Here is a 112,520-nt window from a genome sequence, read left to right as displayed (position 1 = left end):
GTCCGCGAGGTCGCACCGGCCGGCAAGGCCCGATGGTCGACACCGCCCAATTGCGCCTGCAGGAAGGGAATCCCGAGCACGAGCAGCAGTGGCACCAACACCAACACATACCGCAGCGGTCGCCGCATCACGCTGTGCGCGAGCCGGTACCACGCGCCGTGCTCTGCAACCGCCTTGCGCGCCTTGAAGATCCGCAGCTTGTTCACCCGATGCCCCAGAACAGCAAGCAATGCGGGCAATGCGGTGAGCGCGGCAACCATCGCCACCGCGACCGCAGCGGCACCGCCGTACGCCATCGAGCGCAGGAACATCACCGGGAACAGGACCAGACTGCTGATCGCGACCCCGACCGTGATCCCGGAGAACGCGACCGTCCGCCCGGCCGTCGACATCGTCGTGGTCAGCGCCGCCTCGACATCGTTGCCCTTAGCAAGCTCCTCGCGGAAGCGGGTGACGATGAACAGGGCATAGTCGATCGCGAGTCCGAACCCGATCATCGTGACCAGGTTGATCGAGAAGATCGACACGTCGGTCAGCGCGGCCAGCCCACGCAGCAGCACGAACGCGCCCAGGATCGCGAGCGCCCCGACGAACAGCGGCAACGACGCCGCGACCAGTCCGCCGAACACGATCACCAGCAGCACCAGCACGATCGGTATCGAGATCGTCTCGGCCCGGACGATGTCGTGCTCGGTCTGCGTGTTCACCTCGTCGAAGACCGCGATCTCGCCGCCGACCTTGGCGTCCAGGCCTGGCGGTGCCGTCCGGACCTGGTCGGCGATCTGGTGGAACGTGTCCAGCCGGGCCTCCTGGGTGGCGCCGGCCAGCGTGAGGACGGCGTACGTGCTGTGCTGGTCCTTGGACACGAACACCGGCGACTTGCTGCTCCAGTACGTCGTCGTGCCGGTCACGTCCGCGGACGGCAGCCCGGAGAGATGCTGCTCGACGGACTGCCGGAAGGCCGGATCGGCGACCGTCTGCGAAGGGCTGCGGTAGAGCACGATCACGTCGGTGCCGGTGCGGCCGATGTGCTGCTCGATCGTCGCGACCGCGCGGGCGGCCTCGGTGTCCGGGGCATCGAAACCGCCGTTGGCCAGCGAGCCGAACACGCCGGTGCCCCAGGCCAGCCCGAGCGCGACGAAGATTCCGGTCAGGGCGAGCACCAGCCGGCGGCGCCGATACGTGAAATGGCCGAGCTTCTCGAACACGAAACTCTCCCCCAAGGGCGGTAGATTTGACCGTCAGGCAAGCGTGAACAGCGTTAACTGTTAACGGTGTTAACTCTAAACTCCGTACCTACGGCGATGTCAAGGAGAGTTTTCGGGTGGACCTCGGTGGGACCGGGCGGGACCGGCGGCGAGCGGCGACGCTCGCGGAGATCAAGGCGGCCGCTCGCCGGTTGCTGGTCGACGGTGGCGTGGCCGCGGTCGGCCTGCGGGCGGTCGCGCGCGAACTCGGCCTGACCCCGCCGGCGCTGTACCGGTACTTCCCGAGCCACGAGGCCCTCATCGGTGCCCTGATCGCGGACCTGTACGACGAGCTGACGTCAGCGCTGATGCAGTTGCAGACGACCGACGAATCCCCGGACCTGGGGGAGCGGCTCTACCTGCTCGCCAACGGCCTGCGGAACTGGGGACTGGCCCATCCGGCCGAGTTCGCCCTGCTGTTCGGTACGGCGGTTCCGATGGCCGACGCGGCCGACCACAACGAGACTCCCGGCCATCAGGCGGCGATGCGGTTCGGCAATGTCTTCAAGGAACTGGTCGCGCAGGTCTGGCACTGGAAGCCGTTCCCGTACCCGCCCGACGAACTGCTCGGGGCGGAGCTGATCGCCCAGCTGACGGCGGAGTCCGAGCACTTCCAGGGCATGCCGCCCGGCGCGATCTACCTGTCGCTGACCTACTGGACCAGGCTCTACGGCCTGATCTGCATGGAGGTCTTCGGCCAGCTGCACTGGGTGCTGCCGGATGCCGGCGCGTACTTCGAGGCCCAGCTCCGCGAGATCGGCGAGGCCCTCGGCCTGGACTGTCCTCCGGCCGAGCAATAGGGCCGAGCAGTAGAAAAGCCCGCGGGCGCTTCCAGAGACACGACCGGTGGCCGAACTCAGGGTCAGGCGGACTACCTGACTGCCCGCGGGCCCGGTGGCTGGCGTTGGTTTCGGCCTACCACTTGCCCACTTACTGTGGTTGGCGGTTAGCCCGCCGCCACCTCACGAGTCCGATAGCAATTCATGCGTTGGACCACCTCCCTTCGCGTGTACTCAGAACTTACTGCCGGCCGGATCGTCGTTCAACCACTTTTCAGCGGTGATCAGTTCGCCCAGGGATGAACGACAATCGGGGGCATGATCAGACTTGCCCTCCCGGTACTGCTGCTGTTGATCGGAACCGGCTGGTTCGCGTGGTCGTCGTACCGCCGGGCCGCCCAGGCAGAGCAGGCCCTGGCCGAGGTCAACGCCGAGCATCGGGCGTTGATGCACGAGGTCAGGTCGCTGGAACGGGCGGTCGCGGCTGCCGAGCAGGGCTTGCGTACGCTCAGCTCGCATCCGTCGGTGCCGCGCGACGTCGCGGTCACCGCCGACCTGACTCTCGCCGATGTACGGCGACTGGTGGACCGCAAGGAGCTTGACGAGTAATGGCAAAACTGGGGAACGCCGCTGCCGCGATCAAGCCCAAGGGCGGCGGCAGCACGAAGGCGAAGGTGATCGGGTTCCTGATCCTGGCCGTCATCGTGATCATCGCGCTGTTCAACATCTTCAACTTCGCGAGCACCGACGCGAACCGGATCGGCCTGCACTACGGCGGCGGCGTGATCGAGGACAAGAAGTTCAAGTCGATCATCTCGCCCGGTTCCACGAACAAGCTGATCGGTCCCGGTGACACGGTCTACGACTACCCGATCGACCAGCGCTCGTACATCATCGGCGGCGACGGCGCGGACACCGACGCCGCCGACGAGGTCACCGTGGTCAGCAAGGACAACGTCCGGCTGGGTGTCCGGGTCCAGGTCTACTTCACGCTGAACCGGGACAAGGACGTGATCAAGTCCTTCCACGAGCGGATCGGCCTGAAGACCGACGCCTACACCGAGCGCGGCTGGAACGACATGCTGCAGAGCTACTTCCGGCCGCAGATCGACCGGGCGCTGGCAGCGGTCGCGACCAACTACAACTGGGCCGAGCTGTACAACAACGAGTCGAAGAAGTCGCAGTTCCAGACCGCGGCGTCCACCGAGTTCACCCGGCTGCTGCCGGCCGCGGTCGGTGGTGACTACTTCTGTGGGCCGTCGTACAACGGCTCGAACGCGTGCGGCGAGTTGTCGTTCACGATCCAGAAGCCGACGCCGCTGGACAAGGGCATCATCGACGGCCTGGAGGCCAAGCAGCGGGCCGAGCTGGCCAAGGCAACGCAGGAGCAGAAGAACCAGCAGGTCAACGTCGAACTGCAGTCGGTCAAGCAGCAGGTCGCGATGCTCGGCGCGCAGGGCTACCTGCTGAAAACCGCGATCGAGTCGGGCAAGATCCAGTTCATGGTGATCCCGCAGAACGGCAACGTCAGCATCCCGGTGCCGACCACGCCGTCCACCACGACGGCCCCACCGTCTCGCTGACATGTCCGGGCTTCCGTCGCATCTCGAGTTCGTGCAGGGCGTCGTCCTGCCGAAACCGATCGGCGCGGACCCGGTGCTCGACTTCGTCAACACTCGGTCCGACTGGACCACCCGTGGCCCGGCCCGGACCGAGTGGCTGACGTCGTACGAGGCGTTCCTGATCTGGAACTCGTACGTCGGCCTGTTGCCGCCGGCCACCGTGTTCCGGCTGATCGAGCAGGCCGGCGGCAAGCCCACGGAGGCCGCCCGCCGGCTCGGCGCGACCCTGGAGTTCCGGGTCGACCTGTACGACGTCCTGACCGGTGCGGAGACGTCCTTCGAGGCAGTCGCCCGGGTGATCGAGAAGGCCTCCGGCCGGCGGCGACTGGTGCCGACGGACGAGGGCGCGGGGTGGGAGCTGCCGGAGGATCTGGCCCAGCCACTGGACCACCTCGCGTTGCTGGCGGGTGAGTTGCTGACCGGGCCGTCCCTGGCACACGTCCGCGTGTGCCCGTCCTGTGGCTGGCTCTTCCTCGATCCGCGTGGCCGCCGCCGGTGGTGTTCGATGGCGACGTGTGGCAACCGCGCCAAGGTCCGGGCCCACGCGGCCCGTACGCGCTAGTTGAAGGCTGCTGGGTCGACCATGATCCAGGTGTGCGTGGCCCGGGCGAGCACGCGGCCGTCGGCGTCGTACAGGGTGCTGGCGGTGTAGGTCTTCCGTCCCTCCTCGCCGAGGTACCGGCCGAGTACGACGCATTCCTCGCCGGCCGATGGGCGTGCGTCGACACACGCGGTCAGCTGCCCGAGAACTGACGGCCTGCCCTCGAGGTCGATCGCCCAGCCACCCGGGCAGTCCAGTGCGGACCACAGGTAGATCTCGTCCACCAGCCCATCAGTCGCCAGGTCCGCGGCCGGCTGCCAGACACACGCCGTACGCCCGTCGCCGATCGGACCAGGCCGCAGTTGTAGACCACCTTCGTTGGCCGGCCCACAGACGAAGCAGGTCGGGAACGGGTGGTTGCTGAGCCCCTTGTACGACGCCTCCGCCGCGCGAGCCTCCTCCGGCGATACCGCGTCGACCGTCGCGTCGGCGAGGAAGCCGCTCTCGATCGGCGTCCCGTCCGCGACCAGGGCGTCGCCGTCGGTCAGCCGCGCTCCATCGGCGGCTGCGGCCAGGTCGAGGTCCCGCTCGAGTGGTGGCGGCCTCCGCAAGGTCACCCGGGGCACGAACCCGCTGCCGAGTTGACCGGCCAACGCCGTACCGACGAGGCCGGCGACGTACCCGCCGTTGCCCGATCGTCCCGGCCCCTGGAACCGCCGCTCGACCCGCACCACACTCATGCCCCAAGACCCTAAACCGCTTACGTTCAGTCGTTTGTGTACGCACGCACAGTGAGCAATTGAAAGGGCGGCGACAAGCTGTCCGAATGGACGGCGGTTGCTGGGCAAACGGGTGAAATACACAGGTGTGAGTCCCCATCTCACCGGGAAAGAAGCAGTTTCAGAGAAATCTGAGGAATTCTCGGAGATTACTGCTCCGAGCCCTCCAGTTCAAACGACCGTTTGAACTATGCTGACTGCAGGCTACGGCGAGTGAGCAGGTGGGGTGCCTGAGCGAGCAGTAGCCGGGGGGAAGGAGAACTCTGTGGAAACACCGGTCGAATCGACCAGGGAAAGGCTGCTCAACGTTGCCGAGCAGCGATTCGGAGAAGGGGGTTACGAGGGAACATCGCTGCGCGCCATCACGGTCGCGGCGGCCGCGAACATCGCGGCGGTGAACTACCACTTCGGGTCGAAGGAAGCACTGCTCCGGGCCGCGGTGGCCCGGGCGATGGCGCCGGTCAACACCGAGCGGCGGCGCCGGCTGGACCAGTTGGAAGCTGGCGGATTACCGACGCCGGAGCAGTTGATCCGGGCCTTCATCGAACCCGGATTGGAGTTGGTGCTGCGGCGCGGCGAACGAGGTGCCGTGGTCGCACGTTTCATCGGCCGTATCGCTTTCGATCCGAGCCAGCGGATCCGGGAGCTGTACGCGGCCGAGTCGGACCCGATCGAGAAGCGGTACCTGGCCGCTCTCCAGGCGGCTCTTCCGCGCGCGACGCCGGAAGCGGTCGCGTTCGGCTACGTGAACATGCTCGGCCTGCTGGCCCTGCACCAGTCGCAAGCCCTGTCCCGCGCGCCTGGCGTGACAGAGCCCGAGGATCCCGGCACACTCGCCGAGAACCTGATCGCGTTCCTGGTGGCGGCCTTCGACCGCGGCCTGCGCTCGTAGGTCGTGGCTGGTCCATGACCTGATCCGGAGGCGTCCGAGAACCCGTGGTTCCTGCCCACGGATCCCCGGACGCAACCGAACCAAACGATCGAATGGTCTGGTCACAGTTGTCCGAGGATTGCTCACGGATGTTCGGACTGCCGGGTAACGCTGCATAATGGCGCTCCGTGGAGCCCTGTGAAGTCGTGGTTGCCGTCGATCTCGGTGGAACCCGGATGAAGTGCGGCCTGGTCGCCGCCGACGGTGCCGTGCTGCACCGGGAGACCAGGCCCACTCCCCGGGTTCTGTCCGACAAGAGCGACGGCGGCCGCGCCGTCCTCGACGCGCTGCTGGAAACCGTTGTCGAGCTCGCCCAGAAGGCGAGCGCCGACGGCCATAAGGTCCGTGCCATCGGCGTCGTCGTACCCGGCGTCATCGATGCGGAGACCGGAACTGTCGGCGCCGAGAACCTGGCCTGGGTCGGTACGCCGGTCCTGGCCGAGATCACGGCCGCGGTCGGCAGCGACCTGGCCGGAGTGCCGATCGTGCTCGCCCACGACGTCCGGGCCGGCGGGTACGCCGAGTTCCGTCAGGGCGCCCTGGCCGGCACCACGAACTCGATGTTCCTGCCGCTCGGCACCGGGATCGCCGCCGCGATGATCGTCGACGGCTCCCTGGTCAGCGGTGACGGGTACGCCGGCGAACTCGGTCACTCACGCTTCATCCACGGTGACGCCGCCGAGCTCTGCGCGTGCGGCCAGTGGGGCTGCCTCGAGACCGTCGCCTCGGCCGCCGCCATAGCCCGACGGTACGGCGCTCGCACCGGACGGACCGTGGACGGCGCTCGCGAGGTGCTGGAGCTGCTCGCGGCCGGCGATCCGGATGCTGCACAGGTCTGGGACGACGCGCTCGCCGTACTGGTCGATGCCCTGGTTCTCTACACGACCCTGATCGCACCGACGCGGATCGCGATCGGCGGCGGACTGGTCGGCGCCGGCGAGACCCTGCTACAGCCGCTGCGCGAGGGCGTCCACGCCCGCCTGACTTTCCAGCGCGAGCCGGAGATCGTCGCCGCCGTCCTGGGCGAGGAGGCCGGTTGCCTGGGCGCAGCCCAGATGGCCTGGGACCGCGCCACCGCCGACGAGAAGGGTGAGACGGCATGACGACGTACCGGGTTGGCCGGGTGGTGACGCCGGACGATGTGCTCGAGAACGCCTGGATCCAGGTGGTCGACGAGGACATCCGCGCGTTCGGGCGCCGCTCGGACGGGATGCCCGCGGACGGTCAGCGACCCGAGGACCTGGGCAACGTGACCGTGGTGCCGGGCTTCGTCGACATCCACACCCACGGTGGCGGCGGGTCGTCGTACTCGACCACCGATCCGGAAGAGGCGCGCAAGGTCGCGGCCTTCCATGCCAAGCACGGTACGACGACCACGCTGGCCAGCCTGGTCACGTCGCCGCTTGACGACCTGGTCTCGCAGACGGCCTGTCTCGCCGACCTCGTCACCGACGGCGTGATCGCGGGCGTGCACCTGGAAGGGCCGTTCCTGTCCGAGGCGCGGTGTGGTGCGCACGAGCCCACATTGCTGCGGCCGCCGCTGAAGGACGATGTCGCGAAGGTGCTGAGCGACGCGGTCAAGATGGTGACGATCGCGCCGGAGCTGGAGAACGGTCTGGAGGCGATCCGTCAGGTCGTCGATGCGGGCGCGGTCGCGGCGCTCGGGCACACGGATGCGACGTACGAGCAGATGATCGCGGGTGCGGACGCCGGCGCGACCGTGGCGACGCACCTGTTCAACGGGATGCGGCCGTTCCACCACCGCGACCCGGGTCCGGTCGGTGCGGCGATCAACGACGAGCGGTTGCTGCTCGAGGTGATCAACGACGGACTGCACCTGGATCCGCAGGTCGTCCGGGTCGCCCTCGCGGCCGCCGGCGTCAACCGGATCGCGCTGATCACGGACGCGATGTCGGCCACCGGGATGCCGGACGGGCGCTACAAGCTCGGCGATCTCGAGGTGGACGTCAAGGAGGGTCTGGTGACCCTCGCGCACGGCAAGCACTCGATCGCGGGCAGCACGCTGACGATGGACGTTGCCTACCGCAACGCGGTGACGGCCGGTGTCTCCCTGGTGGACGCGTCGAAGATGGCGTCCACGACCCCGGCCCAGGCCTTCGGCTGGTACGACGTAGGCGCGATCGAGACCGGGAAGCGGGCCGACCTGGTGCTGCTGGACGACGAGTACGTCCTGCAGAAAGTCATGCGAGCCGGGTCGTGGCTGGACTGATCGGAACCGTCACGCTCAATCTCGCGCTGGACGTGACGTACGGGGTCGACAAGCTGGTCGTCGGTGGTAGTCACCGGGTCGGCGAGATGCGTAGCCGGGCCGGCGGTAAGGGTGTCAACGTCGCGCGGGTCGCGGCGACGCTCGGGCATCAGGTGCTCGTGCTCGGGTTCGTCGGTGGGGTCACCGGTGAGCTCGTCGCGGAGGAGTTGTTCGACGCCGGGCTGACCGCGCTGCTGACCCCGATCGCCGGCGAGACCCGCCGTACTGTTGCCATCGTCAACGGTGTGGACGGGGACGCGACGATCTTCAACGAGGCCGGCCCGTTGGTGAGTGCGGACGAGTGGCGCGCGTTCACCGACCGGATGCCGTGGGGCCGGCTGGGCGTGCTCGCCTGCTCGGGCAGTCTCCCGCCGGGGTTGCCGGCCGATGCGTACGCCGATATCGCGGTCCGCGCGCGGCATCACGACGTACTGACTGTGATCGACGCGGGTGGTGAGGCGCTCACCGCTGCTGCGAAGGCTGGCGCGGTGGTGCGGTCGAATGCGGCCGAGTTGCGGGACGCGCTCGGCGATACGGCCGTCGAGGACGGTGCTCGGCAACTGGTCGAGCTTGGCGCGATGGCCGCGGTGATCACCGACGGATCGCGCGGAATGGTTGCGGCTAACAACAAGGGTGTCTGGCGGGCGTTGCCGGTCGAGAAGGTGGCGGGGAATCCTACTGGCGCGGGCGATGCGTGTACGGCGGTGGTCGCCGCGGCGGTCGCGGAATCACCGGAGCCGGACTGGTCCGTCGTACTGAAGTCTGCGGTTGCCGCTTCTGCTGCCGCGGTGCTGACACCCGTTGCCGGAGACATCGATCTCGGCGCCTACCGCCGCTGGCAACCCCAGGTCGTCGTTAACTAGAAGGAGACGTCATGCCGTTGGTATCGGGAGCCGAGGTTGTGTTGGCTGCTGCGAAGGCTGGTCGTGGGGTTGGTGCGTTCAACGTGATCCAGCTCGAGCACGCGACCGCGTTGATCGCCGGCGCCGAGCAGGTCGGTGCGCCGGTGATCCTGCAGATCAGCGAGAACGCGGTGAAGTACCACGGCGCATTGAAGCCGATCGGCGTCGCGACTCTCGCTGCCGCGGCCGCCGCCGCCGTCCCGGTCGTCGTACACCTCGACCACGCGATGGACCGCGACCTCGTCACCGAAGCCGTCTCGCTGGGCTTCACGTCAGTGATGTACGACGCCTCCAAGCTCGAGTACGCCGACAACGTCGCGACCACGACCGAGGTCACCGCCTTCTGCCACGATCACGGCGTCTTCGTCGAGGCCGAGATCGGCGAGGTCGGCGGCAAGGACGGCGTACATGCCCCCGGCGCCCGCACCCGCCCCGACGAGGCCGTCGCCTTCGCCGAGGCGACCGGCGTCGACGCCCTGGCCGTCGCCGTCGGCTCCTCCCACGCGATGACCGAACGCACGGCCCAACTCGACTTCGACCTGATCGCCGACCTCAAGTCCGCCGTCGGAGTTCCGTTGGTCCTGCACGGTTCCTCCGGTGTGGCCGACGCAGATCTGACCCGAGCCGTCGAGTCCGGCATGACCAAGGTCAACATCGCCACCCACCTCAACAACGTCTTCACCGCCTCGGTCCGCCAAACCCTCGCCGACAACCCGAGTCTGGTGGACACGCGCAAGTACCTAGGCCCCGCCCGAGCAGCGGTCGCCGCCGAAGTAGCCCGCCTCCTCACCGTCCTCCAAGCCGTCTGACCCATGCCGCCGTTGGCGCGGAGCCTCGGCATCGGGGACGCGGTCACGATCGGTCTCGGCTCCATGGTCGGCGCGGGGGTCTTCGCCGTCTGGCAGCCGGCCGCGCGAGCAGCCGGCGCGGGACTGCTGATCGGGTTGGTGGTCGCGGCGGTGGTTGCTTATTGCAACGCTGTGTCGTCGGCCCAGCTTGCGGCTGTGTATCCGGTTTCGGGTGGGACTTATGTTTACGGGCGGGAGCGGCTGGGGGAGTGGTGGGGGTTTGCGGCCGGCTGGTGTTTCGTGGTTGGCAAGACGGCGTCGTGTGCGGCGATGGCGCTGACCTTCGCGACCTATGTGCTGCCGGAACACCGCACGCTTCAGCGGCTCCTCGCGCTGGCGGCTGTGATCGCACTTGCCGCGGTCAACTATCGCGGCGTCACCAGAACCGCCCGGCTGACCAGGATCATCGTGTCCTGCACCCTGGCGGTGCTCGCCCTGGTGCTGATCCTGCTCCTCACCGGTGAACCGCACCGCGACCTGCCGGCTCTGACCGGGACCTCGCCGTACGGCGTTCTGCAGTCGGCCGGACTGTTGTTCTTCGCATTCGCGGGCTACGCGCGGATCGCCACCATGGGCGAGGAGGTCCGTGACCCGGCGACCACGATCCCCCGGGCGATCACGATCAGCGTGGTAGTTGCTATTGGCATCTATCTCGCCATCGGCCTCGCCCTGCTGACGATCCTGAATCCGGCGACCGTCACCGCACCGCTGGCTACGGCGGTCGACACGGTCGGCGCGGCCTGGGCGGTGCCGGTGGTCAGGGTCGCCGCCGCGCTGGCGAGTCTCGGCGCGCTGCTCGCCCTGATCGCCGGCATCGGGCGAACGACCCTCGCCATGGCCCGGAACCACGATCTCCCCACCTGGCTGGCGGCAGTCCATCCGCGCTTCCAGGTCCCGCATCACGCGGAGATCGCGCTCGCCGTGGTCGTCGGCGTCCTGGTCCTCACGACCGATCTGCGTGGGGTGATCGGGTTCTCGTCGTTCGGCGTCCTGCTGTACTACGCGATCGCCAACGCCGCCGCGTTCACGCAACCGGCCGATCAACGTCGATGGCCCCGGGTCATCAACGTGATCGGCCTGGCCGGTTGCGTCGTACTCGCGGTCACCCTGCCGTGGATGTCCGCGGTGGTGGCCGCCGTACTGCTCGGCCTCGCCCTGTTCGTCAGGAGAGGTCGCGGCGGATTCGCCAGAAGCTGAAGCCCGTCAGGGCGAAGGCCAGCAGGACGAAGAAGCCGAACTCGCGCCACTGCAGCGCCCAGAAGCGGTCGGCGGTGAAGTACTTGATGTGCTGGCGGTAGCCTTCGTCGGCCAGGCGCTGGAAGCAGGCGGCGGTCTTCGGCGAGGCGGTGCGCGGACCGCTGATCCCTGGCGGAGGTCCGGGCTCGCAGTCGATCATCCAGCTCGGCAGGGTGCTCACCGTCTTGCCGGCCTTGTCGACGGTCTTGTCGGACAACTTCCACGCCCCGACGGCCCCGCTGGCGACCTCGATCGCCTTCACCTGTGGAGGTCTGGTGTCCCCGCTCAACATGAAGCCACGGATGTTGTCGAACGAAACTACGAGGTACTGATCCGTCGGCGCCAGCAGATGCGGGCGGATGAACGTCGGCGTGAGGATCTGCACCAGGATGACCGCGGCCAGGGTGACTGCGAGCGCCACCAAGGTACGGCGTACGAGCAGACCTATCGCGACACCGAGGGCGAACGCGAACGCGGTGTATCCGATCGGGACCAGACCGCGGGCGCCGAAGACCGGTGGGAACATCCGGGGCAGGTACGTGTTCGACTCCTGGCCGGCGTTGATCGCACGGTCGATCGGGCTGGACCACCAGGTCACCGCGAGGCTCATCGCGCCGGTGATCGCGATCGCGGCCAGGCCGGTGACACCGACCTTGGTGGCGAGCCAGCGCCAGCGGGTGATGCTCTGGCTCCACACCAGCCGGTGCGTGCCGGTCTCCAGTTCGCGGGAGATCATCGGTGCGCCCCAGAACGCCCCGATGATCGGCGGTACGGCGTACAACAGCATCTGAGCGACGATGTAGAGCGTCGGGTTGAGGCGCTGCGCCCCGAGGCTCTGGATGAACGAATCCGTCAGTCGTCGATAGTCGTCGGCGAGCCCCGGTCCGGTGATGGCGAGCAGGATCGCGGCGGCGGCGATCACGGCCGCGACGACCAGGAACTGTACGCGGAACTGTCGCCAGGTCAGCCAGATCATCGCTGTACCTCCAGAACGGGACGCTCGGGCTGGGCCGGGGTGTTGCGGCCCATGTAGGCCAGCACCAGGTCTTCGAGCGTGAGTTGGGAGACGTTCCAGGCCGGGTCGAGGATCGGCTTGTCGGTCCGGATCAGGTATGTCGACTGCCGGTCGGTGTGACTCTCGCTCAGCACGTGCTGGTCCCGCGGCAGATCCTTCGAGTCACGCCGCGGTCCGGTCAGCCGGAAGTGCGTCGCGAGCAAGGTGTCGATCTCGCCGCTGACCTGGACCCGCGACTCGACCAGCACGATCAGGAAGTCACAGGCACGCTCGACATCGGAGACGAGGTGCGACGACAGCACGACACTCAGCCCCTGGTCGGCGACTGCCGCCATCAGATCCTGCAGGAACTCGCGCCGGGCCAGCGGATCGAGCGCAGCCACTGGTTCGTCCAGGATCAGCAGCTCGGGCTGCTTGGCCAGGCCGAGGGTGAGCGCGAGCTGCGCCCGCTGACCGCCGGACAGCTTGCCGGCGCGCTGCTTCGGGTCGAGCCGCAGGTTCTGAATCCGCTTCTGGGCCAGGGAATCGTCCCAAGCCGGGTTGAGCCGGGCGCCGAGCTTCAGGTGGTCGGCGACACTCAACCGCTGGTACGTCGGAGTGTCCTGAGCGACGTACCCGACTTTGGCCTGGTGCGTCCCGGCCGGATCACCCAGCACCTCGACGGAACCCGTGGTCGGGTTGAGCATTCCGACCGCCATGTTGAGCAGCGTGCTCTTACCTGCACCGTTGGGCCCGACCAGCCCCACCACATGCCCGGCCGGAACCTCGAGATCACAATCGGTCAGCGCCCACCGCCGCCCGTACTTCTTCCCCAGACCCTGGGCCCGCAGCACCGCGCTCATGCTATGTCCTCCTCAGAGGCGGTCCGAAAAGTTGTAAGAAACAACGCCTCGATGCTCTCGTCGTCGAGGCCGGCCTTGCGGGCCTTGGCCAGCCACCGGCGCAGGTCCTGGCGCAGGGGTCCGTGCGCGGCGAGCGAGTGGTCGGTCAGGGTCCGGGTGACGAACGTGCCGCGTCCCGGCCGGGCCTGCACCAGACCTTCGTGCTCGAGCTCGCGGTAGGCCTTGAGCACGGTGTTCGGGTTGATCGCCAGCGCCGCGACCACGTCCTTCACGGTCGGCAGCTGGTCCCCCTCCCGCAGCAGGCCGAGCCGCAGCGCGTTCCGCACCTGCTGGACGATCTGCTGGTACGGCGACACCCCCGACCGGCCGTCCAGATGGAACTCGATCATCTCAACCCCATTCATCTAGTTACCTAGTACTATAGGGGTGTGGTCCGATCGATCGTCAAGAGCGGACGTGCGGGTCCGGGTCAGCGGATCGCGTCGTACCTCCGCAGCGCCTCGCGACGGGCCTCGGCGTGGTCGACGACCGGCTCCGGATAGCCGTCGGCGCCGCCGTTTTTCCAGGGCTCATGGGCGTTCTTGCCGTCGAGGTGCCGCAGTTCGGGCACCCAGCGGCGGACGTACTCGCCGTCCGGGTCGAACTTCAGGCCCTGGCCGACCGGGTTGAAGATCCGGAAGTACGGCGCCGCGTCCGCACCGCAACCGGCCACCCACTGCCAGTTCAGCGAGTTCGAGGCCAGATCGCCGTCCCGCAACGACTGCATGAACCAGCGTGCGCCGTACTTCCAGTGCACATGAAGGTCCTTGACCAGGAACGACGCGACCACCATCCGCACCCGGTTGTGCACGAACCCGCTCTCCGCCAGCTGCCGCATCCCGGCGTCGACGAACGGGTACCCGGTCCGGCCCTCCTTCCAGGCGTCGAACAGCGCGCCCGGCTCGTCGTACTGCATCCGCTCGAATTCCGGCCGCAGCGGCTTCCACGCGGCCTGGGGATTGCGGGCCAGCAGGTCGGCGCAGAAGTCCCGCCAGGCGAGCTGGCGTCGATACGCCTCCGCTCCGGCACTGCGTTTACGGGCCAGGTCGGCGAGCATCGTCCGCGGGTGCAGTTCGCCGTACTTGAGGGGGATCGACATCCGCGACGTACTGTCGAGATCCGGTCGATTCCGCTCGTCGTCGTACCGAGCCACGTCATCCAGGTACGCACGCCAGTTGTCGAGCGCAGCCTGCTCACCCGCATCATCCGCGGCGCCGTCCGGAAGCTCGTCGCCCTTCACGCTTAGCCACTTGACCTGCTCCGGCGGTTCGCACGGCTGACGCCAGCCGTGCTCGAGCCAGGCGCGGAAGTACGGCGTGAACACCTGATAGGGCCGGCCTTGCTGATTCATGATCCGCCCGGGCGCGATCGCGTACGGCGACCCCGTCACCACCAGCGGACACTTCAATGAGCCTTCAACTTCTCCGTCCCGGGTCTGCCCGTAAGGGCCGTGATCCGCGCCGATGTGCACACTGCGCGCACCGATCTCCTCGGCCACAGCCGGGATCACCTGCGCCGGATCGCCCCGCCGTACGACGAGATTGCCGCCCATCGCCTTGGACAGGCTGCGCAGGGAGGCAGCCAGGTGCGTACGCCGTGCAGCGCCGGAGCGCTCCCATAACAAGGGATCCAGGACGAAGATGCCGAGGACCTGCCCGTCACCCGCCGCCACCGCGTCGAGGAGGGCCGGGTTGTCGCCCAGTCGTAGATCCCGTCGAAACCACATCACCGCTGTCACGTCTCGCATCTTCTGCCAGTACCCACCTGCGATTGGGTGAGGCTTGCCTACATAGGTGAGAATGGTTGTCGTGAGCGAGCTGATCGATACCACCGAGATGTATCTGCGGACCGTCTACGAGTTGGAAGAAGAAGGAATCCTTCCGCTCCGGGCGCGGATCGCCGAGCGTTTGCACCAATCCGGACCGACGGTCAGCCAGACGGTCGCGCGGATGGAGCGGGACGGCTTGATCAAGGTGGAGGGCGACCGGCACCTCGAGCTCACCGATGTCGGCCGCAAGCAGGCGGTCCGGGTGATGCGTAAGCACCGGCTGGCCGAGCGACTGCTCGTCGACGTGATCGGGCTGGAGTGGGAGGACGTGCACGCGGAGGCCTGCCGCTGGGAGCACGTGATGAGCGACGCGGTCGAGCTGCGGCTGCTGAAGATCCTCGACAACCCGACCGAGTCGCCGTACGGGAACCCGATCCCGGGCCTGGAGGAGCTGCAGACCAGCGGGATCGCGAGTGGGATCGAGGACTTCCGGATCGGCGTGGAGCCGCTGGACAAGGTGCTCGACCAGGCCACCGGCGAGAGCGTGCGGGTGCTGGTCCGGCGGATCGCCGAGCCGGTGCAGACCGACGACGGCGCGATGGCGGTGCTGCGCAAGGCCGGTGCGCTGCCGGGCCGCGAGGTCGACTCGATGCTGGACTCCGAAGGCGTGCTGGTCGGCAGCCGTGAAGCCGGCGGCGTGATCAGCGACGAGACCGCCGGCCACATCTTCGTCAGCCTCGTCTGAGGAGTTCAAAGGTCTGTTAACGCGCAGCGCTCGATGAGGTACTGGGCGTGCATGCGCGGTAGCGTCTAGCCGCGATGTCTGAGAACCCGATCGACTGGCCGGAGTATCTGCGGGAGTTCCACACCGCGACTCCGGGTAGCACCGAAGCCCTCCTGTCCAGGGCGGTAGCCGGCGACCACACGCCGTACCGCTGGCTCGTCCGCGCTGTCTCCGGCGAGGCCCGCCGGGTCCTTGACCTGGCCTGTGGGAACGGGCCGGTCTCGCGCGAGCTGTACGGCCGCTGGGTGGTGGGCGTCGACAACAACCCGGCCCAGCTCGCCGGTGCGCCGGGGCCGCGGGTGCAGGCGGACGCACTGCATCTGCCGTTCGCCAACGAGGTCTTCGACGTCGTCACCTGCTCGATGGGCCTGATGGTCCTGCAGCCGCTGCCCGAGGTCCTGGCCGAGGCTGGGCGGGTGCTGCGGCGAGGCGGCGTACTGGCCGCGATCGTGCCCGCGGTGCGGCCGCTGCGACGCGGTGACATCCGCACGCTGAGCGGTCTGACCACGCGGCTGCGGTCGACTCCGCAGTTCCCGGCCGGCGGCGAGATCACCGAGCTCAAGGACCAGCTGCGTCACGCCGGTTTCGACGTGATGGAGAGCCAGCGCGAGCGGTACGTGTACACGATCCACGGCCCCGACGACGCGCAGCGGCTGGTCAACGCGCTCTACCTGCCCGGTACGCCGGACGTCCGCCGCGACACCGCCGCCGGGTGGCTCGCGGACCGGGCCGAGTCCAAGGACGGACTCGAGGTGGCGATCCCGATCCGCCGCATCACCGCGATGCGCACCAAGCTCGCCCTGACCGGTACCTGAGCAACCCCGGGCGCATCCCCCGCACGGTCTGTACGGTGTGGCTGTGGGTGCGCTGAACTGGTCAGTCCGGACCGTCGATCGGGCGCTCGACGGTGAGACGGTCTACCGCGAGCTGCTGGCGGCTGAGCCGGTCGCGTTCTGGCTGGACGGCAGCCTGACGGACCGCGCGATCCGCCGCGTCTCCGTCCTCGGTACGACGCTCGGTCCGTCGGCGGAGATCGTCGTACGCGATGTTGGTGACGGTGATGTGTTTGCCGAGCTGAACGGACTGCTGACCGAGCGGGTGGGCGAGCCGCCGGCTGAGCTGGACGGGTTGTTCAACGGCGGCTATGTCGGGTACTTCGGCTACGAGTTGAAGGCGGTGACCGGGGGAGCGGTGGCGCATGAGTCGCCGACGCCGGACGCGTTGTGGATCTGGGCGAACCGGTTCATCGTCATCGATCACGATCGCGAGCTCACGTACTTCGTGACGGTCGACGAAGCCGGTGTGGGTGACGACTGGCTGGACCGGGCGGTGCAGTCCGCGTCCGACTGGTGGATGGGACGGGTCGACGTACCCGCGATCGCCCGGTTGGATCTCGAGGCGCATCTCGAGCAGGACCGGGCGACGTACCTGGCCGGGATCGACGCCTGCCGGGTCGCCCTCGAGGCGGGCGAGACGTACGAGGTCTGCCTGACGAACCGGGTCCGGCTGCCGGCCGTCCCCGACCCGTTCGAGTTCTTCCGCTGGCAACGCGCGACGAACCCAGCGCCGTACGCCGCCTTCTTGCGGTACGGCGATCTCGCGATCGCGAGCTCATCTCCGGAACGGTTCCTGACCGTGGATGCGGACGGATGGGCCGAGTGCCGCCCGATCAAGGGGACCGCGCCACGGGACGCCGATCCGGATCAGGACCAGCTGGCGGCGAAGGCGCTGGCCGAGGACGAGAAGACCCGCGCCGAGAACCTGATGATCGTCGACCTGATCCGCAACGACCTCGGCCGGGTGAGCGAACCGGGGACGGTCCACGTTCCGCAGCTGATGCAGGTCGAGAGCTACCGGACCGTGCATCAGCTGGTCACCACGGTTCGAGGCCGGCTGCGCTCCGGCGTGTCCGCGGTCGACGCGGTCCGGGCGTGCTTCCCGCCGGGGTCGATGACGGGTGCGCCGAAGATCCGCACGATGGAGATCCTGGACTCGTTGGAGTGGAGTGCCCGCGGGGTGTACTCGGGCGCGCTCGGCTACCTGACCTTGGACGGCCGCGCGGACCTCAGCGTGGTGATCCGTACGGCGGTCCTCACCCCGGACGGGACCGTGATCGGTGCAGGGGGTGCGATCGTGCTCGACTCCGAGCCGGTCGCGGAGTACGACGAAATGGTGCTGAAGGCAACGGCAGCCGTCGGCGGGAACGCCGCGGCCGAAGGGTGGGGGAGATGAGTGAGCTGCAGGTCGCGGATTCCTTCCTGGTTGCGAACGGCAAGGTTCGGGGGATCGAGCTGCACCGGGACCGGTTCGTCGGATCGTGTGCTGCGGTAGGGGTTTCGGCCGCGGGCTTCTGGTCCGAGCAGGCCGGGCGACTGCCTGGTTTCGGCCGCTGGTTCCCGCGGTTCGAGCTGCGGATGTCGGGTGAGCTGGCGGTCCAGCTCCGCCCCGCACCTCCGATCGGCGGCCGCGTCCGCGTCGCCGTCCACGAAGGTCCGGACCCGCGGACCGCACCACGAACCAAAGGCCCCGACCTCGAACTCCTCGGCAAGCTGAAGGACTCCGCACCGCACCGGGCCGACGAGATCCTCCTGCTCGACCAGGACGGCACTGTGCTCGAGGCGGCGTACTCCGCCCTCGCGTGGTGGGAGGACGACACTCTCTGCTTCCCTCCCTCCGACCGCCCGCTCCTGCCGTCCGTCACCGCCCAACTCCTCCGCCGGATCGCCACCAGCCAAGGCGTCCCGGTCGCCGAGCACGCTGTCACCCCCGCTGACCTCGAGGCCAGCACGGAAGCCTGGCTGGTCAATGCCCTGCATGGCATCCGCCCCATCCACGCCTGGTCCGACTCCCCGATCGACCCGCTGCCCAACTCCCAGGCCGCCACCTGGCAGTCCCGGTTGGAGTCGCTGGCCGCTCCACTCTGAGGCGTCTTGTAAAACTGATATCACTTTGCTACCTTTTAGCTATTCGAGAGGAGCAGGGTGATGACTGACGTGGATATTGCGGTGGAGATGCCGGCGCCGAAGGTGACCGAGCGGGTGGCGTGGCAGATCAACGGGTGGCCGGTGGTCCTCGTGGTGCTGATCCTGCTGGTGGCAGGGGTCGTGCAGTTCTCCGTCGGCGCCTCGAACGATTCGGGCGGGATGATCGTGCTCGGGATCGTGCTGTTCGTGGCCGGCGTCATCCTGGCCGCCGGACTGACGCCGGTGTCGCCCGGCCGGGCCCGGGTGCTGCAGATCCTCGGGCGGTACGCCGGGACCATCCGCACCGACGGGCTGCGCTGGGTGAACCCGATCGCCACCCGCAAAGAGGTCTCGACCCGGATCCGCAACCACGAGACGGCCGTTGCCAAGGTCAACGATGCCGACGGCAACCCGATCGAGATCGCCGCGGTGGTGGTCTGGCAGGTCGAGGACACCGCGCAGGCGATGTTCGAGGTGGACGACTTCGTCGAGTTCGTCGCGATCCAGACCGAGACCGCGGTCCGTCACATCGCGAACAGCTATCCGTACGACGTCCACACCGACGACGGCGTGCTGTCGCTGCGGGACAGCACCGACGAGATCACCGAGACGCTGTCGACCGAGATCGGCGCCCGGGTGCACGCGGCCGGCGTGCACGTGATCGAGTCCCGCATCACTCACCTCGCGTACGCCCCGGAGATCGCCCAGGCGATGCTGCGCCGCCAGCAGGCGGGTGCGGTCGTGGCGGCCCGGCAACGGATCGTCGAAGGCGCGGTCGGCATGGTCGAGCTCGCGCTGGACCGGCTGTCCGAGCATGACGTGGTCGAGCTCGACGAGGAGCGGAAGGCGACCATGGTCAGCAACCTGTTGGTCGTGCTCTGCGGCGATCGAGACGCTCAGCCGGTGGTCAACGCCGGCTCGCTCTACCAGTGAGCGGCTGTCGTGGCCGTCGAACGCAAGAAGATCCTGCTCCGGCTGGATCCCGTGGTGCACGATGCGCTGGCCCGGTGGGCGAGCGACGACCTCCGGAGCACCAACGCCCAGATCGAGTTCCTGCTCCGGCGGGCGCTGGCTGACGCCGGCCGCCTGCCGTCAGGGGTCGGCAAGCAACGCCGCCCGGGCCGTCCGGCCAAGGAGGAAGACGATGAGTAGGACTGTGGTGACCCCGCTGCGACGGCAGCGAAAGACAGTTGTTGCTTTAGGCAACTCCAAGGTTCCGGACTCGTTGGCTGCAAGGCTTTTCCTGGTGGCCTACGACCCGGAGCGAGGCCGGCTGACGAATCGTTCCAAGCTCGGCAAGCTGTTGCGGGCGGCCGCGCTGACCGACCTGCAGCTGCTCGGGAACCTGGCCGACGACAACGGCCGGGTGCGGCGGACGAAGGCGCCCGAGCCGTCGGACCCGGTGCTCGTCGCAGTCCTGACCGACATCGGCTCGGTCGGTCCCCGGAAGTGGCGGACGTGGGTCGACCGGCATCAACGGGCGATGGTGCGCGACGTCCGGGCCGAGCTCGAGCGGTCGCGGCTGATCCGGGTCGAGCCGCACCGCTTTCTCGGTGTGTTCCCGGCCGACCGCATCTATCTGCGCCAACCGCTCGTACGTCGTCAGATCCTGCAGAGCGCCCACGACACCCTCCGGCCGTCGCGCCTGGTCTCCCGGGTCGACCTCCGCGACTCGGCGATCGTCGTACTGGCGTCCACCGCTGACCTGCGTACGGTCGTCACCCGGGAGCAGCGCGGCCGCCACAAGGACCGGCTGGCGCAGCTCGCCGTCCGGGTGGGTCCCGTCGTACCGGCGTTGAAGAAGTCGCTGCAGCAGTCGTCCTCGGCTGGAGGCTGACGCGAGCGGGTGCTATGGTTCGTTACTCAAGTAACTAACCCATGAACCGGCGACCAGGAGAGGGGGCCGTGGTGTTCGACGATCGGAGCCCGATCTACCTGCAGATCGCGGAGCAGATCAAGAACGACATCGTCAGCGGCGCCCTCGCCGAGGACGAGCAGGTGATGTCGACCAATCAGTACGCCGCCTTCTACCGGATCAACCCGGCGACCGCGGCCAAGGGATTCGCGCAGCTGGTCGACGAAGGCGTGCTGTACAAGAAGCGCGGGATCGGCATGTTCGTCAGCCCGAACGCCCGCGACCTGCTCCGCACCGGCCGGCAGGACTCGTTCTTCGCCGACGTGGTCGACCCGATGATCCGCGAAGCCAAAGCCATCGGCGTCCCCCTGAAAGACATCGTCCAGCACATCCGCAGTGAAGGTCGTGTCTGGTGACCCCGCGGCTACTGCGCGGCACTCGGCACGGCGCCTCGCCGCACTGGAGCAAAGGCCACGATAAAAAAGCATCGAGGCCTTCACTCCAGCACGCCGATGCACCGCACCGAGCACCTGCTCGCTACGCCGCGGGATCACCAGACACGACCTACGGAGAAGCCTGATGACCACCGCCCTGACTGTCCGAACGGAGGACCTCTCCGTCAGCTTTGCCGGGGTGCCGGCGCTGGATCGGCTCGATCTGCGGTTGGCGCCGGGGAAGATTCATGGCCTGCTGGGTCGGAACGGGTCCGGTAAGAGCACGCTGGCTGCGACTCTGGCGGGTTTTCGGCGGCCGGATGAAGGTCGGGTGCTGATCGAGGGTGGCGATCTCGGAGCGGCGCTGGAGCCGTACGAGAACGCGGTGGTGACGAGCCGGATCTGCTTGATCCGCGAGTCCGGCGACCTGGTCGAGCAGGCGCTGGTCCGCAACGTGATCCAGCTCGCCGGGGGACTGCGTCCGTACTGGGACGACGAGCTCGCGGGCAGCCTGCTGGACCGCTTCGAGGTCCCGCTGAACAAGAAGATCCAGAAGCTCTCCCGCGGTAAGAAGTCCGCGCTCGGGGTCGTGCTCGGCCTCGCCAGCCGCGCGCCGCTGACGATCTTCGACGAGACCTACCTGGGCATGGACGTCCCGTCCCGCACCGCGTTCTACGACGCCCTGCTCGCCGACTACACCGAGGTGCCGCGCACGATCGTGCTCTCCACCCATCTGGTCAGCGAAGTCAGCGCGATGCTCGAGGAGGTCGTCATCCTCGACAACGGCCGACTCGTCACCCAGTCGCCGGTCGACGCACTGCGCGGCCGCGGGGCCTCGGTCGTCGGCCCGGCCGCGGCGGTCGACGCGTTCACGGCCGGCTTCACGGTCCTCGCGGAGCAGCGGCTCGGCGGCACCAAGTCCACCACCGTCCTCGGCGACCTCGACCCCACCCTCGTGGCGCAGGCGACCTCTGCCGGCCTGGAGATCGGTCCGGTCGGCCTGCAGGAGCTGTTCGTCCATCTCACCGCCCCCACCGGAGTTCACTCATGACCACGGCAGTGGAGAACCGTACGGCGACCGCAGTACCGACGGCGTCGCTGCCGCGTGAAGTGACCAACCTGCAGCGGTTGCGGCAGGTGCTGTTGGCCATGGTGATCGGGCTTCGGCAGATGCTCGTCGGCTACTGGCTCGTGATGGTGGTCGCGTTCCTTGCCGGCGGGATCGTCATCCAGGTCGTGACCGGCACCGTCGAACACAGCGTGTGGGACTACGGCACCCAGTCGCCGAAGTACTTCTCGATGGCGATCGGCATCACCATCACCCCGGCGTACTTCGCCCTGCTCGTCGCGCAGGGGGTCACCCGGCGGATGATGTCTGTTGCCGCGAGCATCTATCTCATCGGTGCCGCGGCCGCGACCGCGCTGTTGTGGGTCGTGGTCTATCAGATCGAGCATTTGCTCTACTCCTGGCAGGACTGGCCGCAAACGTTCACCAATACGCACCTGTTCACCAGCACGTCGCAGGTCGGCCTGATCTTCGCCGAGTTCTTCCTGCTGATCCTGTCGCACGAGGTGGCCGGTTGGTTGCTCGGCATCACCTTCGCGCGGTTCGGCTTCTGGCGCGGCGTCCTGCTGCTGCCGGTGTCGTTGCTCCCGGCCGCGGCCACCGAGTTCCTACTTGTTGCGCAATGGCTCGCCGCCGCCCTGACAGGTGCCGGCTATCACCGTCCGCCACTGGCTGTCGGCGTACCGTCGGTGCTCGTCGTCAGTGCTCTCGGTCTGTACGTCGGCTATCTCTTGCTGCGACCGATGGCACTCAAACCAGCCAAGGGCTGAGACGATGTTATGCACAGGGGGTGTGCATAACATCGACGATTCCTGTGGATGGTTGCGTGTTCACTGTGGACGACACGCTCGGAGTCCCGAAGTGGCCAAAACTGTTGTCTGGAAAGGGTTGTGCGCGACCTACCCACGGCGGTAGAAATGTCGACACGCTACTTCTGAAAGAGAGTGGCGGGTCGAACGGAAACCGAGGACCCAAGCGGTGGGGATCCCCACCGAGGTAGACCGGTGACGGGGTCTGCCGGCACTACGGATCCGTTCGGGAAGCTGGAGACGTCACCTTCCTTCAGCTAGTGCGGGGCCCCTCCGACTCATACTCGGAGGGGCCCCGCCTCACGTTTCCTAACGAAACCTAGAGGTGTCGATAACACCCCGCAACGTGTCGGCGTGCCGTCTTTCGGTCTCCGGGCACGACGCCGGGCGAACTCCGGGCAGACGAAAGCCGGCCGGTGCACAGGACGGTTGTGCGCCGGCCGGCGATCCGGGGCCGTGGCGTTGCGCCTGGTCAGCCACGACCCCGGGGTCTCTTCTCAGCTGAGCGTGATCTTCAGTGCCGTCGACGTTCCGCGCGCCGGCACCCGCACCTCCACGCCACGAGTCGTCGAGACCAGCTTGTACGACGCCGACCGGCCGTCGATCGTCACACTCTTCACCTTGGCTCCGGTCGGCAGGACGGCACCGACGGTGACCGTTGCCCCGACGCCCTTGACCTTCACATCGGTCCGCAACTCCTTACCTGCAAGGCGTGCGGAGACATCGATCGAGCCGTGACCGACCTGGATGTTGCTACCAGCCACCTTCTGCTGGCCCTCCGGCATTTGCGGGACCACCGCGACCCGGCCGTGGCCGAGATCGGGGTCGACACCGAGCTGCTGGTGGACGACCGGCCAGAGGATGCCGTACGCACCCCACGCCTGCAGCGCCATCGAGCGGTCGTAGAACGGCCGGCCGATGTTCGCCGCCGAGTCCGGCGAGGGAGCGATCTCCGGCATCGCGCCCGGCGTCTCCCACACGTTCGGGTCGAGCTGGATCCGCGCGTTGCCCGTCGTGTAGACCTGCTGCTGGTTCTTGCCGAGCCGGCCGAAGTTGCCCTCGGCCACCGCCATGATCGACGTGTTCAGGCCGAAGATGCTGCGCTCGCTCTTCACCTGCGAGACCACCGGGTCACACGAGTCGCCCGGGTTGCCGGCCGGATCCGAGGTCGGGCCGGTGCCGGTGTGGTAGAGACCGAATTCTCCTGTGTAGCAAGAGGTTTCGCGCTGGTCGAGGGCAGTCTTGGCATGCTCGGCGGACGCGAGCGGCGCACTCGGCTGGCCGGGTCGGGTCAGCACGGCCTCCATCGGGGTGACGCCGATCCAGTGCCGCTGGAAGATCGGCGTGTTGTCGTTCGCCGGGTCGGTGGGGTTGTCGACAGAGTCGGCGTACCCCATCGCCTGCGGGACCCACCACTGCGCCTCGAAGCGGGACTCGAGGTCCTTCGCGCGGGTGGTCGCCCACTGCTGGACCTTGCTGTCGTGCTTGGACGCGGCCAGGTCGGCGAGGTCGCGAAGCCCACGGGCGAGGTAGACGGTGGAGTCGAGTTTCTCTACGCCCATCCCGGCGCGCTCGACGTTCGCGAGACCCTCCGGCCAGCCGTCGCTGTCCTTGTCCAGTTCGCGGTAGACGTACTGCAGGTTGCGGACACTGAAGTCGTACATCTCGTCGCGGAACCGGTTGTCACCGGTCCAGCGCCACAGCAGCGCGACCGTGCTCGGGAACTTCACCGTCTCGTCGGTGTTGCCCGCGCTCTGGTTGGAGCCGAAGTACACGTCACCGGTCGGCGTCACTTCGTGCGCGACCTTGCCGCTGCGGTTGTTCAGGATGTCGCTGACATTGCGCAGTGCACGCAGGTGCTGCTTCACGGTGTCGAACTGGCCGGCGGCAACTGCGGCGTACGAGGTGTACTCACCGTCGGTTGCGAACAGCCACGGGTAGTCCGGGAAGCCGGCGCCGAACCAGCGGGCGGTGTCGATCGTCCCGACCGGTGCCGGATAGTCCTTGCCCTCGTTGACGTCCCGGATCTTCAGGTCGTGCGACTCCTGGACGGAGTCGGCCAGGTTCTGCTTGCTCCACTCGACGCTCTGCTGCAGCAGGCGATCACCAGGAAGGTCCACGTCAGACATCTTGTCGATCTGCTTGCGCTCGGAAGCCTTTGCCTTAAGCAACTTGTCCGGGTTGCTCAGCGCCTTGCCGTACTCGCGCTGTGCCGCGGAGGTGCCCTGGTCGGAGCCGGCCACCGCGAACCAGATCGTCTTCTCCTTGCCGGCGGCCAGGTTGACGCTGTAGCTGAGCTGCCCGCCCGTGCCTTTCCCGAACAGCGAGTCGTCACACCGGGCCGGCGTCGTACCGTCGGCCGAGCAGATCACCGCGGGATCCTGCGGACCGCGGTGGTTCGGGCCGAGCGCGTGGTCCGTCGGACGCAGGGACGATCCGACGAACGCGGCGTAGTCGTGAGCGGTCGCGTTCGGGTACGACGGCGTGCCCTGCTCGCGGAACTGCAGTGCGCCGTTGTTGTAGGCACCCGTGTCCGGCAGGTTCGCGTCCGCCGTACCGGGGGTGGTCCAGCCCCACGGGTACGACTGCATCAGCTCGGAGTGCGCCTCCACGTCGAGCTTGACCGTCTTCGCCGTACTCGAGCTGAGCGTCAGCCCGACGAGCGTCGCGCGGATACCGTCGGGAACGAAGTCGGTACGTCGGACATTCACCGAACCGGAGTAGTCGATCCGGCTGTACCCGTGGCCGCTTGTGTACTTGGCGGCAGTCACGTCCTTACCGAGCCAGTTGCCGTCGAGACCGAACCACAGCCCGTCGAGCATCTTGATCGGCTGGGTCCAGAAGCCACCCATCTCACCGCGGATGTGCCAGCCGGTCGCCGGGTACAGCCCGGTCTCGTCGCCCATCGCGTAGGCGCGATCGCCGACCACGAGCGACCGGCGATCGGCCAACCGGGTGCTGACGGACAGCTCCGATCCGGCCTGGGCGGTCGGGCCGGACGTAGCTGAGCCGGCGGTGGATGAGCCGGCCGTCGCGGAGGCGGTGCCGGCCAGTACGGTCGCCGCGGCGAGCAAGGCGATGCCGGCCGTTCGGCGTGCGGGTCTGCGGCGCCGGGGTGCGGCGCTGGGGCGGACGGTGGGATAGGGAGTCATTGGCGGTTCCTCCTTCTCGCGGCGCCGGGGATGCGCGTCAGCCGGAGGCTGAGCTGCCCCTGATCACCAGTTCGGGTTGCAGCAGGCGTTCGGTTGCCAGGTGGGCCAGGTCCGACGGGGCGGTCAGGATGGCGAGGAGTTCGGCGGCGATCTCGTCCATGGGTTGCTTCAGGCTGGTGAGACCGGGGGAGACGACCTCGGCGAGGGGTGAGTCGTCGAAGCCGGTGACACCGACGTCGCGGCCGGGGGTGAGGCCGCGGCGGGTGAGTTCGCGGAGTGCGCCGAGGGCGAGAATGTCGCTCAGGGCAACGATCCCGTCGGGCTCCTGGCCGGAGTCGAGGAGCTCGGCGGTGGCCCGGGCGCCTTCCTCGATGCTGTCCTCGACGCACCGCACGGTCAGGCCGGTCGTGGGCAGCTCGAGTTCCTTGCATTGCGTTCGCCAGCCGCCGAGGCGGTCCTCGGCCAGGCCGGACGTCTTCGGCCAACCGAGGAAGGCGATCCGCCGGCGGCCGGTCTCGTGCAGGTGCCGGACCGCGAGCGCGGATCCGGCCGCGCCGTCGACGTCGACCCACGGACCGGGCTGGGTGGTCTCCTTCCAGACCCGGCCGAACGAGACGAACGGGATCTTCTGCTCCTTCAGCCAGCCGTGCCGCGGGTCGTGCGTCTCGGTCTGCGACAGCACGAACCCGTCGACCAGGCGACGCGCGTGCAGATCGTCGTACACAGGCATGCCCTCGACGCCCGGTGGCGCGGTGAACAGCAGGATGTGGCGGCTGGTGCGCTCGGCGGCCGCACAGAGAGCGTGCAGGAACTGGTCCATCACCAGGTGGGTCTGGTTCGGCCAGTTGGGGACGCAGTACCCGATCAGTTCGACCGCGCTGGTGCGTAGGCTGCGGGCATTACGATTGGGCCGGTAGTTGAGCAGTTCGATCGAGCGGTTCACCCGTTCGAGCGTGTCGGCCCGGAGCCGGTGCGGTGCGTTGAGAGCGTTGGACACCGTCTGCACCGACACCTCGGCGTGGGCGGCGACCTGCTTCAACGTAGCCACGCCGACCTCCCACGGGTGTTTTGAACGTTAAAAAACATCCGCAGTCTCTCTTGCGAACTCGAGCGTGTCAACGGGTCAGGAGCGTGTCGCTCAGAGTGTCGGCGGCCCTGACCGGACGATCAGGAGGGTCTCCTCGGCATCGAGCGGAGGAATCCAGCGGCCCCACCACGTCGCGCCGGCCGCGGCGAAGGCGGCCGGGTCGCCACCACTTACCTTCACGTCGAACCCGGCGGTTTGACCCCGCTCGGCGAGCAACCCGCGGACGTCGTCGGGCGTGATCTGTTGTGATGCGTCCGTACGGCCTTTGTAGGCACACGAACCGTCCCACCGAAGGATCCTCCGCCGTACGGCGGGCACGAGCAGATCTCCACCGATCCAGATCGGGATCTTCCGCAATGGTCGTGCCGTCAACTGCACGTCGTCGAGTTGGTAATGCTTGCCGGCGAAGGTCACCGGCTGCCCGGACCACAACTGGTCGATCAGCTCGAGCCCTTCGTCGAGCATCTCGGCCAGCACCTTCGGCGGCTGGGCCGGCAGGAACGGATCACCGGGGTCGCCGATCCCGGCGCCGAGGATGAATCGCCCGCCGGACAGGTGATCCAGCGCCACCGCCTCGGCCGCGACCTTCCAGGGGTGACGGCGCGGCAGCGGGGTGACCGTCGTGCCGATCGTGATCCGTGACGTCGCGGTCGCCATCGCCGCCAGGCAGATCCACGGATCGTAGGTCGGCTGGGACGCATCGCCCTGATAGACGAGGTAGTCCTCGAGGAAGAGTGCGTCCCAGCCGGAGTACTCGACCGCCCGCGCGAGCTCGGCGAGCCCGCGCGGGTCGCGTCCCAGTCCCACCGCGCCAACCGTCACCGAGAACTTCATGAGGTGACCGTAGCCGCGTTCGCCGACAATCAGGCGGTGTGGCCGCCGTCGATCGTCAGCTCGGTGCCGGTGATGAATGCGGCGTGTGGGCCGGCCAGGTACGCGATCGCCTCCGCCACCTCGCTCGGTTCGCCGTATCGGTCGAGTGCGAGGTCGCCGATCTGCGCCTCCGCGTACGGCCCGTCGGCCGGATTCATGTCCGTGTCGGTCGGGCCGGGCTGGACGACATTCGAGGTGATCCGGCGCGATCCGAGCTCCCGCGCCAGGCCCTTGCTCAGCCCGACCAACGCCGCCTTGCTCATCGCGTACAGCGTCATCCCCGGACTCGTCACGCGTCCGGCGGCACAGCTGCCGAGGTGAATCAGCCGCCCACCATCCGACAACACCGGTACGGCGGCCTGCGTCGCCGCGTAGACCCCGCGGACATTCACCGCTAGGACCTGATCGACGTCGGCCAGGGTGAGATCGGTGATCGGCCCGATGGCCCCCACACCCGCGTTGTTCACCAGGATGTCCAACCCGTCGAGCAGATCCGCAGCCCGCCGTACGACGTCTCCAACTGCCACTGCGTCCGTGGCGTCGACCTCGAGGGCGAACGCCCGCCGCCCGAGCGCCTCGATCTCCTTCACGACCTTCGCGGCCGCCTCCGGAGAATTGTTGTAGGTCAGGGCGACGTCCGCCCCACGCTCCGCCAGCGCAACAGCCGTCGCAGCACCGATCCCGCGGCTGCCACCGGTAACGAGAGCCTTCTTGCCAAGTAGTTCGTTCATGTTTCAAGTTCATCGGTACGACGGTTGTGAAGCTGGCGAGAATCCGCCACCGGATCCTGGCGTCGTAAAACCGCTAGTTCACCGTGGGGCGCTGGCCGGCAGCATCCGGAACGACACGGCCTCCATCAGCTGGTGATGCTTGGTGTTCTGGAACGCGGCCACTCGCCACTCGCCGTCGTCCTCCAGCACCAGCGTGAACGTCTGCAGCTTCGCGAGCCGTGACGGCCGCTTCTTCCCGACATCGCCCCGGGTCACCACGATCGCCATCCGCTCGCCGTACATCCGTAACTCGATCACCTCGGAGAACATCCGTGTCCCCTTCAGGAACTTCCCGAACAGCGCCGCGTGCCCCGCCGCCAGGTCGTCCCGCCCGCGATAGACCGTCCCGACGTACGTCACGTACGACGCGTCGGCGGTGAACTCCCGGCCGTACGCGACGCCGTCGCCGGCCTCCCAGGCCGCCGCCAGTCGATCGAGCACCGCCAGGATGCGGGTCTTCTCCTGCATCTGCATGATAGCTTCTCCTTTGCAGTATCTGCTCTGTCTCATTATCTGTACTGATGCAGATATTAACTCGGAGGTGTGCCCACGTGTCAACCGATCAGGACCACAGCGCCGTTTTCCGGCGATACCTGAGCGCGCTGGTTCTGCACAGCCTGGCCAGCGCCGAGGCGGCCGGACTGAATGCGACCGACTACTTCGTGCTCAACCTGCTCGACCTGACCGGCCCACTGACGTCGGGCGAACTCGCCCGCTGGACCAGCCTGAGTACCGGCGCCACCACCCGGATGATCGACCGTCTCGAGCAACGCGGGCATGTGCGCCGCAGCCAAGATCCGAACGATCGGCGCAAGGTCGTCGTCGAGATGGGCAAGCCGCCGAAGACCGTCGACAAGGCTGTCGCCGGTGCACGCCGCCGGCTCGGCGCGGTGATCGGCGAGTACTCCGAAGCCGAGCAGGCGATCCTCTTCCGCTACTTCGGCGAGGCTGCCACTGCTTATCAGGCGTCGACCGAGGAGCTGATCGGACGGCGCACCTCCATGTCGTAAATCCGCTAGCGACTGTCGGTGGCGCCAGGGATGCTGGAGGCGTGTACGAATGCAGGGAGCGATGTATCCGCGCCGTCCAGTCCAAGGACGCGCGCTTCGACGGCTGGTTCTTCACCGCGGTGCTGACCACGAAGATCTACTGCCGACCGAGTTGCCCGGTGGTGCCGCCCAAGGTCGAGAACATGCGGTTCTACCCGAGTGCGGCCGCGGCGCAGCAGGTCGGGTTCCGCGCCTGCAAGCGCTGCCGTCCGGACGCGAGCCCGGGCTCACCAGAGTGGAACGACCGGGCTGACCTGGTCGCCCGCGCGATGCGGCTGATCGCGGACGGGGTGGTGGACCGTGACGGCGTACCAGGGCTGGCCGGACACCTCGGTTACAGCGTCCGCCAGGTGCAACGGCAGTTGCAGGCTGAGCTCGGCGCGGGTCCGCTCGCGCTGGCCAGGGCGCAGCGCGCACAGACCGCGCGGTTGCTGATCGAGACCAGTGACCTGCAGATGGCCGACGTCGCGTTCGCGGCGGGCTTCTCGAGTGTCCGCACCTTCAATGAGACCGTGCAGGAAGTCTTCGCTCTCGCGCCGACCGAGCTGCGCCGCCGGGCCAAACGAGGTACGGCGGCTGCTACGCCTGGCACGATCGCGCTTCGCCTCCCGTTCCGCGCGCCACTCACACCGGACAACTTGTTCGGTCATCTGATCGCGACCGGCGTACCAGGGGTGGAGGAATGGCGCGACGGTCACTACCGCCGCACACTCCGGTTGCCGCACGGTCATGGCGTGGTCGCGTTGAAGCCGATGCCGGATCACATCGCGTGCCAGCTCTCACTCACCGATCAACGTGACCTCGCGATTGCGATCAGCCGGTGCCGCCGGATGCTCGACCTCGATGCCGATCCGGTCGCCGTGGATGACCTGCTCAGCACGGATCCGGTGCTGGCACCGCTGATCGTGAAGGCGCCGGGCCGTCGGGTTCCGCATACGGTCGACGGCGAGGAGTTCGCCGTACGCGCGGTGCTCGGTCAGCAGGTGTCGACGGCGGCGGCCCGGACGCATGCGCATCGGCTCGTGCTCCAGCATGGTGAGCCGATCGAGGATGCGGCCGGCGGGCTGACGCATCTGTTCCCGACGATGCAGGCGCTGGCCGGGCTCGACCCGGAGACGCTGGCGTTTCCAAAGTCCCGGCGTACGACGCTCACGACGTTGATCGCCACACTGGCCGCCGGCGAGATCGATCTGGGCGCGGGGGCGGACTGGGACAAGGCGCGCGAGCAGTTGGCCGCGCTGCCCGGGATCGGGCCGTGGACGGTGGAGTCGATCGCGATGCGGGCGCTCGGGGATCCGGACGCCTTCGTGGCCAGTGATTTGGGTATCCGGTACGCGGCGCGTGATCTAGGCTTGCCTGAAGCCCCTAAACCTCTGACCGACCACGCTCGCGCGTGGCGGCCTTGGCGTGCCTACGCGGTCCAGTACCTGTGGGCGACGGGCGACCATGCCATCAACAAGATCCCCGTGGAGTAAAGCATGACGGTACTAATGCCACGCCTCCGGCGCGGCGGGTCATGGGGCTGTGCCTCCTGCCCTTCCCTCGTCTCTCCAGTCGCTTCGCTCCCTCCGTTCCTCAGTCCAGGCCAGGAGGCCCCATGACCGAGCTGTCCACCGACCGTCTTCTGCTGCGTCAGTGGCGTGACTCCGACCGCGAGCCGTTCGCGGCGCTGAACTCGGACCCGGCCGTGATGGAGCACTTCACCGGCTTGCAGAGTCGCGAGGTGAGCGACGGCCTGATCGACCGGACCATTCCGGCGATCGACGAGCGCGGCTGGGGACTGTGGGCGGTGGAGGTGAAGGAGACCGGTGAGTTCATCGGGTTCACCGGGCTGTCGGTACCGAGCTTCGAGGCGCACTTCATGCCGGCGGTCGAGATCGGCTGGCGGCTGGCAAAAGGGGCCTGGGGCAACGGTTATGCCACCGAGGCGGCGAAGGCGTCGCTCGCGCACGGCTTCGAGGTGGCCGGGCTGGACGAGATCGTCTCGTTCACCGCGACCACGAACCGGCCGTCGGAGCGGGTGATGCAACGGATCGGCATGATCCACGACGAGGCCGGCGACTTCGACCACCCCCGCGTGCCGGCCGGCCACCGGCTCCAGCGGCACGTCCTCTACCGGATCGACCGTCCACGGTGGGAAGCGACCAGATGACGTACGCGGTACTGGACAGCCCGCTCGGACCACTCACCCTGGTGGCGACGTCGTCCGACGAGCTGGCCGGGCTGTACATGGAGCAGCATCGTCACCGTCCCGCTCTCGAGACCTTCGGCGATCGCGACGACTCGGTGCTGCCTGCGGTCGCTGAGCAGTTGGGGGAGTACTTCGAGCACGGGCGGACGACGTTCGACGTCTCCCTGCATCTCGCGGGGACGCCGTTCCAGCAGCGGGTGTGGACGGCGCTGCAAGACATCCCGTACGGCGAAATCACGACGTACGGCGAGCTGGGCCGGACCCTCGGGCTGGTCCCGGGGGCGTCCCGGGCGGTCGGTCTGGCGAACGGGAAGAACCCGGTCAGCATCATCGTGCCGTGCCACCGGGTGGTCGGCTCGACCGGCAGTCTGACCGGGTACGGCGGCGGGTTGGAGCGGAAGCAGGCGCTGCTGGATCACGAGCGGGGAGATGTGTTGTTTTAAGTGCTCACTGGATGAGCACTTATCGGGCGCATGCTCGTGGCATGAACGATGACGAAGCGCTGAAGTGTGCGGGTGTTGGCGACTGGCGGGAGTGGCTGGCTGCGCAGGATGGGGCTGAGCGGTCGGTCTGGCTGGTGGTCGACCGCGACTCTGAACTGGATCTCGCCGCCGCGGTCGAGCATGCGTTGTGCTTCGGGTGGATCGACAGCAAGACGGTGAAGCGCGACGATCGGTCGACATACCAGTGCTTCACGCCGCGCAATCCGCGCAGCACCTGGAGCAAGGTCAACCGATCCCGCGTCGAACGCCTGACCGCCGCCGGCCTGATGCAGCCGCCCGGTCAGGCCTTGATCGACCACGCCAAACAAACCGGCACCTGGGACCTCCTCGCCGACGCCCAGAACCTCATCGTCCCCGCCGACCTCGAGGCAGCGCTCTCGGGGAACCCGGCGGCAGCCACCCACTTCCACGCCTTCCCACCCTCAGCCCGCCGCACCATCCTCGAATGGATCACCCTCGCCAAACGCCCCGAAACCCGAGGCCGCCGCATCGAGGAGACGGTCGCGCGGGCAGCGCAGAACCAGCGGGCCAACCAGCCGGGATGAGGCGGACGCCAGACACTCATCAACCGCCGGCCCTCGCCCGAGTTCACGCTCACGACGACCGGAATCGGCGGCCAGCTGGGCAGTTGGTGAGTGCGGGCGGTCCGCCTCTCGATCAGCCAGGGGTGTTGGCCGGGTCAACCTGCTCGGCGGGCGGGGTCGCTGCGGGGGTTGCCGACTGGCGTCGGGAGGTGAGGCGGCGGGCGAGTGGCTCGGTGAAGCGGGCGGCTACCGGGCCGAGGATTACGAGGATGAGGACGTAGGCGGTGGCTAGTGGACCTAGCTTGGGTTCTACGCCGACGGCGAGGCCGGCGATGACTATGGAGAACTCGCCGCGGGCGACGAGGGTTCCGCCGGCTCGCCAGCGGCCGGCTGGGCCGACGCCGGCCCGGCGGGCGGCGTACCAGCCGGTGGCGATCTTGGTGAGTGCCGTAAGTACGGCGAGACCGAGCGCGATCGCCAGCACCGGCGGGATCTTGGCCGGATCGGTGCTCAACCCGAAGAACACGAAGAACACCGCGGCGAAGAGATCCCGCAACGGGCTGAGCAGATTCCGCGCACCGTGCGCGACCTCACCCGACAACGCGATCCCGACCAGGAACGCACCCACCGCCGCCGACACCTGCAACTGCTGCGCGAGCCCGGCCACCAACAGCGTCAGCCCGAGTACGACGAGCAGCAACATCTCCGGGTTGTCCGAAGACACCGCCCGGCTGACCAGTCGCCCATAACGCAGCGCGATGAACAGGACGACGCTCACCGTGCCGAGTGAGATCAGCAGTGTCATGCTCCCACCGGCCAACCCGACTCCGGCCAGGAGCGCGGTCAGGATCGGCAGGTAGACCGCCATCGAGAGATCCTCGAGCACCAGAATCCCCAGCACCACAGGGGTTTCCCGGTTACCCAACCGGCCGAGATCGCCAACCACCTTCGCAATCACGCCGGACGACGAGATCCAGGTGACACCGGCGAGTGCAACCGCGGCCACGGGACCCCAGCCGAGCAGCAGCGCCACCGCGGCACCAGGCAACGCGTTCAGCAGGAAGTCGACCGCACCAGATACGTACTGCGTCTTCAACGTGCTCACCAGATCCGACGCCGTGTACTCGAGCCCAAGGAGCAACAGCAGCAGGATCACGCCGATCTCGGCGCCGGTGGCAACGAACTCCTCACTGGCTGCCAACGGCAACAACCCACCATGCCCGAAGGCGAGGCCGGCCAGCAGATACAACGGGATCGGGGAGAACCCGAGCCGCCCCGCGATCCGGCCGAGGATGCCGAGGGCAAGCAGTACCGCGCCCAGCTCGATCAGCAGGGCGGTGATGTTCTCATGCATCGGTCATCCACCCGCGATCAGATCGGCCACGGCGTCCACGCCCTCGCGGGTCCCGACGACCACGAGCGTGTCCCCGATCGCGAACCGGAAGTCCGGCGTCGGCGACGGGGTCGCGCCGGTACGCCGCAGTACGGCGACGATCGACGCACCGGTCCGGCTGCGCGCCTGGGTGTCCCCGAGGGTGCGACCGGCGTACGGCGATTTGGCCGTGATCGGGATGTGTTCGGTCACAAGATCGATCTCGATCTCACCGCGAACCGGGTCGATCGGCGCCGGGATCAGCAGGCTGGCGAGCGCCGCCGCTTCACCGGGCCCCAGCGGCACAGAGTCCTTGCACCTGTCGTCGTCAGCAGGATCGTGGAACCCGAGGAACCGCCGCCCATCGTTGTGCACCACCACCGACACGTGCTTGCCCCCGTCGGTGATCAGGTCGTACCGAGTCCCGATCCCCGGCAACGTCGTCTTGGTCGGGTGGGCCTGCTGGTCCATGATGCTCCGTCCCCATAGCCGAATCTCCCTCCATTGTCCCAAACCCCCACCACCTCCACCTGTGATCTCAAGCGCACTCAGGTGCAGTGCAACGAGTTGCATAGGTATGGTGCTGGGTATGGCGCTGGAGCACGCGATTCTGGTTTCACTGACTGAGCGGGATGGGTCGGGCTACGAGCTGGCCCGGCGGTTCGACCGGTCCATCGGGTACTTCTGGCCGGCTACCCACCAGCAGATCTACCGGGTCCTGCGTCGCATGGACGACGCCGGCTGGGTGACCCACATCGACGTCGCCCAAGACGGCCGCCCCGACAAGAAGGTCTACCGCGTCTCCCCATCCGGCCGCGACGAACTCACCCGCTGGCTCGCCGAGCCGTCAGATCCCGCCGTACTGCGTGATGCCCTCGGCGTGAAGCTCCGTGGCGCGGCACTTGGCGGCCCAGGCGTCGTACTGAAGGAAGTCGAGCGCCACCGAGCCGAGCACGCCACCCGCCTGGAGGTCTACAGCGGGATCCAGCAGCGGGACTTCCCGAAGCCGGCCAAACTGCATGACCGCGACCTGCACCAATACCTCGTCCTCCGCGGCGGGATCCGCGCCGAGCAATCGTTCGTGGACTGGTGCGACGAAGTGATCGAAGCTCTGCGGAAGGACGCCCGATGACCGCCTACCCGCATGTCACCGCCCCGCTCGACCTCGGTCACGTCGTCCTGCCGAACCGCGTGATCATGGGCTCGATGCACACCGGTCTCGAGGACCGGCTCAAGGACCTCCCGAAACTCGCCGCCTACTTCGCCGAACGCGCCCGCGGCGGCGTCGGCCTGATGGTGACCGGCGGCTACGCCCCGAACCGCACCGGCTGGCTCACTCCCTTCGGCTCCAAGCTCACCAGCCACCGCCAAGCCCGCAAACACCGAATCCTCACCGACGCCGTCCACGCCGAGGGCGGCCGGATCGCCCTGCAGATCCTCCACGCCGGCCGCTACTCCTACCACCCCTTCAGCGTCTCCGCGTCCGCCCTGAAGGCCCCGATCAACCCGTTCAAACCACGAGCCCTCAGCGATCGCGGCGTACGCAAACAGATCAAGGCGTACGTCGATTGCGCGGCCCTGGCCCGTGAAGCCGGGTACGACGGCATCGAGATCATGGGCTCCGAGGGGTACTTCATCAACCAGTTCCTCGCCGAGCGCACGAACAAGCGGACCGACCGCTGGGGCGGCACTCCGGAGAACCGTCGTCGGATCGCGGTCGAGATCGTCCGCCAGACCCGCGAACGCGTCGGCACCGACTTCCTGATCATCTACCGCCTCTCGATGGCCGACCTGGTCGAAGGCGGCCAGAGCTGGGACGATGTGGTTGCGCTGGGCAAGGAGATCGAGGCCGCCGGCGCATCGATCATCAACACCGGCATCGGCTGGCACGAGGCGCGCGTCCCGACCATCGTCACCTCCGTGCCGCGCGCGGCCTTCACTAGCGTGACGGCAGCCTTCAAGCCACACGTCAGGATCCCCGTGGTCACCTCGAACCGGATCAACCTCCCGCAGGTGGCCGAAGAGGTGCTGGCGCGCGGCGACGCGGACCTGGTCAGCATGGCGCGCCCGTTCCTGGCCGACCCGGACTGGGTGCTCAAGGCAACCACTGATCGTGCCGACGAGATCAACGCCTGTATCGCCTGCAACCAGGCCTGCCTGGATCACGTGTTCGCCAAGCGGAAGGCGAGCTGCATGGTCAATCCCCGCGCAGCCCGTGAGACCGAGCTCCAGTTGCTGCCAACTCGCCGTACGAAGAATCTCGCGGTCGTCGGCGCGGGACCGGCCGGACTCGCCGCGGCGGTGACGGCGGCTGAGCGTGGGCATGCGGTTGAGCTCTTCGAGGCGGCCGAGGAGCTCGGCGGGCAGTTCGGGATCGCGCTGCGGATCCCCGGCAAGGAGGAGTTCGCCGAGACGATCCGGTATTACCGGCGCCGGCTCGAGCTGACCGGCGTCAAGGTGCACCTCGGTCACCGCGCGACCGTCGAGGACCTGGCCGGCTTTGACGAGATCATCCTCGCGACCGGCGTCGTACCGCGGGTCCCGTCCATCCCTGGCATCGACCACCCCAAGGTCCTTTCGTACGTCGAAGTTGTCCGCGACCGTAGGTCCGTCGGCGCCACGGTGGCCGTGATCGGCGCCGGCGGGATCGGGGTAGATGTCAGCGAGTTCCTGACCACCGAGGAGTCGCCGACGCTCAACCTGGCTGCGTGGAAGGCTGAGTGGGGTGTCACGGATCCGACCGTGGCACCTGGCGGACTGACCAAGCCGCACCCCGAGCCTTCGCCGCGACAGGTCTACCTGCTGCAGCGGAAGGCCGGGAAGATCGGCGCCGGCCTGGGCAAGACCACCGGCTGGGTGCACCGAGCGGCCCTGAAGAACAAGAAGGTTGAGCAACTCCGCAGCGTCAACTACGAGCGCATCGACGACGAGGGACTGCACCTCACCTTCGGCCCGAAGCGCGAGAAGCCCCGTGTCCTGGCCGTCGACACCATCGTGATCTGTGCCGGCCAGGAACCGGTCCGCGACCTCGCCGAAGCACTCGCCGCGACCAACCGTCCCGTCCACCTGATCGGTGGCGCCGACGTCGCGGCCGAACTCGACGCGAAACGAGCCATCGAACAGGCAACCAGGCTGGCCCTCACCATCTGACCGGCGTACTAGTGCACAGCAGCGTGGCCGAACACCCCCGAGCGGTGTCCGGCCACGCGACTGCCAGAAGTTTCAGAGGCAGCGGACTGCTTTCTTGCCGTCAGGAGCGATGGCGAACCACTTGTTGTTGACGCCGTAGCCGGCGGTCTCACCGAGCTTCTTGTCCTTGGCGAAGTAGTACAGCGGCCAGCCGTTCAGCGTGACCTGCTTGCCTTCGGGGCGGTCGATCAGGCCGACCCTCGCGCCGTTGATCTTCGAGCTCAGGATCTTGACGCCCTTCTTGCCCGCCAGTACCGGCTCCCACTTCTTGGTGCATTCGCCGAAGCAGGTCGTCTTGGCCGGCTTGTTGGAGTCGTTGTCGAAGCGGTAGATGGTCCGGCCGGCGCCGTTGGTGACGAACGGCATGAACCCGTCGACCACGTTGACCGTCAACGTCTGCACGTCCTTCTGCGTGGGCGCGGTGGGCTTGACCGGTGTGGTCGACTTCGCCTTGCCACCTTCGGGATTGGCCGCGAACCACAGTCCCTTGAGACCCTGGCCGGACAGCTCGCCGAGCCGGAGGTCGGCCTTGAAGTAGTACAGCGGCCAGCCCTTCAGCGTGACCTGCTTGCCTTCGGCACGGTCGATGGTGCTGAGCAACCGCTCGTCGATGCCGCCGCCTTCGACGACCACGCCGGACCCGGCGAGGACCGGCTCCCACAGCTTCAGGCAGGCGTCGATACAGGTGGACTTCGACGGGTTCGCGGAGTCGTTGTCGAACCGGTAGACGGTGCGGCCGGTCGCGCTGGTGACGATCGGCGTCAGACCTGGCACCTTCGAGACCTTGAGAACCTTCTCCTCCTCGTCGTTCTGACTGATGCCTTGGGCAACGTTCGGTTCATCCGCGTTGTCCTGCTGGGCTTCCTGGCTCGCTGTGTCTTCGGTGGAATCGCCGTAGAACGGTGCGTCGCAGGCCGCCAGCGATGCGATCGCAGCCAGGGCGATCAATGGTGCGGCAATGAACTTCCTCATCAGATCCTCCGAGTGTGCGGTCTCTTGTCGGTCTCAGGCGGTCACACGTGCACTCGTCCGGATCGGTTCAGGTGAATCTCGGAAGTGCTCTAGTGCGCGCTGGTTCGAGCCGCCGATCCAGTGCACTGTGTACGGCGTACGCGCACTAGTCGAAGGAGAAGCTGATGAAGACCGTTCTGATTTCAGGGGCAGGGATTGCGGGACCGGCGCTGGCGTTCTGGCTGCGGCGGTACGGGTTCACGCCGACGATCGTGGAGATCGCTGCCGGACCGCGGCCCGGCGGCCAGACTGTCGACGTACGGGGGATCTCCCGGACCGTCGTCGAACGGATGGGCCTGATGCCCGCGGTCCTGGATCGGCGGTTGCATGAACGCGGCCTCGAGTACGTCCGCGCGAACGGACGCCGGGCCGCCGCGCTGCCGGCCGAACTGTTCGACGGGGCCGGTCCGGTCGCGGAGATCGAGATCCTTCGCGGCGATCTCGCAAAGATCCTGTACGACGCAACCGCAGCGGACGTCGAGTACTTGTACGGCGACTCCGTCGACGCACTCGATCAGGACACGAGTGGCGTCCAGGTCCGGTTCACCAGCGGACGTCAGCGACGGTTTGATCTCGTGGTCGGCGCCGACGGTGTGCACTCGCGGGTCCGGCGGCTCGCATTCGGTCCGGAGGAGCAGTTCGTCCAGCACCTCGGTGGCTACACGTCGTGGTTCACCGTCGAGACCCCGGAATCGTTGAACCATTGGATGAAGATTCATTCCGCACCCGGCGGCCGCTGGGTCGGACTGCGACCTGACCACGACCCGCAGCTCGCGAAGGCGTTGCTGAGCTTCCGATCACCGACCATCAGCCACGACCGGCGCGATCCGGAAGCACAGAAAGCCCTGGTCAGGCAGCGGTTCGAGGGCCTTGGCTGGCATACGCGGCACATCCTCGACGGTCTGCGGAATGCCGATGACTTCTACCTGGACAGCATCAGTAAGGTCGTCGTACCCGAATGGTCGCGCGATCGGGTCGTGCTGGCCGGTGACGCCGGGTATTGCGGTTCACCGCTGGCTGGTCACGGTACGGCGCTCTCCCTCGTTGGCGCGTATGTTCTCGCGGGCGAGCTGGCCGCGGCAGAGGGCGATCACGTTCGCGCGTTCCCGGCGTACCAGAGGCGCATGCAGGCGTACGTCGAGCAGCGGATGGAGCTCCCGCCTGGCGGCATCAAGATGGCGATGCCGATGACCGCTCTCGGTATCCGGCTCCGTGACACGTCTACCCGGCTGATGACGTCGCGTCCGTTCGCCGGACTGCTCGCGAAAATGGCGATCGGGCAGCCGGATGCGATCCAGCTGCCGGACTACTCAGTCGAGCGGGGAGACCCAGTCCGGGTTCCGGCCGAGGAGGCCTAGGAGTTGCGGGAAGTCGGCGGCGTCGCCGGGGACCTTGACGCTGCGCTCGAAGGCCGCGCCGGGACCGCGGGCGGCGTCGGTGTCGGGGATCCGGCGGGCCAGGTCGAGGGCCATGTCGACCATGTCCGGCGGCGGATCGTACGACGCGTCGATGGCGCGGGCCAGGTCCCACGCATGGACGACGCAGTCGAGCTGGTGGAAGGTCAGCGCGATCCGGCGCGGAAACGAGCCGAACTCGCGGACCTCCATCAGCCGGTCCAGCGCGCCACCGTCGGCGAACGCGTCCGCGACCCGCACGTTGGACCGCCGGTACGCCCCGGCCGGGTTGTCGCCGAGGCGGCCGCCGTTCCAGGCGCCGGTCGGGGCCGAGCCATTCAGGGCCGCGGCCGCGAAGCCCTCGTTCTCACTCACGATGTGCCGCAGCAACCCGCGGACGGTCCAGTCCGGGCAAGGAGTGGGGAACCACAGGTGCTCCGGCCGGACCTGCATCACGATCTCACCGAGCACTGCGCCGGCCCTACGATCCAGATCCCGGATGTCCATCCGTGCTCCTCCCGTCGGCTGCCCTCAGCGAGCATAGGCTGCGTACGCCGGTTTCGACACGAAATCGGGTTGAGCGCAAGGGACAACCCGCAGCCGGTCAGGCCGTTTTGGCGGCCGCCTTCGTGGCCTTCTTGAAGGAGCGGACCTCGCCGAGCGAGGCGGCGTCGGTGACGTCGGCGATCGAGCGGCGCGACCCACGGTCGCCGTACGCGCCGGCTACTTCGCGCCAGCCCTTCGGCTGGATGCCGCGCTGCTTGCCGAGCAGGGCGAGGAAGATCTTGGCCTTCTGCTCGCCGAACCCGGGCAGTGCCTTCAGCCGCTTCAGCACCTCGGCGCCGTCGGGCTTGGGGCGACCCTGGGTCCAGATGCCCGCGGTGTCCCCGCCGTACGTCTCGATGATGTGCTGGGCGAGCGCGTGCACCCGCCGGGCCATCGATCCGCCGTACCGGTGGATGGCCGGTGGCGTGACGCACAGCTCGACGAAGGTCTCGAGGTCGGTCGCCGCGATCTTGTGCAGATCGAACCCGTCCATCCGGTTCGCGATCTTCCACGGGCCGGAGAACGCGTGCTCCATCGGATACTGCTGGTCCAGCAGCATCCCGACCAGCAAAGCGAACGGGTCGTCATTCAGCAGCTTGTCGGCGTCCGGGTTCCCAGTGAGATGCAGTTCGCGCAGCATGCGGACCATCTTGACACGAATCTGGGAGCCGATGGATGTGATCGCCCGCGAAGGACACCGCTGCGCGGCGGCTGTTTGTTGCCGCCTTCGGCGGGCCGCAGATGGTTGTCACGGGGTGACGTGATCGGCGACGGAGCTCTTCACCGGGTAGCCGGGTGTTGGTGGAGGTGATCGCCCGCAAAGGACACCGCTTCGCGGCGGCTGTCTGTTGGCGCCTTCGGCGGGGCGCGGATGGTTGTCACGGGGTAGCGTGATCGGCGAGTGGAATCTGGGTCGTGGTCGGTCTGGGGGCCTCGTGGATGTGGAGGTCCGGACCGATCAGCTGGGCTGTGGTGTTCGGGTCCTCCACAACAAGTAGACGAAGTAGGGGGCTCCGATTAGGGCGGTTAGTAGGCCGGCGGGGATTTGGGCGGGGGCCAGGAGGGTTCGGCCGAGGCTGTCTGCGGCGCTGACGAGGATTGCGCCGAGGAGTGCGGCGACGGGCAGGATTCGGGTGTGCCGGCCGCCGACGAGTGCGCGGGCCGCGTGCGGTGCGACCAGGCCGACGAACCCGACCACCCCGATCGCGGAGACAGCGGCCGCGGTCAGTAACGCAGAGCACACGAGTGCGGCCAGGCGAGTCCGCTCCAGCCGTACGCCGAGAATCCGCGGTACGTCGTCATCGAGCGCCAGCAGATCGAGTTCACGCCGGGCGTGCACGATCATCGGCGTGAACACGACCAGTGCGATCGCGACCGGCAGGACCTGCGGCAGCGTCCGCCCGTAGGTGCTCCCGGACAGCCAGGTCATCGCCAGACTGAGGTTCCACGGGTCGGTCGCGACGATCAGCAGCGTGATGATCGCACTCGCCGCGGACGACACCCCGACGCCGATCAGCACCAGCCGGTCCGAGCTCAGCCCGCCCCGCCACGACACCAGATAGACGATCGCGAACGTGACCAGCGCGGCGATCGCGGCCATGCCGGACAGCAACCAAATACTTGCGGATGGCAACAGGATCAGCGTCGCGATCGCCCCGACGCCAGCGCCGCCGGTGATACCCAGGATGCCCGGTTCGGCGAGCGGATTCCGGCACACGGCCTGCACCGTCGTACCCGCGATCGCGAGCGCAGCGCCACACAGTACGGCGGACACGACCCGCGGAAAGCGCTGGTCGAGGACGTAGGTGATCGCCCGGCCCGACCGGCCGTTGATCCAGTTGACGACATCGCCCGTACGCAGGAATGCGTCACCCGCGAGCATCGCCGCGACACTGGCGACGACCAGCAGGAAGACGAGCGCGACCGCGACGATCCAGAACGTACGACGGCTTCGCAGCCCCGACCCGGAACCGCCGGGAGAGCGGCTCGGACCCGAGTCGCGGTACCGCCGGGCCAGCCAGATCAGCACGATCGCGCCGACCATCATGGTCATGATCCCGGTCGGGATCTCCACCCCGGCCTGTCCACCGAAGACGGCCCGCAGGACGACGTCGGACGCAAGCACGATCAGTACGCCGGACAGTCCGGACAGCGGCAACAGGACCCGGTGCCGCATCAGCCCGGGGACCAGGGGTGCGATCAGCCGAACGAGGACCGGCGCAACCAGGCCGACGAAACCGACCGGTCCGGCGACCGTGACCGCGGCGGCAGACAACAGGACCGTGGTGAGCGTGATGAGTATGCGTACCCGCCGTACGTTCACGCCGAGGACCGACGCGGTGTCGTCGCCGAGAGCAAGGATGTCGAGCTTCGATGCCAGCAGCAACGCCGCGATGATGCCGACAGCAACGACGGGTGCCATCTGGGTGACCGCGTTCAGGTCGGTCTGGACCAGCGTGCCCGCGCCCCAGGCGAACGTGCCGATCGTCTCTTCGCGGTACAGCAACAGCAGGAGTGTGGTCACGCCGGCCAGCGCCATCGCGACCGCGGACCCGGCGAGGATCAGTCGCGTCGGTCCGGACGATCCGCCGGCGGACAACGCCAGTACCAGCACTGCAGCCGCCAGCCCGCCGAGGAACGCGATTCCCCCGGCCGGGAGGACGGGCAACGGGATGCCGAACGCGGCCACCACCACGACCGCCAAATACGCCCCTGCATTGACCCCCAACGTGTCGGGCGAGGCGAGCGGGTTGCGGGCCAGCGACTGCAGACCGGCACCGGCCACCCCGAGTGCCACGCCGACGAGTACGCCGGCCAGCAGTCGGGGCAGCCGCGATGCGACCAGGACGTTGGCCGCGTCGTCGGAACCGTGCCCGACCAGCAGCCGGAGCAGGTCGCCGGCGTTCACCGACGACGTGCCCTGGGTGAGATGGACACCGGCCAGTACGACGATCCCGATGACGGCGACCGTGAACACACCGGCGACGCGGATCCGGCGTACCGGCTGCTGGATCGCGACCGCGGGACTGGGCGCGGTGGTGACCTGGGTCAAGAGGTGACTGCCTGGACCGTCGCGTCGATGAACTGCTCGGTGGACTTCGGGCCGCCGAACATCCAGATGCCGTCCGGCAGCCGGTGCACGTTGCCGCTCTTCACGAACGGCAGGTTCTTCCAGATCGCGTTCCCGGCCAGGTCGCCGCCGAACACGTCACCGCCGTCGTTCTTGTTCGCGATGTAGAGGAAGTTGCCGTCCTTGAGCTTGGTGAGCCCCTCGAGGTCGGTCTGAGCCAGTCCGTAGTCCTTGTCCCCGGCGCCGGTCCAGCCGTTCTTCAGCCCGAGCTCGGTTGTGACCGCGCCGAGCAGCGAGCCGGTGGTGTACATCCGGATCGAGATCGTGCTGCCCTGCTTGTAACCGTCAGCCATCGTGAAGCCTTCGCCGGCCTTGCCCGCGTCGGCGATCTTCTGCTTGCCGTCGGCAACCGCCTTGTCGAAGTCGGCATTGATCTGCTTGGCCTGCTCGGCCTTGCCGACGGCGGTCCCGATCATCTCCAGGTTCGTCTTCATCTGCGGGATCGCGTTCGCCGCGTCCGCGCCGCGGATCACCAGCACCGGCGCCGCCTTCTCGATCTGCGCGATCGTGTTGGCCGCCTCGTCGGTGGTGGTGATGACCAGGTCCGGGTTGAGCGCGACGATCGCGTCCACGCTGGCCTCGCCGCGGGTCCCGACATCCTTGACCGACGGGTCGAGCTTGGCCGCGGTGACCCAGTTCGTGTACCCCTTGGTGTCGGCGACGCCGACCGGCATCACGCCGAGCGAGACGAGGTTCTCGGCCGCGCCCCACTCGAGCGCGACGACCTTGGCCGCAGGCGCCTTCAGGTCGAGCTTCTTGTTCCGGCCGTCGGTCAGGGAGACCGGCTGGGCGGCAGCGTCACTGGCGTCGCTGGAGGAGGTGGGTTCGCTGGTTCCGCACGCGGTCAACGCGGTGGCGGCGAACAGGGCTGCGGCGAACAGAGCGGTGGTTCGTCTCATCAGAAGACCTCAGATTGTCGTGACGCGGGTCAGGTGTTTGCCGATCGGGCGGGTCGCGACCAGCCCGGTCGCCGGGTCGGTGCCGACCTCGATGGTGATGCCGTACGTTTCGGTCAAGGCGTCCGCACGGAGTACTTCTTCCGGCGTACCGGTCGCACGTACTCGCCCCTGATCGAGTAGTGCGATCCGGTCGGCCACGGCGGCCGCCTGGTTCAGGTCGTGCAGTACGACGCCGACCGCGACCCCGTGCTCGTCCGCGAGCTCACGCATCAGGTCGAGGATCTCGATCTGGTACCGCAGATCGAGGAACGTGGTCGGCTCGTCGAGCAGCAGTACGCCGGTGTCCTGCGCGAGGCAGGTTGCGAGCCAGACGCGCTGCAGCTCACCACCGGACAGTTCGTCGACGGCTCGGTCGGCCATCGAGGTGACGCCGGTGACCGCCATCGCGTGGTCGATCGCGCGGTTGCCGTCCGGGTCGTCGTTGCGCCAACGGCTCCGATGCGGGTGACGCCCGTACCCGACGACGTCGCGCACACTCACACCGTTGGGAGTGGGTCGCGACTGGGACAGGAGGGTGACCTTGCGCGCGAACTCCTTCGCGGACAGGTCGAGCGCGTTGGTGTCGTCCGGGAGGTTGATCCGGCCGGCGTCCGGATGGTGAAGGCGGGCCAGGGCTCGCAGCAGCGTCGATTTCCCGCTCCCGTTGGGGCCGACGAGTGCGGTCACGCTGGCCGCCTCGATCCGCAACGAGGCGCCGTCGACCACGCACTGCCCGTGATACCCGAGCCGCAACTCGTCGCCCGCCAGCCCCACCATCTCCCGCATGCGAGCAGGATAGCCTTACCTAACCTGACGTGTCAGGGTCAGGTCTCGTTGTGAGACATGCCGCCTCTCAGGGTGCGTAGTGCGCGTACGATGTATGTGCACTAGCATGGGAGGGGTTCATGAGTGAAGCGCCGTACCAGGCGATTGCGGGGGAGATTCGGGCGCGGATCGTCTCCGGGGAACTGAAGCCTGGGGAGCGGGTGCCGTCTACGCGGGCGCTGGTGCGGGACTTTGGCGTGGCTATGGCGACCGCTACCAAGGCGTTGCAGACCCTGCAGCAGGAGCGGTTGGTGCACGCGAGCCCGGGAGTCGGGACCGTGGTCGGTCCGCCTCCCCGGCGGTCCGGCGTACGCGCGGCTCAGCCGGAAGGGATCGTGGATCTCAACCGGGCTGAGGTGGTGCGGATCGGGATCGAGCTCGCTGACGCCGAAGGGCTGGCCGCGCTGTCGATGCGGCGGATTGCGGCGGAGCTCGGGGTGTCGACGATGGCGCTGTACCGGCATGTTGGGGGCAAGGACGCGCTCGTGCTGCAGATGGTCGACCATGCGCTCGGGGAGTTCCCGCTGGCGGCTGCGCCGAAGCGGTGGCGGGATGCGGTAGCGGATGTGGCGCGCGTGCAGTGGGCGGCGTACCGGCGTCATCTCTGGCTGGCTAGCGCGATCAGCCTCGGCCGACCGCAGCTCCTGCCGAACCTGCTCCCGCACACCGACGCCGTCCTGCGAGCGCTCGCCCGGGTCGACAAGACCGAGGCTCTGTACGCCGCGATCAGTGTGTTCGCGTACGTCCGGGGAGTGGCACTGACGCTGGAGGCCGAAGAGCAGGCCGAGCAGGACACCGGGCTGACCGCGGACGAGTGGGCCGACCGGCAGGCTGAGCAGATGGCCACACTGGTCGCCGCGGGCAATCTGACCGGATTCCGCGCGCTGCTCGCAGACGACTTCGACTTCGACTACAACCTGGACCGACTGTTCGAGTTCGGTCTCGAACTCGTCCTCGACGGCATGAAAGCACGGTTCGCCCGACTACGCTGAGTGCCGACGATCTCGACTTCTGCGGAGGTGGCGATGGAGCCGGTGTTCGCGCCGGGCGTGCCGGGGCGGGTGCGGCGGTTGTCCGCGACGCGGCCTGAGCTGTTCGTGCCGGCTGACGCGGCGCGGCCTAAGCGGCAGAGTGCTTGGTCGGTCGCGCCGGGGAACACCTTCGGGACGTTGCTGGTGTGGCTGGCGGTCTGCGTGGGTGGGTGGATCCTCGCGCTGATCATCATGGCGGCGACGCTGCCGGCTGAGGTTGCGGCGTGGATCTCCGTCGCGCTGGCCGGGGTTGCGGTGGTGGCGACCGGTGGGGTGCTGGTGCGGTCGATGGTGGAGGACCGTGGGCACAAGGCGGTGCGGTTGGAGCACGGGAAGTACCTTCTGCCGCGGGACTTCGACTCGGAGGCGGCGGGGTTGCTGAGCCGGGCGCAGCTGGCGGTGCGAACGGTGCTTGAGGCAACAGTCACTCAGCGGGGGTTGCTGGATGAGATGAAGAACGAGCTGGTTCTGCCTGAGCAGCTGTGGGACATCGGGCAGGTGCTGCGGGAGCAGACCGTACTGCGGGCCCGGCAGCGCGAGGTCGCCCGCGGGATGGTCACGGCCGAGTTGGAGACGGTCCTCGGGCCGCAGCGGCGGGCTCTTACGTTGTCGGTGGATGCGATCAAGCGGAAGGTCAGCCTGCTCGAGAGGTACGCCGAACGGGTCCGCTCGGCCGACGCCGCCCTTCGTGCCGAGGCCGCGCTGGAGGACGGCGACCGCTACATCGAACTCCTCGCCCGTACCGAGCCCGTCGGTGACTCGTCAGTCGTCCAAGACTTCACCGACGAAGCCAACGCCCTCCACAAGACCCTCACCCAATCCATCAACGCAGCCCGCGACGCCGGCAAAACCCTCGCCCTCCCCGAATAGCTGGATCGGGGGGACCGGGAGCCGGAGCCGAGGGACTGCCGGGATCGGGGGAGTGGGTTTGGGGAACCTAGTGGGTTGCGAGGAGGTTGGCTTCTTCTTCGGGGGTTAGGCCGAAGCCTAGGTCTGGTTCTCCTCGGGACTGGTCCCAGGTGCGGAGGTCTTTGATGGTCTGGGCGAGGGGGGTTGCCGGGAGGCCGGCTGCTCGGGCTTTGGCTGGGTTGCGGCGGCGTTCGCCCCATTCGGATTCTGGTTCTACCAGCGGGAAACGCGGGGGTACGGCGTCGGTCGGGATCTGGACGAGGTCGACGGTGGTGCCGGCCAGGGTGGCTGAGGTCTGGATCAGCTCGGCGATCGTCGTGAACGGCCCGACCGCGTTGAAGGCGCCAGGCCGATCGTCCGTGACGAGCTGAACGATGAGACGGCCGAGGTCCCGGCTGTCGGTGAGTTGGAGCGGCTGCTCGGGCTTCGTCGGCAACGCAACCCGGCCGCCGCGCGCACCCCGTCGTACCCAGTAGAGGACCGTGCTCGCAGTGTCGCCGGGACCGGTGACACGGCCGGGACGGACGATCGTCGCGCGATCGCCGTACCGGGCGAGGACGTCGTCTTCGCAGGCAACCTTGCAAGGACCGTAGGTCTCGTTGGTGAGGACCTCGGCCGAGCGCATCGGTGGTCGGCGGGCTGCGCTCTCGTCGGTGCCCGCGGGCAGATCACGCACGTAGACCGCGTGGCTCGAGACGAACACATACCGTCCGACCCGATCACCGAGGACGTCCATCGCGTCGTCGACGTGCTTGGTCTGGTATCCGCTCAGGTCGACGACCGCATCCCACTCACCCGTCCGCAGCGCCGAGTAGTCGCCGGTATCCCGGTCTCCGACCAGTTGCGTCACCGAAGGCGGCAGATCGGTACCGCTCTTGCCCCGGCTGAACGACGCGACCTCCGCCCCTTGTGTCAGCGCGTCCGCAATGACCGCACGCCCGATGAACCCATTTCCGCCCAGTATCAGAATCCGCACAACCACCGAACCTATCCCCGCTACGCCAACGCCGCGACCGAATAGGCTGACCACCATGACGAAGACGGTCGTGGTTGCCGGTGGCACCGGTGCTCTTGGGGTCGCGGTGACGGCGGAGTTCCTCCGGGCCGGGTGGCGCGTCGTGGTCCCCGGGCGTACCGAGGAGTCCCTCGCCCGCCTCGGCACCGACCCGGCGCTCAGCCCGGTGATCGCCGACCCGCTCGACCCGGCCGGTACGGCGGATGTCGTCGCGCTGGCCGCGTCCGACGAGACCGCACCACTGACCGCACTGGTCAACCTGGTCGGCGGGTTCGCCTCCGGCTCCCGGGTGCACGAGACGCCGATCGAGGACTTCGAGGATCAACTCCGGCTCAACCTGCGCCCGACGTACCTGATCACGCAGGGAGTGCTCCCGCACCTGATCGCCGCCGGTGGCGGAGCAGTCGTTTGTACGTCGAGCGGCGCCGCGCAGCGACCGTTCTCCGGGGCGGCCGGGTACATCACCGCGAAAGCCGGCGTCCTCGCGTTCGCCGACGCGCTGCACGCGGAGTACGCCCGCGACGGCATCCGGGTGAACACGATCATCCCCGGCACCATCGACACCCCGGCCAACCGGGCGGCGATGCCGAAGGCCGACACGAGCAAATGGACCCCGCCGGCCCGGATCGCCGTCGTGGTCCGGACCCTGGTCGAGACCGACGGATTCGCGGGCGCTCATCTGACCGTTTGACAACCGATTGACCCTGTAACACGTCTGAAGAGGTGTGGGTGCGGGTACTTGACGCACACTGGAAGCTCGGGGACGGCGGACAGGGGAGCCATGGGGAGAGGTGCGCGCGCCGAGGATCATCGACCACGGTCGATGCCGGAGCTGCTGGGTCTGACTTTGCTGGGCGCACTCCTGCCCGGACTCGGTCTGATCGTCGGCGGTCGCCGGCGGATCGGTGCGTTCGTGCTGACCCTCTCGCTCGGGCTGGTCGCGCTCACCGTGTACATCGGTCTGACCCGTCGGGCCGAGGTCCTCGCGGCGGCCGTCGTACCGAGCCGGCTGCTGACCACCTCGGTCGTGATCGGCGTACTGGCGTTCCTCTGGATCGTCGTGATCGTCGCCTCGCACCGGTCGTTGCGTCCGGCAACAGGTGGTGCCGGCGGGCGGGCGATCGGCGCGGTCTTCGTCGGACTCCTGTGTTTCGCGATCGCGGCCCCGGCATCGGTCGGCGTACAGAGCGTGCTCGCGCAGCGCACCCTCGTGCAGGACGTGTTCCAGGCGGAGGGCGAGAGCAAGAGCGCGACCCGGCCGAAGGTCGTCAACGTCAAGGACCCGTGGGAGGACAAGCCGCGGCTGAACCTGCTGCTGCTCGGCGGTGACGACGCCCCGAGCCGGGTCGGCGTCCGGACCGACACGGTGATCGTGGCGAGTATCGACACCAAGACCGGGAACACCCAGCTGATCTCGATGCCGCGGCAGCTGACCTTCATGCCGTTCCCGAAGGACTCGCCGCTGCACAGGTTCTACCCGGACGGCTTCGGCAAGGAGGGCCTCAGCCTGGAGGGCCGGCTGGAGTGGATGCTGACCGCGATGTACCAGAACATCCCGGATGCCCATCCCGGCATCCTCGGCCCGTCCGACAACGAGGGCGCCGATGTGGTGAAGCAGTCCGTCGGTGAGGCGATCGGGCTGAAGCTCGACTACTACCTGCAGGTCAACCTGACCGGGTTCCCGGAGCTCGTCGACGCACTCGGCGGGATCACCGTCAACGTCAACGAGCGGGTCGCGATGGGCGGCATCAGCAGCTCGCACATCCCGCCGAAGGAGTGGATCGAGCCCGGTCCGAGCCAGCACCTCGACGGCCGGCACGCGCTCTGGTTCGCCCGCGGCCGGTACGGCGCCGACGACGACCAGCGGCAGATCCGGCAGCGCTGCGTGATCCAGAGCATGGTCGACGCGGCGGATCCGCAGACGCTGGTGACGAAGTACAAGGCGATCGCGAAGGCCGGCCAGCACCTCCTGCGGACCGACATTCCGCAGGAGCTGCTGCCCGCGTTGGTCCAGCTCGCGCTGCGGGTGAAGTCGGCGACCGTCTCCAACGTCACGCTGGACTCGTCGAAGCTGCGGCTGAAGTACCTGCACCCCGACTACGACGCTCTGCGCGACACCGTCGAGGCGGCGCTGGAGGCCCCGACCCCGCCGGCGACGACCCCGCCCACAACGCCGACCGCTCCGGTCAGCCCGAAGTCGACTCGGAAGCCGGCGAATCCGACGACCACCCCGCCCGGCCCCACCCAGAACCTGGTCGACGCCTGCGCCTACCACCCGAACGGCGACCAACCCAACTAGCCGTCCCCCGGACTACCCCGGCCGCCGACCAGCCTGACTAGTCGGCGATCGGGCGGCCGAAGAGGGCTTCGGCGACGGCGGCCAGGTGTGGGCGGAGGTCCTCCTCGGTTGCCTTGGACAACGTTGGCGTGCCCACCGCGGTCCGCAAGATGCCGATGCCGAGCAGCCAGGCCCCGAACAGCTCGGTCCGCAAGTCCTTGTCGTCGTTGCCCTCAGCAAGCTCCGAGAGCACGCCGAGGTACCCCTCGCAGACCTGTTGCCGCAGCCGGTCCTTCATGTCCTCGTGCCCAGCCGACCGGAGCATCGCGATCAGCGGATGCTCCCCGGCGTACTCCGCCCAGTCCTCGAACACCAACTGATGCATCAGCTTGGCCGGCAGTTCGTCGACCGGCCCGTCCGGCAGTACGACGGGAGCCGTCGAGCCAGCCATCGCCTCGGTGAACAGTGACGACTTGGACCCGAAGTACCGGAACACCAGCGCCGGATCCACCCCGACGTCCCCGGCCACGTCGCGCACGCTCGTCCCGTCGTACCCGTCCCGGGCGAATCGGAGCCGCGAACTCTCCAGCAGCCGGGTCCGCGTCGCCTGCCGGTCCCGCTTGTGCGTCATCCTCACGGTCTCCAAGTCGTCCGGCGGACTGCAAGTCATCGATCGTTGACATCTTAGCGCCCGGACATCTACGGTCTAAGTCACCGATCGATGACTTTGGAGATCAGATGAAGAACGTCGTGGTGGCCGGCGGGACGACCGGGATGGGCCGGGAGATCGCGCTGCATTACCTGCGGTCCGGTGGGCGGGTGACGGTGATCGGCAGTACGCCCGCCCGGGGTGAGGAGTTCCTCGCGGAGGCGGCCGGGCTGGGTGGCGAGGCGGCGTTCGTGCACGCCGACCTGCTGTCGATCGCGGAGAACCACCGGGTGATCAAGGAGATCGAGGAGCGGTACGACGCCCTCGACGCGCTGGTGCTGACCGCGATGCTGCCGTTCGTGCGGCGGCGGGAGACGGCGGACGGGCTCGAGGGGACGTTCGTGCTCTATTACCTCAGCCGGTTCATCCTCAGTTACGGCCTGACGGACCTGCTCGAGCGCGGCGAGACGCCGATCATCACGAACATCGGCGCGACCGGGATCACGAAGGGCGCGGTGAACTGGGACGACCTGCAGTTCGCCCGGAAGTACAGCATGGTCCGGGCGACGATGAGCGGCGGGCGGGCGAACGACCTGCTCGGCGTCCACTATGTCCAGAACCATCCGGGCGGGCGGACCAAGGTGCTGATGGTGCAACCGCCGTACACGAGGAGCGGGACCAACCACCTGCCGCAGCCGCTGCGGACGGTCGCGCGTGGGTTGGCCGCGGTGTTCGCGAAGGCGCCGGCCGAGAGCGTCCGGGACACGCTCGCGGTGATGGATGAGCAGCCGGACGGGCGGCTGATCCTGCGGGCGGTCGGGGAGACGGTGGATCCGGGGCTGAAGACGTTCGATCCCGGGGACGCTCGCCGGTTGTACGAGATCACCCAGAAGTTGCTCTGAAGTCGGGTGTCGATCTGGCGGTGGGCCGATCGACGTGAGAGTAAGTGGTCGACCGATACGACAGGAGTTACTGCGATGCGCTACATGATCATCAACAAGGCGGACGCCGACAGCGAGGCCGGCAAGTTCCCGGCGCCGGAGGTGGCGGCCGGGGTCGGCAAGGTGGTCGAGGACCTGGCGAAATCGGGTGTGCTGCTGTTCGCGGAGGGTGTGCACCGGAGCTCCCTCGGTGCGCGGGTGGCGGTCGCGGATGGTCGTCGTACGGTCACCGACGGGCCGTTCGCGGAGACCAAGGAGCTGGTCGGCGGCGTGATCGTCGTCGAGGTCCGCAACCGCGACGAGGCGATCGAGTGGGCCGCCCGCCTCGCCGAAGCCCTCGGCAACGAGGTCGAGGTCCGCCGAGTAGTAGAAGAAGCCGACTTCGCCCCCGACTCAGACCTCTACACCTGACCCACCTCCCAACCTGCCCGTCACCCCCAAGGCCCCGCCGGGCAACTCTCGAGCCCGACGGGCAACCCATCCCCGTCCCGCCAACCCCCGAGCCACCGGGCAACCCCCCAGCTTGCGGGTGATCCCTCGGGTTCGGGGGGTGGCGGGACCGGGGGTGGGTTGCTGTTGGGCTGTTGGTGTTGTTCTATCGGCGGGTGACGGTTATTGAGGCGCACGGGGCGGTTGACGCGGTCTGGCGGATCGAGTCGGCTCGGATCATCGCCGGTGTCGCGCGGATTGTGCGGGATGTCGGGCTGGCCGAGGAGCTCGCGCAGGACGCGCTGGTGGCCGCGCTCGAGCAGTGGCCGGAGTCCGGCGTACCGAACAATCCTGGCGCCTGGCTGATGGCGATCGCCAAGCGGCGCGCGATCGACCTGATCCGGCGCAAGGACACGTATCAGCGCAAGCTCGCCGAGATGGGCCATGAGCTCGAGATCGAGGGCGACAGCGTCGAGGACGATGTCGAGGCGATCCTCGAGGACCACATCGAGGACGACCTGCTCCGGCTGGTGTTCACGGCCTGTCACCCGGTCCTCACGATGGACGCCCGCGTCACGCTCACGCTCCGCCTCCTCGGCGGTCTCAAAACCGACGAGATCGCCCGGGCGTTTCTCGCGCCGGAGGCAACGATCGCCCAGCGGATCGTCCGGGCCAAGCGCAACCTGGCCAAGGCCAACGTGCAGTTCGAGGTCCCGGCCGGTGACGATCTCCGGGACCGGCTCTCGGCCGTGCTCGAGGTCGTCTACCTGATCTACAACGAGGGGTACTCCGCGACCGCGGGCGACGACTGGATGCGTCCGGCACTGTGCAACGAGGCGATGCGCCTCGGCCGCCTGATCGCGGGTCTGATGCCCGACGAGCCCGAGGTCCACGGACTGCTCGCCCTGGTGGAGCTGCAGTCCTCCCGCGCCAACGCCCGCATCGGCCCTGAAGGCGAGCCCGTCCTCCTACTGGAGCAGGACCGCCGCCGCTGGGACCGCCTGCTGATCCGTCGCGGTCTCGAAGGCCTCGACCGGGCCTGGACGATGGAGAAACCACCCGGCCCGTACCTGCTCCAGGCCGCGATCGCCGCCTGCCATGCGCGCGCCGCCGACCCCGAGGACACCGACTGGGCCCGCATCGCCGGCCTGTACGCCGTCCTCGCCCAGATCACGCCGTCCCCGGTCGTCGAGCTGAACCAGGCGGTCGCGATCTCGATGGCGTTCGGGCCGGAACGCGGCCTGGCCGCCGTCGACGCACTCGCCGACGACCCGTCGCTGAAGGACTATCACCTGCTCCCGAGCGTCCGTGGCGATCTGCTCTTCAAACTCGGCCGGCTCGACGAGGCGCGGAAGGAATTCGAAAAGGCTGCCGCCCTCACCCGCAACGAACGCGAACGCACCCTGCTGCTCGAACGCGCCGCCGCCTGCTAACTACTCCGCCCCGGCGAGCTATTCGGCGTCGTGCAGCAGTACGGCGACCTGCGTGCGATTGCTGACCTCGAGCTTGGCCATCAACCGGGTGAGGTGCGCCTTCACGGTGGCCGTACTGAGGTAGAGCTCCCCGGCGATCTCACGGTTCGTCCGGCCCTGCGCGATCGCGGTGGCGATGGCCCGCTCGCGGTCGGTCAGCGTGCCGAGCAGCTCGCGGGCGTCCCGCCGATCCCGATCCCGGTCGGGACTGGTGACGTGCTCGATCAGCCCGGCCAGCACGCTCGGCGACAGCACCGGCTCACCGTTCGCCGCCCGGCGGATCGCGTCGACAATGTCTGCGGGCGGCGTGTGCTTCAGCACGAACCCCGCCGCCCCGGCCCGGAGTGCCCGCAGCACCTGATCGTCGGCGTCGTACGTCGTCAGCACGATGACGGCCGGTGGATCCGGCGACTCGCGCACCGCCGCGGTCGCGGTGATCCCGTCCGTGCCGGGCATCTTCAGGTCCATCAGCACCACATCCGGCCGCGCCGACGCGACCAGTTCACGGACGCCGGCGCCGTCGTCGGCCTCACCGGCGACCACCAGGTCGGAGACGCCGCCGAGCATCGTGCGCAGACCCATCCGCACGAGCGGATCGTCGTCCACCAACAGGACCCGGATCATGACGCCAAGGGTAGCCAGGCGATCAGCCGGAACATGCCGTCCGCCTGACCGTAGCTGAGTCGCCCGCCGAGCAGATCAAGCCGTTCCCGCAATCCCAGCAGCCCAAGGCCCGCGCCGGGAACCGCCAATCCACTGCTGATCGCGAGCTCGTTGCTGATGACAACCGTCAACTCCTCGGCCGCATCGAACTCGATCCGCACCACGCGCCCCGGTGCATGCTTCCGCGCATTCGTCAGCCCCTCCTGCACCACCCGGTACGCCGTTCGCCCGGTGGCCTCCGGGATCGTTGCACTCGGCAACTCGCCGGCCTGGACCGGCTGACCCGACCGGACCGCGTCGTCGATCAACTCACCGATTCCCTGCAGTCCGGGCGGCCGTAGATCGGGCTCCGGCGGCTGCGTGTCGTCCCGCAGTACGCCGATCACCTTCTGCAGATCGGTCAGGATGTCGTGCGACGCGCCCCGGATCACCTCGGCGGCTGCCGCCACATCAGCCGCCGGAGCATCCGGCCGGAACGCCAATGCACCGGCGTGCATGCTCAGCAGCGAGATCCGATGCGCCAGTACGTCGTGCATGTCCCGGGCGATCCGCAACCGCTCGGACCGGCGAGCGTGCTCGATCCGGGTCTTCTGCTCGGCCTCCGCCCGTCGCGCCCGCCTGGCCGCCTCCTGGGACAGTCGCAACCGCAGTCGCAGGAACAGCCCCAGCTCGACGGCCCCGATCAGCACGAGTACGCCGTAGATCGGCCAGTACGTCTCGATTCCCTGCCGCACCACAAGGTTGATCGTCACCGCGGCCAGGGCGAACCCGGCGACCACGAGTGCCTGCTGGAAGCGCCGCCGTACGATGACCGACGCGATCGCCGCGGCCGGAGCCGCTGTCGTGGTGACCGTGGCCGCGGCCAGCAGCAGGGCGACCACCAGGATCGGCCGCTGCCGCCGGATCATCAGCAGCGGAGGACCGGCGACTCCGGCGACGACATCGAGCACGATCCACACCGGGGCGGTCTTCACCGTCGAGGTGAGTTCACCGGTCAGCGTCGCCGCGGCCACGAGGTAGGCGAGCAGGGTCAGGCAGACGTCGCCGAGGCGCCGCGGCCACACCCGCTGCTCGAGGTCGTCTTGGTCCACGCCTTCGAGCCTAGAAGCTGGGAAGGCCCTTTGGTGCCGATTGTCGACCATCGGCGAGTAGCTCTAGCCAGGTGGCTACTGCCGATCAGCCGGGTCCGACGGACAGGCTGGAACGCATGATCAGACGTCTCCTACCAGCCGCGATCGGCCTCCTGATGGCCGCCGTACCGCTGACCGCTGGACCTGTGGCCGCTCAGGCCGACCCGGACGTCGTGCGGATCCACGACGGGGCACTGCGCGGGGTGGCCGGCCCGTCGACCGTCACGTTCCAAGGCATTCCGTACGCCGCTCCGCCCGTCGGGCAACTGCGGTGGACGCCACCACGACCGCCGGCGCACTGGACCGGCGTACGGGATGCCACCAAGGCGACGCCGTACTGTCCGCAATCGCAGGGCGGCCAGCCGATGAAGGGGACCTCCGAGGACTGCCTTTATCTGCATGTCACGGTGCCGAAGGGCAAGTCGGCGAAACCGCGGCCGGTGATGGTGTGGTCGCACGGTGGCGGGTTCAGCTCCGGCTCGGGCAGCCAGCACGTGCCGACCAAGCTGGTGGCCGAGGGCAACGTGATCGTGGTGACGGTCGACTTCCGGATCGGTGTCTTCGGCAACTTCGGGCTGAAGGGCCTGCCGGGGTCGGGCACGTTCGGGATGCAGGACCAGCAGGCCGCGTTGCGGTGGGTCCGGGACAACATCGGTGCGTTCGGTGGTGACTCGCACAACGTGACGCTGTTCGGTGAGTCCGGTGGAGGGGTCGGGACTTGCGGGTTGCTCACGTCGCCGGGCACGCGCGGGCTGGTCGATCGCGCCATCATGGAGAGCGGATCCTGCCTGCTGAACTGGCCGCGCAACGGCCTTGCGATCGGGATCGCGGCTGGATCGTTCTGGCACCCACTGGCCACCGTTCAGGAGACCGGCCGGACCGCGGCCACGCACCTGGGCTGCACGGGCAAGTCGACGCTGCGGTGCCTGCGAGACCTGGACACGGACAAGGTGTTCGCCGAGTCCGACTCCTTCGGATCCATTGCCTATGGCAACCCGACCCTGCCGCTCGAACCAGGTAAGGCGATCAAGGCCGGGCTGTTCCCGAAGATCCCGATCCTGTCCGGTCACACCAAGGACGAGGCACGGGCGATCTCGGCTGTCGCGGAACTGCTGCTGAACCCCGTCACCGCGGACAACTACTCCACCCTGCTGACCGAGGCCTTCGGTGATCGGGCCGCCAAGGTGGAGGCTACTTATCCGGCCTCGCAGTACTCGTCGGCCGGTGATCACGCGGCGGCGCTGGCCTGGTCGGCGATGGACACCGATCGGGTGTTCGCGTGCCCGCAACGGGCCACGAGCGCAGCCTTCGCCCGCTCGGCGCCGGCGGTCTACGCCTACGAGTTCGCCGACCCGGCCGCGCCTGGGTACGTCCCGTTCCCGGCGGGCTTCCCGACCGGCTCGTCGCATGCGTCGGAGCTGAACTACCTGTTCGATGCCGCGGGAGGTGAGTCGTACCACCTGACCGAGGCTCAGCAGAAGCTGGCCGCCCAGATGCGCAGCTACTGGACGAACTTCGCCCGTACCGGAAACCCCAATGGCCAGAGCAATCCCAGCTGGCCCGAGTGGCCGAGTGTGCAGGTGCTCGCCCCCGGAGCCACTGCCCCGGGCGACACCAGCGACCACCACTGCAACCTCTGGAAGTGACGAAGGAGCCCCCGCGCAGCTGCGCGGGGGCTCCTCCCAAGCTCTTACTTGTGGCGGCGAACCATCCAGGTGACGGCACCGCCCAGGCCGAGCGCAACCGCCCCACCGACGGCGGCCACCGCCCTCGGGTGCTGGCCGGCCGACTCCTTCAACTGACCGGCCGACTCCTTCATGCGATGCGGCACGTTGAGCCGCTGGCTCAGTTGCTGCACGGTGTCCGCGAGGTGCTGCCTGGTCTGCTCGAGATCGACGCGGAGCGCCTCGGTCTCGGACAGCGGCTCGCGATGCGTGCCGTTCTTGCTGGTGGTGGTGGTCATGCGGTGATCTTCCCTTCCGGCTGATGGCCCTTGAGTGCTTCGAGGTCCTCGTGCACGCCCTCGACGGCATGCTGCGGAACGGGCGGAGTGGCCTGGCTGACATGACGCTTACCCAGCAGCGCCGCGATCCCAGCGATCGCGAACAGCACCACCGCGATGATCAGCGCCGACAACCACGCCGGTACGACGACCGCGAGACCCAGAACGGCCGCCGCGATCAACACTCCGAGGCCGTAGAACGCAACGGTCCCGGCCCCACCGAGCAGGCCGATACCGACCCCGGCCTCCTTGCCTTTGTCCTTCAGCTCGGCCTTGGCCAACTGAAGCTCTTCGCGAACCAGTCGGCTCACGTCGCTGGTCATCTGGCTGACCAGCGCGCCGATATTTTCCTGCGGATGCGAAGTCATGTCCGCCCGGTACCCAGTCGGCGTGACGCTATGCAACCACGCGCGTACGACGAATCCAGGCGGACGCGAACCGCCGAAAGTGATCTAGGTCACAGCCTGTCGAGGGGCGACCTGCACGCTCGACGCAGGGGTGAGGATCGTCACCGAGGAGGAACACCATGAACACGCTGGACTCGAAGGATGGCACCACCATCGCGTACGACAAGCGGGGGTCCGGGCCGGCGCTCGTCCTCGTCGACGGTGCGTTGTGCAGCCGGGCGCAGGGGCCGATGCCCGAGCTCGCCGAGGAGCTCAAGGACCACTTCACCGTCTACAACTACGACCGGCGTGGGCGGGGTGAATCCGGCGACGCCGAGACCTACGAGGTGGAGCGCGAGCTCGAGGACCTGGCGGCGGTGATCGAGGCCGCGGGCGGTTCGGCGTACGTGTACGGCTCCTCGTCCGGTGCGGCGCTGGCGTTGCGGGCCGCGGCGGCGGGCGTGCCGATCGAGAAGCTGGTCGCGTTCGAGCCGCCGTTCGTGGTGGACGACAGCCGGACGCCGATTCCGCAGACGTGGGTCGCCGACCTGCGCGCCCTCGACCCGGGCGCAGCCGTGCGGTACTTCATGACCAAGGGTGTCGGCCTGCCCGGTTTCGTGGTCACGATGATGAAGCTGATGCCGGCCTGGAAGGGGATGAAGGCGGTCGCGCACACCCTTCCGTACGACGCGGCCGTGCTCGGCGAGAACGGGTTCGGTACGCCGTTGGACCCGTCGCAGTGGAGCGCCATCGACCAGCCGGTCCTGGTCGTGAACGGCGGGAAGAGCCCGGCCTGGATGAAGACCTCCACCCGCTCACTCGCCGGCGCCGTCCCAGGGGCCGAGCACACCGAGGTGCCGGGTCAGACCCACGTCATCAAGGCCGCCGCGATCGCGCCGGTGATCTGCGGCTTCCTCACCTGACGACGAAGGGCGTCCGGAATGTCCGGACGCCCTTCGTCGTACTTTCGGATTCTGGTCAGGCTCCGGCGACCAGGGCGCCGGCGCCGGCGCGGGCCGCGTCGAAACGGGCCTGGGCGTCGGCCCAGTTCACCACGTTCCACCAGGCCTTCACGTAGTCCGGCTTCACGTTCTTGTACTGCAGGTAGAAGGCGTGCTCCCACATGTCCAGCATCACGATCGGGATCTGCCCGGCCGGCAGGTTGCCCTGCTGGTCGTACAGCTGGTGCACCAGCAGGTTGCCGCCGAGCGCGTCCCAGCCGAGGATGGCCCAGCCGGAGCCCTGGATCGTGGTGGCGCTGGCGGTGAAGTTGGCCTGGAAGGAGTCGAACGAGCCGAAGGACTCGTCGATCGCCGCACCCAGCTCGCCGTCCGGCTTGTCGCCACCGTCCGGCGACAGGTTCTTCCAGAAGATCGAGTGGTTGACGTGCCCGCCGAGGTTGAAGGCGAGCGTCTTCTCCAGCCCGACGATCGAGCCGAAGTCACCCTTGTCGCGGGCCTCGGCCAGCTTGTCGAGGGTGTCGTTCAGACCCTTCACGTAGGTCGCGTGGTGCTTGTCGTGGTGCAGCTCCATGATCTCGCCCGCGATGCTCGGCGCGAGCGCGCTGTAGTCGTAGGGGAGGTCGGGAAGCGTGTACGTGGTCAACTCTGCTCCTTCGTCGGGGCCCGCGCGGGCCGGTATCTCCGATGTCCTGGTTCAACGCCACCAGCTTGAAACTTCAACCACGGTTGAGGTCAAGGCGCCACGCGGAACAGCAGGCCCGCCCGGCACCTCCCACCAGTGCCCGGTACGCCACCGCTCACACAGCGACCCCCCGGGACACCACCAGCTTCACATACTGACCCGCAGAACCCACGAGGGCGTCTCACCTGACCGCGAGCACCAGCTTCCCGCGGGTTCGGCCGTCCTCCAGCCGCCGGTGTGCCGCGGCCGCATCCGCGAGCGGGAACACCTCCTCGACCTCGGCCCGGACGGCTCCGCTCTCGATCAACGCGGCGATCTCGCCGAGCGCGTGACCATCGGGTTCGACCAGGTACGACGCCACCCGGACACCGGACTCCGCCGCGCGAGCAAGCAGCTCCGGCGAGGTCCCGGACGGTACGGCGACCACCAGGCCACCCCGCCTGGTCACGGCCACGGACTGAGCCACCGTGGTGTCGCTGCCGATCAGGTCGACCACGACGTCGACGTCCCCGGTCGCCTTGGCTACGTCCTCCGAGTGGTAGTCGATCACCTCGTCCGCGCCCAGACCCCGCAACCACTCGTGCTTGCCGGCGCTCGCCGTACCGACGACGTACGCACCGAGTGCTTTGGCGAACTGCACGGCCAGGTGCCCGACCCCGCCCGCGGCCGCGTGCACCAGCACCCGCTGGTCCTTCTGTACGCCGGCCAGCACGGTCAGGATCTGGTACGCCGTGAGTCCCGCCAGCGGGACCGCGGCTGCGTCGGTGTGGCTGAGGTTGGCCGGCTTGCGCGCGAAGTGCCGCGACGGTGCGGTCACGTACTCCGCGTACGCCGAAGCCGCCCGCGGGAACCACGGCATCCCGTAGACCTCGTCGCCGACCGCGAGCGTGTGGACGCCGTGACCGATCTCCTCGACAACCCCTGACACATCCCAACCGAGGATGAACGGCGGATCCCCGAGGATCCCGGCGACGCCCTGACCCGCGCGAGTCTTGGCGTCGACCGGATTCACCCCGGCCGCATGAACCCGGACCAGCACCTCGGTGGGCAGTGGCGTAGGCCGCTCGACCTCGACCACGTGCAGGACCTCAGGACCGCCGAACGCGTCTTGACTGATAGCTCTCATGGCCCGCACGCTATCTGCGGGAGGGTAGTATCCCGCAAGGACGACTACTATCTAAAAGGAAGTACGAGGCATGGCGACCACCTGCGCGACCGGGATGCATGACAAGCACGACGTGTACGCCGCGCAGTGTCCGTGCCGCGACGTACTCGATCTGCTCGCGAACAAGTGGGCCGCCCTCACGATCGGTGCGCTGGAGGACGGCCCGCTGCGGTTCGGTGAGTTGCAGCGGCGGCTGCAGGGGATCAGCCCGAAGGTGCTGACCCAGACCCTGCGCCGACTCGAGGACAACGGCTTTCTGCATCGGGAGATCTACCCCGCTGTGCCGCTGCACGTGGAGTACTCGCTGACCGACCTCGGCCACAGCGTCTCCACTCCGCTGGCCGCCTTACGCACGTGGGTCGAGACTCACCTGGACCAGCTCAGCGCGTAGGGCCTTCGCGAACTCGTCCGGTACGCCGACGAATCCGGTGTGGTCGCCGGGGAATCGCGTCGGCGTGATGCCGAGGCGGTCGGCCAGCGCGGTCGAGGTCCGGTCGCAGAGCTGCCCGGTCGACTCCTCGCCGATACCGACGACGATCCGTACGTCGTTGCCGCGCAAGGTGTCCACGTCCGGCAGCCAACTGACCGACTCGCGCAGTTCGTGCGCGAACCAGAACCGCTCGTCCGCGACCTGCTGCGGGTCCCGCTCGCCGCTGAACATCCCCTCGATCATGCCGTCCGGCACCTGGATGTTCGCGATCGCGAAGAACTGCTTCCACGCGCCGATCACATCCCCGGCGAGGTAGTCCGCCATCATCTGTTCGGACCTGGCGAGCAGTTCGTCACCGTCCTCGACGAGCCGGTCGAGCGGCGGCTCGTGTGCGATCACCGTGCTCACGACATCGGGATGGTTCTGCGCCAACGCCAGCACGGTGACCGCGCCACCACTCGAGCCGAGCGCCGTCGCGGGGCCCGCGTCGACGTGCCGGATCAACCGGGCCAGGTCGTCGGCGCGCTGCGCGGGTGTCGACGTACCGCCGGCGTGAAGCCGACTGCGCTTCACGCCGCGCGGATCCGTCGTCAGGACCGTGTAGTCGTCGGCCAGCAGCTCGGCCAGGGGTGCGAACGCGTCCGCATCCGTCGGCGCTCCGACCAGGACCACCAACGGCCCGGTCCCGCGCACCTCGTAGTACAACTCCGCCTCGGGAACCACCAGTGTGTTGTTCATGGCTACTCCACGAACGGCACCCGCCCCGATGGACAGGGTCAGTCGGAGAGTCCGAGCTTGCGGAGCAGATCCTGATGCGCGAACTGGCCGTAGTACTCGATCATCGAGGCGATCCTGCCGTCCCGGAACGTCGCCCTGATCGCGAACCTGTTCTCGTAGTGGTCGCCGGTGACGAGCTCGGCCACCATCCGCTCCTCGATGATCGCCACGTCCGGGTCGTCGGTCTGGTGGAAGACCAGGTCGTGGATGGTGATGCTGCGAGCGGCGGAGATCAGTCCGGTGAACGCCGCATGCAGGGCTTCGGTGCCGGTGATGACCGCCGGCAATCCGGCGACGGGCAGAGCGGCCTCGTAGCTGCCGTCCGGCTGCCAGCACTCGACGAAGGCGTCGATGTCGCCGCCGAACAGGAACCCGGCGGAACGCTGCCAGAGCGCCTCGTTCCGGATCCGTGCGGCGTGGATGTCGATGGTGGTCGCTGAACTCATGACGAAACTCCTTGGTCTGTGACGTGGTTGGCAGCGGGTACGGCGAGGTCGGTGCTGCGCATCGGCGTACCGGTGCCGTGGATGCGGCGGGCGTAGCGGCGGAAGGAGCGCCGGCCGAGGGGCGGTAGCAGTCGACGTACTGGCGCGGGCAGGTTCGCGAGCTCGAGCCCGATGACCTCGGGGTCGCCTTCGTAGAGCATCATTCCGAAGCCCAGCGACATCTTGCGTCGCGGAATCGAGGACATCCCTTGCGCGGTGAACTCGGCCCACTCCGCGACCGTGATGTGCTGGGCCATCAGCGGAAGCAGGTGTGTCTCCTCGGCCTGCAGATGCTCGACCAGTGCCGTGCACAGCTCGGTGAGGACCTGCGCCAAGGCCTCGCCGTCGCGGCTGGACGCGGTCGTCCGCCAGGTGTCGAGAGCCGCGTTCGACTGCTCCAGCAGGCCGGCTACTGTCTCGTGCTGGCTCTCCATCACATGCACCAGCGGTGCGAGCTCCTGCGGGACCCGTTCGAGCAGGGCAGCCCAGAGCAGGTCGTCCTCGATGGTGTGGTGGTGGTGCAGCAACGCCAGGAAGAGGCCGACGTGCTCTGCCACCTGCCGGGTACGGCGCTTGTCGCCGGCGACCGTTCCGCGGATCGCGGCCGGGCTCAGCCCGAGCTCGCGGCGGAAGTTGTCATGCACCACCTTCATCATCCGGACATCGGTGAGTCCCGGCCCGTGCAGTTGCCGTCCGTCCGCGGTCTGGCTTGTCATCGTCCTCCTCCTTCGCTGTGTGATGCTCCGATCGTGGGCGAGGGCACTTGGAAGTCACCCCGGTCCGGCTTGGAACCGAATTGCTGTCAATCGGCGCGGTGCCGGGTTAGCGTCGTACCGTGCGGTTTCGGGTGTTGGGGCCGGTCGAGGTTCTCGATGCCGACGGGGAGCTGGTCCAACTGGGGGGCCAGAAGCAGCGGGCCCTGCTCGGCCTGCTGCTCGCGTCCGGAGGCCGGGTCGTCTCGGTGTCCCGGATCATCGACGAGCTGTGGGCCGACGATCCGCCGGCGAAGGCGCTGGTGTCGGTCCAGTCCTATGTCGCGAACCTGCGCCGCGTGCTGGAGCCCGATCGGGCCGCCCGGTCCGCGGCCAAGCTCCTGGTCACCCAGCCACCCGGTTATTCGCTGGCGGCCGAGTCGGTCGACGCGGTGGAGTTCGAACAGTTGCTGACCGCGGCCCACGACGTACTTCCGACTGATCCCGGGCGGGCTCGTGAGTTGTTCGGGACGGCCGCCGGTCTGTGGCGCGGGGAGCCGTACGCGGATCTGTCCGCGACCGTGCCGGGTCTGGCGGCCGAGGCTGCCCGGCTCGGCGAGCTGTGGCTGCTCGCCACCGAGAATCGGGTCCGTGCCGATCTGGCGCTGGGCGGCCATGAGCGCCTGATCGGCGAGATCGAGCAGCTGGTCGAGCTCCATCCGCTGCGCGAGACCGCATGGGGCCTGCTGAGCTTGGCCTTGTACCGATCTCAGCGCCAAGGTGAGGCGCTGGACGCATTACGCCGAGCCAGGCGGGTGCTTGCCGAGGAGCTCGGAGCGGATCCGGGTCCGGAGTTGCGCCGGCTGGAGCAGGCGATCCTCGATCACGATCCGAGCCTGGAGGCAGCACCGCTCGCTCCGGCGCGGTCGGTCAGCGGCTCGGTGGACGGTTTCCGTCCGCCGGCCCCTGCCGGGCTGGTCGGCCGGGACAGCCACCTGACCGGGCTCACCGAGCACCTCGTCAACGCGAGTGCCGGACGTGGGGTGGCGATCCTGGTCACCGGAGAGCCGGGCATCGGCAAGACCGCTCTCGCTCGCGCGCTGACGGCGACTGCTGCCGCGATGGGGCTCAAGACCGGTTGGGGTCGTTGCGACGGCGCCGACGGTGCACCCGCGCTGTGGCCCTTCTCGCAGGCCTTGGCGGAGTTGCTGGATCACGACAGTCCAGGCGCTGCGGCCCTGGCCGCGCTGACTCCAGGCGATGGTGGGTCCGGTACGACGGATGCGGACACGGCCGCTTTCCAATTGGCTGAGGGTGTCAGTGCGCTGTTGCGGTCGGCCGGCCCGATCCTGCTGGTGCTCGACGATCTGCATCGCGCCGACGGCGACACGCTGCGTCTGGTGCAGCGGCTCGGCGCGACGCTGTCCGGGCTGCCCGTCGTACTACTGCTGACCAGCCGGGACGCGGAGGCCGATCTGACGCCCGAGGTCGGGTCCGTGCTCGCCGATCTCGCCCGGGCGGGTTTGGTGCGGATGGGACTGCACGGCCTGGATGAAACGGAGGTACGAGCCTTCGCGAGGTTGCACCATGACGCCGACATACCGGTCGAGGTGGCCGGTGCGCTGCTCGAACGGACGAACGGGAACCCGTTCTTCGTCGGCGAACTGATCCGGCTGCTCGCCGAACAGCGACGTCTCGCCGATCCCGCGGCCGCCGGATCGCTGGAAGTGCCTGACGGTGTGCGGGACGTTGTCCGGCAGCGGATCTCCCAGCTGCCGGCCGAGGTGGAGCCGTTGCTCTCCGCCGCCGCGGTCTCCGGGGTGACGTTCGACGGCGATCTTGCCGAGGCAGTGTCCGGCGTGCGGCCGACGATGCGGTGACAGCGATGGAGACGGCGCTGCTGGTCGGCCTGATCGTTGCGGACGGCAACGAGTACCGCTTCACGCACGCGCTGGTACGGGAGGCCGTCTACGCGCGTGTGCCGTTGGGTCGGCGCCGGCAGTTGCACGGCGCACTCGCCGTACTGCTCGAGCAGCGGTTCGGCGGCGCTCGGCTGGCGGAGATCGCGCATCACCACGCGCAGGCAGGCCCTGATCATGCTCGCGCCGCATGGAGTTCGGCCGTCCGCGCCGCAGGGGTGGCCGCTCGCCAACCCGCGCCGGCAGAGGCCGCCCGGCTCCAGCTTCTCGCGCAGGCCTCGGTCCAGCGGGACACCACCGCGACCGCCACCGATCGGTACGACGTACTCGTCGGGCTGGCGCGAGCCCAGAAACGGGCCGGGCAGGAGCGGCAGGCCGGGGAGGCAGCACGGGCCGCGGCCGAGATCGCGCTGGCCGATGGGAATGCGTTGACGGCGGCTGAGGCAGTGGTCGGGATTACTGCCGACGGGGTGTGGAGTTGGCGGGAGTACCAAGTGGTCGACGTCCAAGGGGTCGCGTTGATCGAGCGATTGCTGCGCGAGGTTCCGCCCGGGGCCGAGGTGATCCGGGCCAGGCTGCTGGCGGCTCTGGCGGGTGAGATCTACTACGACCCCGACGCCGGGCGCCGGGCCGTCGAGCTGTCGACCGAGGCTGAGCGGCTTGTCCGCGGCCGGGACGGTGATGAGTTGGCCAGAGTGCTGGAGCTCCGCCATCTCGCCTACGAACGTCCGCAGTTGCTCAGCGAACGACTGGCCGCAGCCAATGAGCTCGTCGACCTCGCCGAGTCCGCGGATGATCCCGTCGCCCTCGCTCGCGCGTTGGTGTTCCGGGGCCGGGATCAGATGGAGCAGGGCGATCTGGCCGCCGGCTTGCGTGACTACCAACGCGCCCGGGTCCTGGCCCAGACCCATGCGCACGCACCGGTCCTCGTCGCACTGGTCTGGGCTGACGCGGTGATCGCGATCGCGCGGGGCCGGTTCGCGGAAGCGGAAGAGGCGATGGCCGCCGCCGGCCGGTTCCACTCGCTGACGACCGTCGCGGGTGCGGCCGAGGTGCCGATGGCGGTCACCGCGACACTGCATCTGGTCCGCGGTTCGCTCCCGTCGATCGAGCCGATGCTCGCCGCCGCGGCCACCGCAACGGGTCTCTCCTTGCTGCGTGATTGGCACGCCCTGGCGCTGGTGGAGGCGGGACGAGCAACGCAGGTGCGCTCCGATCTGGGGCCGTGGAAGCTACAACCGGATATCGCGACCGATTACCTGTCCCTGACCCACCTCGCGATCCGGGCCGAGCTGTGGTCCAGATTGGCGTCACCGGATGCGGCCGCGGACCTGCTGGGCCAGTTGGCGCCGTACGCCGAACGTCTGGTCATCGGCGGCACCGGCATCTCGGTGACCGGGTTCGCCGGACATCAGGTCGGCCTGCTCGCCCGTACGTGTGGGGACCTCGACCAGGCGATCGAGCACCTGGCGATGGCACTCGATCGCCACCAGCAGGCCGGACTCCGGCCGTTCGCTGCCGCGAGTGCCCGGGAGCTCGCGATCACCTTGCGCCAGCGGGGCCGGCCCGCCGATCATGTCCGTGCTGCGTCGCTAGGAACTCCGTAGTCCGCGCTTGCTCTGCCGCCGTTCCGATCGGCGCAAGCATCAGGTCGGTGATCCCGGTGTCCCGCAATTGATCGAGCCGCTTGGCGATCGTGTCCTCGTCCCCCACGAGCAGTACGTCGGCCGGCCCGTCAACGCCCTCGCGATCGAGCATCGCGCGATACTCCGGCACCTGACCGGCCAGCGCGAAGTCCTTCGCGAACCGCGCACGTACGGCGCCTTCGTCCGCGGTCACGCACACCGCGAACCCAGCGACGATCCGCGGGGGAGTGTCCGCGGCTTTGGTGATTGAGGGCACGACATGGTTTGTGAGAGTGCGCGGGCCGGTCATCCAGGTGATGGTCCCGTCCGCGAGTTCGCCCGCCACGCGCAGCATCGCCGGGCCGAGCGCGGCCACCAGCACCGGCGGCGCCGCCGCGCCTTCGACGGCGACCGATCCAACCGCGGTGAGCGTGTCGCCGTGATGGTTGACGGACTCGCCACGCAGCAACGGCCGCAGTACCTCCAGGTACTCACGGAGTCGTCGAGCCGGCCGGTCCGTGGGCAATCCGTACATCCCGCCGACCATCCGCGAGATCCCGGCCCCGATGCCCAGGATCAAACGATTGCCAGTCGCCGCCTGAACGGTCAGAGCGTGACTGGCCAGCACCAGCGGATGCCGCTGGGGGAACGGCACGACCGCGGTGCCGAGCTCACCCGCACCTCTGCCGGCCAGGGCGAGTGTGGTGAGGGCGTCGAGGTTCGGTCCCTGCGAGATCCACGCGGTCCCGCTCGTCGCCCGCACCTGCTCGGCGATCACACCGAGGTCGCGTTGTCCGCGAACATCGCCGTACGCGAGTCCGATCTGCATCTCCGCCTCCAGAGGTAAACGGGGTGGTCCCCCGGTTAAGGGTTGCTACGATATGGGGGACCACCCCAGTTAGCAAGAGAGTTGATCGTGCGAGCCGATGCGCAGCGGAACTACGACCGCCTGGTCGCGGTCGCCGCCGAGGTCGTCGGCGAGCAAGGCGCCGACGCCTCACTGGAGGAGATCTCGCGCCGCGCCGGTGTCGGATCAGCCACCTTGCACCGCCACTTCGGTGGTCGGGGTGCGCTGCTCGAAGCGGTCTTCCAGAACCGCATCGACACCGTCTGCGCCCAGGCCGAAGAGCTGCAGGATCACCCGGAACCCCTGCAGGCGTTGACGATCTGGCTCCACAGCATGGTTGCTCACATCACCAGCACTCGCGGGCTGGGGCCCGCTCTGGTGATGAGCGCCGAGCGAGGATCCGCGTGCCACGAACGCATTCTGGCTGCGGGTCGGAGCCTCCTCACCAAGGCTCAGGTCCGCGACGACATCGCGATCGAGGACCTGCTGAAACTCGTCAACGGCATCTCCTTGGCCAGTGACGAGGACACCGCTCAGGCTGACCGTCTCCTCGACCTGGCAATCCGGGGGATAGCACCCGGGCACAGCTAATAGACTTCGTGGTCTAAACCCTCCGAACGATGGCTTGAGGTTCGTTGTGCTCACCATGCAGGACGCGCTGCTCGCGCTGACGAAGTACTGGACCGATCGGGGCTGCATGATCGTGCAGCCGTTCAACACCGAGGTCGGAGCCGGAACGCTGAACCCGGCGACGATCCTGCGCGTGCTGGGTCCCGAGCCGTGGCGGGTCGCGTACGTCGAGCCGAGTGTCCGGCCCGACGACAGCCGCTACGGCGAGAACCCGAACCGCCTGCAGACCCACACCCAGTTCCAGGTCGTGCTCAAGCCGGACCCGGGCAACCCGCAGGAGCTGTTCCTGTCCAGCCTCGAGGCGCTCGGCGTCGACATCCACGCGCACGACGTGCGGTTCGTGGAGGACAACTGGGCCAACCCGGCGACCGGTTCCTGGGGTCTCGGCTGGGAGGTCTGGCTGGACGGTCTGGAGATCACCCAGTTCACGTACTTCCAGCAGGCCGGCGGCATGACGCTCGACCCGGTGTCGGTGGAGATCACCTACGGCATCGAGCGGATCATGATGGCGCTGCAGGGTGTCTCGCACTTCAAGGACATCTCCTACGCACCGGGCATCTCGTACGGCGAAGCGTTCGGCCAGGCCGAGTACGAGATGAGCCGCTACTACCTGGACGACGCCGACGTCGAGTCGCAGAAGCGCCTGTTCGAGGAGTACGCGAACGAGGCGCGCCGGATGATCGACGACCGCCTCCCGGTGCCTGCGCACATCATGGTGCTGCGCTGCTCGCACACCTTCAACGTCCTCGACGCCCGCGGCGCCGTGAGTACGACGGAACGGGCCAAGGCGTTCGGCCGGATGCGGACCCTGGCCCGCGAGGTCTCGCGGTTGTGGGCCGAGCGCCGGACCGAGCTCGAGCACCCGCTGGGGATCGCGGAGCTGCCGGCGGCGGTCCCGCAGCCGACCGAGTTCCCGGCGAGTACCGGGACCCGGCAGCTGACCTTCGAGATCGGCACCGAGGAGATGCCGCCGTCCGAGGTCACCAAGACCGCCGAGGCCGTCAAGACAGCACTCACCGAGAAGCTCGCCGCAACGAGGCTCGGCCATGGCGCCATCACGACGTACGCGACGCCGCGTCGGGTGGTCGCGTTCGTCGCCGGTGTGCAGGCCGGTGAGCCCGACGCAGAGCGCGTGGTGCGTGGCCCACGAAAGGCAGCCGCGTACGACGCCGACGGCAACGTCACCAAGGCCGCCGCCGGGTTCGCCCGTGGTCAGGGCGTCGACGCGAGCGAGCTGCACACTCTGGACGTCGACGGCGTCGAGTACGTCGCGGTGACCAAGCCGGACCGGGGACGCGGTGCGGCCGAGGTGCTGAGCGGCGTACTGAGCGAGATCGTCAGCGGGTTGCGGTCGGACAAGAACATGCGGTGGAACGACGCCAAGCTGTCGTTCACCCGGCCGGTCCGCTGGCTGGTCGCGCTGCTGGGCGACCAGATCGTCCCCGTGTCCGTGTCGTCGCTGGCCGCGGGCCGGACGACGCGCGTACACCGGACGGCCGCGCAGCCGCAGGTCGAGATCGCCTCCGCCGAGGGGTATCTGGACCTGCTGCGGATCCACGGCATCGAGGCGGATCCGGCCCGTCGCCGCGAGCAGATCGTGACGGCATCCCGCGAGCTGGCGACAGGTGCCGGTGGTGGCATCGACTTCGAGGGCGAGTCGGCGCTGGTCGACCAGATCGTGAACCTGGTCGAGGAGCCGACCGCGATCCTCGGTGGCTTCGCCGCCGACTACCTGGACCTGCCCGGCGAGATCCTCACCACCGTGATGCGCAAGCACCAGCGGTACCTGCCGGTGCGCGACGCCGACGGCAAGCTGTTGCCGCACTTCGTTGCCGTGGCCAACGGTTCGGTCGACGAAGACCTGGTGCGTGGTGGTAACGAGGCCGTGCTGCGGGCGCGCTACGAGGACGCCGCGTTCTTCTGGCGGGCCGACCTGGAGACCTCGCTCGAGGACATGAAGAGCGAACTGGACAAGCTGGCCTTCGAGGAGCGGCTCGGCTCGATGGCCGACCGGGCGGGCCGGATCGGCCGGATCGCTCTCGCCCTGGCCGACGTGGTCGAGCTGTCCGAGGACGACCTGACCACGCTGAAGCGGGCCGCCGAGCTGGCGAAGTTCGACCTCGGGTCGCAGATGGTGGTCGAGTTGACCAGCCTGGCCGGCACGATGGCCCGCGAGTACGCGCGTCGCGCCGGTGAGACCGAGGGCGTCGCGCAGGCGCTGTTCGACATGGAGTTGCCGCGGTCCGCCGGTGACCCGGTGCCGTCGACGACTCCGGGTGCGTTGCTCGCGCTGGCCGATCGCTTCGACCTGCTGGCCGGTTTGTTCGGCATCGGCGCGAAGCCGACCGGTAGCTCGGACCCGTTCGCGCTGCGTCGTGCGGCCGCCGGTGTGGTCGCGATCCTGCGCGAGCACCCGGAGCTGCAGGCGATCACGCTGCCCGTCGGACTGAAGGCCGCCGCGACGGAGATCGGTGCCCAGGGCATCGACGTACCGGCTGAGTCGCTCGACGAGGTGTCCGAGTTCACCGTACGGCGGTACGAGCAGCAGCTGCTCGACCGTGGCGACGATCACCACCAGGTCGCCGCGGTGTTGCCGTTGGCAACTGCTCCGGTGGTCGCGGACGAGGCTCTGAAGGCACTGCAGGAGCTGGTCGGCAACAGCGACTTCGCCGAGCTGGTCGCGGTCCTGCAGCGAGTACGCCGGATCGTCCCGGAAGGCACCGAGGCGTCGTACGACTCGAGCCAGCTCACCGAGCCCGCCGAGGTCGTCCTGCACGAAGCAGTCCAGAAGGTCGGCCAGGCACCCACCGGTCTGGCCGACTTCGCCGACGCCGCCTCGGTCCTGGTCGAGCCGGTAACCACCTTCTTCAACGAGATCCTGGTAATGGCCGAAGACCCGAAGCTCCGCGCCGCGCGGCTCGGCCTGCTCGCGACGATCAGCCGGCTGGCCGCACCGGTCCTGGACTGGCAGGCACTCGGGACGAGCCTTACTGCGGCAGAGTGAGCAGTCCGGCGAGACGTTCGCCGATCAGGCGATAACCATCGGGCCCTGGATGCACATCATCTGCATACAGGGCCCGAGCTTCGTCTTCGGTGAGGATTGTGCGGCCGTCGATGAGGTGTACGGCGGGGTCGGTGCGGGCGCCTAGTTCGACGCAGGTGCGGACGTCGTCGAGGGTCAGGCCGACGGCATTCGGTGTGCCTTCGCGGTTGGGGGCCAGCAGGGGAGTGATCACGACCAGCGGCGTCTGTGGGTGGCCCGCGCGGACCGTGGCGATGAACGACTCGACCTGGCCGGGCAGCGTGCGGCCGTTGTAGGTCGCGCCGCCGTGGATGTTGATGCCGAGACACAGCGAGATCAGCCGGGCCGGCAGATCCCGGATCGTGCGGGCCACGATCGGATCGAGGTGGCACTCGCCGGCGAAACCGAACGAGAAGCACTCCCAGCCATGCTGCCGGGCGACCAGCGCCGGCCAGGTCTCCGACGGTCCGTACGCGCCGCCGGACTGCGTGATCGAGCTGCCGTACGTGATCCACCGCGGCCCGCTCGGCGCCAGCGGCTCGGCGGCGCCGTCGAAGCTCAGCCCGCGGATCGCGATCCTCCCGGTCTGCGGCAGCCAGATCTCCACCTCGACCGGCCGGCCCGGCAGCTCGACGACCAGGCGTTGCTCACCCTCCTGCACGGCGCAACGCTGGTAGAGCTCGCCGTCGACGAGCACGTCCACCGGCGTGAGCTTCGAGTAGATGCTCAGGTTTGCCCGGAGCTCGAGTCCGACCGAGGTTGCCGCCGTACGCCAGGCGCCGCGGACACCGGCTGGGGTCGCAGCGCGAGCCCAGAGGCCCTGGCCGACGCGGTCCGGATTCGCGGTCCACTCGGCAAGCTGGAAGTCCTGTTCGCGGGGGTCGAGTCGCCAGAAGGTGGTCCAGCCGTCGGCATCGACCTCGCGGTGCTGGAACCCGGTCCACCGGTCGATCATCAGCGTCCTCCTCGGATGCCCCGGAGTGAGCGGGCGACGGGTTGGGCGGCGGCCGAGGTGAGGCGGGCGACCGCGCGCGCACCGAGGCTGGCGTCGACGTGGGCGAGCATGACCGCGGCCGCCGTACCGGAGTCTCCGGCCGCGATCGCGTCGACCAACGCGAGGTGTTCGGCGTGGGTGCGGTCCAGATCCTCGTCGGTCCGGCCGTCTTCGAGAGCAAGCCTGCGATACCGGTCGGCTTTGTCCCACAGTGCGTCCAGTTGCTGGACCAGCAACTGGTTGTGGGAGGCCGAGTAGATCGCGACGTGGAACCGGCGATGCGTGAACAGCTCCGCCGCGCCGGGATCCTTCAACAGCGGCAGCAGTTCGTCGGCCGTCGACCGGATCAGCGCGAGGTCGGCCCGGGTACGCCGTTCCGCCGCGAGGCCGGCCGCCAACGGGTCGAGGGAGCGGCGGATCTCGACCAGGTCCCGGGCCTCCTCCGCGGTCAGCCGGGTGACGCGGGCATCCCGGTGCGCGTCCAGCTCGACGAGTCCCTCGGTCATCAGCCGGCGGAGCGCCTCGCGCAGCGGAGTCGTGCTGATGCCGAGCTCGCGGGCGAGCGTCGCCTGGGCGATGACCGCACCGGGCACGAGGTCCCCGCGCAGCACCTGCTCGCGGACCAGGTCGTAGGCGACCTCAGCCTTCGTCACGCCGAACTCCTCTCGGTTATAACACCGAAGGCGAGGATATCAAGGCATGAGACGACCTGCACGTACCTCTTGACGGAGAAGGTTATAACGACTGAAACTCATCGGCATGAGCCATCGACTGGGAGTGTTGCTCGGCGACGGGATCGGGACCGAGATCGTGCCTGCCGCCGTACAGGTACTCGACGCGGCGCTGGCCGCCGCCGGTGCACCGGCCGTTGAGTGGGTTCCACTGCCCGTCGGGGCGGCGGCGATCGAGACGCATGGCAGTGCGTTGCCGGACGTCACGGTCGAGACGCTGACCAAGCTCGACGGCTGGCTGCTCGGTCCCCATGACAGCGCGGCGTACCCGCCCGAGCATCGTGCGGTGCTGAATCCGAGCGGGTTCCTCCGCAAGCACTTCGACCTGTTCGCGAACATCCGCCCGGCCAAGGCATTCGAGGGAACGCCCGCGCTGGTGCCCGGGCTCGATCTGGTCGTGATGCGCGAGAACACCGAGGGTTTCTACGCGGATCGCAGTACGTATCGCGGCACCGGCGAGTACATGCCGACGGCGGATGTCGCGATCGCGATGGGGATCTTCACCCGGCCCGCGATCGAGCGGATCGCGCGGCAGGCGTGCGAGCTGGCGATGCGCCGGCGCCGGCGGTTGACGATCGTGCACAAGGCCAACGTGCTGGCGATGACGACGGGCTTCTTCCGCGACATCTGCCGGGAGATCGCCGACGACTATCCGGGGCTGGAGGTCGACGACTTCCACATCGACGCGATGACGGTCCACCTGGTTCGGCACGGGGCGGACTTCGACGTCCTGGTCACCGAGAACATGTTCGGCGACATCCTGTCCGACCTGACCGGCGAACTGGCCGGGTCGCTCGGGATCGCACCGTCCATCAACGCGTCGCACGACCGGGCGATGGCGCAGGCCGCGCACGGTTCGGCACCGGATATCGCCGGCCGCGGTCTCGCCAATCCGACCGCGATGATCGCGTCCGGCGCGATGCTGCTGGACTGGCTCGGTCTCCAATCGGCCGCCGAGCTGATCGATCGCGGGCTGCGGGCAACAGTTGCCCGAGGCATCCGTACGGCGGACCTGGGTGGCAGCGCCGGTACGGCGGAGTTCACCGCGGCCGTGGTCGACTCGATCAGCGCATGATCGAGTCATTGCAGGGGATCGCTCCGGACGGGATGCCGCGAACACTGCGGATCCTGCTGGAGAACGCACTCCGGCACGGCACGGCGAGCGACGTACTGCGGAACTGGAAGCCGGGCGTGGTCGGCGAGCTCGAGGTGTATCCGTCGCGCGTGTTCCTGCACGACACGAACGGCGTGCCGGTGTTGGCGGATCTGGCTGCGTTGCGGGACGCCATGGTTGCTCGGGGCAAAGACCCTGGGCTGGTCGATCCGGTGATCCCGGCGGAGCTCGTCGTCGATCACTCGGTGATCGCGGACGTCTTCGGCCGGCCGGACGCACTCCAGCTGAACGTGGTCCGCGAGTACGAGCGCAACACCGAGCGGTACAGGTTCCTCCGCTGGGGGCAGCAGGCCTTCCGGCAGTTGAAGGTGGTCCCGCCAGGTGCCGGGATCATGCATCAGATCAACCTGGAGTACCTGGCGCGCGTCGTCGAGGAGCGCGACGGGTGGGTGTTCCCGGACCTGTGCCTGGGCACGGATTCGCACACCACGATGGTCAACGGGCTCGGCGTACTCGGCTGGGGGATCGGCGGGATCGAGGCCGAAGCCGCGATGCTCGGCCAGTCGGTGTCGATGGTCCTGCCGCCGGTCGTCGGAGTCCGGCTGAGTGGCGCGCTTCCGGTCGGGACGACGGCGACCGATCTCGTCCTGACGATCACCGAGACCCTTCGCGCGCACGGCGTCGTCGGCAAGCTGGTCGAGTTCACCGGTCCGGCGCTTGGCGAGTTGGGGGTGCCCGACCGCGCGACGATCGCCAACATGAGCCCGGAGTTCGGCTCGACCGCGGCCTACTTCCCGATCGACGACCGCACGCTCGACTACCTACGCTTCACCGGCCGCCCAGCCGAGAAGGTCGCGCTGGTCGAGAGCTACGCCCGCGAGCAAGGCCTCTGGCACGACCCCTCCGCCGAGCTCACCTACGACGAGTACGTCGACCTCGACCTGGGCAGTGTGGTCCCGTCGATCGCGGGCCCGCGCCGCCCGAACCAGCGCACGTCCCTGACCGATGCCAAGCAGGCGGCCGAGTCCGAGCTCCCGCCGGGCCCACGAACGACCGATGGCCCGGGTCACGGTGCGGTCGTCATCGCCGCGATCACCTCCTGCACCAACACTTCTAACCCGGCAGTGATGGTCGCGGCCGGTCTGCTTGCGAAGAACGCCGTCGAGCGTGGTCTGGTCAGCAAGCCGTGGGTGAAGACGACCCTGTCGCCGGGGTCGCGCGTGGTGATGGACTACCTCACCGCGGCTGGACTCACGACGTACCTGGAGAAGCTCGGCTTCCACCTCACCGGCTTCGGCTGTATGACCTGTATCGGTGCCTCGGGCAATCTGATCGACGAGGTCGCGGAGGTGGTACGCGGGGAGGACCTGACGGTCGCGGCAGTCCTGTCGGGCAACCGCAACTTCGAGGGCCGGATCCAGTCCGACGTACGGCTGAACTACCTCGCCTCGCCGCCGCTCGTCGTCGCCTACGCACTGGCCGGCCGGATGGACATCGACCTGCTGAACGAGCCGCTCGGCGACGGCGTCTACCTCCACGACCTCTGGCCGCAGCCCGCCGACATCGAGGCGGTCATCAAGCAGACCCTGAAGCCGGAGCTCTTCGAGCACGCGTACGACGATCTCTTTGCGGGCGACGACCGCTGGCAAGGCTTGGACGCGCCCTCGGGTGACACGTTCACGTGGGGCGACTCGACGTACCTGCGACAGCCTGACTACTTCACGAAGGTGCCGGACGATCTCACCGGCGCGCGAGCGCTGGTGCGACTCGGTGACTCCGTCACGACGGACCACATCTCACCGGCTGGTGCGATCCCGGCGGACAGTGTGGCCGGTCGCTACCTGACCGACCAGGGCGTTCGGGATCGGAACACCTACGCGTCGCGTCGCGGCAACCACGAGGTGATGGTCCGCGGTGCCTTCGGCAACGTTCGCCTGCGCAACCAGTTGGCCCTGGGGATCGAAGGATCGGTCACTCGCGGCCCGGACGGCGAACTCACCTCGATCTACGAAGCGGCGATGGCCTACCGGGCCGCCGGCGTACCAATCGTGGTTGTCGCGGGCAAGGAGTACGGCACCGGATCTTCTCGCGACTGGGCCGCCAAGGGACCGGCACTGCTCGGAGTGCGCGCCGTACTGGCGCAGTCCTTCGAACGGATCCATCGGTCCAACCTGGTCGGCCTCGGCATCCTGCCCTTGGAGTTCCGGCCCGGTGAGGGGGACGACCTCACCGGCGAGGAGCCGATCGACATCGAACTGCACGACGACGGCTTCGCCACCGCGCGGTCCGCGGGCAAGACCTACCGGCTGCGGATCCGCCTCGACACACCCCGCGAGCACGACTACCACCGGCACGGCGGCGTACTGCCCTACGTGCTGCACCGCCTCAGCGAAGGGCAATCCCTGTGATCGCTTCGATCAACCCCGCCACCGGCGAACACCTGACCAGCTTCGACGTCTCCGCCCCTGAACTCGGTGCGGCAGTGGTTGCCCAGCGCAACTGGCGCTCGACCAAGATCGGCGAGCGCACCGACCTGCTGCGGTCGCTCGCGGGCGTCCTCAGGACCCGCAAGCCCGAGCTCGCCGAGCTCATCGCCACCGAGATGGGCAAGCCACTGGCCGAGGCCCTCGGCGAGATCGAGAAATGTGCGGCCACCTGCGAGTACTACGCCACCAACGCCGAGGGGTTCCTGGCCGCCGAGCAGGTCACCGCGGAGGGCCGGATCGAGTTCGAGCCGCTCGGTGTCGTCCTGGCGATCATGCCGTGGAACTTCCCGTTCTGGCAGTTCTTCCGGTTCGCCGCACCGGCTCTTGCCGCTGGCAACGGTGCGGTCCTGAAGCACGCCAACAACGTGCCGCAGTGTGCGCTCGCGATCGAGTCCGTCCTGCGGGCGGCGGGCATGCCGGACGGTCTGATCAGCGTTGCCCTGGTCGAGACCGAGCAGGTCGCCGGATTGATCGAGGACGACCGGATCGCGGCGGTGACCTTCACCGGATCGACCCAGGTCGGCCGGATCATCGCCGCCCAGGCCGGGCGCGCGTTGAAGAAGCAGGTGCTCGAGCTCGGCGGCTCGGACCCGTTCATCGTTCTGGCGGACGCCGACCTGGTGACTGCCGCGAACACCGCGGTCAAGGCCCGGTTCCTGAACACCGGGCAGAGTTGCGTCAACGCGAAGCGGTTCATCGTCGAGGAGTCGGTCGCCGACGAGTTCGTGACCTACTTCGCGGCCGGTGTGGATCGGCTCGTGGCGGGTGATCCGCTGGACGGTGAGACCACACTCGGTCCGCTCGCCCGGGAAGGTCTCCGGGACACGTTGGACGACCAGGTTCGTCGTACGGTCGAGGCCGGGGCGACGCTCGTACGCGGTGGTTCGGTGATCGATGGGCCGGGGTTCTACTACCAGCCGACGGTGCTTGACCACGTGCTGCCGGGGATGGCGGCATTCGACGAGGAGACGTTCGGGCCGGTCGCGGCGATCACCCGGGTGCGTTCCGCCGACGAAGCGATCCGGTTGGCCAACCAGACCGAGTTCGGCCTCGGTGCGTCGCTGTGGACCACCCAGGAGCGGGCGCCGGAGCTGATCCGTCGCCTGGAGGCCGGCGCGGTCTTCGTGAATGCGATGGTCGCGTCGGATCCGCGGCTACCGTTCGGCGGGACCAAGCAGTCCGGGTACGGGCGCGAGCTCGGTGCCTACGGGATGCGCGAGTTCATGAACGTGAAGACCGTGTGGTCGGCCGACCCGGCGCCGCGGCTCGTGATCCGGCCCGACGAGGTGGAGGTCTTCGACCGGGGCAGCGGCGTACGCACGGTTCCGTACGTCGGGGCGTGGAACGGCGACTCCAACAAGATCACCACCGGTACGACGGTCTTCGCGGTCGGCACCCAGATCCCGCTGCACTCGCACAACGTCGAGGAGTCCGTGCTGATCTTCTCCGGTCAGGCAACCGCGGTGATCGACGGCCAGCGCGTCGACCTGGAGGCGGGCGACGCGACCTGGGTCCCGGCCGGGGTGCCGCACCAGTTCATCAACCGCGGCGACACCGAGATGACGATCTACTGGGTGTACGGCGGCCGCGCGGTAACGCGAACGATGACCGAGACCGGGGTGACGGTGGCCCACCTGTCCGCCGCCGACCGGGGCGCTGTCGCCGCCACGAGCTAGCCTGTCCGACGGAGAGAGGAGCACTGCATGACGTTGACTCCCGCGGAGGTTGCGGAGCGGTCCGAGCAGGTTGCACCGAAGTTGCGGGAACACCTGCCGCCCACGCCGTTCGTCCGGTACGACGCGTTCAGTGACGAGGTCGGCGCGGGCGTGCTGGTGAAGAGCGAGCACCTGCAGCGGACCGGATCGTTCAAGGCGCGCGGTTCGATGTCCAAGATCCTTACGCTGACCGACGAGCAGCGGCAGGCCGGTGTGGTGACGGCCTCGACCGGCAACCACGGACTCGGTGTCGGCAACGCGCTCGCGACCCTGGGCGGGCACGGCATCGTCTACCTGCCGGAGAACGCGTCGCCGAGCAAGGTCGCCGCCCTGAAGCGGATCGGCCTGGAAATACGGGCCGAGGGCAATGATTCCGGCGTACTCGAACCGAAGGCGCGGGCCTATGCGGCCGAGCACGGTCTCACCTATGTGCCGCCGTACAACGACCCGGACATCATTGCCGGCCAAGGCACAGTCGCCGTGGAGATCCTCGAGCAGTTGGCCGGCGAGCCGCTCGACGCGGTCGTGGTCGCCGTCGGCGGCGGTGGCCTGATCAGCGGGGTCGCGTCGGTGCTCAAGAAGCACCTGCCCGGGATCCGGGTGTACGGCGCGTCGCCGATCCTCGACGACGCGATGGCCGCGTCGGTGCGGGCCGGGGAGATCGTCATGGTCGACGCGAAGGCGACCCTGTCGGACGGTACGGCGGGCAGTGTCGAGCCGGGCAGTATCACCTTCGAGCTGTGCCGCGAGCTGGTCGACGAGTGGGTGCTGATCGGCGAGGACCCGATCCGGGACGCGCTACGGATGGTGATCGACACCGAGCACCAGCTGATCGAAGGGTCGGCCGCGATGGCGTTCGCCGCCGTTCGGCAGCGCCGTACCGAACTGGCCGGGAAGCGGGTCGCGGTGGTGTCGTGTGGCGGCAACATTTCGTCGAGCACCCTGGTGGCCGCCCTCGGTTAATGTGGTCCGGTGCGTGAACTCGTTGTGCTGGGCACCGGAAGTCAGGTGCCGTCGCGCGAACGCACGCAGAACGGGTACTTCCTGCGCTGGGACAACGAAGGGTTCCTCTTCGATCCGGGGGAGGGGACCCAGCGGCAGATGCTGTACGCCGGGCTCGCGGCCGGTGCGATCACGCGGTTGTGCGTGACGCATTTCCACGGTGACCACTGTCTCGGCGTACCGGGGATCGTGCAGCGGTTGTCGCTGGACGACGTACCGCATCCGGTGCATGCGCATTATCCGGCGTCCGGGCAGACGTACTTCACGCGGTTGCGTTACGCCGCGTCCTTCTTCGAGCGGGCCGAGCTGCTCGAGGAGCCGGTCGAGGAGGACGGGCTGCTCTCGGTCGGGTCGTTCGGTCAGCTGTGGGCCCGGCGGCTGGAGCATTCGATCGAGTCCTTCGGCTATCAGCTGATCGAGCCCGACGGCCGGCGGATGCTCCCCGACAAGCTGGCCGCGGCCGGCATCACGGGCCCTGCCGTCGGCCGGTTGCAGCAGGCCGGCTCGCTGGAGGTCGACGGACGGACGGTTCGGGTCGAGGACGTCAGCGAACTCCGTCCGGGCCAGCGCTTCGCCTTCGTGATGGACACCCGGCTCTGCGACAACGTCCTCCGCCTCGCGGAGAGTGCCGACCTCTTGGTGATCGAGTCGACGTACCTGTCGTCGGAGGCGGAATTAGCTCGTCGTTTCGGCCATTTGACCGCCCGCCAGGCAGCCCGGGTGGCCGAAGAATGTGGCGTCCGCAAGCTGGTCCTGACCCACTTCTCGCAGCGCTATCTGGAGCCTGAGCGCTTCTACGAGGAGGCGGCCGACGAGTTCTCCGGCGAGATCCTGGTCGCCTCGGACCTCAGTCGCACCCCGGTCCCGTCCCGCCGCTAAAACGAACAATGAATGACGAGCGGACCAACTCTGCCTGATTCCCCTGATCGGCCAATTAACATCAGCGACGAATGTAAATTGCCGAGCTTCAGGAGCAACCTCTCGTGCGCACTACCCGTCCCCTGCCGGCGGCGATCGCGCTCATCGGTGTAGGCGCAGTAGTGGCGGTAGCGGTGTGGCGGCCCTGGGAGGATTCCGCGCACGCAGCCGGTGGCCCGGCCGAGATCTCCGTGTCCCGCAGCCAGTGCGGCCAGGGCTGGACCGACGCGAAGACCGGTCGGCAGACGCTCACCGTGCACAACACCGGCGACGCAGCCGCCGAAGTCGATCTCGTCGAGGTCGGCAGCAACAAGGTGTACGGCGAGGTCGAGGGCCTGGGCCCGAACACGAGCGCGCCGATGGACGTGCAACTCGGCGCCGGCCGGTACGCGATCCGCTGCCTGATCGAGGACACCGACGCGATCACCGGTCCGACCGTCACGCTCACCGGCGACGCGAAGGGTGGTCCGGCCGCGGTCGCCGTGACCAAGAACGACATGCTGCCGCTGGTGAAGCAGTACGAGACCACGATCGTCGGCGGCGTCGCGGACCTGGCCGTCAAGACGGACAAGCTGCGTAGCGATGTGGACGCCGGCAATCTGGCCGCGGCCCGGGCCGACTGGCTGCCCGCTCACCTCGCGTACAACTCGCTCGGAGCGGCGTACGACGCGTTCGGCGACTTCGCCGACCAGATCGACGGATCCGCCGGCTTCCATCCGTTGGAGAAAGGCCTGTGGCACAACGCGTCCGCCGCATCCCTGAAGCCGATCGCCGATCAGCTGGCAGCCGCCGTACATGGCCTGCAGGCTGACCTGCCCAACGAACAGGTCGATCCGAACGATCTCGGGCTGCGCGCCCACGAGATCATGGAGAACGCGCTCCAGTTCGAGCTGACCGGCGAGAACGACCAGGGCAGCGGTACGTCGCTCAACACTGCGCTGGCCAACCTCGACGGCACGGCGAAGGTGCTGGCCATCCTGGACCCGGTGCTCAAGCCCCGCTATCCCGAACTGACCCAGGTGAAGATGTGGGAAGCCCGGGTCCGTGCGCTGCTGACCGCGCACCGGAACACCCCGGTCGCCCAGCTGGACCAGAGCACCCGGGAACAACTCAACGGCGCGGTCGGCGAACTCCTGGAGCAGCTCGCCCCCGTCGCGGCCCTCTGCGAAGTCCGGAGAAGCTCATGACCAGCCGTCGGTCGTTCCTGCGCGGGACGTTGGTCGGTGCGGGCGCGGCGGCTGTCACCGGGTTGTCGCTGTCCGCTGATGCGGCGGCTTCGACCTCGGTCGCGTTCCACGGTGTGCACCAGGCCGGGATCACCACCGACCAGCAGAAGCAGGCGATCTTCGCGTCGTTCGACGTCATCGCTGCCAACAAGGGCGAGCTCACCGACCTGTTCAAGACGCTGACCGATCGGGCCCGGCTGCTGACCGCGGGCGGTGCGTTGCCGCCGCTGGGGATCACGGCCCCGCCGGCCGATTCCGGCGTACTCGGACCGGACATGCCTGCCGACGATCTGACGGTCACCGTTGCCGTCGGGGCGTCGCTGTTCGACGAGCGGTACGGCCTCACGGGGCGCAAGCCGGTGAAGCTCACGGCGATGAAGGAGTTCCCGAACGACAGCCTGGACGACGCCTTGTGCCATGGGGACCTGAGCTTGCAGGTGTGCGCAACGGAGACCGACACCGTGCTGCACGCGCTGCGGGACATCGCCCGGCACACCCGCGGTGCGATGCAGCTGCGCTGGCGGGTCGACGGCTTCCAGAGCCCGCCGCGGCCGTCCGGTACGCAACGCAACCTGATGGGCTTCAAGGACGGCATCGTCAAACCGGCGTCGACCGACCACGACAAGCTCGTGTGGGTAGGTAAGGGCAACGGTGAGCCGGCCTGGACCGAGGGCGGCAGCTACCAGGTACTGCGGCAGATCCGCATGCTGGTTGAGTTCTGGGACCGGGTGTCGGTCGGCGAGCAGGAGAACATGTTCGGCCGGCGACGGGACTCCGGTGCACCGCTGGACGGCAACAGCGAGAGTGATCTGCCCAACTATCCGGCCGATCCGACCGGTGCCGCGATCCCGCTGACCAGCCACATCCGGATGGCCAACCCGCGCACTCCGGCCACTGCGTCCAGCCAGTTCCTGCGCCGCGGCTACAACTACGACAAGGGCACCGACGCGGTCGGTGACCTGGACATGGGGCTGTTGTTCTGCGCGTACCAGCAGGACATCGCCCGGCAGTTCGAGGCTGTCCAGACCCGGCTGATCGACGAGCCTCTCGTCGACTACATCCGGCCGGTCGGTGGCGGCTACTTCTTCGTTCTTCCCGGTGTACGGGACGGCAACGACCACTTCGGGCGGTCGTTGCTCGGATGAGTTACTCAGGAGGGAAAGGCATGCGCGCAAGACTCCGTGTCGCAGCCACTGCCGCCGTCGCGGCGGCAGCGGTGTTGCTGGCCGGCTGTAGCAGCGGTGGCGACACCAACCCGGTGGCCAACGCCGCCTATTCGTACCGGCCGGTCCACCCGGCCACACCGATCCAGCACGTGGTGGTCATCTTCGGCGAGAACATCTCGTTCGACCACTACTTCGGTACCTACCCGAACGCCACCAACGCCGACGGCACGCCGTTCAAGGCGGACCGGCACACGCCCAAGGTGAACGGGCTGTCGAAGCAGTTGCTGACGCACAACCCGAACGCCTACGACCCGAAGCGGCTGGCGCCCTCGCAGGCACTGACCTGCGACCAGAACCACGGTTACGGGCCGGAGCAGAAGGCCGCGAACGGCGGCAAGATGGACAAGTTCGTCGAGAACACCGAGACGGACAAGTGCACCGGCCAGCCCGTGCTGTTCGGCGAACCGGGCCTGGTGATGGACTACTACGACGGCAACACCGTCACCGCGATGTGGAACTACGCCCAGCACTACTCGCTGAGCGACAACTCCTTCGACACGGTGTACGGCCCGTCCACCCCGGGCGCACTGAACCTGATCTCCGGGCAGACGCACGGCGTGCAGGCCATCGACCCGAAGACCGGCAAGCCGACGACCGACGCGTACGCCGTGCAGTCGCCGGACAAGAACGGGATCGGTACGGTCACCAACGACCCCGACCCGTACTACGACAACTGCTCGAACAACAACGGTGCTGCTAGCAACAACCTGGCGGTCATGCACGGCCAGAACATCGGTGACCTGCTGAACCAGAAGCACGTCACCTGGGGCTGGTTCCAGGGCGGCTTCAAGCCGACCAGCTCGGCCGGCGGCAAGGCCGTCTGCGGTGCGCAGCACGCCAACGTCGGCGGCATCTCGGCGCTCGACTACAGCCCGCACCACGAGCCGTTCCAGTACTACAAGTCGACGGCGAACCCGAAGCACCTGCCGCCGAGCTCGGTGAAGGCGATCGGCCAGACCGACCAGGCCAACCACCAGTACGACACGTCGGACTTCGACGCGGCCGTGGCCGCGAACAACCTGCCGGCGGTCAGCTTCCTGAAGGCCGGCGAGTACCAGGACGGTCACGCCGGCTACTCCGACCCGCTGGACGAGCAGGCGTTCGTCGTGAAGGAGATCAACCAGCTGCAGAAGTCCAAGGAATGGTCCTCGACCGCGGTCGTGCTGGCCTACGACGACTCCGACGGCTGGTACGACCACGCCAAGTCGCCGACGATCAACGGTTCGAAGGACGCCGCGCTCGACCAGGCCGCGGCGTGCGGTCGCGCACCGGTCTCCGGTGGCTACGCCGACCGCTGCGGGTTCGGCCCGCGGCTTCCGCTGCTGGTGGTCTCGCCGTACGCGAAGACCAACCACGTCGACCACTCGCTGACCGACCAGACCTCGGTGCTGAAGTTCATCGAGGACAACTGGAAGACCGGCCGGATCGGCGACCACTCGTTCGACCAGCGGGCCGGCAGCCTGACCGGGATGTTCGACTTCCGGCAGCGGCCGAGTAACAAGAAGCTGATCCTGAACCCGAAGACCGGGACAGTCGTCAGCAACCACTGACCCGTCGCGCTAGGAGGCGCCCTGATCGGCGAGGAAGTCGTCGATCAGGGCGTTCACCTCTTTGGGGGACTCGAGCGCCGCGAGGTGCGCCGACTGCTCGAGTACGACGAAACGCGCACCCGGAATCGAATCCGCCATCTCCTCGGTCTCGTCCACTGGGAAGGTCGCGTCCTCGGCTCCGGCGACCACGAGGACCGGCGTGCGGATGGTGCTGAACAACTCGCGTTGATCGGGTCGGTGTGGGACGACGCTGGTGACCGCATGGCGGCCGGAGCGGATGTCGACCCGGCTCGCCAGGTCGTTGACTGTGGCAACGACCTCTGGTTTCTCCCGTTTCGCCGTCGGGCCGAGGAATGCGTCGCGGACCGGGTTCTTGAGCGGGCCGCGGATCCCGCCGAGGAGTTGAGCCGTCCGGGTCAGGACGCCGTACTCGAGTTTCTGGCGGAGACCGGCGGGTGATGCGGTCGCGTTCATCAGTACGGCGATGCCGGTGCGGTCGGGGTGGAGCGCGGCGAAGGTGCCGCCGATCATGCCGCCCCAACTGTTGCCGATGACATGGACCTGCTCGACGCCGAGGTCGTCGACGATCGCTCGGATCACCTCGGCGCACTGCTCGAAGCTGAACGGGCCTGTCAGTGCTGAGCTTCCACCGTGTCCGGGCGGATCGACCAGCACGACCTGGAAGCGATCGATGAAGTGCTTGGCCTGGCCGGACCACAATGTGCCGTCCATCAGAAGACTCGGCCAGAACAGCATCGTCGGGCCTTCACCGCCGATGCGGAGCCGGATCCGGCCCAGCACGGTCTCGACGTACCGATCCTCCACCCCGGCGAGCGTCATGGCTGAACGCTACCGCTCAGTTCGGCGGGACAGAGGCAGCCAGGCGCGTCGCCAGTTCCTGGACATGTGCGATCAGCTCGGGCGGCGATTGGATCTCGAACGGATAGCCGATCACCCCGAGATGGATGGCGAGTTGGTCGAGGCTGTTGGCGCCGGTCTCGACCAGAGTCGTCTCCTCGTCCACCTGGGTCACGGTCGCGACGTTGGACGGGAACCGGTCGGCGACCTGGTCGACCGTTGCCTGGACCAACAGGCGGGCGAGGTAGCGGTAGCCGCCGGAGGCGATTCCGCGCTCGGTTCGGTCCAGCTCGGGTACGTCACGTGGGGTGAACCGCGGTCCGGTCGGGATCCGCGGCTCGAGCCGGTCGAGCCGGAACGTGCGCCAGTCGGCGCGGTCGAGATCCCAGGCCACGAGGTACCAGCGGCGGCCCATGTGGACGAGGCGATGCGGCTCCGTCGTCCGGGTGGTCGCCGTACCGTCGTGGTTGCGGTAGTCGAAGCGCAGGCGTTGGTGGTCGCGGGATGCGGCGGCGACTGCCAGCAGGACGTCTGGCTGGACCGACGGTCCGCCGGATGGGGTGACGGCAACCGTTTGGAGCAGGTTGATCCGGTGGCGGAGTCGAGAGGGCAGGACCTGTTCGAGCTTGGTCAACGCGCGCACCGACGACTCCTCGATCCCGGCGACGCTCCCGGTCGCGGCTGCACGGAGTCCGACGGCGACGGCGACCGCCTCTTCATCGTCGAGTAGCAACGGCGGCAGCGCGGCGCCGGCTCCGAGCCGGTAGCCGGCCACCCCGGGTACGGCGTCGACCGGGTAACCGAGGTTGCGCAGCTTCTCCACGTCCCGGCGGACCGTGCGGACCCCGACGCCGAGCTCGTCGGCCAGTGCGGTGCCGCTCCAGTCTCTCGGTGACTGCAGGAGCGACAGGAGTTTGAGCAGCCGTGCGGACGTTTCCAACATGCTTCTGATTCTGTCACTCAGCTAGGACTGAAGCTGTCCTAACTGGGTGACAGAGTCGAATCATGATCAAGCCATTCAGCATCGACATCCCGCAGAGCACCCTCGACGACCTCGCGGCCAAGCTGGCCGGCGCCCGGCTTCCCGCCCCGCTACCCGGTGACGACTGGGATACCGGCGTACCGGTGTCCTGGCTGTCTTCGCTGGTCGACTACTGGCGGACTTCGTACGACTGGCGAGCGGCGGAGGCTGAGCTCAACGCGTATCCGCAGTTCACGACCGAGATCGATGGGCAGCGGATCCACTTCCTGCATGTTCGCTCGGCTGAGCCGGACGCGCTGCCGTTGCTGCTCACGCATGGGTGGCCGGGGTCTGTGGTCGAGTTCCTGGATCTGATCGGGCCGTTGACCGATCCGGTCGCGCATGGTGGGCAGGCTTCGGATGCCTTCCATGTAGTGATCCCCTCGCTGCCGGGGTTCGGGTTCTCCGGGCCGGTGTCGAAGAGCGGGTGGTCCCGTCAGCGCGTGGGGCAGGTGTGGGCGTCGCTGATGGAGGAGCTCGGGTACGAGCGGTACGGCGTACAGGGTGGTGACATCGGCGGGGCGGTGTCGCCGGCGGTCGCGCGGGCGGCTCGGGAGCGGGTGGTGGGGGTGCATACCAACGGTGGTCCGTCGTTGCCGCCGTACCCGCTGCCGGAGGAGGAGTTGAAGACGCTGACTCCGCTGGAGCAGGATCGGATCGCGCGGATCGGTGAGTTCTTGCAGAAGGAGTTTGGCTACATCTCGATCCAGTCGACCCGGCCGCAGACCGTTGCCTATGGGCTGGTCGACTCTCCGGTTGGTCAGCTGGCCTGGATCATGGACAAGTTCATGGCCTGGACGTATCCGGCCGAGAAGTTGCCGGATGCAATCATTTCCCGGGACCGGCTGCTCACGAACGTGATGATCTACTGGCTCACCGGCACCGCGAGTTCCGCGGCGTACGTCGGCTACGCCCAGCAGGAGGCGTGGGGCACCAAGCTGGAGAACTCCGGCGTCCCGACAGCCGTCCTGGCCTTCGCCCACGACGTCCCGGTCCGCCGCTACGCCGAACGCGACAACAACATCACCCGCTGGACCGACGTAGACCACGGCGGCCACTTCGCCGCCCTAGAAGAACCCGAACTCCTACTAACCGACATCCGAGAGTTCTTCCGCAGCTTGCGGTGAGTACGAGCGTGATCCGGGCCGTCCACATCGCACCTGTGGGCGGCCCTTCGCGTTATTCGTAGTCGGTCGAAGTGGTCAGGTATGCCCACGTTTCGGCTTCTTCGGCGCGAGATCGAGAGGCGCGGGCGGCGTGGGTGAGGGCGTCTTTCCCCAGGAGCAGGCGCAGGGGTGGGGTGTCGAGTCCGACAATCTCAAGGATTGCGCGAGCTGCCTTCTCCGGGTCGCCGGCTTGCTCGCCGTCGGTCGCCACCCGGTAGCGGTTCATCGCGCCAACGGTCTCGTCGTAGTCCGCTCCCACTGGAGCGATCGTCATCGACGACCCACCCCAGTCCGTCCGGAACGCGCCTGGCTCAACGATCGTCACCTTCACCCCGAACGGCTTCACCTCGTTGTTCAGCACCTCCGAGAACCCCTCAACCGCAAACTTCGCGGTCTGGTAAGCCCCCATCCCCGGTGTCCCGCCAACCCGCCCACCGATCGACGAGAACTGCAGGAAATGCCCACTCCGCTGCTCGCGGAACACCGGCAGCGCAGCCTTCGTCACGTTCACGACCCCGAACAGGTTCGTCTCGAGCTGCGCCCGGAAGTCATCGTCCGGCGTCTCCTCGATCGGTGCACTGTTCGCATACCCGGCGTTGTTCGCCACCACGTCGAGCCCACCGAACGCATCCAGTGCAGCCTGTACAGCGTCCTTCGCCGCATCCGCGTCCGTGACATCAAGCGCGACCGCTTGGATCTGCTCGCCGTACTTCGCGACGAGGTCGGCCAGCTGCTCAGGCTTGCGCGCCGTGGCGACCACGCTGTCCCCGGCACCCAGCACCGCCTCGGTCAACGCTCGCCCGAGGCCCCGGGAGCTCCCAGTGATCAACCAGATCTTGCTCATGCTCAGTCCTAACTAACCAAACGGTTGGATATACCTCTAGCTAACCAACCAGTTGGTCGGAAATCAACTAACCGGTTGGTTGGTACGCTGACGCCATGCAGCAGCGGAACGCCGATCGGACCAGGACGCGGATCCTCGCCGCCGCCACCGAGGAGTTCGCGGCGCGCGGGATCGCGGGCGCGCGGGTGAGCCGGATCGCGGAGGTGGCCGACTGCAACAAGGCGATGCTCTATGCGTACTACGGCAACAAGGACGCGCTGTTCGACGCGGTCTTCACCGCGTTCGTGGACGCCTACCTGGACGAGGTGGGATTCGACGCCGCGGACCTGCCGGCCTATGCGGGCCGGGTGTTCGACTACTTCGAGGCGCATCCCGATCATCTGCGGCTGTCCACCTGGTACCGGCTCGAGCGGCCGGAGGGCGAGCCGTTGGCGGCGATCCTGGCTGTGAATGCGAGCCGGCTGGAGGAGTTGCGGCGTGGTCAGCGGCGACGGGAAGTGCCGCGGGACTTCACGGCGGTGAGTCTGCTGTCGTTGATCCAGGCGATCGCGACGAGCTGGTCGTCGATGAATCCGGAGTACGGCACCGAGGGTTTGCCCGAGGCGTCGCGACGTAGAGCGGTTGTGATGGCGGTGCGGAAGATTCTCAGGTGATTCATTGGTTGGGCCGATGGAGTTCTCAGCCTTGCGAGCTCTACTCGTAGCAGAGGGAACTGGGCTGAGGAGGGCAACCGCGATGAATGACGGCGCTGGACGGCAGGAAGCTGGACAAGAGCCTGCGCAACACCCGGGCTACTGGCAGCAGCAGACCGGACCACAACAATCCGGTCCGCAGTACGCCGGCCACGCAACGCCGTACGGCGCGCAGCAGGGTGTGCCGCAGTACGGGGCGCGACCGCAGATGGGGCCGCAGTTCGGCGGGGGACAGCCGCCGTACGGTGGATATCCGCCGTACCCGTTCGGGCCGCAGCCCCCGGCGCCGAAGCGGCGTGGACGGCGACTGCTGGGCGCGGGTGCACTGGGGCTGGCCGCGGTGGTGGTCGCCGGATCGGTTGCCTGGGGCATCGGTCAGCGGACTGACGGCGGTACGTCGCAGCTTTCGCAGCAGCAGCTGGACCCGGCGTCGGTCGCGGCGAAGGTATCGCCCGGTCTGGTCGACGTGAACACGGTGCTCGGTTATGAGGGCGCACGCGCCGCCGGCACCGGGATCGTCCTCACCGCAGATGGTGAGGTCCTCACGAACCACCACGTGATCGAGGGTGCGACGTCGATCAGCGTGACGGACATCGGCAACGGGAAGACGTACACCGCGAGTGTGGTCGGGTACGACGACACGCACGACATCGCCGTACTGAAACTGAAGGACGCGTCCGGGCTGGAGACCGCGAAGACCGGTGACTCGGACAAGGTCACGCTCGGCGACGACGTGGTCGGGGTCGGCAACGCGGGTGGTGTGGGAGGTACGCCGAGTTACGCGGCCGGTGAGGTGACCGGGCTGAACCAGGCGATCACCGCGACCGACGAGAATGGGCAGGACCCGGAAAACCTGACCGGCCTGATCGAGACCGACGCGAACATCCAGGCCGGGGATTCCGGTGGTCCGTTGGTGAACACCTCGGGCGAGGTGATCGGCGTGGACACGGCCGGAGGCGGGGGCAACAACGGCGGCCAGGGTCGCCCGGGTCAGACCGCCGCTACGACTGGTTCCACTGCGACCGCTGGTTCCACGGCGACCGCGACGCTCGCTGGGTACGGCGATGGGTCCGGGAACGGCGACGGGACCAGCAACGGCTTCCCCTTCGGCAACGGGAACGGCTTCGGCGACGGCTCCGGCACCGGAAACGGCGACGGTTCGGGCACCGGGAACGGCCAGAGCAACGGCGACGGGTCGGGCACGGGGAACGGCCAGAGCAACGGCGATGGGTCGGGTAACGGCTTCGGGAACGGTGACGGCTCGGGTACCGGAAACGGTCAAGGGAACGGCGACGGGTCGGGTAACGGGAACGGGTCGGGGAGCGGTACGACGACGCAGGGGTATGCGATCCCGATCAACACGGCGCTCGACATCGCCAAGCAGATCGAGAGCGGGAAGGCGACGGAGACCGTACACATCGGATCGTCCGCGATGCTCGGGATCTCGGTTGTCACGACGCAGGGCACGACCGGTGCCGTGGTCGGCGACGTACTCGCCAACGGCAAGGCCGACGACGCCGGCATCACCGCCGGTGACGTGATCACCTCGTTCGCCGGTCAGACCGTCGACTCGCCGGACGCCCTGTCGAGCCTACTGAACAAGCAGCACCCCGGCGACAAGGTCGAGGTCGGCTGGGTGGACCAGTCCGGCCAGACCCACAAGGCCACGATCGAACTGATCACCGGCCCGGTCCGCTGACCCACAGACCCGGTCCGCTGACCCCAGCGCCACCCCCTCGCTGAAGCGGACCGAACGATCGGGCCCGACGCCGAACCCCCAGGCGTCCGGGCCCGATCGGTGCGTTCGGACCCAGGACGCTCAGGCGTAGAAGCCGGACTGCCAGGTGGGGTGGGTGGGGACCCATCCCAGGGTGGTTCGGGCGTGGCCGTTGGTGGCGCCTCGGGCCCACGGGGTTCGGGGGGACGGCGGCGCGGACGGGGGAGGGGCGCCTACCGACTGGGCGAAGGAGGGCACCCAGTCGGAGGCGGCTGCGGGGGTGTTGTCGACGATGTTCACCGGGCCGGAGGGCCAGGTCAGGGCGGAAACAGCCGCGGCGGCGGCGTCGTCGACGTGGAGGAAGCTGGTGATGTCGGGGCCGGTGGGGAGTTGGCCGGCGGCCGCCGCGTCAGCCATCGCGCCGCCCTTGGTGTACCAGGTGTCAGGCCCGTAGAGCATCCCGTACCGAAGCGCGACCCACTCCGGCGCCTCGGCGGTCATCTCCTCGAGCGCCGCCACCGCTCCGACCGATCCACGCCGGCTCGCGTCCGGGGCATCGACATCCAGCGGTGTGGATTCGGTAGCGAGCCCATCACCAGGCTCATAAGCCCAAGCGATGCTCTGCGAAATCACCCGCCGCACCCCAGCGGCCAACGCCGCATCCACCAGATTGCGAGTCCCCTCCCGCCGGATCCGCAGATTGGCAGCGAAGTCGCGCGCCGTGAGATCGGTCAGCTGATGCATCACCACCTCCGGCCGAGCCGCCGCAACCACCTCCCGCAGCCCCGCAGCGTCGTACACGTCACCCGTCACGGTCTCGACGCCTGGCAGCGCCGACGCCCGGCGGGACAACGCGGTCACCTCATGGCCCTGGGCAACCAGCAGCGGGACGAGCCGGCGCCCGATCACGCCGGTCGCACCGGCGACAAAAATCCTCATGCCATCACGGTAGGAAACTGAGCGCCCTGATCCCTGGTCCAGTTGGTGAGCATTTTCCCGGGCCACTTCCGACCGTGGTGAACACTCGTTTACGCTGATAGCTCAGTAAACAGCTGTTCACCCCGTAAGGATCCCGAGCTTGATCGTCCGTCCTGCCGCTCACCCACGCCTGATTCTGGCCGTCCTCGCCTTCTGCGGCGTGCTCGTCGCCATCAGCCAGACCATCGTCGTACCGCTCCTGCCCGAGCTCCCGGCGATCACCCACAGCTCGATCTCCGACGTGAGCTGGCTGATCACGGTCACCCTGCTCACCGGCGCCGTGTTCACCCCGCTGCTCGGCCGCGCCGGCGACATGTACGGCAAGCGCCGGGTCCTCCTCATCGCCCTGGGCTCGATGGTGATCGGTTCGTTGCTCTGCGCAAGCAGCTCGAACCTGTCGGTGCTGATCGCCGGCCGTGCGTTCCAGGGTGCCGCGATCGCCGTCGTACCGCTCGGCATCAGCATCCTGCGCGACGAGCTGCCGCCGCGCCGGGTCATCCCGTCGATCGCGATCATGAGCTCGACCCTCGGCGTCGGCGCCGCGTTCGGGATCCCGGCCGCGACCCTCGTGGTGGAGTACGCCAACTGGCACGCGATGTTCTGGATCAACCTCGGCATCGGCCTGCTCGACATCGTCCTGATCCTGCTGATCGTGCCGGAGTCCGCCGTCAAGACCAGCGGCCGCTTCGACATCCTCGGCGCGATCGGCCTGAGCACGTTCCTGGTCTGTCTCCTGCTCGCCGTCTCGAAGAGCAGCACCTGGAGTACTTCGGTCATCGTCACCCTGTACGCCGTTGCCGTCGCCATCGTCCCGTTGTGGGCCTGGTACGAGCTCCGGACCACCAGCCCACTCGTCGATCTCCGGGTCTCGGCGCGGCCCGCCGTACTGTTCACCAACCTCGGTGCCCTGCTGATCGGCTTCTCGTTCTACGCCAACTCACTGTCCACCGCGCAGCTCGTCCAGGAGCCGACCTGGACCGGCTACGGCCTCGGCAAGTCCATCGTCGTGAGCGGCCTCTGCCTGTTGCCCGGCGGTGTCGCGATGGTGCTGCTGTCCCCGGTGTCGGCGCGGATGTCGGCCGCCCGTGGCCCACGGTTCACGCTCGCCGTCGCGTCCGTCCTGATGGCCGCCGGGTACGTCGTCAGATTCTTCACCAGCCATGACGTGGCGGGGATCGTGATCGGTGCGACCGTGGTGTCGGCCGGAACCGCGGTGGCGTACTCGGCACTTCCGGCCCTGATCATGCATGCTGTCCCCGTGACCGAAACGGCCGCGGCGAACGGCCTCAACACCTTGATGCGCACGGTCGGCTCCGCGATCTGCAGCACGATCGTCGCGACCGTCCTGGCCGGCGTGACCATCACCAAGGAAGGCCGGGTCGCGCCCGCGTTGTCGGCGTACCTGATCGTGTTCGTGATCGCCGGGATCGCCGCGGTGATCGCAGCCGGTCTGGTCCTGCTGATCCCGGCACGCCGTTCCGAGCCGGCGCGGGTCGAAGTCGCCGCGACGTGATGGATCAGGGGCGGACCGCGATCCTGCGGGCGGCGCGGAAGGCGTTCGCGCGGGAGCCGTACGACGCCGTCACCCTGCGCGGGATCGCTGCGGATGCGAATGTCAGCGCGGCCCTGATCGTCAAGCATTTCGGTGGCAAGGAAGCACTGTTCGAGAAGGTTGCCGACTTCAGTGAGGCGACCCAACTCCTGCTGGCCGCGGCCGACGACGACCTCGGTCGGCACGCGGTCGTGACGCTGGTGAACTATCGGCGGGAGAACAACCAGGACCTGCTCCTCCGGGTCGTCTTCGCCGCCGGCAGCGGCGACGAACGCGCGCTGATCCGCGAACACTTCCGCGACCAGGTGACCCGCGCGTTCGCCGCCCGCCTGACCGGCACCGACGCCGACCTCCGCGCTGAGCTGATCACCGCCCAACTCGTCGGCCTGGGTGCCGCCATGGCCGTCAACAAGACCGGTCCGGCCGCAACCGCCGCCCCCGAGGCGATCGCCGACTTCTACGCCCCGAGCATCCAGGCGCTGGTCTATTAAGGCGTCACGAGCATCGTTGCCATCATCCCCGCGTCGGCGTGGCCGAGGAGGTGGCAGTGGTAGAGGAAGCGGCCGGGGAAGTCGCCGAAGCGCATGATGATGCGGACCTTCTCTCCCGGCATGACCGTGACGCTGTCCTTCCAGCCTGACTCGAACGGCGCCGGCGGTACGCCGTTCCGATCGAGGATCTGGAAGCGGACCAGGTGGGTGTGGAACACGTGCGGGATCGGCAGATCCGGCGTCTCCGCGTTGAAGATCGTCCACACCTCGGTCGCGCCGAGCTTCGGCTTGATGTCGATCCGGTCCGGATCGAACGTCTTCCCGTTGATCACCATCTCGCCGCGGGCCTTGTCCAGGTTGAGCTGGAAGTCCCGCCGTACCTTGGCCTGCGACTCCTTCAGTCGCTGGATGGGGACGAGCTTCGACGGCAGCCGGTGGTTCGGACCGGTCGCCTTGCGTACGTCGAAACGCATGATCTGCATCGGGGCACCGAAGATCGAGCTGTTCAGTACGACGTGCGATCCGACCGGGTAGCGGCTGAAGTCGATCACGACCTCGGCGCGCTCGGAAGGTGCCAACGGCAACTTTGTCACCGGGACCGGTGCCGGCAGCAACCCGCCGTCGGTCCCGATCACGTGGAAGCCGTCACCGCTGCCCAGGGTCAGCTCGTGCAGGGTGTCCAGCGACGACCCGTTCAGGAGCCGGAACCGGTAGCGCCGTTGCTCGACCTGCAGGAACGGATGCGGCTTACCGTTCACGACCGCGACCTCGCCGAAGAACTCGCCGGCACCGGGATCGGGGATCCGGAAGGTCCCGTCCGCGTTGAACGACCGGTCCTGGATCACCAGTGGTACGTCGTACTTCCCGCTAGGTAGACCGAGTTTGTCCTCGGCCGGATCGGTGATCAGGTAGAGCCCGGTCAGACCCTGGTAGGTGTTGAACGCCTCGTGGTGATGGACGTGATCGTGGTACCAGAGCGTCGTCGCCTGCTGGCGGTTCGGGTAGAGGTAGAACCGATCCTTGCCGGGGGCAATCTCATCGCCCGGCAGCCCGTCCGAACTCGAGGGTACGTTGGCGCCGTGGAGGTGGACCGCCGATTCGCCGGGGAGCTTGTTGCGCTGGCGTACGACGATCGGCCGGTTGCGGCGCGTCTTGATCGTGGGGCCCGGGAAGATCCCGTCGTACCCCCAGATCGGTGTCCGCAGGCCGGGCAGGATCTCCTGGACGGCCGGCTTGATCGTGACGTCGTAGTAGTCCGTGCCCGCGATGCTGTACTTCGGCTTCAGCACCGGCGGGACGACAAGCGGGGTGTCGAACAGTTGGACGGGCGGTCCGGCGGCGACGGCCCGCTGTGCGAACGCACCGGTCAGTCGCTCGGCCGGCACGGCCGCCGCGGCACCGGCCAGCAGGCCGAGCTTGAGGACGTCTCTTCGTTTCATCGAGTCTCTCCAAGAGTGCGGGCCCGCCACGGGACGCCGAACAGGACGGCGGCGACGAGGACGAGCGCGAAGGTGTAGCGAAGGGTGACCAGCGCGACGCCGGTCAGATGCGAGGTCAGGTCGCCGGTCACCTGCTCGTCGAACAGCCAGCCATGCGCGAGCACCTCGGGTGCGCTGAACACGGCTGCGACGACCGCGGCCCCGACGGCGAAGGCGATCCGCTCCGGTACGCCGTCCCGCAGGCCGAGCCGGCTGGCTGCGACGGCAACGAGGAGCAGGACGCCGATGCTGACCGGCAACGCGAGCGTGGAGTCCCGCAGGAAGTGCGCGAACGGGCTCAGACCCTGCGCACCGTGGTGACCCGTATGGGTCGTCGTCTCATGGTCCGGCAGGTACACGTAATGCAGGACCCACCCGACGGCGTAGTTCTGGATCAGGCCGAGAACGGCCACCTTTCCAAGCATGCTGTCCACCCTCGGTGGACACCCGCGGAGCAGGCATCGGTGACGACTACCTATCCCGAACGGACCCGCCGCCTATGGTTCACTGCTTGAACAGCTGTCTTAGAATGTGGGCAAACACCCTTGGTCAGGCGTGTGACGCCGCTAACATAGGGCAACCAGGCCGAGAGGCGCTGCAACGGACCCAGGTCCGCCACGCTCGACCTGGAGCACTTGCTGCGAAGGGCGCCTCCGGGATTCGTTCTGGAGGGGACGGCAGATGAGTGAAACCGCGCTGAGGGAACTACTGGACGAGCGCATCGTGGTGCTCGACGGCGCGTGGGGCACGACGCTCCAGGGCGCCAAGCTGACACCGGAGGACTTCCGGGGCGATCGGTTCGGCGACCACACCCACGACCTCACCGGTGACCCCGACCTGCTCGCCCTGACCCGGCCGGACCTCATTCTCGACGTCCACCGGCAGTACCTCGCGGCCGGCGCCGACATCACCACCACCAACACCTTCACCGCGACGAGCATCGGTCAGGCCGACTACGGGATGCAGGCCTACGTCCGGGAGATGAACCTCGCCGCTGCCCGGCTGGCCCGGCAGGCGGCGGACGAGTTCGGCGGCAAGTTCGTCGCCGGTTCGATCGGCCCGCTCAACGTCACCTTGTCGCTGTCGCCGCGCGTGGAAGATCCGTCGTACCGGGCGGTGACCTTCGAACAGGTGCGGGACTCGTACGCCGAGCAGATCTCCGCGCTGGCCGAGGGCGGCGTGGATCTCCTGCTGATCGAGACCATCTTCGACACCCTGAACGCCAAGGCCGCCGTCGCCGCAGCCCGTGAGGTCGCGCCGGACCTGCCGTTGTGGATCTCGGTGACCATCGTCGACCTGAGCGGCCGGACACTGTCCGGTCAGACCGTCGAGGCGTTCTGGAGCTCGGTCGAGCACGCGAAGCCGCTCGTCGTCGGCGTCAACTGTTCCCTCGGCGCCGCCGAGATGCGCCCGCACGTGGCCGACCTGGCCCGGTTCGCCGACACGTACGTCGCCTCGCACCCGAATGCCGGTCTCCCGAACGCCTTCGGTGGGTACGACGAGACTCCCGAAGAGACCGCGGGAATGCTGCACGAGTTCGCCGGCTCCGGACTGGTCAACATCGTCGGCGGCTGCTGCGGTACGACGCCCGCCCACATCAAGCAGATCGCCGAAGGTGTCCAGGGGCTGCCCCCGCGCACCGTCGTACCGCCTGATGAGACCACTCGCTTCTCCGGGCTGGAGCCGTTCAAGATCGGGCCGGACACCGGGTTCGTGATGATCGGCGAGCGGACCAACGTGACCGGGTCGGCGCGGTTCCGCCGGCTGATCGAGGGCGACGACCACCAGGCCGCGGTCGACGTGGCGCTCGAGCAGGTGCGCGGTGGCGCCAACTTGCTGGATGTGAACATGGACGCCGACCTGCTCGACAGTGAGCAGGCGATGACCACCTTCCTGAACCTGATCGCGACCGAGCCCGAGGTGGCCCGGATCCCGATCATGATCGACAGCTCGAAGTGGTCGGTGCTCGAGGCCGGGCTGAAATGCGTCCAGGGCAAGGGCGTGGTCAACTCGATCAGCCTGAAGGAAGGCGAGGAGGAGTTCCTCGAGCGGGCCCGCCGGATCATGGACTTCGGCGCCGGCGCGGTGGTGATGGCCTTCGACGAGCAGGGCCAGGCCGACACGGTCGAGCGCAAGGTGTCGATCTGCGGCCGCGCGTACGACCTGCTCACCGGGATCGGCTTCCCGGCCGAGGACATCATCTTCGACCCGAACGTGCTCGCCGTTGCGACCGGTATGTCCGAGCACAACGGATACGCCAAGAACTTCATCGACGCGCTCCCGCTGATCAAGGAACGCTGTCCGGGCGTCCATATCAGCGGCGGTATCTCGAACCTGTCGTTCTCGTTCCGCGGCAACGACATCGTCCGCGAGGCGATGCACTCGGCCTTCCTGTACCACGCGGGCAAGGTCGGCCTGGACATGGGAATCGTCAACGCCGGCCAGCTCGCCGTGTACGCCGACATCCCGAAGGATCTGCTCGAGCTGGTCGAGGACGTCATCTTCAACCGGCGCGACGACGCCACCGACCGCCTGGTTGCTTTCGCCGAGAACGTGAAGGGCAAGGGTACCAAGCGCGAGATCGACCTGACCTGGCGTGAGGGCACGGTGCAGGAGCGGCTTTCGCACGCTTTGGTGCACGGCATCGTCGACTACATCGAGGAAGACACCGAGGAGGCGCGCAAGCAACTGCCGCGCCCGCTCGAGGTGATCGAAGGCCCGTTGATGGACGGGATGAAGATCGTCGGCGACCTGTTCGGCGCCGGCAAGATGTTCCTGCCGCAGGTGGTGAAGAGCGCCCGGGTGATGAAGCGCTCGGTGGCCTACCTGGAGCCGTTCATGGAGGCGGAGAAGGAGCAGGCCCGGCTGGAGGGACGCACCGAAGCCGTTCGTGGCCAGGGCAAGATCGTGATGGCCACGGTCAAGGGTGACGTCCACGACATCGGCAAGAACATCGTCGGCGTTGTGCTCGGCTGCAACAACTACGAGGTGATCGACCTCGGCGTGATGGTGCCGGCGGCAAGGATCCTCGACACGGCCGTTGCCGAAGGCGCCGATGCGGTCGGTCTGTCCGGCCTGATCACGCCGTCGCTGGACGAGATGGTTGCCGTCGCCACCGAGATGCAGCGCCGTGGGCTCAAGCTCCCGCTGCTGATCGGCGGCGCGACCACGTCCAAGCAACACACTGCGGTTCGGATCGCTCCGGCGTACGACCAGACGACGGTGCACGTACTGGACGCCTCCCGGGTGGTCGGCGTGGTGTCCGATTTGCTCGACGAGGAGCGCTCCGAGGTTCTTGCCGAGAGCAACAAGGTCGAGCAGGAGCGGCTGCGGGAGCAGCACGCCAACAAGCAGCGCAGCCCGTTGCTCACGATCGACGCGGCGCGTGCGAACGCGGAGCCGGTCGAGTACGGCGAACTTCCCGTGCCGGCCTTCACCGGGCTGCGGCGGGAGTCGCCGTCGCTGGAGACGTTGCGGGCGATGATCGACTGGCAGTTCCTCTTCCTGGCTTGGGAGTTGAAGGGCAAGTACCCGGCGATCCTGGATCAGCCGGTAGCGCGCGAGCTCTTCGACGACGCGAACACCCTGCTCGACGAGATCATTGCTAACGGCTCCTTTACGGCCGAGGGCGTGTACGGATTCTGGCCCGCGCACAGCCAGGGTGACGACATCCTGCTGGACGGGCTGGACGTGTCGTTCCCGATGCTGCGGCAGCAGACCGAGAAGCCGGCCGGACGGCACAACCGTTGCCTGGCCGACTATGTTGCGCCGGCTGGTGATCACCTGGGTGGTTTCGGTGTCGCGATCCACGGTGCCGAGGCGCTGGCCGCGTCGTACGAAGAACGTAACGACGACTACCGGGCGATCATGGTGAAGGCCCTGGCCGACCGGTTGGCGGAGGCGTTCGCCGAGTGGATCCACCTGGAGGCGCGGCGGGCGTGGTTCGAGCCGGACGCCGAGCCGGAGCTGGCGGATCTACACGCGGAACGGTTCCGCGGGATCCGTCCGGCGCTCGGCTACCCGGCCAGCCCGGACCACTCCGAGAAGCAGGAGCTCTTCAACCTGTTGGAGGCAGAGAAGCTCGGCCTCGGCCTGACCGAGTCCTTCGCAATGACCCCGGCCGCGGCAGTCAGCGGCCTGATCTTCGCCAGCCCATCGGCCCGCTACTTCAGCGTAGGCCGCATCGGCCGCGACCAGGTAGAGGACTACGCCGTACGCCGTGGCATGTCCGTAGAAGAAATCGAACGCTGGCTCCGCCCCAACCTCGCCTACGACCCGAAGTGATGTCACATCGTTAATGCTGGATGAGCCACTTGAGCGGCCGTCCGCACGGGGGTGCCGCTCGGGCTGGTGACCAAGTTGTTATGCCGCCGATGTAACGCTCCGTGTTCCCATACCGATGGTGGTTCGAAGGCACATGTGGCCTAGTCCGGGGGGTCGGACTGGCCACAATCACCAATCAACAGGGGGAGAGACAGTCATGTCTCAGCAGGATCCGAACCAGGTTCAGATTCCAACCGCGGGGCCGCAGTACCCGCAGCAGCCGGTTCAAGGCCCGCCGCCGGGCTGGCAGCCACCGAAGAAGAAGACCCACAAATTCCGTAACTTCGTGGTCTTCCCGTTCGTCGGTCTGATCGCTTTGATCGTTGTCATCTCGGCCGCCGCCGGCGGTGGTGGCGGCGCCAACACCGCGTCGACCAAGGCCGACACCAAGACGTCGGCGCCGGCGGTCCAGCCGAAGGCCAGCGCCAAGCCGGCGAACAAGGCACCGGCCACCACCGAGGCTCCGAAGGTTACGGAAGCTCCGAAGGCGACGCAGGCACCGGCCGAGGTCAAGTGCACCGGAAACCGCAACGATCCATGCGAGATCAAGCTCGGAGTCGCCTACACCGTCGGCAAACACACCATGCAGAAGGGCTGGAAGCTCAAGACCGAGGAGTTCCTCGGCACCAAGCTGATCGGCACTCTTGCCAACAGCTCTGACGACACCAGCACGGCGTTCTTCACCGTCAAGTTCCTGAAGGGCTCTGCGGTCGTCGCGAACTTCCAGTGCAGCAGCAGTGAACTCGAACCCAAGCAGACCGAGGACATCGAGTGCATCAACATGTCCGACGTCTCCAAGTCGCTCAAGCCCGGCGCTTACAACAAGATCACGGCCGAGGCTGACTTCTGATCAGTGTTTAGGCTGACGTCATGACAGCTGCGATCCGTCCCGCCGAAGCCACCGACAAGGACGCCGTTGCGGCGATCTGGTACGACGGCTGGCGGGACGGGCACCTTGGGCATGTGCCGGAGGAGTTGGTTGCTGTGCGGACCGAGGAGTCGTTTTGGGTGCGGGCGGGGGAGCGGGTTGGTGATACGACCGTTGCGGTTGTTGGGGATGAGGTGGCGGGGTTTGTGATGGTGGTGGGGGATGAGGTTGAGCAGGTTTATGTGTCTCGGGATCATCGTGGGTCCGGGGTGGCCGGGGTACTGCTGGGTGAGGCTGAGCGGCAGGTGAAGGGCAACGGGTACGGCGAGGCGTGGCTGGCGGTGGCTACCGGGAATGCCCGGGCCCGGCGGTTCTACGAGCGCAGTGGGTGGACGGACGGCGGTGCCTTCGACTACCCAGCGTCAGTTGCCGATGGCACGCTGCCAGTCCCGTGCCATCGCTACCAGAAACCGGTCTGAATCGGCGCAGGATTCCCCTGGAGTTTGGTGCGTACGACGGTGCATCGGCGGCCGATGGAGTTAGGTTGCCTTCGCAAGCGTTCCCGTTCCTAAGGGGTCCACCATGTTCATCCGTCACTGGCGCCGGCCGTCGCGCCGGCTCGTTCTCACCGGCGTTGCCGCCGTAGCGATGGCGTCCGTCGTCGGTGGAGTCGCGTACTCGGCCGGAGCTGCGACGCAGCAGCCGGCGATCCAGACGTCGACGCCGCGGAGTGAGAAGCAGGTCACGAACATCGACGTACTGCGCCAGCAGTTGCGCAACTACTACGGCGACCCGCTCGGCAGCGGCACCTTCACGCCGGACAGCAACTACGCCAAGGAAGCGCGTTCGGCCGCCGCGGCCGGCAAGCGCTGGATCTCCGCTCCGCACCACACTCGCAAGGCCAAGGCGATCCTGCTGGACGTCGACGACACCGCACTGGCCACCTGGAACTACGAGATCGCCAGCAACTGGGCGTTCAACCCGGCGACCAACGCGGAATTCGTGCTGGGGCAGCGATTCCCCGCCGTACCGGGCATGGTCGACCTGGTGACGACCGCCGAGCGTGAGGGCTACGCGATCTTCTTCCTGACCGGCCGAGGTGCCGCGCAGGAGGCTGCGACGCTGGGCAACCTGACCGCGGACGGCGTCGGCGTCGACGCGGGCTACCCGAAGCCGACCACGCTGCGGAACGGCGAGGACGGCCTGTTCACCAAGCCGGCCGTCGCCGACTACCCGGACTACCTGAAGAAGGCCTGCGCGACCGACCCGAACGGCTCGTGTACGACGATCCACTACAAGTCGGCCACCCGGGCCCACATCGAGTCCCTGGGCTACGACATCGTCGCGAACTTCGGTGACCAGTTCTCCGACCTCAAGGGTGGTTTCGCCGACCGCACCTTCAAGCTCCCGAACCCGAACTACTACCTGCCCTGATCAGCGCGGGAGCGCCCCCCGCAGCAGCAGCCAGAGGTTGTCACGTAACGCAGGCTCGAACTCCATCCGGATCGTGCTGATGGACGGATCGGCCTCGTAGGCGGCGACGATCGCCGGCACGGGATGGGAGTGGGTCCAGATCGCCCCGGCGAGCATGCTCGCGGCGGCGATGAACCGGCCCGCTCCCTCCGCGCCGAGCTCGGGCACGGCTCCGGCGATGACCTCGATCATCCGGGTGTACGTCACCGCGGCCACCCGCTTGAACTCCAGCGCTGTCTCGGTCGAGATGTTCCGTTCCAGTACGGACGCCTGCGCGCTGACCAGATCGCACAGCACGGGCCGCCGGGCGAGTGTGCCGACCACGGTGTCCACCAGCTGCTCCAACCGCTCGTCGAGCGGCATCGCCGGAGTGAGGCCTTCGAGCCCGCCCGCGAGATCCTCCACCCAGGCCGTGAGCTCCGAGCTGGACAGCTCGAGCAGAACGGCTTCGCGGGAGTCGAAGTAGTTCAGCACGTTCGACTTGGCCAGGCCGACGCGGCGACTCAGCTCGTTCAGGCTGAGGTCCGCGACCGGTAGCTCGGTCAGCATCGTGGCCGCGGTCGCGAGGATCGCGGCCCGCCGGGCCGCCCGCTGCTCCGCGCTGCGCGCGCGCTGGAATGTCGTCACGCTCACATTCTACAGACCGTCGGTCTGTTGTTAACGGACCAACGGTCTGATAACGTCGATCTCGTAACAGACCATCAGTCTTTTATGAGGAGTGACCATGTACGACGTCCCCGATCAGAGCGGCAAGCTCGTCGTCGTCACCGGCGCGAACAGCGGCACCGGCAAGGAGGCCACCAAGCGTCTCGCCGCCGCCGGCGCCCGCGTGGTGATGGCGGTCCGGACCCCCGCCAAGGGCGAGACGGCCCGGGCCGAGATCCTGGCCGAACACCCCGACGCCCAGCTCGAGGTCCGCCGGGTCGACCTCGCCGACCTCGAATCCGTCCGCGAGTTCGCCGAGAAGCTGGCCGCCGACGAGCCGCACGTCGACCTGCTGGTCAACAACGCCGGCGTGATGACCCCGCCGACCCGGCACACGACGAAGGACGGCTTCGAGTTGCAGTTCGGCTCGAACTTCCTCGGCCCGTTCGCACTGACCGTCCAGCTGCTGCCGCTCGTCCTGGCCGCGCCGTCGCCGCGGATCACGACGATGGCCAGTGGCGCCGCGAACTTCGGCCGGATCCACTTCGACGACCTGCAGTGGGAACGCCGGTACCGGCGTACTGCGGCGTACTCGCAGTCGAAGCTCGCCGACCTGATGATGAGCAACCACCTGGCCCGGCTCTCCGCCGACCGCGGGTGGGGCCTGCTCGCCACCGCGGCCCACCCCGGCTACACCCGCACGAACCTGCAGACCGCCGGTGCCTCCCTCGGCCGCGAGCGGCCGTCGCTCCTGAACCGGTTGCTCTTCAGCGCCAACCCGCTCCCGTCGCAGGGCGTCGAGCTCGGAACCGAACCGCTGCTGGTCGCGGCGACCAGCCCCGACGCCCGGACGGGCGCGTACTACGGCCCGTCCGGCCGGTTCGGACTCACCGGCCCGACCAAGCTCACCAACGCGCCGAAGAACGCGCTCAACCCCGAGGACAACGCCCGCCTCTGGTCCGTCGCCGAGAGCCTGACCGGAGTCTCTCTCCCAACCCGCACCAAGTGACTATCCTGCGCAGATGAGCGAGTGGTCGAGTGGGGACATCTACGAGTCGTATGTGGGCCGCTGGAGTCGCTTGGTGGCCGCGGAGTTCGTCGGCTGGCTGGACCGGCCGACAGGACTGCGCTGGCTGGACGTCGGCTGCGGTACGGGCGCTCTGACCGGCACGATCCTGCGTACGGCGGATCCCGCGGCGGTGCTCGGAGTCGACCCGTCGGCCGGCTTCATCGAGTACGCACGCCAGACCGTGCCGGACCAGCGAGCGAGCTTCGAGGTCCGTTCGGCCGCCGAGCTCCCCGACGGCCCGTACGACGCGGTCGTCGCCGGGCTCGTCCTCAACTTCATCCCCGAGCGGGTCGAGGCACTCCGCCGGATGCGCGAGATCGGCTCGACCGTCGCCGTCTACGTGTGGGACTACGCGGACGGCATGCAACTGATGCGGTACTTCTTCGACGCGATGCTCGCCCTGCGCCCGCAGGACCGCGAGCACGACGAGGGCAAGCGCTTCGCGTTCTGTACGGCGGAGGGCCTCGAGGGACTGTTCACCGACGCCGGGTTCACCACGGTCAGTACGCGCGAAATCGTCGTACCGACGGTGTTTTCGTCGTTCGACGACTACTGGCAGCCGTTCCTCGGTGGGACCGGGGTGGCGCCGGCGTACTTGCGGTCGCTGGACGAGCCGGCGCAGGCGGCGATGCGCGAGGAGGTGCGCTCGCGGTTGCCGATCGAGGCCGATGGAACGATCCGGTTGAGCGCTCGGGCCTGGGCGGCCAAGGCGGTCAGCTGAGGTAGTCGGTCCGGAGCAGACCGAAGAGCCGGTCGTCGGTCCACTCGCCCTTGTGGAAGCTGTGCGAGAGGCGGAGGCCTTCCTGTTTGAAGCCGACGCGTTCGAGCAGCCGGGCCGAGGCCGTGTTGCGGGCATCGCACTCGGCCGAGACACGATGCAGCTTCCGCTCGATGAACACATCGTCGAGCAGCCCGCGGACGGCCTCGGTCGCATATCCCTGGCCCTGGTACGCCGGTGCCAGCGTGAAACCCAGCTCCGCCTGCATCAGGTTCTCGTCCAGGTTGAGGCCGAGATCCCCGATGAGTACGCCGTCCAGGTCCATGGCGTACTGGAACCATCCGGGCGCGGCCGGATCGTCCTGGCCGAACTGCTCGACCTTCCGCTGCGCGTCGGCCAGCGGCAGCGGTGGGTCCCAGGACTGGTACCGGGCGACCTCGGCATCGGAGCGGTAGGCAGCGAACGCCTCGGCGTCGGCGGGGGTGAAGCGGCGGAGCGTCAGCCGTTCGGTGCGGACGAACATCTGGCCATGATGTCAAAACCGTGCCGTCGACTCCGTCGTATCAGTGAGAGGAGTGCGCCGATGAAATTCTTACTGATCCTGCAGGGTGACGATGATCCGTGCCTGCGTCGCGACGAGTTCGAACGGGCAGCGTACGACGCCGGTGAACTGGTCGGCGGTGAACTGCTCGCGCATCCACAGCTGGCCGTCCATCTCCCCGATCCGCCCGCGACCACACCGATCGACGGCTTCTACCTGATCGACGGCTTCTACCTGATCGATGTGGAGAATCCTGAGCGGGCGGTCGAGCTCGCGCGCTTGCTCCCGGACGCCCGGACCACCGGACGGTCCGTCGAGATTCGCGCGGTGATGAACTCGACCGCCGCCGACTTCTAGGACTCAACCGACTTCTGGGACTCAACCGACTTCTAGGACTCGCCCGTTTTCTAGGACTCGACTGTGAACCAGAGGCTCGTGGACAGTGGGGTTTCGGTCACGCTCCGGCGGGCGAGACGGACGATCCGGCCGCCGGGGTGGTCGAAGAGACGGGTCCCGTCGCCGAGCATGACCGGGGCGTAGAGGAGGAAGACCTCGTCCAGTTCGCCGGCCTCGATGCACTGCTTGGCGATGTTCGCGCCGATCACGTTGACGTACTTGTCGCCGGCCGCCTCCTTGGCGAGTGCGAGTGCCTTCGCGAAGTCGTCGACGTACGTGACGCCGGCCTCGGGTGTGGCCGGCGGGCGGTGGGTGACGACGAACTGCGGCCCGTCCCACCCACCGCCGAACGCGTGCCCTTCGCCGGCGTCGCCCTTGTGCGGGTCGTCGCCGTCGTGCGACCGCCGGCCGACCAGGATCGACCCGATCTGCGGAAGCAGCTCGTCGACCTCGGGGTTGGGACCGAGGTACGGGCGCATCCACTGCATGTCGCCGTCCGGACCGGTGATGAAGCCGTCGACCGACATCGTCACCGAGTACAACACCTTCGCCATGGAATCCTCCTGCTCGCTCGTACTGACCTCCGTTGAGACGAGCGAGCGCCAGAAAACTCATCGCGGCCGTCGCGACCCGGCCCCGATGCGGCGATGCGACCCGGGGCCGGTAGCCTTCCGGTAATCGACCTTTTCGGATTGAAGTGAGGCGGGGCATCGACCTGAACCAGCCCTCCGAGGCCCGGCTGTACGACCTGTTCCTCGGCGGCAAGAACAACTTCGAGGTCGACCGCCGCCTGTTCCAGGAACTGGTCAAGCTCGCACCGGAAGCCCCGCAGGCCGCCCGGGCGAACCGCCGCTGGCTGGCCGAGGCGATCGGCCGGATGGTCACCGAGGGCGGGATCACCCAGTTCCTCGATCTCGGCGCCGGCCTCCCGACCGCGCGGAACACCCACGAGATCGCCCTGGCCGCGAACCCGGACGCGATCGTCGTGTACGTCGACAACGACCTGACCGCGATCTCGCACGGCCAGGCACTCCTCGCCGACGACATCCACAGCTTCTTCGCCGGTGCCGATCTCACCGACCCGGCCGTCGTTCTCAACCACCCGGCCGTGACCGCCGCCCTCGACCTGACCAAGCCGGTCGGGCTCATCTTCGGCCTGGTCTTGCACATGATCCAGAAGCCTGGGCAGCTCCTCGAGGAGTACCTGGCCGCCTTGCCGTCCGGGTCATACCTGGCCCTGACGCACCCGATCAACCCGCGTGACAGCAGCCGGTACGCCGAGTTCGCGACCACGCTCGAGGAGAAGGTCCGGGATGCGTTTCCGGAGGTCCGATTCCGCACTCGGGACGAGGTGGCCGAACTCCTGACCGGCCTCGATGTGGTGGAGCCCGGGCTGGTCGACCTGACCACTTGGTGGCCGGACGGCGATCAGAGTGTGACTCCCGCCGGCGCGGCCCAGCTGCTGCTGGTGGCGCTGGCCCGCAAGCCCTGAGCCGCGAGAAACCACTGGTGGATCCGGCCGTTCTCGGTCGATGATGGGTCGCATGTCTGCCAAGGCTGCTGCCGCTCACTGATCACGCCTGCCTGAATGTTCCAGGCCGCGTCCGATCCCGCCCGTCCAGCGACGGGCGTCCGTAGCGTGCAGTCTCACCGCCTTGGAGTGCTTACCTGATGACCAATCTGTCGTCATGGGTCGAGATCGCGTGTGACGAGTCCGGATTCTCCGGGACCAACCTCCTGGACCCCGCCTCGCCCGTGATCACCCATGCCAGTGTCGACCTCGCCGTACCGGCGGCCGCCGAAGTGGTCGCCGTACTGCGATCCCGCGTCCGCCACCGATCCGAGTACAAGTCCAAACAACTGTTGCGATCCGAGCAGCTCGAGTGGTTCCTCACCACGCTGCGCGGGCACGCGCACGTCCACCTCATCGACAAGACCGGGTACGTCGCCGCCCGGGTGCTGGAGCTGTTCACCGAGGAGCCGTCGTACGCCGATGGCACCAGCCTGGGCCGGGATCACTCCGAAGCCGTGCAGCGGTTGCGTCATCGCACCGGGTTTCTTGCTGCGTTCGTCGACATGACCCGGACGAAGCGGCTGCGGCTGATCGACCAGGCGGCGATCGACCGGTTCTTCGCGACGATGCCGTCCGATCTGCCGGAGCTGCGGGAGGTGACGCGTGCGCAGGTGGAGGCGATGATGCTGCGGCTGATCGACGACGATCCCGCGATCCCGCCGCCGCTCGAACCGCTGGTGCCCGCGCTCGCCGAAACCTTGCTCTTCTGGAGCGCGGGTGAGCGATCGGTCGCCGTGGTGCACGACGAGCAGAGTGCGCTGACCCGCGGGCGGGTAGCCCGGCTCGGAGAGCTCCTGGCGGAGGCTGTGGCTCCGGCGCCCCCGCCGCTGCACTCCTTCGTTCAGGTGGACTCGAGGGAGGACCCCCGGGTGCAGGTCGCCGACCTGCTGGCCGGGATCGCCCGTCGGCAGACTCCTGAGCTGGATGGGCTGCTGGAGCCCTACTTCTGTTCGGCCACGAAGTCTTCCCAGGTCCGGGTGCCCACGTCGGCGCCGGACAGGGTGAGGTTTCCGCCGGACCGGTAGACCTTGCCGGCCTTGCCTGGCACGTGGATCGGTAGGGACGGCCGGCGCTTGCCCGTGGCACGCAGGTAGTCGCGGGCCAGCTCGCCGAGGCTGTAGACCTTCGGCCCGACGAGGTCGGGAACGAGCCCGGCCGGTTCGCCGAGGGCCAGCTCGGCGAGCCGCTGCGCCACGTCCCGGCTGTCGACCGGCTGGAAGCGGAGGCCGCCAGGGACGGGCAGCACCGGCAACTTGGCCATCATCTTCGCCGTGTTCCAGGCGAAGTCGTGGAACTGCGCGACCCGCACTACCGTCCACGGCACCGACGACGCGCGCACAGCCTGCTCGGCGCCGAGCTTGGACTTGAAGTAGGTCAGTGGCAATTGATCCACCGCGGTCACCGAGATATGCACCAGGTGGCCGACTCCGGCCTGCTCGGCCGCGCGGACCAGATTGCGGGTGCCGAGGTCGTCACCTTTCGGTCCGCCGGCCAGATGCAGGATGACGTCGACGCCTTTCACCGCGGCGTCGACCCCTTCGTCCTTCAGTAGATCCACCGCCACGTACTCAACCCCGTCGCCGCGGTCATGGTCGTGCCGGCTCAGCACCCGCACCGTCCACCCGGCCGCCTGGATCAGCGGCACCACCTGCCGCCCCAGCGTGCCCGTCCCACCAGTCACCAGCATCGTGCTCATCAGCGTTCTCCACTCGTCTCGCGGCTTCTGACACGCTGACGGATCCCGGGTGGGTGAGTGTGACCGGATGTGACCTGTGATACATCCGGGAGAAATGTCGAGTGCCCTCGGATGTCTCCGACGTCAGGGGTGCTGGACGCAGTACGGCGTACCGGCTGAACTCAGCGGAGGTTGTCATGAAGTATGTGGTTCTGATCCACTCCAACCCGCACCCGTGGGGTCACCCGACGATCGACTTCACCGAGATCGGGCGGGCGATCCCGGCCGACGAGCGGGAGGCGATGGGCAAGGAGTTCGACGCGCTGCTGGCCGAGCTGTCCGCCTCGGGCGAGCTCATCAGCGGGCTCGCGCTGGACGCGCCGGAGTCCGCGCGGGTCTACCGCTGGGAGGGCAAGAAGCCGGTCAGCACCGACGGGCCGTATGCGGAGGCGAAGGAGTTCCTGGCCGGGTTCTTCGTGCTCGACTGCGCGACCCGGGAGCGGGCTGAGGAGATCGCCGCCCACTTCGCCGGGCCCGGTGACACCATCGAGCTCCGGCCGGAGATGGAGTTTTGACCGACCAGCGGCCTGGGATCCGGCTCAGCTCGCCGACGATCAACTGCCCGGACGCGCTCGAGCTGGCCGGTTTCTACGCAGCCATCACCGGCGGCCGGATCGTGTACAGCGATCCGGTCTGGGCGTCCGTCGACGGGCCGGGCGGGCGGATCGACTGCCAGACCGATCCTGCGCACGTGCCGCCGACCTGGCCCGACCCGGCGATCCCGATCCAGTTCCACCTCGACTTCTTCGTCGAGGACCTCCCGGCGGCCGAGGCGATCGTGCTGGCGGCAGGCGCGACGAAGTACGACCACCAGCCGAACTCGGACCACTGCCTGGTCTTCGCCGACCCGGCCGGCCACCCGTTCTGTCTGTCCACCTGGGATCCGGTCGAGGATTAGCAGCGGGATCTGCTCGGGAACCCGGGCTTACGGACGGTTTTGCGCGGGTGTGACGTGTCCGTGCGGTGTGGAGTGACGTACGCCGTACCGCACGGGCGGCGGCTCCCATACCCTAGTGGGCTTACCGGGAGTGACCGGTGGTTAGGAGAACGCGTCGTGACGACTGTCGTCCTGATGGGACCGCCGGGGGCCGGTAAGGGCACGCATTCCGACCTGCTGGCGGAGAAGCTCGGCGTACCGGTTATCTCGACCGGCGACATCTTCCGTGCGCAGGTCGCGGCCGCCACCGAGCTCGGCCGGCAGGCGCAGGACTACCTCAACGCCGGTGAGTACGTGCCCGACGAGGTCACCAACGCGATGGTGCGCGAGCGGCTCGCCGCCGACGACTGCCAGCCCGGGTTTCTGCTCGACGGGTACCCGCGCACGCTCGACCAGGCCGCCGTACTGGACGATCTCCTGACCGCGCAGGGCCGCGATCTGGTCGCGGTCGTCGTACTGCGGGTGGAGTCCGAGCATCTGGTCCGGCGCCTGCTCCGGCGGGCCGAGATCGAGCATCGCTCGGACGACAGTGAAGAGGTCATCCGGCGTCGCCTGCAGGTGTACGCGGATCAGACCGTCCCGTTGATCAGCCTGTACGGCGGACGCGAACTGCTGCACGAGGTCGACGGCAACGGCAACATCGACGAGGTCCGCGAACAGGTCCTTCAAGTCGTCGGCATGCTCACCCCCGCAGAGTAACGCCGCCCCGGAACCCTCGCAGCCGCCTGCCGAGCGGCGCGTCTCCCGATCGTGCACTGTCGCGGCTGACGCGTAGCGGTGCGGTCGCCGCAGGACTAGCCTGGTGATATCAGGTGACTGCGCGTGTGGGGAGGGGCTTCGCAGCGCGCGGTCGCCAGGAGTTTGAGGGGGCAAGGGTGGGGGAGCTGCGTGTTCAGCTTGCCGAGTCCGGAGCGGATGCCGAGCGGCTGGATCAGCTGACCGGCTATCTCCGGCAGGAGCTGCTCGAGCTGGACGTCGACGATGTCACCGCGCTTCCGGCGGGCGAGCCGCCGCCGGGTACGCGCGGGATCGAAGCGCTGGCGATCGGCAGTCTGCTGGTCACCTTCGCGGAGACCACGCAGGGCGTGCGCAAGGTCGTGTCCGTGATCAGGTCGTGGCTGGCGCGGGGAGGCGATGGCGTCAAACGCACCATCCGGCTGGAGCTCGACGGCGACGTACTCGAGTTGTCCGAGGTGAGTGCGACCGAGCAGACCCGGCTGATCGAGTTGTTCGTGACTCGGCACGAGGGCTCCACGGAGGAGTGATGGCAGGCCGCCGGAGAGCGCTCATCGTTGCGAACGACGAGTACGACCACGACGGGCTGAAGCATCTACGGTCGCCCGCGGCCGACGCGGAAGCGTTGGGCCGGGTGCTGGGCGACGACCAGATCGGCGCGTTCGAGGTGGAGACGGTTCGCAACGAGCCGTCGTACGTCATCCAGACACAGATCGAGGATCTGCTGGCGGAGAGCCAGCCTGATGATGTCTTGTTGATGCATTTCTCCTGTCACGGCTTGAAGAGTGAGTCGGGTGAGCTGTTCTTCGCTGCCCGGAACACCAGGCCGAACCGGCTCAGCTCGACCGCGATCTCGGCCGACTTCGTCCGGCGGTGCATGCAGGCGAGCCGGTCGCGCAGCGTCGTACTGCTGCTGGATTGCTGCTATGGCGGGGCTTTCGGCAAGGGGGTCGCGGTTCGGTCGACCGGTGAGGTCAATGTGCTGGACAGCTTCCCGGGCACCCGGGTGGGTGGTGGCCGGGGGCGGGCGGTGATCACGGCGTCGAACTCGATCGAGTACGCGTTCGAGGGTGATGAACTTGCCGATGACAACAGTCGGCGCCCGTCGGTGTTCACAACCGCTTTGGTGGAAGGGCTTGCGACTGGTGAGGCCGACCGGGATGAAGACGGGTGGGTGTCGCTGAACGAGCTGTACGACTATGTTTTCGATCGGGTTCGGGCGAAGACGCCGCATCAGACGCCTAGCCGGGATGTCGAGATGCAGGGGGAGTTGTATCTCGCGCGGAGCCGGCGGCGTCGGATCAAGCCGCAGCCGATCCCGGCCGATCTGCAGGCTGCTATGACGGATCCGAATATGTTCTCGCGGCTGGGTGCGGTGAGCGAGCTGCGGAATCGCTTGCTGAGTGCGAACTTGCCTGCTGCGGTGGGAGCGCATGAGGCGCTGGTGCAGATCGCGCGGACAGACATCGCGTACGTCGCTGAGCCTGCGCAGGCTGCTGTCCGGGAAGCCGCTCTGACGCCTGGGGTGGCTTCGCTGGAGTTCGAGGTTGGGGCGAGTGGGGAGCGGCCGCATGTGGTTGTGCCGTTGCTGGGGCCGCCGGTGGCGCGGATCTGTACGGCGCAACCGTCGGTCGACTGGATCCAGGTCGAGGAGACAGACGAGGGCTTCGACATCTCGGTCACCGCTCGGACCTCAACCACAGCAGTCCTCCACCTGAAAGGCCCCACCGGCGAACAAGACCTCCCAATAACCGTCACGATCGTTGAGGAGCCGGTGGTTGAGGCGCCGCCGGAGCCGGCAGCCGAGAAAGCCCCCGAGCCCCCGCCACCACCAGCCGAGGTACCAAAGGAAACCACTCCCACTCCGGTGAGTTCTCCGGAGCCGGTGGTGAGCGAGACTCCTCCAACGAGTGCTCCGGAGCCGGTAGTTAGTGCTGCTCCGGCGGCGAGTTCTCCGGCTCCAAGGGCGAGCGATGCGCCAGAGGAGACTGCTCCCTCCCCAGTGGTGAGTTCTCCAGAGCCGGTGGTGAGTGGGACCCCGGTGGCGAGTGGGACCCCGGTGGCGAGTGGGACCCCGGTGGTGAGTGCTCCGGAGCCCGTGGTGAGTCAGGCACCTGTGGTGAGGGGGCCGGAGCCTGTGCGGGAGGCGCCTCGGGTGCGGATTGAGCCGGTGTTGGCGCCGGGTTATGTGCAGCAGCAGCCTGTCGTTCGGCATGTGGAGCCCCAACCGGTTGGGCCGCGGGGGAGTGAAGGGACGCTTTGGGCGTTGATGCCGTTGTTGTCGTTGGGCTTGCTGGCCCCGGTCCCCTCGGCGTACGCCGCCT

At 68.1% G+C, this 112,520-nt stretch carries 112 protein-coding genes (2 of these 112 running past the window's edge); 69 read left to right on the top strand and 43 right to left on the bottom strand.

Annotation, left to right across the window (positions count from 1 at the left end; translation table 11 throughout):
- Positions 1–1,208, bottom strand: partial view of an MMPL family transporter gene (locus tag AB0L70_RS25550; protein WP_363688265.1) — the 5' portion only. Its footprint begins 964 nt before the window's first position; the window shows 1,208 of its 2,172 coding nt (coding positions 1–1,208); its start codon is at positions 1,206–1,208; its stop codon lies off the left edge, out of view.
- Between the two features lie 116 nt (positions 1,209–1,324).
- Between AB0L70_RS25550 and AB0L70_RS25545 the strand changes: the two genes are divergently transcribed.
- From AB0L70_RS25545 to AB0L70_RS25530, 4 genes are all read left to right on the top strand, one after another.
- Positions 1,325–2,047 (top strand): TetR/AcrR family transcriptional regulator, encoded by a 723-nt coding sequence (locus tag AB0L70_RS25545; RefSeq protein ID WP_363688263.1) that lies wholly within the window; start codon positions 1,325–1,327, stop codon positions 2,045–2,047.
- A gap of 297 nt (positions 2,048–2,344) precedes the next feature.
- A complete protein-coding gene (locus AB0L70_RS25540; RefSeq protein WP_363688261.1) occupies positions 2,345–2,635 on the top strand; it encodes a hypothetical protein in 291 nt (96 codons plus the stop codon).
- Positions 2,635–3,609, top strand: a complete 975-nt coding sequence (locus tag AB0L70_RS25535) for an SPFH domain-containing protein (RefSeq protein WP_363688259.1) — start codon at positions 2,635–2,637, stop codon at positions 3,607–3,609. Before AB0L70_RS25540 ends, AB0L70_RS25535 begins: the two co-directional genes overlap by 1 nt.
- 1 nt (position 3,610) lies before the next feature.
- Positions 3,611–4,210 carry a CGNR zinc finger domain-containing protein gene (locus AB0L70_RS25530; RefSeq protein ID WP_363688257.1) on the top strand — a complete coding sequence of 200 codons (600 nt, stop codon included), beginning with the start codon at positions 3,611–3,613 and terminating at the stop codon, positions 4,208–4,210.
- On the opposite strand, the gene AB0L70_RS25525 is transcribed toward AB0L70_RS25530, so the two are convergent.
- Positions 4,207–4,929: a hypothetical protein gene (locus AB0L70_RS25525; RefSeq protein ID WP_363688255.1), complete on the bottom strand. Its 723-nt coding sequence runs from the start codon at positions 4,927–4,929 to the stop codon at positions 4,207–4,209. The genes AB0L70_RS25530 and AB0L70_RS25525 overlap by 4 nt on opposite strands.
- A 304-nt stretch (positions 4,930–5,233) precedes the next feature.
- Here AB0L70_RS25525 and AB0L70_RS25520 point away from each other — a divergent pair, with 304 nt between their 5' ends.
- The 6 genes from AB0L70_RS25520 to AB0L70_RS25495 all read left to right on the top strand — a co-directional run bounded on the left by AB0L70_RS25520 (position 5,234) and on the right by AB0L70_RS25495 (position 11,115).
- Entirely contained in the window at positions 5,234–5,860 is a 627-nt protein-coding gene (locus AB0L70_RS25520; RefSeq protein ID WP_363688253.1) for a TetR family transcriptional regulator, read from the top strand.
- Positions 5,861–6,027: 167 nt separating this feature from the next.
- Entirely contained in the window at positions 6,028–7,002 is a 975-nt protein-coding gene (locus AB0L70_RS25515) for an ROK family protein (protein WP_363688251.1), read from the top strand.
- A complete protein-coding gene (gene nagA, locus AB0L70_RS25510) occupies positions 6,999–8,129 on the top strand; it encodes an N-acetylglucosamine-6-phosphate deacetylase (protein ID WP_363688249.1) in 1,131 nt (376 codons plus the stop codon). Before AB0L70_RS25515 ends, nagA begins: the two co-directional genes overlap by 4 nt.
- A complete protein-coding gene (locus AB0L70_RS25505; RefSeq protein ID WP_363688247.1) occupies positions 8,117–9,031 on the top strand; it encodes a hexose kinase in 915 nt (304 codons plus the stop codon). The genes nagA and AB0L70_RS25505 overlap by 13 nt, the downstream gene beginning before the upstream one ends.
- Before the next feature lie 11 nt (positions 9,032–9,042).
- Complete coding sequence (locus AB0L70_RS25500; protein ID WP_363688245.1) at positions 9,043–9,879, top strand: class II fructose-bisphosphate aldolase; 837 nt, start codon at positions 9,043–9,045, stop codon at positions 9,877–9,879.
- A 3-nt stretch (positions 9,880–9,882) separates the two neighbouring features.
- Positions 9,883–11,115, top strand: a complete 1,233-nt coding sequence (locus AB0L70_RS25495) for an APC family permease (RefSeq protein ID WP_363688243.1) — start codon at positions 9,883–9,885, stop codon at positions 11,113–11,115.
- Here the strand turns inward: AB0L70_RS25495 and AB0L70_RS25490 are convergent.
- The 4 genes from AB0L70_RS25490 to AB0L70_RS25475 form a co-directional block, all read right to left on the bottom strand.
- On the bottom strand, positions 11,081–12,130 hold the full coding sequence (locus tag AB0L70_RS25490) for an ABC transporter permease subunit (protein WP_363688241.1): 1,050 nt from the start codon (positions 12,128–12,130) through the stop codon (positions 11,081–11,083). The genes AB0L70_RS25495 and AB0L70_RS25490 overlap by 35 nt on opposite strands.
- Positions 12,127–13,011 (bottom strand): ABC transporter ATP-binding protein, encoded by an 885-nt coding sequence (locus tag AB0L70_RS25485; RefSeq protein ID WP_363688239.1) that lies wholly within the window; start codon positions 13,009–13,011, stop codon positions 12,127–12,129. Before AB0L70_RS25485 ends, AB0L70_RS25490 begins: the two co-directional genes overlap by 4 nt.
- Entirely contained in the window at positions 13,008–13,415 is a 408-nt protein-coding gene (locus AB0L70_RS25480; RefSeq protein ID WP_363688237.1) for a GntR family transcriptional regulator, read from the bottom strand. The genes AB0L70_RS25485 and AB0L70_RS25480 overlap by 4 nt, the downstream gene beginning before the upstream one ends.
- 65 nt (positions 13,416–13,480) lie before the next feature.
- Positions 13,481–14,797 (bottom strand): deoxyribodipyrimidine photo-lyase, encoded by a 1,317-nt coding sequence (locus AB0L70_RS25475; protein ID WP_363688235.1) that lies wholly within the window; start codon positions 14,795–14,797, stop codon positions 13,481–13,483.
- A 61-nt stretch (positions 14,798–14,858) separates the two neighbouring features.
- Here AB0L70_RS25475 and AB0L70_RS25470 point away from each other — a divergent pair, with 61 nt between their 5' ends.
- The 10 genes from AB0L70_RS25470 (at position 14,859) to AB0L70_RS25425 (ending at position 22,690) form a co-directional block, all read left to right on the top strand.
- Positions 14,859–15,563 carry a metal-dependent transcriptional regulator gene (locus tag AB0L70_RS25470; protein ID WP_363688233.1) on the top strand — a complete coding sequence of 235 codons (705 nt, stop codon included), beginning with the start codon at positions 14,859–14,861 and terminating at the stop codon, positions 15,561–15,563.
- Between the two features lie 74 nt (positions 15,564–15,637).
- On the top strand, positions 15,638–16,417 hold the full coding sequence (locus AB0L70_RS25465; RefSeq protein ID WP_363688231.1) for a methyltransferase domain-containing protein: 780 nt from the start codon (positions 15,638–15,640) through the stop codon (positions 16,415–16,417).
- Between the two features lie 43 nt (positions 16,418–16,460).
- On the top strand, positions 16,461–17,834 hold the full coding sequence (gene pabB / locus AB0L70_RS25460; protein ID WP_363688229.1) for an aminodeoxychorismate synthase component I: 1,374 nt from the start codon (positions 16,461–16,463) through the stop codon (positions 17,832–17,834).
- Positions 17,831–18,526, top strand: a complete 696-nt coding sequence (locus AB0L70_RS25455) for an aminotransferase class IV (RefSeq protein WP_363688227.1) — start codon at positions 17,831–17,833, stop codon at positions 18,524–18,526. Before pabB ends, AB0L70_RS25455 begins: the two co-directional genes overlap by 4 nt.
- A gap of 60 nt (positions 18,527–18,586) precedes the next feature.
- A complete protein-coding gene (locus AB0L70_RS25450; RefSeq protein ID WP_363688225.1) occupies positions 18,587–19,498 on the top strand; it encodes an SPFH domain-containing protein in 912 nt (303 codons plus the stop codon).
- A gap of 9 nt (positions 19,499–19,507) precedes the next feature.
- Positions 19,508–19,717 carry a hypothetical protein gene (locus AB0L70_RS25445; protein WP_363688223.1) on the top strand — a complete coding sequence of 70 codons (210 nt, stop codon included), beginning with the start codon at positions 19,508–19,510 and terminating at the stop codon, positions 19,715–19,717.
- Complete coding sequence (locus tag AB0L70_RS25440; protein ID WP_363688221.1) at positions 19,710–20,402, top strand: GPP34 family phosphoprotein; 693 nt, start codon at positions 19,710–19,712, stop codon at positions 20,400–20,402. The genes AB0L70_RS25445 and AB0L70_RS25440 overlap by 8 nt, the downstream gene beginning before the upstream one ends.
- A 68-nt stretch (positions 20,403–20,470) precedes the next feature.
- Positions 20,471–20,836 carry a GntR family transcriptional regulator gene (locus tag AB0L70_RS25435; RefSeq protein WP_363688219.1) on the top strand — a complete coding sequence of 122 codons (366 nt, stop codon included), beginning with the start codon at positions 20,471–20,473 and terminating at the stop codon, positions 20,834–20,836.
- Between the two features lie 163 nt (positions 20,837–20,999).
- Entirely contained in the window at positions 21,000–21,905 is a 906-nt protein-coding gene (locus AB0L70_RS25430; RefSeq protein WP_363688217.1) for an ABC transporter ATP-binding protein, read from the top strand.
- Positions 21,902–22,690 (top strand): hypothetical protein, encoded by a 789-nt coding sequence (locus AB0L70_RS25425; protein ID WP_363688215.1) that lies wholly within the window; start codon positions 21,902–21,904, stop codon positions 22,688–22,690. Before AB0L70_RS25430 ends, AB0L70_RS25425 begins: the two co-directional genes overlap by 4 nt.
- A 536-nt stretch (positions 22,691–23,226) precedes the next feature.
- Here AB0L70_RS25425 and AB0L70_RS25420 read toward each other — a convergent pair.
- The 5 genes from AB0L70_RS25420 to AB0L70_RS25400 form a co-directional block, all read right to left on the bottom strand.
- Entirely contained in the window at positions 23,227–25,881 is a 2,655-nt protein-coding gene (locus AB0L70_RS25420) for a glycogen debranching protein (protein WP_363688213.1), read from the bottom strand.
- Between the two features lie 37 nt (positions 25,882–25,918).
- Positions 25,919–26,929 carry a LacI family DNA-binding transcriptional regulator gene (locus tag AB0L70_RS25415; protein ID WP_363688211.1) on the bottom strand — a complete coding sequence of 337 codons (1,011 nt, stop codon included), beginning with the start codon at positions 26,927–26,929 and terminating at the stop codon, positions 25,919–25,921.
- 90 nt (positions 26,930–27,019) lie between these two features.
- A complete protein-coding gene (locus AB0L70_RS25410) occupies positions 27,020–27,802 on the bottom strand; it encodes an LLM class flavin-dependent oxidoreductase (protein WP_363688209.1) in 783 nt (260 codons plus the stop codon).
- Between the two features lie 29 nt (positions 27,803–27,831).
- Complete coding sequence (locus AB0L70_RS25405; protein WP_363688207.1) at positions 27,832–28,572, bottom strand: SDR family oxidoreductase; 741 nt, start codon at positions 28,570–28,572, stop codon at positions 27,832–27,834.
- 78 nt (positions 28,573–28,650) lie between these two features.
- Positions 28,651–29,085 (bottom strand): SgcJ/EcaC family oxidoreductase, encoded by a 435-nt coding sequence (locus AB0L70_RS25400; RefSeq protein WP_363688205.1) that lies wholly within the window; start codon positions 29,083–29,085, stop codon positions 28,651–28,653.
- Between the two features lie 77 nt (positions 29,086–29,162).
- Here AB0L70_RS25400 and AB0L70_RS25395 point away from each other — a divergent pair, with 77 nt between their 5' ends.
- The 5 genes from AB0L70_RS25395 (at position 29,163) to AB0L70_RS25375 (ending at position 32,899) form a co-directional block, all read left to right on the top strand.
- Complete coding sequence (locus AB0L70_RS25395) at positions 29,163–29,621, top strand: MarR family transcriptional regulator (protein WP_363688203.1); 459 nt, start codon at positions 29,163–29,165, stop codon at positions 29,619–29,621.
- Positions 29,622–29,662: 41 nt separating this feature from the next.
- Positions 29,663–31,135, top strand: coding sequence for an AlkA N-terminal domain-containing protein (locus AB0L70_RS25390; RefSeq protein ID WP_363688201.1), 1,473 nt, complete (start codon positions 29,663–29,665; stop codon positions 31,133–31,135).
- Positions 31,136–31,257: 122 nt separating this feature from the next.
- Positions 31,258–31,812 carry a GNAT family N-acetyltransferase gene (locus tag AB0L70_RS25385; protein ID WP_363688199.1) on the top strand — a complete coding sequence of 185 codons (555 nt, stop codon included), beginning with the start codon at positions 31,258–31,260 and terminating at the stop codon, positions 31,810–31,812.
- Positions 31,809–32,294 (top strand): methylated-DNA--[protein]-cysteine S-methyltransferase, encoded by a 486-nt coding sequence (locus tag AB0L70_RS25380; RefSeq protein WP_363688197.1) that lies wholly within the window; start codon positions 31,809–31,811, stop codon positions 32,292–32,294. Before AB0L70_RS25385 ends, AB0L70_RS25380 begins: the two co-directional genes overlap by 4 nt.
- A gap of 41 nt (positions 32,295–32,335) precedes the next feature.
- Positions 32,336–32,899 carry a YdeI/OmpD-associated family protein gene (locus AB0L70_RS25375; protein ID WP_363688195.1) on the top strand — a complete coding sequence of 188 codons (564 nt, stop codon included), beginning with the start codon at positions 32,336–32,338 and terminating at the stop codon, positions 32,897–32,899.
- A 112-nt stretch (positions 32,900–33,011) separates the two neighbouring features.
- On the opposite strand, the gene AB0L70_RS25370 is transcribed toward AB0L70_RS25375, so the two are convergent.
- Positions 33,012–34,232, bottom strand: coding sequence for a cation:proton antiporter (locus AB0L70_RS25370; RefSeq protein ID WP_363688193.1), 1,221 nt, complete (start codon positions 34,230–34,232; stop codon positions 33,012–33,014).
- A 3-nt stretch (positions 34,233–34,235) separates the two neighbouring features.
- The gene (locus AB0L70_RS25365) at positions 34,236–34,721 is read right to left on the bottom strand and encodes a TrkA C-terminal domain-containing protein (RefSeq protein WP_363688191.1); all 486 of its coding nucleotides are present in this window, start codon (positions 34,719–34,721) and stop codon (positions 34,236–34,238) included.
- A gap of 118 nt (positions 34,722–34,839) precedes the next feature.
- Here AB0L70_RS25365 and AB0L70_RS25360 point away from each other — a divergent pair, with 118 nt between their 5' ends.
- Both AB0L70_RS25360 and AB0L70_RS25355 read left to right on the top strand, forming a co-directional pair.
- The gene (locus AB0L70_RS25360) at positions 34,840–35,382 is read left to right on the top strand and encodes a PadR family transcriptional regulator (protein WP_363688189.1); all 543 of its coding nucleotides are present in this window, start codon (positions 34,840–34,842) and stop codon (positions 35,380–35,382) included.
- The gene (locus tag AB0L70_RS25355; protein WP_363688187.1) at positions 35,379–37,400 is read left to right on the top strand and encodes an NADPH-dependent 2,4-dienoyl-CoA reductase; all 2,022 of its coding nucleotides are present in this window, start codon (positions 35,379–35,381) and stop codon (positions 37,398–37,400) included. Before AB0L70_RS25360 ends, AB0L70_RS25355 begins: the two co-directional genes overlap by 4 nt.
- A gap of 72 nt (positions 37,401–37,472) precedes the next feature.
- Here the strand turns inward: AB0L70_RS25355 and AB0L70_RS25350 are convergent, their stop codons facing one another.
- Complete coding sequence (locus AB0L70_RS25350) at positions 37,473–38,411, bottom strand: hypothetical protein (protein ID WP_363688185.1); 939 nt, start codon at positions 38,409–38,411, stop codon at positions 37,473–37,475.
- Between the two features lie 164 nt (positions 38,412–38,575).
- Here AB0L70_RS25350 and AB0L70_RS25345 point away from each other — a divergent pair, with 164 nt between their 5' ends.
- Positions 38,576–39,808: an FAD-dependent monooxygenase gene (locus AB0L70_RS25345; RefSeq protein ID WP_363688183.1), complete on the top strand. Its 1,233-nt coding sequence runs from the start codon at positions 38,576–38,578 to the stop codon at positions 39,806–39,808.
- On the opposite strand, the gene AB0L70_RS25340 is transcribed toward AB0L70_RS25345, so the two are convergent.
- From AB0L70_RS25340 to AB0L70_RS25320, 5 genes are all read right to left on the bottom strand, one after another.
- Positions 39,761–40,351 (bottom strand): TIGR03086 family metal-binding protein, encoded by a 591-nt coding sequence (locus tag AB0L70_RS25340; protein WP_363688181.1) that lies wholly within the window; start codon positions 40,349–40,351, stop codon positions 39,761–39,763. The genes AB0L70_RS25345 and AB0L70_RS25340 overlap by 48 nt on opposite strands.
- Before the next feature lie 97 nt (positions 40,352–40,448).
- On the bottom strand, positions 40,449–41,030 hold the full coding sequence (locus AB0L70_RS25335; protein ID WP_363688179.1) for an HhH-GPD-type base excision DNA repair protein: 582 nt from the start codon (positions 41,028–41,030) through the stop codon (positions 40,449–40,451).
- 318 nt (positions 41,031–41,348) lie between these two features.
- On the bottom strand, positions 41,349–43,442 hold the full coding sequence (locus AB0L70_RS25330) for an iron ABC transporter permease (RefSeq protein WP_363688177.1): 2,094 nt from the start codon (positions 43,440–43,442) through the stop codon (positions 41,349–41,351).
- Complete coding sequence (locus AB0L70_RS25325) at positions 43,439–44,419, bottom strand: iron-siderophore ABC transporter substrate-binding protein (protein ID WP_363688175.1); 981 nt, start codon at positions 44,417–44,419, stop codon at positions 43,439–43,441. Before AB0L70_RS25325 ends, AB0L70_RS25330 begins: the two co-directional genes overlap by 4 nt.
- A 9-nt stretch (positions 44,420–44,428) precedes the next feature.
- Positions 44,429–45,244 carry an ABC transporter ATP-binding protein gene (locus AB0L70_RS25320; RefSeq protein ID WP_363688173.1) on the bottom strand — a complete coding sequence of 272 codons (816 nt, stop codon included), beginning with the start codon at positions 45,242–45,244 and terminating at the stop codon, positions 44,429–44,431.
- A 119-nt stretch (positions 45,245–45,363) separates the two neighbouring features.
- On the opposite strand from AB0L70_RS25320, the gene AB0L70_RS25315 reads away from it, so the two are divergent.
- Complete coding sequence (locus AB0L70_RS25315; protein WP_363688171.1) at positions 45,364–46,275, top strand: GntR family transcriptional regulator; 912 nt, start codon at positions 45,364–45,366, stop codon at positions 46,273–46,275.
- Between the two features lie 33 nt (positions 46,276–46,308).
- Positions 46,309–47,184 carry a hypothetical protein gene (locus tag AB0L70_RS25310; RefSeq protein ID WP_363688169.1) on the top strand — a complete coding sequence of 292 codons (876 nt, stop codon included), beginning with the start codon at positions 46,309–46,311 and terminating at the stop codon, positions 47,182–47,184.
- A gap of 67 nt (positions 47,185–47,251) precedes the next feature.
- Here the strand turns inward: AB0L70_RS25310 and AB0L70_RS25305 are convergent, their stop codons facing one another.
- Positions 47,252–48,199, bottom strand: a complete 948-nt coding sequence (locus tag AB0L70_RS25305; RefSeq protein ID WP_363688167.1) for an NAD-dependent epimerase/dehydratase family protein — start codon at positions 48,197–48,199, stop codon at positions 47,252–47,254.
- Positions 48,200–48,254: 55 nt separating this feature from the next.
- On the opposite strand from AB0L70_RS25305, the gene AB0L70_RS25300 reads away from it, so the two are divergent.
- Complete coding sequence (locus AB0L70_RS25300) at positions 48,255–48,929, top strand: SDR family NAD(P)-dependent oxidoreductase (protein WP_363688165.1); 675 nt, start codon at positions 48,255–48,257, stop codon at positions 48,927–48,929.
- Positions 48,930–49,019: 90 nt separating this feature from the next.
- Positions 49,020–50,537 carry an LCP family protein gene (locus AB0L70_RS25295; protein ID WP_363688163.1) on the top strand — a complete coding sequence of 506 codons (1,518 nt, stop codon included), beginning with the start codon at positions 49,020–49,022 and terminating at the stop codon, positions 50,535–50,537.
- Positions 50,538–50,574: 37 nt separating this feature from the next.
- Here AB0L70_RS25295 and AB0L70_RS25290 read toward each other — a convergent pair whose 3' ends face one another.
- Positions 50,575–51,147 carry a TetR family transcriptional regulator gene (locus AB0L70_RS25290; protein ID WP_363688161.1) on the bottom strand — a complete coding sequence of 191 codons (573 nt, stop codon included), beginning with the start codon at positions 51,145–51,147 and terminating at the stop codon, positions 50,575–50,577.
- Positions 51,148–51,254: 107 nt separating this feature from the next.
- On the opposite strand from AB0L70_RS25290, the gene AB0L70_RS25285 reads away from it, so the two are divergent.
- From AB0L70_RS25285 to AB0L70_RS25275, 3 genes are all read left to right on the top strand, one after another.
- Positions 51,255–52,067 carry an SDR family NAD(P)-dependent oxidoreductase gene (locus tag AB0L70_RS25285; protein ID WP_363688159.1) on the top strand — a complete coding sequence of 271 codons (813 nt, stop codon included), beginning with the start codon at positions 51,255–51,257 and terminating at the stop codon, positions 52,065–52,067.
- Between the two features lie 75 nt (positions 52,068–52,142).
- Positions 52,143–52,517, top strand: coding sequence for a YciI family protein (locus AB0L70_RS25280; RefSeq protein ID WP_363688157.1), 375 nt, complete (start codon positions 52,143–52,145; stop codon positions 52,515–52,517).
- A 194-nt stretch (positions 52,518–52,711) separates the two neighbouring features.
- A complete protein-coding gene (locus AB0L70_RS25275; RefSeq protein ID WP_363688155.1) occupies positions 52,712–53,968 on the top strand; it encodes an RNA polymerase sigma factor in 1,257 nt (418 codons plus the stop codon).
- Positions 53,969–53,986: 18 nt separating this feature from the next.
- On the opposite strand, the gene AB0L70_RS25270 is transcribed toward AB0L70_RS25275, so the two are convergent.
- Both AB0L70_RS25270 and AB0L70_RS25265 read right to left on the bottom strand, forming a co-directional pair.
- Entirely contained in the window at positions 53,987–54,631 is a 645-nt protein-coding gene (locus AB0L70_RS25270; RefSeq protein WP_363688153.1) for a response regulator transcription factor, read from the bottom strand.
- Positions 54,628–55,761: a histidine kinase gene (locus AB0L70_RS25265; protein ID WP_363688151.1), complete on the bottom strand. Its 1,134-nt coding sequence runs from the start codon at positions 55,759–55,761 to the stop codon at positions 54,628–54,630. The genes AB0L70_RS25270 and AB0L70_RS25265 overlap by 4 nt, the downstream gene beginning before the upstream one ends.
- Before the next feature lie 116 nt (positions 55,762–55,877).
- Here AB0L70_RS25265 and AB0L70_RS25260 point away from each other — a divergent pair, with 116 nt between their 5' ends.
- Positions 55,878–57,446, top strand: coding sequence for a carboxylesterase family protein (locus AB0L70_RS25260; protein ID WP_363688149.1), 1,569 nt, complete (start codon positions 55,878–55,880; stop codon positions 57,444–57,446).
- Between the two features lie 44 nt (positions 57,447–57,490).
- Here AB0L70_RS25260 and AB0L70_RS25255 read toward each other — a convergent pair whose 3' ends face one another.
- Positions 57,491–57,763, bottom strand: coding sequence for a DUF3618 domain-containing protein (locus AB0L70_RS25255; protein WP_363688147.1), 273 nt, complete (start codon positions 57,761–57,763; stop codon positions 57,491–57,493).
- Positions 57,760–58,170 carry a phage holin family protein gene (locus tag AB0L70_RS25250; RefSeq protein ID WP_363688145.1) on the bottom strand — a complete coding sequence of 137 codons (411 nt, stop codon included), beginning with the start codon at positions 58,168–58,170 and terminating at the stop codon, positions 57,760–57,762. The genes AB0L70_RS25255 and AB0L70_RS25250 overlap by 4 nt, the downstream gene beginning before the upstream one ends.
- A 158-nt stretch (positions 58,171–58,328) precedes the next feature.
- Here AB0L70_RS25250 and AB0L70_RS25245 point away from each other — a divergent pair, with 158 nt between their 5' ends.
- Positions 58,329–59,111, top strand: a complete 783-nt coding sequence (locus AB0L70_RS25245) for an alpha/beta fold hydrolase (RefSeq protein WP_363688143.1) — start codon at positions 58,329–58,331, stop codon at positions 59,109–59,111.
- A 55-nt stretch (positions 59,112–59,166) separates the two neighbouring features.
- Here AB0L70_RS25245 and AB0L70_RS25240 read toward each other — a convergent pair whose 3' ends face one another.
- Positions 59,167–59,793 (bottom strand): superoxide dismutase, encoded by a 627-nt coding sequence (locus tag AB0L70_RS25240; RefSeq protein WP_363688141.1) that lies wholly within the window; start codon positions 59,791–59,793, stop codon positions 59,167–59,169.
- A 220-nt stretch (positions 59,794–60,013) separates the two neighbouring features.
- Positions 60,014–60,958, bottom strand: coding sequence for an NADP-dependent oxidoreductase (locus tag AB0L70_RS25235; RefSeq protein ID WP_363688139.1), 945 nt, complete (start codon positions 60,956–60,958; stop codon positions 60,014–60,016).
- A gap of 70 nt (positions 60,959–61,028) precedes the next feature.
- Here AB0L70_RS25235 and AB0L70_RS25230 point away from each other — a divergent pair, with 70 nt between their 5' ends.
- Positions 61,029–61,388 carry a helix-turn-helix domain-containing protein gene (locus AB0L70_RS25230; protein WP_363688137.1) on the top strand — a complete coding sequence of 120 codons (360 nt, stop codon included), beginning with the start codon at positions 61,029–61,031 and terminating at the stop codon, positions 61,386–61,388.
- On the opposite strand, the gene AB0L70_RS25225 is transcribed toward AB0L70_RS25230, so the two are convergent.
- The 3 genes from AB0L70_RS25225 to AB0L70_RS25215 are packed head-to-tail and all read right to left on the bottom strand — an operon-like array spanning position 61,344 to position 63,405.
- Positions 61,344–62,165: an alpha/beta hydrolase gene (locus AB0L70_RS25225; RefSeq protein ID WP_363688135.1), complete on the bottom strand. Its 822-nt coding sequence runs from the start codon at positions 62,163–62,165 to the stop codon at positions 61,344–61,346. The genes AB0L70_RS25230 and AB0L70_RS25225 overlap by 45 nt on opposite strands.
- A 38-nt stretch (positions 62,166–62,203) precedes the next feature.
- Positions 62,204–62,650, bottom strand: coding sequence for a nuclear transport factor 2 family protein (locus AB0L70_RS25220; RefSeq protein ID WP_363688133.1), 447 nt, complete (start codon positions 62,648–62,650; stop codon positions 62,204–62,206).
- Positions 62,647–63,405 carry a hemerythrin domain-containing protein gene (locus AB0L70_RS25215; protein WP_363688131.1) on the bottom strand — a complete coding sequence of 253 codons (759 nt, stop codon included), beginning with the start codon at positions 63,403–63,405 and terminating at the stop codon, positions 62,647–62,649. The genes AB0L70_RS25220 and AB0L70_RS25215 overlap by 4 nt, the downstream gene beginning before the upstream one ends.
- A 119-nt stretch (positions 63,406–63,524) precedes the next feature.
- Here AB0L70_RS25215 and AB0L70_RS25210 point away from each other — a divergent pair, with 119 nt between their 5' ends.
- Positions 63,525–65,261, top strand: coding sequence for a BTAD domain-containing putative transcriptional regulator (locus AB0L70_RS25210; RefSeq protein ID WP_363688129.1), 1,737 nt, complete (start codon positions 63,525–63,527; stop codon positions 65,259–65,261).
- 5 nt (positions 65,262–65,266) lie between these two features.
- On the top strand, positions 65,267–66,907 hold the full coding sequence (locus tag AB0L70_RS25205) for a hypothetical protein (protein WP_363688127.1): 1,641 nt from the start codon (positions 65,267–65,269) through the stop codon (positions 66,905–66,907).
- Here AB0L70_RS25205 and AB0L70_RS25200 read toward each other — a convergent pair.
- On the bottom strand, positions 66,843–67,754 hold the full coding sequence (locus AB0L70_RS25200) for a TIGR03564 family F420-dependent LLM class oxidoreductase (protein WP_363688125.1): 912 nt from the start codon (positions 67,752–67,754) through the stop codon (positions 66,843–66,845). The genes AB0L70_RS25205 and AB0L70_RS25200 overlap by 65 nt on opposite strands.
- Before the next feature lie 87 nt (positions 67,755–67,841).
- Here AB0L70_RS25200 and AB0L70_RS25195 point away from each other — a divergent pair, with 87 nt between their 5' ends.
- Both AB0L70_RS25195 and AB0L70_RS25190 read left to right on the top strand, forming a co-directional pair.
- The gene (locus AB0L70_RS25195) at positions 67,842–68,363 is read left to right on the top strand and encodes a helix-turn-helix domain-containing protein (protein WP_363688123.1); all 522 of its coding nucleotides are present in this window, start codon (positions 67,842–67,844) and stop codon (positions 68,361–68,363) included.
- Positions 68,364–68,418: 55 nt separating this feature from the next.
- The gene (locus AB0L70_RS25190) at positions 68,419–71,406 is read left to right on the top strand and encodes a glycine--tRNA ligase (protein WP_363688373.1); all 2,988 of its coding nucleotides are present in this window, start codon (positions 68,419–68,421) and stop codon (positions 71,404–71,406) included.
- Here AB0L70_RS25190 and AB0L70_RS25185 read toward each other — a convergent pair.
- Both AB0L70_RS25185 and AB0L70_RS25180 read right to left on the bottom strand, forming a co-directional pair.
- Positions 71,390–72,379, bottom strand: coding sequence for a GDSL-type esterase/lipase family protein (locus tag AB0L70_RS25185; RefSeq protein ID WP_363688121.1), 990 nt, complete (start codon positions 72,377–72,379; stop codon positions 71,390–71,392). The genes AB0L70_RS25190 and AB0L70_RS25185 overlap by 17 nt on opposite strands.
- Complete coding sequence (locus AB0L70_RS25180; protein ID WP_363688119.1) at positions 72,379–73,071, bottom strand: GntR family transcriptional regulator; 693 nt, start codon at positions 73,069–73,071, stop codon at positions 72,379–72,381. The genes AB0L70_RS25185 and AB0L70_RS25180 overlap by 1 nt, the downstream gene beginning before the upstream one ends.
- 106 nt (positions 73,072–73,177) lie before the next feature.
- Here AB0L70_RS25180 and AB0L70_RS25175 point away from each other — a divergent pair, with 106 nt between their 5' ends.
- The 8 genes from AB0L70_RS25175 (at position 73,178) to AB0L70_RS25140 (ending at position 84,386) form a co-directional block, all read left to right on the top strand.
- Positions 73,178–74,224, top strand: a complete 1,047-nt coding sequence (locus tag AB0L70_RS25175; RefSeq protein ID WP_363688117.1) for an isocitrate/isopropylmalate dehydrogenase family protein — start codon at positions 73,178–73,180, stop codon at positions 74,222–74,224.
- A complete protein-coding gene (gene acnA, locus AB0L70_RS25170) occupies positions 74,221–76,671 on the top strand; it encodes an aconitate hydratase AcnA (protein ID WP_363688115.1) in 2,451 nt (816 codons plus the stop codon). Before AB0L70_RS25175 ends, acnA begins: the two co-directional genes overlap by 4 nt.
- Positions 76,668–78,425 carry an aldehyde dehydrogenase family protein gene (locus AB0L70_RS25165; RefSeq protein ID WP_363688113.1) on the top strand — a complete coding sequence of 586 codons (1,758 nt, stop codon included), beginning with the start codon at positions 76,668–76,670 and terminating at the stop codon, positions 78,423–78,425. The genes acnA and AB0L70_RS25165 overlap by 4 nt, the downstream gene beginning before the upstream one ends.
- A 27-nt stretch (positions 78,426–78,452) precedes the next feature.
- Positions 78,453–79,427, top strand: coding sequence for a pyridoxal-phosphate dependent enzyme (locus AB0L70_RS25160; RefSeq protein WP_363688111.1), 975 nt, complete (start codon positions 78,453–78,455; stop codon positions 79,425–79,427).
- A gap of 9 nt (positions 79,428–79,436) precedes the next feature.
- The gene (locus tag AB0L70_RS25155) at positions 79,437–80,345 is read left to right on the top strand and encodes a ribonuclease Z (RefSeq protein WP_363688109.1); all 909 of its coding nucleotides are present in this window, start codon (positions 79,437–79,439) and stop codon (positions 80,343–80,345) included.
- 104 nt (positions 80,346–80,449) lie between these two features.
- A complete protein-coding gene (locus AB0L70_RS25150) occupies positions 80,450–81,571 on the top strand; it encodes an EfeM/EfeO family lipoprotein (protein ID WP_363688107.1) in 1,122 nt (373 codons plus the stop codon).
- On the top strand, positions 81,568–82,755 hold the full coding sequence (gene efeB / locus AB0L70_RS25145; protein ID WP_363688105.1) for an iron uptake transporter deferrochelatase/peroxidase subunit: 1,188 nt from the start codon (positions 81,568–81,570) through the stop codon (positions 82,753–82,755). The genes AB0L70_RS25150 and efeB overlap by 4 nt, the downstream gene beginning before the upstream one ends.
- Before the next feature lie 20 nt (positions 82,756–82,775).
- Positions 82,776–84,386 (top strand): alkaline phosphatase family protein, encoded by a 1,611-nt coding sequence (locus AB0L70_RS25140; RefSeq protein ID WP_363688103.1) that lies wholly within the window; start codon positions 82,776–82,778, stop codon positions 84,384–84,386.
- Between the two features lie 9 nt (positions 84,387–84,395).
- Here AB0L70_RS25140 and AB0L70_RS25135 read toward each other — a convergent pair whose 3' ends face one another.
- Positions 84,396–85,226, bottom strand: a complete 831-nt coding sequence (locus AB0L70_RS25135) for an alpha/beta hydrolase (RefSeq protein ID WP_363688101.1) — start codon at positions 85,224–85,226, stop codon at positions 84,396–84,398.
- Between the two features lie 16 nt (positions 85,227–85,242).
- Entirely contained in the window at positions 85,243–86,187 is a 945-nt protein-coding gene (locus tag AB0L70_RS25130) for a YafY family protein (RefSeq protein WP_363688099.1), read from the bottom strand.
- 62 nt (positions 86,188–86,249) lie between these two features.
- On the opposite strand from AB0L70_RS25130, the gene AB0L70_RS25125 reads away from it, so the two are divergent.
- On the top strand, positions 86,250–87,392 hold the full coding sequence (locus tag AB0L70_RS25125; protein ID WP_363688097.1) for an epoxide hydrolase family protein: 1,143 nt from the start codon (positions 86,250–86,252) through the stop codon (positions 87,390–87,392).
- 52 nt (positions 87,393–87,444) lie between these two features.
- Here the strand turns inward: AB0L70_RS25125 and AB0L70_RS25120 are convergent, their stop codons facing one another.
- Positions 87,445–88,275: an oxidoreductase gene (locus tag AB0L70_RS25120; protein ID WP_363688095.1), complete on the bottom strand. Its 831-nt coding sequence runs from the start codon at positions 88,273–88,275 to the stop codon at positions 87,445–87,447.
- A 95-nt stretch (positions 88,276–88,370) separates the two neighbouring features.
- Between AB0L70_RS25120 and AB0L70_RS25115 the strand changes: the two genes are divergently transcribed.
- The gene (locus AB0L70_RS25115) at positions 88,371–88,928 is read left to right on the top strand and encodes a TetR family transcriptional regulator (RefSeq protein ID WP_363688093.1); all 558 of its coding nucleotides are present in this window, start codon (positions 88,371–88,373) and stop codon (positions 88,926–88,928) included.
- Between the two features lie 82 nt (positions 88,929–89,010).
- On the top strand, positions 89,011–90,666 hold the full coding sequence (locus AB0L70_RS25110) for a trypsin-like peptidase domain-containing protein (RefSeq protein ID WP_363688091.1): 1,656 nt from the start codon (positions 89,011–89,013) through the stop codon (positions 90,664–90,666).
- A 120-nt stretch (positions 90,667–90,786) separates the two neighbouring features.
- Here the strand turns inward: AB0L70_RS25110 and AB0L70_RS25105 are convergent, their stop codons facing one another.
- Entirely contained in the window at positions 90,787–91,623 is an 837-nt protein-coding gene (locus AB0L70_RS25105; RefSeq protein WP_363688089.1) for an NAD-dependent epimerase/dehydratase family protein, read from the bottom strand.
- 139 nt (positions 91,624–91,762) lie between these two features.
- Between AB0L70_RS25105 and AB0L70_RS25100 the strand changes: the two genes are divergently transcribed.
- A complete protein-coding gene (locus AB0L70_RS25100; RefSeq protein ID WP_363688087.1) occupies positions 91,763–93,175 on the top strand; it encodes an MFS transporter in 1,413 nt (470 codons plus the stop codon).
- Positions 93,175–93,705 (top strand): TetR family transcriptional regulator, encoded by a 531-nt coding sequence (locus AB0L70_RS25095; protein WP_363688085.1) that lies wholly within the window; start codon positions 93,175–93,177, stop codon positions 93,703–93,705. Before AB0L70_RS25100 ends, AB0L70_RS25095 begins: the two co-directional genes overlap by 1 nt.
- On the opposite strand, the gene AB0L70_RS25090 is transcribed toward AB0L70_RS25095, so the two are convergent.
- Positions 93,702–95,144, bottom strand: coding sequence for a multicopper oxidase domain-containing protein (locus tag AB0L70_RS25090; RefSeq protein ID WP_363688083.1), 1,443 nt, complete (start codon positions 95,142–95,144; stop codon positions 93,702–93,704). The two genes, AB0L70_RS25095 and AB0L70_RS25090, sit on opposite strands and share 4 nt — an antisense overlap.
- Positions 95,141–95,608, bottom strand: coding sequence for a hypothetical protein (locus AB0L70_RS25085; RefSeq protein ID WP_363688081.1), 468 nt, complete (start codon positions 95,606–95,608; stop codon positions 95,141–95,143). Before AB0L70_RS25085 ends, AB0L70_RS25090 begins: the two co-directional genes overlap by 4 nt.
- Before the next feature lie 256 nt (positions 95,609–95,864).
- Between AB0L70_RS25085 and metH the strand changes: the two genes are divergently transcribed.
- From metH to AB0L70_RS25065, 4 genes are all read left to right on the top strand, one after another.
- The gene (gene metH / locus AB0L70_RS25080) at positions 95,865–99,467 is read left to right on the top strand and encodes a methionine synthase (RefSeq protein WP_363688079.1); all 3,603 of its coding nucleotides are present in this window, start codon (positions 95,865–95,867) and stop codon (positions 99,465–99,467) included.
- Between the two features lie 196 nt (positions 99,468–99,663).
- Positions 99,664–100,356: a hypothetical protein gene (locus AB0L70_RS25075; protein WP_363688077.1), complete on the top strand. Its 693-nt coding sequence runs from the start codon at positions 99,664–99,666 to the stop codon at positions 100,354–100,356.
- A gap of 20 nt (positions 100,357–100,376) precedes the next feature.
- The gene (locus tag AB0L70_RS25070) at positions 100,377–100,853 is read left to right on the top strand and encodes a GNAT family N-acetyltransferase (RefSeq protein WP_363688075.1); all 477 of its coding nucleotides are present in this window, start codon (positions 100,377–100,379) and stop codon (positions 100,851–100,853) included.
- A 103-nt stretch (positions 100,854–100,956) separates the two neighbouring features.
- A complete protein-coding gene (locus AB0L70_RS25065; RefSeq protein WP_363688073.1) occupies positions 100,957–101,808 on the top strand; it encodes an HAD family acid phosphatase in 852 nt (283 codons plus the stop codon).
- On the opposite strand, the gene AB0L70_RS25060 is transcribed toward AB0L70_RS25065, so the two are convergent.
- Entirely contained in the window at positions 101,809–102,474 is a 666-nt protein-coding gene (locus tag AB0L70_RS25060; RefSeq protein ID WP_363688071.1) for a TetR family transcriptional regulator, read from the bottom strand.
- 97 nt (positions 102,475–102,571) lie between these two features.
- Between AB0L70_RS25060 and AB0L70_RS25055 the strand changes: the two genes are divergently transcribed.
- Both AB0L70_RS25055 and AB0L70_RS25050 read left to right on the top strand, forming a co-directional pair.
- Positions 102,572–103,501 (top strand): SDR family oxidoreductase, encoded by a 930-nt coding sequence (locus AB0L70_RS25055; RefSeq protein ID WP_363688069.1) that lies wholly within the window; start codon positions 102,572–102,574, stop codon positions 103,499–103,501.
- Between the two features lie 13 nt (positions 103,502–103,514).
- Entirely contained in the window at positions 103,515–104,282 is a 768-nt protein-coding gene (locus AB0L70_RS25050; RefSeq protein ID WP_363688067.1) for a class I SAM-dependent methyltransferase, read from the top strand.
- On the opposite strand, the gene AB0L70_RS25045 is transcribed toward AB0L70_RS25050, so the two are convergent.
- Positions 104,275–104,802, bottom strand: coding sequence for a GNAT family N-acetyltransferase (locus AB0L70_RS25045; protein WP_363688065.1), 528 nt, complete (start codon positions 104,800–104,802; stop codon positions 104,275–104,277). The genes AB0L70_RS25050 and AB0L70_RS25045 overlap by 8 nt on opposite strands.
- 60 nt (positions 104,803–104,862) lie before the next feature.
- Between AB0L70_RS25045 and AB0L70_RS25040 the strand changes: the two genes are divergently transcribed.
- A complete protein-coding gene (locus AB0L70_RS25040) occupies positions 104,863–105,177 on the top strand; it encodes a hypothetical protein (protein WP_363688063.1) in 315 nt (104 codons plus the stop codon).
- Positions 105,178–105,227: 50 nt separating this feature from the next.
- Here the strand turns inward: AB0L70_RS25040 and AB0L70_RS25035 are convergent, their stop codons facing one another.
- Positions 105,228–105,770, bottom strand: a complete 543-nt coding sequence (locus AB0L70_RS25035) for a dihydrofolate reductase family protein (protein WP_363688061.1) — start codon at positions 105,768–105,770, stop codon at positions 105,228–105,230.
- 143 nt (positions 105,771–105,913) lie between these two features.
- On the opposite strand from AB0L70_RS25035, the gene AB0L70_RS25030 reads away from it, so the two are divergent.
- Positions 105,914–106,708 (top strand): SAM-dependent methyltransferase, encoded by a 795-nt coding sequence (locus AB0L70_RS25030; protein ID WP_363688059.1) that lies wholly within the window; start codon positions 105,914–105,916, stop codon positions 106,706–106,708.
- A 179-nt stretch (positions 106,709–106,887) separates the two neighbouring features.
- Positions 106,888–107,814 carry a DUF3800 domain-containing protein gene (locus AB0L70_RS25025; protein ID WP_363688057.1) on the top strand — a complete coding sequence of 309 codons (927 nt, stop codon included), beginning with the start codon at positions 106,888–106,890 and terminating at the stop codon, positions 107,812–107,814.
- Here the strand turns inward: AB0L70_RS25025 and AB0L70_RS25020 are convergent.
- A complete protein-coding gene (locus AB0L70_RS25020) occupies positions 107,730–108,485 on the bottom strand; it encodes an NAD(P)H-binding protein (RefSeq protein WP_363688055.1) in 756 nt (251 codons plus the stop codon). The genes AB0L70_RS25025 and AB0L70_RS25020 overlap by 85 nt on opposite strands.
- A 176-nt stretch (positions 108,486–108,661) precedes the next feature.
- Between AB0L70_RS25020 and AB0L70_RS25015 the strand changes: the two genes are divergently transcribed.
- The 5 genes from AB0L70_RS25015 to AB0L70_RS24995 all read left to right on the top strand — a co-directional run.
- Entirely contained in the window at positions 108,662–109,039 is a 378-nt protein-coding gene (locus AB0L70_RS25015; RefSeq protein WP_363688053.1) for a YciI family protein, read from the top strand.
- Entirely contained in the window at positions 109,036–109,422 is a 387-nt protein-coding gene (locus AB0L70_RS25010) for a VOC family protein (RefSeq protein ID WP_363688051.1), read from the top strand. The genes AB0L70_RS25015 and AB0L70_RS25010 overlap by 4 nt, the downstream gene beginning before the upstream one ends.
- Before the next feature lie 156 nt (positions 109,423–109,578).
- Entirely contained in the window at positions 109,579–110,160 is a 582-nt protein-coding gene (locus tag AB0L70_RS25005) for an adenylate kinase (RefSeq protein ID WP_363688049.1), read from the top strand.
- A gap of 176 nt (positions 110,161–110,336) precedes the next feature.
- Positions 110,337–110,726: a hypothetical protein gene (locus AB0L70_RS25000; RefSeq protein ID WP_363688047.1), complete on the top strand. Its 390-nt coding sequence runs from the start codon at positions 110,337–110,339 to the stop codon at positions 110,724–110,726.
- Positions 110,726–112,520, top strand: the 5' portion of a protein-coding gene (locus AB0L70_RS24995; RefSeq protein WP_363688045.1) for a caspase family protein. Its footprint extends 1,409 nt past the window's final position; the window shows 1,795 of its 3,204 coding nt (coding positions 1–1,795); its start codon is at positions 110,726–110,728; its stop codon lies beyond the right edge, outside the window. The genes AB0L70_RS25000 and AB0L70_RS24995 overlap by 1 nt, the downstream gene beginning before the upstream one ends.

Source organism: Kribbella sp. NPDC051952 (genome assembly GCF_040680855.1).
GTDB lineage: Bacteria > Actinomycetota > Actinomycetes > Propionibacteriales > Kribbellaceae > Kribbella.
This window is presented reverse-complemented; position numbering and strand designations above follow the sequence as displayed.

Bases quoted from the DNA above. Each gene is read 5' to 3' on its own strand.
- AB0L70_RS25130 (WP_363688099.1), bottom strand. From the start codon at position 86,187: ATGTTGGAAACGTCCGCACGGCTGCTCAAACTCCTGTCGCTCCTGCAG.
- AB0L70_RS25070 (WP_363688075.1), top strand. From the start codon at position 100,377: ATGACAGCTGCGATCCGTCCCGCCGAAGCCACCGACAAGGACGCCGTT.
- AB0L70_RS25185 (WP_363688121.1), bottom strand. From the start codon at position 72,379: ATGATCGACCGGTGGACCGGGTTCCAGCACCGCGAGGTCGATGCCGAC.
- AB0L70_RS25355 (WP_363688187.1), top strand. From the start codon at position 35,379: ATGACCGCCTACCCGCATGTCACCGCCCCGCTCGACCTCGGTCACGTC.
- AB0L70_RS25090 (WP_363688083.1), bottom strand. From the start codon at position 95,144: ATGAAACGAAGAGACGTCCTCAAGCTCGGCCTGCTGGCCGGTGCCGCG.
- AB0L70_RS25225 (WP_363688135.1), bottom strand. From the start codon at position 62,165: ATGAACAACACACTGGTGGTTCCCGAGGCGGAGTTGTACTACGAGGTG.
- AB0L70_RS25230 (WP_363688137.1), top strand. From the start codon at position 61,029: ATGGCGACCACCTGCGCGACCGGGATGCATGACAAGCACGACGTGTAC.
- AB0L70_RS25525 (WP_363688255.1), bottom strand. From the start codon at position 4,929: ATGAGTGTGGTGCGGGTCGAGCGGCGGTTCCAGGGGCCGGGACGATCG.
- AB0L70_RS25095 (WP_363688085.1), top strand. From the start codon at position 93,175: ATGGATCAGGGGCGGACCGCGATCCTGCGGGCGGCGCGGAAGGCGTTC.
- AB0L70_RS25405 (WP_363688207.1), bottom strand. From the start codon at position 28,572: ATGAACGAACTACTTGGCAAGAAGGCTCTCGTTACCGGTGGCAGCCGC.
- AB0L70_RS25050 (WP_363688067.1), top strand. From the start codon at position 103,515: ATGAGCGAGTGGTCGAGTGGGGACATCTACGAGTCGTATGTGGGCCGC.
- AB0L70_RS25250 (WP_363688145.1), bottom strand. From the start codon at position 58,170: ATGACTTCGCATCCGCAGGAAAATATCGGCGCGCTGGTCAGCCAGATG.
- AB0L70_RS25025 (WP_363688057.1), top strand. From the start codon at position 106,888: ATGACCAATCTGTCGTCATGGGTCGAGATCGCGTGTGACGAGTCCGGA.
- AB0L70_RS25125 (WP_363688097.1), top strand. From the start codon at position 86,250: ATGATCAAGCCATTCAGCATCGACATCCCGCAGAGCACCCTCGACGAC.
- AB0L70_RS25370 (WP_363688193.1), bottom strand. From the start codon at position 34,232: ATGCATGAGAACATCACCGCCCTGCTGATCGAGCTGGGCGCGGTACTG.
- AB0L70_RS25410 (WP_363688209.1), bottom strand. From the start codon at position 27,802: ATGAAGTTCTCGGTGACGGTTGGCGCGGTGGGACTGGGACGCGACCCG.
- AB0L70_RS25035 (WP_363688061.1), bottom strand. From the start codon at position 105,770: ATGGCGAAGGTGTTGTACTCGGTGACGATGTCGGTCGACGGCTTCATC.
- AB0L70_RS25350 (WP_363688185.1), bottom strand. From the start codon at position 38,411: ATGAGGAAGTTCATTGCCGCACCATTGATCGCCCTGGCTGCGATCGCA.
- AB0L70_RS25385 (WP_363688199.1), top strand. From the start codon at position 31,258: ATGACCGAGCTGTCCACCGACCGTCTTCTGCTGCGTCAGTGGCGTGAC.
- AB0L70_RS25135 (WP_363688101.1), bottom strand. From the start codon at position 85,226: ATGACGCTCGCCGGGGTGGAGGATCGGTACGTCGAGACCGTGCTGGGC.
- AB0L70_RS25365 (WP_363688191.1), bottom strand. From the start codon at position 34,721: ATGGACCAGCAGGCCCACCCGACCAAGACGACGTTGCCGGGGATCGGG.
- AB0L70_RS25260 (WP_363688149.1), top strand. From the start codon at position 55,878: ATGATCAGACGTCTCCTACCAGCCGCGATCGGCCTCCTGATGGCCGCC.
- AB0L70_RS25215 (WP_363688131.1), bottom strand. From the start codon at position 63,405: ATGACAAGCCAGACCGCGGACGGACGGCAACTGCACGGGCCGGGACTC.
- AB0L70_RS25190 (WP_363688373.1), top strand. From the start codon at position 68,419: ATGCAGGACGCGCTGCTCGCGCTGACGAAGTACTGGACCGATCGGGGC.
- AB0L70_RS25450 (WP_363688225.1), top strand. From the start codon at position 18,587: ATGACTGACGTGGATATTGCGGTGGAGATGCCGGCGCCGAAGGTGACC.
- AB0L70_RS25425 (WP_363688215.1), top strand. From the start codon at position 21,902: ATGACCACGGCAGTGGAGAACCGTACGGCGACCGCAGTACCGACGGCG.
- AB0L70_RS25495 (WP_363688243.1), top strand. From the start codon at position 9,883: ATGCCGCCGTTGGCGCGGAGCCTCGGCATCGGGGACGCGGTCACGATC.
- AB0L70_RS25480 (WP_363688237.1), bottom strand. From the start codon at position 13,415: ATGAATGGGGTTGAGATGATCGAGTTCCATCTGGACGGCCGGTCGGGG.
- AB0L70_RS25430 (WP_363688217.1), top strand. From the start codon at position 21,000: ATGACCACCGCCCTGACTGTCCGAACGGAGGACCTCTCCGTCAGCTTT.
- AB0L70_RS25465 (WP_363688231.1), top strand. From the start codon at position 15,638: ATGTCTGAGAACCCGATCGACTGGCCGGAGTATCTGCGGGAGTTCCAC.
- AB0L70_RS25295 (WP_363688163.1), top strand. From the start codon at position 49,020: ATGGGGAGAGGTGCGCGCGCCGAGGATCATCGACCACGGTCGATGCCG.
- AB0L70_RS25245 (WP_363688143.1), top strand. From the start codon at position 58,329: ATGAACACGCTGGACTCGAAGGATGGCACCACCATCGCGTACGACAAG.
- AB0L70_RS25335 (WP_363688179.1), bottom strand. From the start codon at position 41,030: ATGCTGCGCGAACTGCATCTCACTGGGAACCCGGACGCCGACAAGCTG.
- AB0L70_RS25085 (WP_363688081.1), bottom strand. From the start codon at position 95,608: ATGCTTGGAAAGGTGGCCGTTCTCGGCCTGATCCAGAACTACGCCGTC.
- AB0L70_RS25075 (WP_363688077.1), top strand. From the start codon at position 99,664: ATGTCTCAGCAGGATCCGAACCAGGTTCAGATTCCAACCGCGGGGCCG.
- AB0L70_RS25320 (WP_363688173.1), bottom strand. From the start codon at position 45,244: ATGCGGGAGATGGTGGGGCTGGCGGGCGACGAGTTGCGGCTCGGGTAT.
- metH (WP_363688079.1), top strand. From the start codon at position 95,865: ATGAGTGAAACCGCGCTGAGGGAACTACTGGACGAGCGCATCGTGGTG.
- AB0L70_RS25380 (WP_363688197.1), top strand. From the start codon at position 31,809: ATGACGTACGCGGTACTGGACAGCCCGCTCGGACCACTCACCCTGGTG.
- AB0L70_RS25420 (WP_363688213.1), bottom strand. From the start codon at position 25,881: ATGACTCCCTATCCCACCGTCCGCCCCAGCGCCGCACCCCGGCGCCGC.
- AB0L70_RS25345 (WP_363688183.1), top strand. From the start codon at position 38,576: ATGAAGACCGTTCTGATTTCAGGGGCAGGGATTGCGGGACCGGCGCTG.
- AB0L70_RS25065 (WP_363688073.1), top strand. From the start codon at position 100,957: ATGTTCATCCGTCACTGGCGCCGGCCGTCGCGCCGGCTCGTTCTCACC.
- acnA (WP_363688115.1), top strand. From the start codon at position 74,221: ATGATCGAGTCATTGCAGGGGATCGCTCCGGACGGGATGCCGCGAACA.
- AB0L70_RS25455 (WP_363688227.1), top strand. From the start codon at position 17,831: ATGAGTGAGCTGCAGGTCGCGGATTCCTTCCTGGTTGCGAACGGCAAG.
- AB0L70_RS25205 (WP_363688127.1), top strand. From the start codon at position 65,267: ATGGAGACGGCGCTGCTGGTCGGCCTGATCGTTGCGGACGGCAACGAG.
- AB0L70_RS25360 (WP_363688189.1), top strand. From the start codon at position 34,840: ATGGCGCTGGAGCACGCGATTCTGGTTTCACTGACTGAGCGGGATGGG.
- AB0L70_RS25255 (WP_363688147.1), bottom strand. From the start codon at position 57,763: ATGACCACCACCACCAGCAAGAACGGCACGCATCGCGAGCCGCTGTCC.
- AB0L70_RS25300 (WP_363688165.1), top strand. From the start codon at position 48,255: ATGACGAAGACGGTCGTGGTTGCCGGTGGCACCGGTGCTCTTGGGGTC.
- AB0L70_RS25285 (WP_363688159.1), top strand. From the start codon at position 51,255: ATGAAGAACGTCGTGGTGGCCGGCGGGACGACCGGGATGGGCCGGGAG.
- AB0L70_RS25140 (WP_363688103.1), top strand. From the start codon at position 82,776: ATGCGCGCAAGACTCCGTGTCGCAGCCACTGCCGCCGTCGCGGCGGCA.
- AB0L70_RS25045 (WP_363688065.1), bottom strand. From the start codon at position 104,802: ATGTTCGTCCGCACCGAACGGCTGACGCTCCGCCGCTTCACCCCCGCC.
- AB0L70_RS25315 (WP_363688171.1), top strand. From the start codon at position 45,364: ATGAGTGAAGCGCCGTACCAGGCGATTGCGGGGGAGATTCGGGCGCGG.
- AB0L70_RS25110 (WP_363688091.1), top strand. From the start codon at position 89,011: ATGAATGACGGCGCTGGACGGCAGGAAGCTGGACAAGAGCCTGCGCAA.
- AB0L70_RS25535 (WP_363688259.1), top strand. From the start codon at position 2,635: ATGGCAAAACTGGGGAACGCCGCTGCCGCGATCAAGCCCAAGGGCGGC.
- AB0L70_RS25020 (WP_363688055.1), bottom strand. From the start codon at position 108,485: ATGAGCACGATGCTGGTGACTGGTGGGACGGGCACGCTGGGGCGGCAG.
- AB0L70_RS25325 (WP_363688175.1), bottom strand. From the start codon at position 44,419: ATGAGACGAACCACCGCTCTGTTCGCCGCAGCCCTGTTCGCCGCCACC.
- AB0L70_RS25220 (WP_363688133.1), bottom strand. From the start codon at position 62,650: ATGAGTTCAGCGACCACCATCGACATCCACGCCGCACGGATCCGGAAC.
- AB0L70_RS25440 (WP_363688221.1), top strand. From the start codon at position 19,710: ATGAGTAGGACTGTGGTGACCCCGCTGCGACGGCAGCGAAAGACAGTT.
- AB0L70_RS25115 (WP_363688093.1), top strand. From the start codon at position 88,371: ATGCAGCAGCGGAACGCCGATCGGACCAGGACGCGGATCCTCGCCGCC.
- AB0L70_RS25310 (WP_363688169.1), top strand. From the start codon at position 46,309: ATGGAGCCGGTGTTCGCGCCGGGCGTGCCGGGGCGGGTGCGGCGGTTG.
- AB0L70_RS25120 (WP_363688095.1), bottom strand. From the start codon at position 88,275: ATGAGCAAGATCTGGTTGATCACTGGGAGCTCCCGGGGCCTCGGGCGA.
- AB0L70_RS25040 (WP_363688063.1), top strand. From the start codon at position 104,863: ATGAAATTCTTACTGATCCTGCAGGGTGACGATGATCCGTGCCTGCGT.
- AB0L70_RS25375 (WP_363688195.1), top strand. From the start codon at position 32,336: ATGAACGATGACGAAGCGCTGAAGTGTGCGGGTGTTGGCGACTGGCGG.
- AB0L70_RS25270 (WP_363688153.1), bottom strand. From the start codon at position 54,631: ATGATCCGGGTCCTGTTGGTGGACGACGATCCGCTCGTGCGGATGGGT.
- AB0L70_RS25340 (WP_363688181.1), bottom strand. From the start codon at position 40,351: ATGGACATCCGGGATCTGGATCGTAGGGCCGGCGCAGTGCTCGGTGAG.
- AB0L70_RS25500 (WP_363688245.1), top strand. From the start codon at position 9,043: ATGCCGTTGGTATCGGGAGCCGAGGTTGTGTTGGCTGCTGCGAAGGCT.
- AB0L70_RS25280 (WP_363688157.1), top strand. From the start codon at position 52,143: ATGCGCTACATGATCATCAACAAGGCGGACGCCGACAGCGAGGCCGGC.
- AB0L70_RS25235 (WP_363688139.1), bottom strand. From the start codon at position 60,958: ATGAGAGCTATCAGTCAAGACGCGTTCGGCGGTCCTGAGGTCCTGCAC.
- nagA (WP_363688249.1), top strand. From the start codon at position 6,999: ATGACGACGTACCGGGTTGGCCGGGTGGTGACGCCGGACGATGTGCTC.
- AB0L70_RS25530 (WP_363688257.1), top strand. From the start codon at position 3,611: ATGTCCGGGCTTCCGTCGCATCTCGAGTTCGTGCAGGGCGTCGTCCTG.
- AB0L70_RS25475 (WP_363688235.1), bottom strand. From the start codon at position 14,797: ATGCGAGACGTGACAGCGGTGATGTGGTTTCGACGGGATCTACGACTG.
- AB0L70_RS25105 (WP_363688089.1), bottom strand. From the start codon at position 91,623: ATGAGGATTTTTGTCGCCGGTGCGACCGGCGTGATCGGGCGCCGGCTC.
- AB0L70_RS25290 (WP_363688161.1), bottom strand. From the start codon at position 51,147: ATGACGCACAAGCGGGACCGGCAGGCGACGCGGACCCGGCTGCTGGAG.
- AB0L70_RS25490 (WP_363688241.1), bottom strand. From the start codon at position 12,130: ATGATCTGGCTGACCTGGCGACAGTTCCGCGTACAGTTCCTGGTCGTC.
- AB0L70_RS25015 (WP_363688053.1), top strand. From the start codon at position 108,662: ATGAAGTATGTGGTTCTGATCCACTCCAACCCGCACCCGTGGGGTCAC.
- AB0L70_RS25540 (WP_363688261.1), top strand. From the start codon at position 2,345: ATGATCAGACTTGCCCTCCCGGTACTGCTGCTGTTGATCGGAACCGGC.
- AB0L70_RS25055 (WP_363688069.1), top strand. From the start codon at position 102,572: ATGTACGACGTCCCCGATCAGAGCGGCAAGCTCGTCGTCGTCACCGGC.
- AB0L70_RS25485 (WP_363688239.1), bottom strand. From the start codon at position 13,011: ATGAGCGCGGTGCTGCGGGCCCAGGGTCTGGGGAAGAAGTACGGGCGG.
- AB0L70_RS25175 (WP_363688117.1), top strand. From the start codon at position 73,178: ATGAGCCATCGACTGGGAGTGTTGCTCGGCGACGGGATCGGGACCGAG.
- efeB (WP_363688105.1), top strand. From the start codon at position 81,568: ATGACCAGCCGTCGGTCGTTCCTGCGCGGGACGTTGGTCGGTGCGGGC.
- AB0L70_RS25200 (WP_363688125.1), bottom strand. From the start codon at position 67,754: ATGCAGATCGGACTCGCGTACGGCGATGTTCGCGGACAACGCGACCTC.
- AB0L70_RS25400 (WP_363688205.1), bottom strand. From the start codon at position 29,085: ATGCAGATGCAGGAGAAGACCCGCATCCTGGCGGTGCTCGATCGACTG.
- AB0L70_RS25160 (WP_363688111.1), top strand. From the start codon at position 78,453: ATGACGTTGACTCCCGCGGAGGTTGCGGAGCGGTCCGAGCAGGTTGCA.